Raw genomic sequence first — 115,343 nt, 5'->3', positions numbered from 1 at the left:
ATGAGTTTGCCGACAGCATCATGGCCCGCTTAGCTGGCGGAGAGCAAGAGGTCGGCTACGGCACCTCGGAAAGCATCCGGCAAGCCTCGCGGGCTGAGCTGGACGCCCGATTCCAGCAGATGAATAGTCATTAAGCTAGCACACCATAAAAAAGCCCCCCAGTCATTCGCTGGGGGGGCTTTTTTGCATAAATAAGGAAGCTGAAATCAGTTAAGCCTGTGAAGATGCCACTTGTAAATCGGTGCTGACGGGTACTTCAGCTAGCTCCGCCAGCAGCTTGCGCACATCGGCTACGCCGCCTACACAATAGCGGGCCGCTGAGTGCACGCCGCCACCTACTTTTATGGAGTACGCGCTAGAAGGCAGACCTCGAAAAATGTCTTCATCGGTGCGGTCATCGCCGATGGCCAAGATGAACTCTGGCGCGCTAGGTTCAAGCCAGCGTAGGGCAGCAGTGCCTTTATTGACGCCGATGCTCTTAATCTCCAGTGCCTTATTGCCTTCCAGTACCTGCAAATCGGTATTGGAAGTCATGAACGAGAGATGGCTGAGCAGGTCGCGTGCCCGGACTTCTCCTAGTGCCTTATCGGCGCGGCGATAGTGCCAAACCAGAGAGTATTCCTTCTCTTCAATGAACGAGCCTGCGGTACGACTAACGTATTGCTGCAGCAGCGCCAAAAACTCGCTTTTCCAGTCGGAGCGCATTTCCTGAAACAGTCGCCACTCTTCGCCGGCCCGTCGCAGCCAGACGCCGTGCTCGGCAACAAAATCTAGGGCTAAGTGACCCAGCCACTCTTCCAACGTGGTGCGGTCACGGCCGCTGATCACGACAACTTGGTTCTGCGGATTGGAGGCCAGCTTGCCCAGCACTTCCAGTAGCTCCTCGTCGGGCTTGGCCTGCTGGGGGTTGTTGTGGAAGCCTACCAGCGTGCCGCCGTAGTCTAGGAGCAGAAGTCGGCGCGGTGCGGCTTGATATTCCTCGCGCATTTGAGCGGTGGCTTCTTCGCCCAATGACTCGGTGCCCAAAGTCAGCTGCTTGATTTTGCTGTAGGCTAACCGGTTCATAAACAGCTCCGTCCAGGCAAATACATCGTACTGCTGCACGATGGCCTGAAGGTGACTCATCCGGCTGATTTGCTCTTCGGGGGGCATTTGTAGGGCCTGGTGCATGGCGTCTACCATTTGGCCCGTGGCGGTCGGATTGATCAGCAGAGCATCGGACAACTCTTGGGCAGCGCCGGCTCGCTCGCTTAATATCAGTACACCCTTCAAGTCGGCTTTACATGCAATGTACTCCTTGGCTACCAGGTTCATACCGTCGCGGACGGGCGTTACCAGCGCTACGTCGGCCATGCGGTACAGGGCCGTTAGCTCCTCGAATGGCAAGGAGCGGTAAAAGTATAGAATCGGCGTCCAGCTGATGGTGCCGTACTGGGAATTGATGCGGCCCACTAGCTCATCGACTTCCACTTTTAAGGCTTGATATTGGGCCACTTGGTCGCGGGAAGGGACCACCAACATTAACAGGCTGACTTGCTCGCGCCACTCCGGATGGCGCTGCAACAGCTCCTCGAAAGCCTGCAGCCGCTGTGGAATGCCTTTGGTGTAGTCGAGCCGGTCAATAGACAGAATCATGCGCACGTCGCGGAGAGCAGCTCGGTAGGTTTGCATGTGGGCGCTGGCCGCTTCGGAGGCTGCCGTTTCGGCGTAGCGCTGGTAGTCGATGCCCATCGGGAAGGCGTCGACCAGCACAATGCGGCTGGGCGTCTCGATCTGGCCGTTTTGGTTGGGTAGCCCGAGGATATTGGAAACAGCGCTCAAAAAATGGCGCATGTAGTTGAATGTGTGAAAGCCCAGCAAATCGGCCCCCAGCATGCCTTGCAGCAATTCTGCCCCCCAGGGCAGCACCCGAATCAGCTCGTAGGAAGGAAACGGAATGTGCAGGAAGAAGCCAATGGTGGCCGTAGGCCGCGCCCGGCGCAGCATCTGCGGCAAGAGCAGCAACTGGTAGTCGTGCACCCAGATGGTGTCGTCGGGGCCGACTAGCTCCAGCAGCGCGTCGCAGAACTTTTGATTTACCGCTACATATGCCTCCCAATGGGCCTCCTCGTAGGTGGCGTACTGGCTGAAGTAGTGAAAGGTAGGCCAGAGGGTAGAGTTGCTGAAGCCTTCGTAAAAGTCCCGGATTTCGGCCTCCGTCAGAAACACGGGCGCCATGCTGTCGTCGCGCAGCTGCTCGGTGATGTGCCGCTGCTCGGCCTGGGATTCAACAAATAAACCCGGCCAGCCCACCCATAGGTTGTCGTCGGCCCGGTAGATGGAGCCTAAGCCCGTAGCCAGGCCGCCTTCGCTGGGCTGAAAAGTGAGGCCTGCGGTGGTGCGCTGCACTTTGGTTGGCAGGCGGTTGGAGACAATAATCGTTCTGGCCATTGCTTAAAACGCATAAAAAAGCCCCCACTAGGAGAACAGTACCGGTTTGAAAACTGGATTGTATAACGTGTCTTCACTGCCCGCGGCCGGACAGCAACTACGGATTTTCGGGCGCTTTTGCGAGTTAGCTTGTCCGTATTAGTACGGGATTGGCAGTTGGCTTCAGCAAGGTTATCGTGCTTCATTACGGTGTCAGCGCCTAATAGGCCATAAATTCCTTTTACGTAGTTGGCTTTTTGCATCAAGCTCAACTATAACCCCCGTTGGCCTAAAGCGGTAAAAAGGCGCTATTCAATAGATCTAATCAATATAGGCCGGTCCGCACGGCGCCTGTTATCGGCCGGTATTCACAAATCAACTTCATAAATAAATAGGTTGCTCAACTCAGAAGTGAGCTAGTACACTAGTGTTAGTTTGTTTTGCCGGTGGGCAGCGCGAAGGAGAGAGGAAGTAATGAAGAAAGAGGAGATTTTCTTAGGTGACTGGCAACGGATTTTGCTAGGCAACGCCCCGGTGGAGTTTTTGGTGGAAGTGGTGCTGCGCACGGTGATAATATACTTGGCGCTCCTGCTTACGATGCGCATTATGGGCAAGCGCATGAACGCCCAGCTCACGATTACCGAACTCTCGGTGATGATTATGCTGGGGGGCATTGTGTCGGTGCCCATGCAGATTCCGGAGCGCGGACTGCTGCACGGCATCCTGATTCTGGGGTGTATTCTGGTCTTGTTTAGGAGCATCAACTGGCTAGCTTACCGGTACCGGCGCGTGGAGCTGCTGGCCCAAGGCGAGCTACAGATAATAGTAGCGGATGGCGTGCTCGACCGGGAGCAGATGATAACGGCTCATCTTTCCCGCGAACAGCTTTTTGCCAGCCTGCGGGCCCAGAAGATTCAGCACCTGGGCGAGCTGAAGCGCGTGTACTTGGAAGCGAATGGCGAGTTCAGCGTGTATCAGCAAAAGCCCCCCAGACCAGGGTTATCTATTCTGCCCGAGAAGGATAGCGTGATTCACGGGGCCGAGCATCAGGAGCAAGACCTGCAAGCCTGCCTGCAATGCGGCTACACCACGCCAGAGCCAGATACCCAAAAGCAGTCGGCAGCGTGCCCTAAGTGCGGTTGCCCCGATTGGACCTATGCTATTACCTCAGAACCTGCTGCCGTATGAAGCCCGAAGAAATTCAACTGACCGACTGGCTGCGCATTTTCGTGGGTGAGGTGCCCGCCAGCTTTTATATCGAAGCCGTTATCCGCATTGTGTTTATCTACCTGTTGCTGCTGGTTTCCATGCGGCTGATGGGTAACCGGATGGGCTCTATGCTGACGCGTAATGAAATGATTGCCCTCGTGTCGCTGGCCGCGGCCAATGGCGTGGCACTGATGGCGCCCGATCGGGGCCTGCTGCCGGTGGTAGTTATTGCCGCCGTCATTATTGGCTACCAACACTTGATTGGCCGCTGGGCAATGCGCAATAAAAAGTTTGAGAGCACGGTGCTGGATGATGTGGCTGTTCTCGTGGAAGATGGCCGCATTCAGCTGGACAGATTGGAGCAAAGCGTGCTGCCCCAGGAGCGGCTATTTTCGCGGCTACGAACCGAAGGCATTGATAATCTGGGGGCGGTGCAGCGCGTGTATCAGGAGGCCAATGGCGCCTTTTCCATCCTCACGTTCGACGAGCCTCAGGCCGGCTTGTCCATTCTGCCCGTGCAGGATGCGGCGTTCAGAGCAGAACAGCAGAAGGCCGAGGGCTGCTTTGCCTGCGCCCGCTGTGGCAATGTAGTTGAAAGCCCCCGCAAGCCCGAAACGAGCTGTGAGCGATGCGCCGTCCAGCAGTGGGAGCAGGCAGTAATTGGCTTGGACTAAGCTGGATGGGGGCAAATCTGACTACCGGCTAGCTTTCAGATTTGCCCCCCACCCAGCTTAGCAGCGCTTATTTTACCAAGCCGCTTTGCATGGCATACTTGATAAGCGCGGCCGTATTCTTAGCATTGGTTTTCTCGATGATATTCTGACGGTGGGTCTCGATGGTGCGCTTGCTGGAGAAGACCTTGTCGGCTATTTCCTGGTTGGTGAGGCCGGTGGCAATCAACTGCAATATTTCCCGCTCCCGAACCGACAGGTTGCATACCGCTTCCTGCTCCGTGTCAGGCGTATGGTTCCCAATGGCTAATACCTTGCGCAGCATGCTCAGCCCTAGCTCACTACTCAAATATTGCTTGCCTATAGCTACGGCATGAACGGCTGCTATTAATTCCCTTCTGTCGCAGTTTTTAAGAACGTAGCCGTCGGCTCCGGCATCTAGCACCTGCCCGATGGCGTGCTCTTGCTCAAGCATAGACAGCATAAGGATGCGCACCCCAGGAAAGTGCGTGCGCAGTTGGCTGGTAGTGGCCAAGCCGTCGAGCACGGGCATATGCATATCCAGGAGCACCACGTCGGTGGGAGTGGTGGGAAGCTGGTCGAGCAGCTCTTGCCCATTAGCAGCCTCGCCCACGATTATTAAGTCAGAATTGCCCCCCAGAATAGCCCGTAGCCCATCGCGCATAACTTTGTGGTCATCAACTAAAAATATGCGAATCATGGTTTCAGGTGTTAGAACAGGCGGAAATAAGAAGAAGGTACAGAAGGAAGCTAAGTTCCAAAGGGCTCAAAAACTTAGAACAATACAGGTAGGGGCTGGAGTCGGGGCAAGTGTCACGTAAATCCGCCTCAAAACCGAAGCTGGTCAGGACGATAAGTATGAATTAATGGATAGTATTGAATCTGCAAAATAGCAATCAGCAAATGAAGCTGGCAAGCAATTCCGCGGTCAAAATCAAGACGCTGGCGACGCGCTGATGGGTATCTCGATCGTAAAGGTGCTGCCTTTTCCCTCTGTGCTAGCCACGCTAATGGTACCCTGATGCCGCTCCACAATAAACTTACACAGGGATAAGCCCAAGCCCGTGCTGAACTCGCCGCGCAAACCAGGCCGGCCGGCAGGAGTAAATCGTTGGAATAGTTTAGGTTGTAATGCCTCAGGAATGCCAATGCCTTCGTCAGTTACCTCAATGCGTACACAATCGGAGCAGGGCGTTAGGCTTACCACAATGTGGCCTTCTTCGGGTGTAAACTTGAGCGCGTTACTAACTAAGTTAGAAATTACCTGACTGAGCTTATTGGCATCTACCTCGGCATAAACCGGCTCTTCGGGCAGGTTGCAGGTCAGCATCCGACGGTCCTGTTTCGGGGCCCGCTGGAAGGGCTCCAAGCATTGCCGTACCTTTTCCCGCAAGTCTACTCGCTCACGCTTAAGCGGGACTTCCGTCGATTCGAAGAATTCCTGGTCTACCAAGCTGCGAATCAGGGCTACGCCCTCCTCGCTAGTACGGGTCATCAGGGCCAGCATCTCCGGCACCTTAGGGTTGGTTTGGGGGCCCATCTCTTCATGCACAAACTCCGTTAGCTGCTGCAACAGCACAAAGGAACCGGCCAGATCGTGGGAGAGAATCTCCAACGTTGTATTCTTTTTGCTGCTAAACTTCTCTGTGTACTCCTTATTACGCCTGTTTACACTAATGTCGTGCAGGGTGCCACCCAGCCACACGTGGCCTTGCTCATCTTGACGCCAGTGCGGGGTAAGGCAGAGCCACTGGTCGGGCTGGCCGCTGCGAACTAGCTGAAGATCTATTTCTTCATTCAGGGCGCCTTTTTGCCATAGCCGCCACAGGCTGTCTAGTACAGGAAGATGATCGGGGTGGAGGAGGGCCAGCAAGGCAGGCAACTCATCATCGATATTGGTACAATTCCCCTGGAGCACCTGCTCGTACGCCTCATTCACGAAAACGACCCGCTGGGCCGTCAGGTCGTAGATAAAATGGATATGCGGGCTGGCTTTCGCCTGGTCCAGAAAGAACTCGGCGGCAGTTGGCATCGCAGGAAGCTTTATTATTAGAGTAACTACTGCGATATACCCTTTATCGTCGTGTTAAGTTCGGAAGCTCCTCTGCTAGCCAGGAAGTTAAAGGCTAATAAACCAGCTTGTTTCACGAAGAACCTCTACTCAGGATGCCCAGGTCTAACCTTTTAAACAACGCATTTATATTTTATTGCGCCAATGCATCACTGGCCCAACCCATTGAGAAGGACTAAGAAGCTAGTGAAAGGCGGTAGCGACGCAAGAGTTGGCATCTTGTCGTTGAACGATCATATTCGCGCTTATCAAAACAACATCAGCAACAGCGAGACTCCAACTCTTACGTCGCTACCTCAATTATGATAATAGGCAGGCAGATTAGCCACGCAACTGCTAGGTATTAACCCGGATCGAGGCGTTGAGTTGAGAGGAAATGAGTGTGTTGAGGAAAAAATACGATTGAGAAATTACGGATTTATCCCCCACGCAAACCCGTAGTAAACCGGGAGCAAACGGGGGCAGAAAGCGGTTTGTTTGAGGGTCAGTAGGGTGTATTCCTTTGAAGGTCTGCCGCCCAGAAGCACTTCTCTTTGATACCTGCTTTTTCCGTCAACAGTCAAGAAATCAACACGTCTACAGAATTACTTTTATGCCTACTTCCTATCAGCCTACCTTCATGGGTAAGGCCCAGGTCACTTCGGTATTTCCTATCAACCTCGATACGGAGGATGCGAAGCAACTGGCTCGCTACCTGGCCCGGCAGCCTAAGAAAACCCGTCCTCAATTTGTAGTCGATTGCAGCAAGCTAAAGTGCCTGCGTACGCTCGGTGTCAGCCATGTAATATCACAGCTGCTCGTACTGCATCAAAGCGGCGCTAGCATCTGGCTGCGCAATACGGATCCGGTACTGAAGCGTTGCCTACATGTGCTACGCCTCGACTCGCTGTTTCACATAACTGAGCAGAGCAAAACTGCAGTTTCATAACTGGCAATCTCAGTGAACACTTTATTCATGTGTAGCACGGTGTAGGCGCTCCTGCCACTGTAAGAAGAGGCGCTTCTCTCTGGTGAAGAGGAAAGATATAGCAGAGAAATGCATAGGAATTTCCGGCTATTATATCTACATTATTGTATGTTTAATGCTTAGTCTGTCCGCCTGTATTTTATAGGTTGAGGGAATGGCAATAAGGCATAGAGGGCAGCACTTATGCAATCAGGTTTAACCATTTACGTAGGCGGACACAGTGCAGGCACGAGCTTGAGCTTGCACGGTAACTGCACGGGAGCCACCGAAGCGGCTCATCTTAAGCAGATAATAGCCCAGGTGATTACGCTAGGCAGCAGCGCCCTCTGGATTGACTGCCAACATGTGGCGTCCATTTCTACGCAGGGGCAGCAAGCTATTCTGCATGTGGAGCAACAGGCGGCCCTCACGCATCTGCCAGTGTATTGGTGCGGCTTCTCCGAGCAGCTTATTCAGGAGCTTTCCGCCTCGGGCCTATACGGTATTCTGCGCAGTATGCCCGCCAGCGCCTACCAAGGCCCCGACAACGTGCGCGAAGGCAAGACCATGCCCTTTACTGCCTAGCAGCTTTCTGGGCCTGAGTGTTCACTGGCCGGTTTTGGTAAGGTTGACGTATGCTAGAAAGCCACGTCGTTGCGTACGTATGCCTTAGTCTTCTCTAATGAGCCTTCGAATTCCTTATCCCCAGCTACAGCAAGAGCTGAAGCGGGTACTGCTCTCGCTTCCTTTTACCGAAGATAAAGCGGAGCACTGCGCCACCATTTTTGCCCAAAACAGCCGCGACGGGGTATATACCCACGGTCTCAACCGGTTCCCAACCTTTGTGCAGGCCGTGCAAAAAGGCCTCGTGCACCCAGCAGCCGAGCCCGAATGTCTGGAGCAGACCGGGGCGCTGGAGCGTTGGGACGGAAAGCTAGCACCAGGTATGTATAGCGCCTGGGTGTGTATGGAGCGGGCAATTGCCTTGGCGCGGGAGCATGGCATCGGCTGCGTGGCGCTGCGCAATACCAACCACTGGATGCGCGGTGGCACCTACGGCTGGCAGGCAGCCGATGCCGGCTGCGTGGGTATTTGCTTCACCAACACCATTGCCAACGTCACGCCCTGGGGCGGCTCGGGGGCCCGACTCGGTAACAACCCGCTGGTCATTGCCGTGCCGCGCGGCGAAAAGCCCCCCATCGTGCTGGACATGGCCATATCGCAGTATTCTTACGGCAAGCTCAGCACGTACGCGGCCCGGCAAGAGCCCTTACCAGTACCCGGCGGCTACGATAAGCAGGGCCAACTCACAACGAATGCTGCCGACATTATAGCCTCAGAGCGGGGCTTACCCATTGGCTTCTGGAAAGGCTCCGGCCTATCCTTGGTGCTCGACGTGCTGCTAACGGCGCTCAGCGGCGGCCGCTCCACGGCGGTCATCACCGAGAGTGGGGCCGAGTCGGGCGTATCGCAGTGCTTTATTGCCCTACAGCAGCCTGACATGCACGCTTCCCTGATCGAAGAAATTCTGCGCTTCACCAAAAGCGGCGAGCCGTCGGCGCCCGGCGAGCAGGTATTCTACCCCGGCGAGCAGTCATTCGCCACCCGCCAGGATAATCTGGCGCATGGCATTCCGGTGGAAGAAGACATCTGGCAGCAGGTGCAGCAAATGTGAAGTTATTTGGCTGTTTAAAAGGCGGTCATGCAGAGCAGAGCGAAGCATCTCGCTCGCTTCGTTAAGTTACCATTGCAACGAAGCGAGCGAGATGCTTCGCTACCGCTCTGCATGACCGCCTTTCATTATGAAGCAGCGCTCGCTGTTAAGCTGGCTGCTGTAGCTGCTCGTGCGGCTCATTCCAGGCTCGGAAAGTCATAGCTGGATTGCTTTGCTGAATGGTGTTGATGGTCCACTGGCTTTCGGCTAGAAACACGGGCTCGCCGTCGCGGTCGTAGGCAATGCTGTTGCCGCGGCGGGTGATAAACTGCCGAAGCGTTTCGGGCGTGTCTGCCTCTAGCCAGTACGCCTTATATACGGACAAAGGGCGGAAGGTACAGCGCGCCCCGTACTCGTGCTCCAAGCGGAAGGTTAGCACATCGAACTGTAGCTCGCCCACCGTACCGATGATCTTGCGATTGCCCTGCTTTTGGATAAACAACTGGGCCACGCCTTCTTCCGTCAGCTCCCGGATGCCTTTTTCCAGCTGCTTGGTTTTCATAGGGTCCTCATTGACCAGTTCGCGCAGGATTTCGGGCGCGAAGCGCGGAATGCCCTGGAAAAACAGGTCTTCGCCCTCCGATAGCGAGTCGCCGATGGCAAACTGCCCGCTGTCGTAAAGGCCGACGATGTCGCCGGGCCAAGCTTCTTCCACCAGGCTTTTATCGTTGGCCATAAAGGTGGTGGGGTTGGCAAAGCGTAGCTTGCGGCCCAGCCGGGTGTGGGTGTAAAAGGTGTTGCGCTCGAAGCGACCCGACACGATGCGCACGAAGGCAATCCGGTCGCGGTGGCGGGGGTCTAGGTTGGCGTGAATCTTAAATACAAAGCCCGTGAAGGCAGCCTCTGTAGCGGGCACGAAGCGCGATGTAGCTGGCTGACCGCTGGGGGCCGGCGCCAGTTCCACAAATGTGTCGAGCAGCTCTTGCACGCCGAAGTTGTTGCTGGCGCTGCCAAAAAACACGGGCGCCAGCTCGCCTTGCCGGTAGGCTGCTTTGTCGAGCGGATCGTAAATGCCCTCCACCAGCTCTACATCCTCACGCAGCTGCCGCACGTCGCCGGGGGGCAAATGCTTTTCTAGCTCCGGTGCGTGTAGGTCGCGGATGGCTACTACGTTCTCGGCCCGCGTGGTTTTAGTGGTACGAAACAGGTTCAGCTCCTGGCTATACAAATTGTACACACCCTGAAACGTACGCCCCTGATTGATAGGCCAGGTAAGGGGCCGCACGCGAATTTGCAGGCTTTCCTCTAGCTCATCAAGCAAGTCAAAGGCGGGCTTGCCTTCGCGGTCGAGCTTGTTGACAAAGATCATCACCGGCGTCTTGCGCAGGCGGCATACTTGCATCAGGCGCCGAGTTTGCTCTTCCACGCCCTTCACGCTGTCGACCACCAGAATTACGCTGTCCACAGCCGACAAGGTGCGGTAGGTATCCTCGGCAAAGTCCTTGTGACCGGGCGTATCCAGAATCGTGACCTTGTAGCCCTGGTACTCGAAGCCCATGACGGAAGTAGCCACGGAAATGCCCCGCTGCCGTTCGATTTCCATAAAATCGGAGGTGGCAGACTTCTGGGCTTTATTGGATTTGACCGCGCCAGCCGTTTGGATGGCGCCACCAAAGAGGAGGAATTTTTCGGTTAGTGTGGTCTTGCCCGCGTCAGGGTGGGAGATGATAGCAAAGGTGCGGCGTCGGGCAATTTCAGCGGTAGCGGACATAAATGGGAATAAGCGGAAAGCAAAAATTGGTACTGGTACCAATAGAACCCGCCAAGTTAACCATTAGTGCAGCTTTCTTCCCCAACTAACCGCGACGTTTTCACCAAACAGCTGTTGTCGCCAGCTAAAACGCGTGCGGAGACACTAGACTTAGCGTCTCCGCACGCGTGCTATTCGAGCTTTGTTTATGCCATTATTTAAACCCATTCCTTAGCTGGCTTAAAGATTTTCCGCCCCGGTAGTGCGCTGCTGGTCATCCTGATTTGATTCATCGGTTGGGTTGCGACTATTCAAACCGATATTCCGGGTTTGGCTTTCATCGGGGCGGTCGTAGTCGCCACCACCGTAGCCGCCTGTAAAGGGGTTGGAATCGGGAATTGCGCGGTCGGAAGGATCTTCGCGGCCACCGCTGCTACCTACGCCTCCGCGGATGCCGCTTTCGTCGTAGCCGCGGTCCTGGTCGCCATTGAAGCCTGCTCGGCCCATGCCCTGACCATGGCCCACGTCACCATAGCTAGCATCGAAGCCACTGGCCCCATGGCGGCGCTGGTTGTCGAAGTCGGAGCCCTGGGGGGCATTTATTCCGTCGCCCACTTGCCCCGGAGTGCGGGTGGGCGCCTGGTCGCTGGTGTCAACGGCATTTAGGGGAGTGCGGGGCATCTCGCGTGGGTCGCCCCCGGTGTTGAAACCAGAGCCCTGATCTGAGCCGAGTTGGGCCGGGTCGTTAGGTAGGTTTTGCTCGTTGTCTGATTGGTCGTGAACAGCCATATATTCGGTGCGGGTTGCGTTTTCTAAACAGTGAAATAGTAACTTTCTGATACTTTGATCTCTAAGAAAAGTTATAGTCGAGCTTGGCCGGTAAGATGGCAAGATGCCTGCTGCGACCGAGCATCAGAACAACGCGAGCTGGCGACTAAAAGCCAAAGTAGTGAGTAAAGTCAGGGGCAGTGTACATTCAATTGGTAATCTCTAGCAATGCCTTTTCATCATGCCAACGGCTAATCTGGAATATCTGAACGCCCCAGCACCGGCTTGGCTTAGTGTGCTGTTTGTGGCCTGCACCTTCTTTACCGGATGGCTGTTGGCGCAGGCTGTTCGCCGAGCCGGTAGTTCTTTAATGTATTACTGGCTGGTTGTTGGCGTGTGGCTTACCATACAGGCGGGGTTGGCGTTGGGTGGCTTTTATCAAACTAATCTGGACGTGCTGCCACCCCGTTTGGCGCAAGGCGCGCTTTTGCCGGCGGTAGCCGTCATAGTAGCCATAGTTTTTACGCCGCAAGGTCGCCGCTACATGGCCCGCCTGCCACTAGCTGATCTCACTGCCATTAGCATAGTGCGGGTAGGCGTTGAAATTGGTTTATATGGCTTGGCAACTGCCCATCTGGTGCCCGAGCTGATGACCTTTTCCGGCCTCAACTTCGATGTTTTCTCAGGTCTAACGGCTCCGGTGGTGGCAAGTTTGTGGCGCACGCAGCGGCTGGGTAGGGGAGGGTTAATTGTCTGGAACGTAGCTGCCCTAGTATTGCTTGCCATTATCGTAACGGTGGCTTTGCTCTCGGCTCCTACTCCGGTCCAGCGGCTCGCTTTTGAGCAGCCCAATGTGGGGGTGCTGCGCTTTCCGTTTGTGTGGCTACCAGCGTTTATTGTGCCGGTCGTGCTGTTCAGCCACATAGCCAGTTTATATCAACTCTTGCGACAGCCTAAGCCAGAGGACGTCAAAGTAATGCATAGTTAATAACTCACAAAAAAGCCCCTCAGCAATCTGCTGGGGGGCTTTTTGTGACTGATTAGCTGAGAAGAACGCCTAGGTCAGCGCCTCGTCCATGGTACGCATCTGAATCTCGATGATGCGGGAGTTGGATGACTGCGTGCAAGCCAGCAGCACGGCGCCGGCTACGTCCTCGGGCTCCAGCATTCCCGATTGGGCTACCTTGTCCTCGGTGCGGCCTTTGCCCAGGGCAAACTCCGTTTTGACGCCGCCGGGGCAAATGGCGCCTACCTTGATGCCGTCGGGGCGCAGCTCTTTGTCCAGGGCCTGGGCAAAGCCTACCTGGGCAAACTTAGTGGCGCAATACACCGCTTCGCCGGCAAAGCCATACACGCCCGCCATCGACGAGAGCATCAGAATGGTGCCCGATTTCTGGGCTTGCATCACGGGCACGGCGTGGCGCGTGAAAAGGAACGTGGTGCGCACGTTCGTGTCCATGAGCTCGTCGTACTCCTCGGCGCTCGTGTCTACCAAGTTCTTGTAGTTGCCGGCGCCGGCATTATTTATCAGGATATCGAGGCGACCAAAGGCGTCGGTGGCGGCTTGTACGGTGCGGCGGGCGGTTTCCTCCTCGCGGGCGTCGCCGGCCACGAACTCCACTTTCACGCCCAGTTGGCGCAGCTCCTCAGCCAAGGTTTCCAGGCGCTCCTCGCGGCGCGCCGTCAGCACTAGGTTGGCTCCTTCTTCTGCCAAGGCCCGAGCGCAGGCTTCGCCGATGCCGGCACTTGCACCCGTAATGAGGGCTACTTTTCCATTGAGTTTTCCTGCCATGATTTTGCTTTTTCTAGGTATTGTAAGGTTGGGTTGAGATAAGAAGCGACTACGCGGAGTCGAAGCTAGATAAACGTAGAGAAGCCAGCAAAGGGCTGACGTAGTAAGCCGCTACTACTGATTATTAATGCTATCACAATCGATTACATAGATTATTTTCTGCGTTAGGGCGCAGATTTGGCTTAAAACCGCTGGTCATAGTTGACAAGCCGCCTACTTTAGTTGCTGGTCAAGCCAGTTGGAAGGTGCTCAAACTAGACACTTTTGAGCATGCGCATTCACCATCTACTACGCGTCGTCAGGGGCCCAGATTACCTCACCGCTGACCATCGTTTCACCCCATCTCACCCAAAGGATGAAGAAATCCCTAATCGTTTATTCCTTGCTAGTCCTGACGGCATGCGGCAAAAGCAGCCAGCAAACTGCCACAGCGCCCACCGCTGCTACTGCCCAGGAAATGCCCCCCAGCACCCCCGAAAACTTCCCTTTTCGTAACCCGGATCTGCCCATCGATCAACGGGTAGACGACTTGGTGGGCCGTCTGACATTGGAGGAAAAGGTGAGCCAGATGCTGAACGCCTCGCCCGCCATCGACCGGCTAGGTATTCCGGCTTACAACTGGTGGAACGAAGCCCTGCACGGCGTGGCCCGCACCAGCATGAAGACGACGGTGTTTCCGCAGGCCATCGGAATGGCGGCTACGTTTAACACCGACGCCATGCTCAGAATGGCCACCATTACTTCCGACGAAGCCCGCGCCGTGCACCACGAGTACGCCCGCCGCGGTGAGCGGGGCATCTACCAAGGCCTCACGTTCTGGACGCCCAACATCAACATCTTCCGCGACCCGCGTTGGGGCCGGGGTCAGGAAACCTACGGCGAAGATCCTTACCTGACCGGGCAGCTGGGCTCAGCGCTGGTAAAAGGATTTCAGGGTGATGACCCGAAGTACTTAAAAGTGACGGCCTGCGCCAAGCACTTTGCCGTGCACAGCGGTCCTGAGCAGTTGCGCCACGTGTTCGACGCCAAAATCAGCGACTATGACTTGTGGGACACGTATCTGCCAGCCTTCCGCGACTTAATTGTAGATGCAAAAGTGGCTAGCGTGATGTGCGCCTACAACGCTTACGCCGGCCAGCCCTGCTGCGGCAGCGACAAGCTGATGAATGAGATTCTCTACGATAAGTGGAAGTTCCAGGGCTACGTCACCTCCGACTGCGACGGCATCAACGACTTCTGGCAAAACCACAAAACCGACCCTGATGCCGCCACTGCCGCCGCCAACGCCGTGCTCCACGGCACCGACCTCGAATGCGCCACGGGCAAGCTGTTTACCTATAACTCCCTGCTGGAATCGGTGCAGCGCAAGCTCATAACCGAGCAGCAGCTGGACGTATCGGTGAAGCGGCTGTATAAGATCCGCTTTCAGCTAGGCATGTTTGACCCGGTGGAGCGCGTGCAATACGCCCAGATTCCGATGAGCGTGGTAGAAAGTGCCCCCCACCAAGCCCACGCCCTACAAATGGCCCACGAATCTTTGGTGCTGCTGAAAAACGAGAAGAACACACTGCCGCTCCGCAAAGACATCAAAAAGCTAGTGGTGCTCGGCCCCAATGCCGACAACGATGCCGTGCAGCTCGGCAACTACAACGGCTTCCCCACTGATAATGTAACCCCGCTCGAAGGCATTCGGGCCAAGGTGGGCAAGAATACAGAAGTAACTTTTGTTCAAGGCGTTGACTACGCCAGTAATATTGTCTACGAAACCTTCGACATCAACAAAAACCTAGCTTTCAACGGCCAGCCCGGCTTCAAAGCGGAGTATTTCAAAGGCACCGAACTGCAAGGTCAGCCCGTAGCAACCGCCCAGGAAGCCGGCCTCGACCGTTACCTGGCCAATGTGAAGATTGAAGTGGTGCCCGGTCTGCCCGCCGAAAACTTCTCTGCCCGCTACACCACCACCTTCACCCCGTCAACGTCGGAGGAACTGGCCTTCCAAATCACTGGAGACGACGGCTACCGCTTATTCATTGACAATAAGCTGGTGCTTGACAACTGGAAAAGCCGCGGCGTCTCGACCACCCAGCACACCCAGAAAGTAGTGGCGGGCCAAAAGATGGAAATCAAGTTAGAATACTTCCAGGCCGACCGTCGTACTATTCTCAAGTTTACCGGCGCCCACATCGTGCCTATGAACGTCAAGAATATTCTGGCTAAAGTGCGCGACGCCGACGCGATTATCTTCGTGGGGGGCATTTCTCCGCGCCTTGAAGGCGAGGAAATGAAGGTAGATGTGGAGGGCTTCAGCGGCGGTGACCGTACCAGCATTGCCTTACCCAAAGTGCAGACCGAATTGCTGAAGGTGCTCAAATCTTCGGGCAAGCCAGTGGTATTCGCCATGATGACAGGCAGCGCATTAGGAGTACCGTGGGAAGCGGCCAACATCCCCGCCATCATCAACTCTTGGTACGGCGGCCAAGCCACCGGCACTGCCCTGGCCGACGTGCTGTTCGGCGACTACAACCCCGCCGGCCGTCTCCCTGTAACCTTTTATCGCTCAGAAAAGCAGCTGCCTGCCTTCGATAACTACAGCATGGAAGGCCGCACCTACCGCTATTTCAAGGACACGCCACTCTACCCATTCGGCCACGGTCTGAGCTACACTACCTTCAAATACAGCGGCCTAAAAACGCCCCCCAGCGCCCCAACGGGCCAGCCAGTAACGCTAAGTGTAGAAGTGCAGAACACTGGCAAGCGCGACGGCGACGAAGTAGTGCAGCTGTACGTGAAGCACCCCAACGCCAAGAGCCGCGTAGCCCTGCATTCCTTGGAAGGTTTTCAGCGCATCAATCTCAAAGCCGGCGAGAAAAAAACGGTGCAGTTTACACTCACGCCCCGGCAGTTATCCTTGTTAAATGAAAAAGCCGAGCGCATGGAGCAAGCTGGCCAAGTGCAGGTTTTCGTAGGCGGCGGCCAGCCGCTAAAGGCGGCACTGGCTGCGAAGCAAGTCTTGCAAGCCAACGTAGCCCTGACGGGTGCCAATGTGATGATTGATTAAATAGGTTAATTAAGCTAGGAAGGCCGCGCCGTCAATTGCTGATGGCGTGGCCTTCCTGGTTGGTAGACGTGTAGAGACGCAACATTTTGCGTCTCGTCATTGAACGGTGATTGGCGCGCTCACTAAACACCATCAGCAACGACGAGACGCAAAATGTTGCGTCTCTACCGCGTTCCGACAGTTGCAACTACTCGCCGGGATGATAGGTCTTCTTGGCGTTCTTGCGGACGTCTTCGGGATAAAACAATACATCCTTGAATTGCATGTCGCTGTACAGGGAGGCCTGATCGGTGAAGTGGGGCGAGTTAGGGTTGTTATTTTGCCCCCCAGCCAGCACCGAGCGTGCTTTGATGCGCGGCCCAAACTCTACCACAGCCACAAAGCTGTTCCCGCCATTACCGTAGCGCTTCTTGGTGTTGGGCTGAGCCTTTGCGCCAAAAGCGGCCAGCGAGCCCCAGGCTGAGGAAGTGAAGGCTACCGGAAAGCTCGGCTTGCTGTCATCATACACTTCCTGAATCTGGCCGGTGAGGCGCTGGAAGCGGTTTACTTCGCCCCAAGGTGTTTTCCAGGTGCCGAAGTCGCGGGTTAGCTCGTCGAGGGTTTCGGCCAGGGTGGTTACTTTCTCCTGGGGCGTCGTTTTATCGATGACTAAAGCGGTGAACGTCAGGTTGTCGAGGCGCTGATCGGGGAGGGCGCGGGTGCGGGCCAGCTTCTGAATGCGCTCTGCCCAGTAGATTGCCAGCGTTTGTCCGACGGAAGTTTTACCGTATTTCTTGTCCCAGGTACGCAGTACCTCAATGGCTTCTGATACCTCCTTCGAGGCAGTGCTGGCCTTGCCGGCTGGGGTTTGATAAGCTGCTACAAGGGCCGGAATCAATTCCTCAAAGCCAGCCAGGTACGGGTCTTTGGCGGCAGCAATGAGGGTGTCGAGCGTGTACAGTTGACGGCGACTCAGCACGCGCACCGCGTTGATGCCGCGGTAGTTTTCCGAGTCAGGAGCCATGTAGGTGGGGTATTTATCCCTGGCCGGACTGCTGGGACCCGACACGGTGAAAGGTGTGGAGTTACAGTTCTGAATCCAGCCGCTGGCGGGATTGAGCACCTGCACCAGTTCGTTTACTTTGTGCAGGCCCTTCCACTCGGTTTGGGGGTTGCTGCCATCTAGGGGGCGGCTCCAGTCGAATTTTGGGTCTCGGATGGGCATGAAGTTGCCATGCCAGTAGGCAATGTTGCCCTTGCTGTCGGCAAACACGGTGTTGTTGGTGGCATTGCCGTTAAGCTTCATCACCTCGTTGAAGCTGGCATAGTCGCTGGCTTTGGTGCGCAGGTACGACTGCTCTAGCGCCTCCAGGGGCGTATCCATCATGCGCACCGTCACCCATTGGTTGTCACTTTGCTGACCTACTACTGGGCCGTGGTGAGTGCGGTAAGTAGTGAATTCCTTGCGCAGCACCTGGTTTCCCTGCCGGTAGGCCAGCGACACTTTCTTTGCTTGCACCGGGCGCCGCTTCTTGCCCACTTTGTAGTAGAATTTGCCGTTTTTCTCCTCAATGGTTTCCAGATACTCATCCATGGAGTCGGCCTGGCTGGAGGTATGCATCCAGCCGCATTTCTCATTAAAGCCCTGATACACAAAAAACTGCCCCCAGGTGACGGCCCCGTAGGCATTGAGCCCGGCTTCGCTCACCATCTGCACTTCGGGCCGAAAGTAGAAGGAGGTGTGCGGATTGATCAGCAGCAGAGCGTGGCCGCTGGCGCTTTTGGCCGGGGCAATAGCAAACCCGTTGGAACCAACCGGTTCGCGGTCGTGCTTCTCAAAGTCGGGGTGCTGCCAGGAAGTGGATTTGCGTTGACTGTAAAATGCCTTCAACCGCTCCAAAGGCACCACGCTGATGTTGCCGCCAATGCTACCTTCGCTAAACATGAGGGGCATCCAGGGCTGATAGCGGGTAAGGACCTTGGGCTTTACGGTGGGGTGGGTGTAGAGATAATAATTGGTGCCGTCGGCGAAGGCGTTCAGCAGTTCCTTCATCCATGGGGGGCTTTTTTGGTAGATGCTGATAGCCTGGGTGCTGTCCATAAACAGGTTGGCCCGCAAGTCACTGTACAAGGCCGCCTCGCCTTCCGCTTCCGCTAAGCGCCCGATGTTGGTGAGGTAATTTTCTTCGACGCGGGCAAAGTCATCCTCGCACTGAGCGTACAGTAAGCCAAACACGGCATCGGCGTCGGTTTTGCCATACACGTGCGGGATTCCCCAGTTATCACGGATGATATTTACCTGCTTGGCTTGCTGCTGCCAGCGTGCTATTTCCTCGGGCTTGAAGGCCTGGGCTTGGGTCCCGAAGCAGGAAACAAAAAGGAACAGAGTGAAAAGGGGACGCTTCATTTTGGGGAGGTAGCGGGTGGAGTGGTCGGAGAGTGCATGGCTGCGGCAAGAGTATGCTAAGGTATAGCGGTAATTGAACTTGCGAAATGCTTCCGGGGACTCATTCTCAGCTCGGCTCCCTGAAGAGAGGGAATGAAGTGAGGTCTGGGGGGCTTTTTTGCGCGTATTAGGTCATGTTACCACCACTGTATACCTTACGGGTCCTCTGCTTTTCCTTACTCCATTGCCCTCCCTGCATGTTGCTTTCGCCTATATCAGTTGATTCAATCCGCGCCGCTTTTCCGGCTTTGCGCGCCCACGCTACTCACCAACCCTACATCTTCTTCGACGGACCGGGCGGCACCCAGATGGCTCAGCAGGCCATCGATGCTATGATGGGCTACATCACCGGTGGCATGGCTAACCTGCACGGTACGTTTGGCACCAGCCGAGCCACGGATGAGCTGCTGGAAGAAGGTCGGCGCGGCGTGGCCGATTTTCTGAATTGCCAGCCCACGGAAGTGGCTTTCGGGCAAAATATGACCTCCCTGGCCTTTGCTATTGCCCGCAGCCTGGGCACGTTTATTCAGCCTGGCGATGAAATCATTGTCACCGAAATTGATCATCGGGCCAACGTAGACCCGTGGGTAACGCTGGCAAAGGACCGGGGCGCGGTAGTCAAGTTCATTCCCGTAAATCCCGAAACCTACACGCTTGAACTCAACCAACTGGACACGCTGATTACGCCCCGCACCAAACTCGTGGCCGTGAACATGTCATCGAACGTGACAGGTACCGTGACGCCAGTGGAAGAAGTGATTCGGCGGGCTAAAGCAGTAAACGCCTTAGTCGCGCTGGATGCCGTGCACGCGGCGCCCCACCTGCCTATCGACTTTCAGGCGTTAGGGGCCGATATTCTATTTTGCTCAGCCTACAAGTTCTTTGGCCCCCACTTGGGTGTAGCAGTGGTGGCGGCAGGGTTATTTGACAAGCTGCCCGTGTACAAATTAGCCCCCGCGCCCGCCCACATCCCCGATAAGCTGGAAACCGGCACTCAAAACCACGAAGCCATTGCCGGGCTGCTGGGGGCGCTGGAGTTTATCCAAACCTTGGGTGTGGGCGCTACGCGCCAAGAACGACTCCGCACGGCTATGGAGGCTATTGATGAGCGCGAGCAGCAGCAGGCAATACGGCTGGAAAAATTCCTGTTGAATTTGCCCCCTGTGCGCCTGTATCGCGCCCCGGCAGGCACGCGCAAGACACCGACCTTAGCCTTTACACTGGAGAGCATCAACTCCCGGGAGGCTGCCGCTTGGTTTGCCGACAACTACAATATGTGTGTCGCCGATGGGCACTTCTACGCCTCTACTATGGCCGACAAACTGCAAGTAAATCAGTCTGGCGGCTGGATTAGAATTGGCCTGGCACCCTACAATACGGATGAGGAAATCGAGCTTTTCAAGACTGCTTTGCTGGCCTTTATCGATACTCACTACAGGTCATAGCAAAAACAAAAAGCAGATGGCTGAATCCTAAGGTAGCAAATGCAAGGCGGTCATACAGAACACGCGAGAAGCTTCTCGCGTGTTCTGTATGACCGCCTTGCATTTGTAAATTTAAAGAGGGCTTACGCAGTGATTTAGCGTTTAGCTTTTGCGGGCTTCCGCGTAGCGGCTACTTACTGCAGACCAGTTCACGGCGTTCCAAAAAGCCTTGACGTAGTCAGGACGCTTGTTTTGGTACTTAAGGTAATAGGCGTGCTCCCATACATCGAGGCCCATGATGGGCGTACCGCGCTGAATGCCGGGAATGTCCATTAGCGGGTTGTCTTGGTTAGGAGTAGACGAGATGAACAGCTTACCTGCCTTATCCACGCTAAGCCAGGCCCAGCCCGAGCCAAACCGCCCCGTAGCCGCCTTGGTAAACTCGTCCTGAAACTTCTCATACGAACCAAAGGTGCTCGTAATGTCAGTGGCCAGTGCGCCGGTGGGCTGTCCGCCACCTTTTGCGGCTAGTATTTGCCAAAACATCGAATGATTGTAGTGTCCGCCCGCATTGTTGCGCACCGCGTCGGGCTGCTTGCTGGCAGAGGCCAGGAGGTCGGCCAGCGACTGCTTTTCCTGGGGTTTGCCCACTACCGCTTCATTTAGCTTCGATACATAGGTTTTGTGGTGGGCATCGTGATGAATCTCCATGGTACGCGCGTCGATGTGGGGTTCTAGCGCATTGAAGGCATAAGGGAGTGCCGGCAAAGTGAATGGGCCATCGGCAATAGGCGTGGCACGGGCTTCAGTTAAAAACTTTTCGTCGCGGGCGCGGGCTAGCAGAGCTGGGCTTACTAGGCCGCTGATGGCTAGTAGGAGGCCCTTCTGCAAGAAAGCACGTTTGTCCATAGTTGTAGTAGAGAGATGAGGGGTTACGGTTGACCTTGAGTTGTTACAAACGTCAATTTCTCTGAAAATGATAAGCTAAGGAGTAAATAGGGGAAAGAAAATTCTGGCTATTTACATATGAATAATAACAGAATAACTTGTATATATTAGTGTAGTGCTCAGCGCCACGGGTAAGCTGTTGCGCTTTTTAATCATTGACAACTACGTTTTCTATCAAACTACTTATGACACCAGAGTTACCGCCCCCTATTCAGTTAATGCAGGTGATGTTTGGGTTTGCGCCCTCTCGCGCTATTGGCGTGGCCGCCGAGCTGGGCATTGCCGATTTGTTGCAGGATGGCCCCAAAAGCGCTGGCGAACTTTCCCGTCGCACCAATACGCATGAGCGTTCCTTATACCGGGTGTTGCGCGCGTGTGCCAGCGTAGGTGTGTTCTCAGAAGATGAGGACAAGCGCTTCCGCCTCACGCCCCCAGCTGAGTCGCTGCTGAGCGATGTGCCCGGCAGCCTGCGGTCCTTCGTGACCCTGATGACCAACGACTTTCAGTACCAAACTTGGGCCGAATTGCTTTACAGCGTGCAAACGGGCGAGCCGGCTTTCGATAAAGTCTTCGGCACGTCGTCTTTCGATTATTTCTGGAAAAATGAAAAGGCGGGCAAAGTGTTCAACGATGCCATGTCGAGCAACAGTGCGTTTAGTAGCGCTGCCGTGCTTGAAGTTTATGATTTTTCGCCCTTCTCAACCTTGGTAGATGTGGGCGGCGGACATGGTCTGCTGCTGGCTTCTATCCTGAAAAAGTATCCCCAAATGCGCGGTATTCTCTACGACATGCCAGCTATTGTAGAAGCCGCCGAAGACCTCATAAAAACGCAAGGCGTAGCCGACCAGTGTGAGCGGGTGGGGGGCAGTTTTTTCGATTCAGTGCCAACGGGTGGCGATGCTTATATCATGAAGCACATCATTCATGATTGGGATGATGAGCAGAGCCTTACCATTCTGAAAAACTGCCACGCTGCCATGAAGCCCGGGGGTAAAGTGCTGGTGGTGGAAATGGTATTGCCCGAAGGAAACGAGCCGTCCTTCGGCAAGTTCCTAGACCTGCAAATGCTGTTGTATCTGCGCGGCTGCGAACGAACCGAACCCGAGTATCGGGCGTTATTTGATAAAGCCGGCCTAAAGCTTACCCGCATCCTGCCAACCAAGTCGCCGTTCAGTATCATAGAAGCCGTGCGAAAGTAAGAGAGGTGGTGTAGCAAACTCCTATAGTCAGAAGTTTGCTACACCACCTCTCATCGTGTGCTTGCTGCTCTATAGCTTTTTGGTGGTTGCCGCTCTCCCGTTTAAAATGTTCCTAATAGGCGCGCAGTGCTTCAAAAATCAAGGCGCAAGCCAACAGCCGGGTAGGTAGGAGGCATGCTGCCAGCTATCCATGACCCTGGACGCGCCTCCAGTTGTAGCGAGAGCATAGACTCGGCTTTGCGAGCATTACGTTTACTCGCCACAAATAAAGGTATGCTACTTAGCATGGCTACACCGCTTGCTGCCCCTACAAAGCCCCAAGTTTTAGCCTTTCGGTCTTCTTCTCTTACCTGATTGATATTAAAGGTTGATAATCCTCCTAGTCCCCTCAAGCCAGCAGTAGCTACCATAACAATTGAGGTAAGCCCTACAATCCCACCTCCAATGAGCAGGCACTTAGCACCACTTTTCTGTCTCTGACTCTTCAACCGATATGATTCGGAGACGCTAGCCTTGGTAGTGGCCTTTACTTGCTGAGCCTGAACAGGTACGGCCAACAGTAGTATAAACAGGCTGAGGAGTAGCGTACGCATATCAGAATAAGTTTATAGTGATAGTGGTAATAGAAGCGCTTGCTATTTCACTGCAATTATTTTTGGGCTAATTGAAAAAGCGGCTCAAATTGAAAAGTTGGCTCATGCATTGACTCGTTTGTCTATTGAATTTCATTGAGGAACCTATACTTCGGCTCCCGTCATTTTAGGAGCTACAGCACGTGCGACGCCTGGGGTAGTCGTAGTTATTGGCAGGCAAATAGTAAACTCGCTGTACTGCCCTTCCTGCGTTTCCACGCTTAGCGTGCCGCGGTGGCCTTTGGTAATGATGTCGTAGCTCAGGGAGAGGCCCAGACCCGTGCCTTCACCAGTGGGCTTAGTAGTGAAAAACGGCTCGAAAATCTTTTCCTGCACTGCAGCCGGAATGCCATTGCCATTGTCGCGGACCCGAATGCGGACATCTTTCTCCGTTTGCTGGGTCCGGATGGTTACTTCTGGCTGGAAAGCTTCGCCCAGTTGCCGGCGCTTTTCCGCGACGGCGTAAAATGCATTGCTGAGCAGGTTTATCAGCACCCGGCTCACGTCTTGGGGCACTATCTTCAAACTGGGCAGCTGGGGGGCAAAATCGGTGGTGAGCGTAACCTTGAAATCCTTATTGGTGGCCTGCCAGCTGTAGTGCGCCAAGCGCACGCACTCTTCGGCCAAGTCATTCAGATCGGTGGGCTGCGGCTCTCCGCTGCTGGCCCTAGAGTGCTCCAGCATGCTTTTCACAATGCGGTCAGCGCGGTGGCCGTGTTGGTTAATGCTGCGCTGATTGTGCGCCAGATCCTGCAGCAGCTCCTCAATGGTTGCGCGGCCCCTTTCCGACAGCTTTTCTTTCGCCAGTTCTTCCTGCAGCTCGGTGGTCAGCTCCACGCCCAGGTCGGAGAAGTTGGTAATGAAGTTCAGGGGGTTTTGAATTTCGTGGGCCACGCCTGCTGTTAGCTGTCCTAAGGAGGCCAGCTTCTCGTGCTGTACCAGTTGGGCCTGAGTGGCGCGCAGCTCGGTGAGGGCCTGGTCGAGGTCGTCGCGGTGGGCGGCTATTTCCAGGTTTTTCTCGTTGAGGTGGCGGTTAGCGCGCTGCTTCAGAAATACGTTGCGCAGTAGTAGTGCGGCCACGAGCAGTACCCCCAGCAGGCCGATCAGCAGGCCGTAGAGCTGCTGGCGCTGGCGCTCAACCCACTGAGTTTGAAGCTGCCGGTCTTTGTTGAGCAAGTCGATCTGGGCCTTTTTGCGGTCCATCTCATAGTTATAGCGTAGGGAGCTGGTACGGCGCTGAATATCCTCCCCGGAAAGCGAATCGTTGTACGCCATGTGCAGATTACGGTAGCGGTACGCCTGATCAAAGCTTTGGCGCTGGGCGTAGGCTTCGGCCAGCAGGTCGCTGGCATCGCGAATGATCATATTGCTACCCGACTTCCTGCTGAGCTCTAGGGCATGATGAGCCAGGGCGAGCACGCTATCGGTTTGATTAGCGAGCAGGTAGGCCCGGGCCAGCATCAGCTCTACCGCAGGCAAGTTGTACGTGTCCTGGGTAGCGCGCACCAACTGGCGAGCCCGCAAGCCGTGGGCCAGCGCTTCGGCCTGGTTGCCCTGCTGCCCATACACTTCCGCCAGGTTTATCTCGTCCGAAATCTCCCCACTTACATTGCCCAGCTTCTTGCTCATGCGCAAGGAGCTCTGGTGATAAGCAATGGCTTGCGGCCAGTTTTTGAGCGTTTGGTACGTAGTTCCTAAGGCGTTCAACGCCATCAACACTGTCTGGTCGTCATTGAGGCGCCGCGCATTTCCCAGCGCGGCGCGCAGAATAGACAGCGCCTCGGTATAGTCGCCCAGCTGGCTGTATATATTGCCCATATTGATTTGCAGCCGCGTGCGCGTTAGCAAATCACCGCTTTTCTCAGTCAGGGGCAAACCCTTCAAGGCCGACGAAAGGGCGCCAGCATAATTGCCCTGCAATAAGTCAATCCAACTCATTTGAAGCCAGAGCCGGCCCAGACCTTCCTGGTCGTTGCGCTTTGTAAACACATGCCGCGCCTGCCGCGCGTAGCGTCGAGCTAGGTCATAGTTGGTTTGGCGCCGGTGGATAACGCATAGGGCGAGTAGCGCTTCGGCCTCGCCGTCGCTGTAGCCAAGCTTACGGGAAAGGGCAAGCGCCTGCTCGTTGAGCTGTGTAGCCTGCGGAATGTCGCCAATCCGGACGGCAAATGCCAGCGCCAGCAAACGCTGCACCCGAACGGTATCGGCGCGGGGCTGGGCGCGAAGCAGCTGGCGCAGACTATCGGCGTTGGCCGGTGTCTGAGCGGGCGCTAGTTGGGCCCATAGGGTAAGGCTCAGCAGTAGTAAAGCCACTAATTGCTTCATGCTGGCGGGCACTAAAAGTGATAGGTTGCCGCAGGCGTCAGCAGGCGGTAGTAGTGAGGCCGTGGAGCTACCTCTCGTCGGTTTGTTCGGTTATGCTTGGCTGCTCTTCTACAAGGGTCGCTTGGGGTGGGTTGTGAATTACGCCTCCTTCCAACTCAGCGGTTATCGTTATAGGAGTGTCTTGTGTGCTGGAAACATCTGATGAATTGGGATTTCCATCCTGGCTTGGGTCGTCAGATCCAGCCGTATCCTTTTTTTTGATTTTGTATGTTGCCATCGTTAGGGTGTAATTAGCAGGCGCACTATTCTTCGTAGCTAATACCTGAATCTTATATGGCGTTTTACCTTTTAAAATACTGGATATCAATCCTACATATTCTTCATTAGCTACTGAACTATATACTATCTCTTTGGCTAATAACTGGGTATCAGCAACCTGTATAACTCGCAATTTAGTTTTACCTGAAAGGCTAAACTCAGCTACCCCTGGGCTTATTATCACAGGCTTTTGATCTAAATTTTCGCTGAATGCGGCAATATAGTCCTCCCACTGCTGTGCTGGCACAGGGTAAGTGACGGTTTTATCGTCATCAATCATAAGTAGTGTGTGTCAAGTAGTTGGAATGTGGTAATGTATACCGATGAGTAGAATAATGCAAATAAATGATTAATACTTTATATAAAATTGAAAATATACAATTGCTTACTGATAACATCTCCCAAAAAGTAACGCCCCCTTATTACTTAGATAAGGGGGCGTTTTTCTATGTCAGCCATATTGACTACTGAACTCGCTGACTAAGATTGGCCTGGTTAGTAATGGGCTTAGTATATTATTAGTGGTCGTCGTAGGGGCTGCTGTTTAGCAGTCATAAGAGAGAGCTGATACACGCCCGGGGGCAAATTTGGCAGCAAAAGACTCGTAGAACGGCCTTTAAACTGACTTTGCTGCACTATCTGGCCCAAAGAATTGCGCACTTCCATCCGGGTAGAAGACGACAGCGAAACTGCGTCGGGGAGGCGCAATTCAATTGCTTCGCCAGACCTAGCCGGATTGGGCCAAAGCTGCAGAAAAGTCGCTTCAGCAGGGACAGTTGCTGCCAGAATTAAGGCCTGAAATGAGAGGACAGAGTTGCCCGTGCCCGCATTGGTTCGTACGCTGATGGGCCCCGAAGTGATGCCTGGCGGCACTATAGCTTCTAACTGCGTAGCCGACTTTAGAGTAAAGGCAGTGGCCGGTATTCCATTGAATAATACGGCTATAACATCCACGAAGCCAGTGCCAGTCAGGCTGACAGCCTGGCCGGCCGCTCCCGAGCTGGGGGCATGAGTGGCGATGGTGGGAAGGGGGTAGCTATCGTAGACTTTCGTCAGAAATAGATTTGAAAAGACGGAGTTGCCTGTAAGGGTAGTTGTACCAAAGGTGGGTTCGCCCCGATAGGAGCCCATCAGCCAGATTCCTCCATCAGACGCTGCAGCCAATGTATAAGCCGCTTCATCATGAGCACCGGTGCTGCTCATGGCCCATTGCCAGGAGCCGGTTGTGCTGAGCTTGGCAATAAAAACATCATAGTTGTCAGCTGAGCTGGTATTAACTAGCTTGGTGGTACCAAACTGCGTTGCGCTGCTATTGAACGATCCCGTAATCACGGGCTGCCCGCTTTTGTTTAGTACAAGATCAGCGCTGAAGCCATTGGCGCCACCCTTCGTTGCCCAACGCCATGTGCCGTTATTGTTGAGGGAAGCTACAAATACAGAAGAAAAGTCACCTGGGTCGAGTGTAAGTGTAAGCGAGCCAAATGTGGCTGAGCTATTCCGGAAGCCGCCTGTAAGATAGATAAGGCCTGCTTGGTCAACGGCTATCCCTCCGACTGACAAGTTTTCCCTATTACCGACACTGACTGCCCACTCCCAAGTGCCATCAGGCGCTACTTTTGCCACATACGCGCCGGGAGTACCAGGAGTGCCAGGAGTGGCATTGGTGAGAGTGGTAGGGCCGAATCGTAGACTGGTGCCATCAAAAGATCCAGAGATGTAGGCATTACCGACGGCATCCACGGTCCCACTGTTAATGAAGTCGTGCCCGTTGCCCCCCGCGCTGACAGCTCCAAGCCAGCTGCCGGCAGCAGTAAGACGAGCCACAAAAATTTCCCCTGTGTCGTGCTGGGCCGTAGCAATCGGTTGGACGTTAGTAAGTTGTGTGGGTCCGAAGGTTGCAGTAGTTCCAAGGAAGGCACCAAATACCGTGATGATGCCGCCCGCATCTACGGCTATATCAACACTATAATCGTCGCCGGGGCCAATGTTGCTGACTGCCCATAGCCAGTTGCCGTCAACATCCAGCTTAGCCACAAACACATCGTAGTCGTTGGCTGGGGAATGCGCGAGGGTGTGAGCGCCGAACTTAGCGGTAGCAAGAAAATAGCCTGTGATGTACACGTTGCCATTTGCATCGAGGGCAATAGCGGAACCGTAGTCGCTTCCCTCGCTGCCGGCCTGAACGGCCCACAAGTAGTTGCCGGCCGCGTCGAACTTGGCTACAAACACGTCGTAGTATCTGTCGGTGCGGCTGGTAAGCTGCTGGGTTCCAAAAGTGAGCGTGCCGATAAATTCGCCCGTAACGTACACATTGCCCTGAGCATCGGTAACCGTGTTGCCGGGACCAGTCTCGCCGCGCCCCTGGGTATTACCTACTGAAAAAGTAGGGCCGAAATAGGGAGGTTGAGTTTGTGCTGACGCTGAGAAGTAGCTTAGAAAGAAGATAAGAAAACATGAGAAACGGCTGGTGTAGCCTTTGCAGAGTATGGGTAGATGCATTGAAACGAGTAAGAGTAAAAGTGAAATAGCAAATGAGTTATATCCTTTAGGAAGGCGGTCGTGCGGCGCGTGCTGCAACTTCCGCGGAGCCGAATCATCTTGGGGACTGGGATAGAGTTTAGTGCCAGTATAGCTGCTCTATGGCCTGAGCATAATAATATCGTGCCACGCCCAATGCTTTGGCGTGGCCTCTGTATGAGTGCATATAGATAAAAAAGCCCCCAGACGGCGCGGACGCCCTCAATCACCCCAGCCGCGCCTTCGGCGCGGCGTCCCCACTCTGCTTAATGCGCAGAATCATCTGAGGAGGGGAGTTGTCGTTCAGGCGGCGTAGGTGCCTTCTTCGGTGCTGCGGAGTAGTGATAAGGCGGTGAGAGTATCCGACAGGGATTGCACTTTTTCGGGTTTGGTGCGGCGGAAGCGGGGGCTACTTGGGTGGCGGTTAGCGGCTGTGGGGACTGCTGCACGGCGTCGCGGACGGCTTGCATTTGTTGGGCTAGCTCGGTGGGCCAGGGCTGGGGGCCAGTGGCGTCGGTGGGGGCGGTGGCGGCAGCGGCGGCGCTAGGGGGCAAATGTAGGGGGTGGTACCGCGTTGCTTCAAAAAAAAAGCTGCGAGGGTTATTTCAACCAGATCTCAACAGTGTTGCTCAACGCCCGTTGTTGGGTTGTACAGCACCTCCCAATCCAGACCGAAACAGCCCAGAGAGCGCATAACACCTTTGTCTTTCCTCGTACATATAGGGCTATGTTTGGAGTGAATGACATCCCGAAGTTCTTTCTGGCCTTCTTTCTGGTGCTGCCGGTTATTTCCTTTCTGCACGAGGCGGGGCATGTGTTCTTTGCCTGGCTTCTGGGGGGCAAAAACATCAAGGTTACGGTGGGCTCCGGAACAGTATTGTTCCGGGTGGGTATGCTGGAAGTGCGCCAATACTACTTCTGGTATGGTCAGTGCACCTTCGACAACCTGCGCTACAACCACCGCCTAGCCCATGTCCTTATTTTTGCTGGCGGCTCGCTTTTCAATGCTGTGGCCGCGGTAGTGGTGGTCTATCTTATTGAGAGCGGCCGGCTGGAGGCGAGCATGCTTACCTATCAATTTACCTATTTCTCCCTGTACTACATCTTCTTCGCCCTGCTGCCCATGCCCTATCCTGACGGCAACTACAGCGACGGCAAGGTGATCCTCAATTTAATCCGCAATAAGGAGCAAGCCGCGGAGAAGATCTACCGCGTGCAGTGGAATGAGGCAGAAACGCGATGGTATGTACTGGACCAGAACCAGGAGCTTGTCGAGTCCTTTGCCGATGAGGCGCAGGCGCTGGCAGAAGCCCACGCGGTGGCGCAGCGCAACCGCCCCAGCCGCCTGCTGCGCAGCCAAAACGGTCAGGAGGTAGAAGCCGGAAACTACCCGCGCGTGCCGCTATGACCATGCTTTTACGTCGGCGCCGCCGCTCGATAAGCCAGAAAATCTATCTCTCCGGTATTCCGTACCAAAGAAGCTAACAAGCCCCAGTCTATGATAGCCGCCATAGTTAGTTTCCTGGTAATGCTGAACCCGTTTGCCCTTTTCCTGTATCTGAAGCCAGTGATGCAAGATCTTTCGGAGACGGACTTTCGGTCGGTGTTCCTGAAGGCCAGCACCATCTCGTTCGGCATTTACCTGGTTTTCCTGCTGTTCGGCGACGTGGTTTTCCAGAAAGTATTCAACATCAATTTCGAGTCCTTCCGGATATTCGGCGGCATTGTGCTGTTTTCCTTTTCCTACATCTTTATTGTGCAGGGCAAGAAGGCCTTCATCCAGATTAAAGGTGACCTGCACGACCTGGCTTCCGAAATTGCCCTGCCTTTTATGGTCGGGGCCGGTACCATCTCGCTTACTATCCTGATGTCGGAGCAGTTACAGCTATGGCAAGGGGTAATGGCGCTCGTCCTGATCATGCTCATCAACTACCTGATCATTATGGGGCTGAAGCAGGTGCGCCGCGCCATGCGCTCCAGAAAATTTCAGATTGCCTTCGACAAGATCATGGAGCTGCTGCTGCGCATCAACGGCTTTTTCCTGGGCGCCATCGGCGTCGATATGGTCACCACGGGCGTTAGCAACCTGGTGCGGGCCGCCGGGCAAGCCCAGATGTAGCGCCTACTTTATCGCTTCCTCAGAGTAAACCAGCCACAGCGGAATGGGCAAATCCAGGTTGTAAATCTCTTTCGGCACGCTCCCAAAGCTTAAGGAAGGCAAAGGATTGTTTCCTTTCAGGCCCAGCACCAGCAAATCGTGTTTGCCCTTACCCAGGTGCAGACGAATGCGCTCCGCCACGCTTTTGTTGGCGGCTCGCACCAGCGTGTAAGGCACACCGGCCGTTTCCTGGTGTTTTCGCTGCAAGGCGGCAAAGCGCTCTTTCACAATCTCTTCCGCCTTCCTTACTGCTTTATCCTCCGAGATAAGCGGAAAGTACTGGGGTGGCAGCCGGTATACGTGCAGGATTTCCAATTGCAGCCCTAGCTGCTCGGCCAAGTTCTGACTGAGCCGGAGGGCATGCACTGAGGTATCAGAAAAGTCTATCGGCAGCAGCACCTTTTGAATGCTGGCGACGGCCGTTTCCGGGAAAACCAATACGCTGCACGGCAGAATCTGGAGTAGCTTGGTGCCGAGCGTACCGGTGCTTTTGTTGCTCATCTTTTTGCCGATCAGGGTCAGCTTTATTTGGTAGCGCTTTACCAGGTCGGCCAGTATCACCTCCGTGTTCAGCTCCTCGCTCACGAGCACCTCGTAGGGAGCGGCGTTGCCAAAATGCTCGGTCACGATGTCGTTGATGTTGCCTTCCACTTCGCTGGCCAGGTCCACGTCGCCGAACCATTCCCGGAAGTCAGCGCTCAGCTCGGCCCCCTTAATATTGTGCACAAAGTACACCTTGCCTACCGGTAGGCGCTCACAGATGGAGCGGGTGAAGGCCACCAGTTTTTCATCTATATCACTCAGGTCCAGGCAGACCATCATAGCGTCAATGGCAATCATAGGTTGGCGGCGTTTGGCGGTAAGGAGGTATCTATTTGTGTTTGTTGCGCTTTCGCACCCTGTTTTTGGGCCCGTTTGGCTAGCATCTCAGCCACCAGTTGCTCGTAGGCTTTTCGTTGCTGAGCGCTGCCTAGCTTCGTTTCCTCTTCCAGCTCTTCGCTTAGCCCTTTGTAAAGGCTGTAGCACATAAGCAGCAGGATGATGGCAAAGGGGAGCCCCGTGATGATAACCGCCGTTTGCAGGGCTTGCAAGCCGCCCCCCAGCAGCAGCACCGCCGCAATGCCCCCGCCCGATAGAGCCCAGAACACGCGGGTAATCACCGAAGGGTCGGGCCGGCCCCCGGACGTGAGGCTGACTACGACCAGCGATCCGGAGTCGGAAGAGGTGACGAAGAACCCGGTGATGAGCAAAATGCCGATAACCGACAGAACGGTTGGGAAAGGCAGCTGCTCGAAAAACACAAAGAGGGCCGTCGATACGTCGGCGGCTACGGCCTCGGCCACCGCCGTGTTGCCGGCCAGCACTTGGCGCAGGGCGGTGCTACCGAATACTGTCATCCACAGAAACGAGAGCAGGGAAGGCACAATCAGCACCCCGAGCACGAACTCCTTGATGGTGCGCCCTTTGGACACGCGCGCAATGAAGATGCCCACAAACGGCGCCCACGAAATCCACCAGGCCCAGTAGAACACCGTCCAGGTGCCTTGCCAGTTGCCGTTGCTGTAGGCCTCATTCCAGAAGGAGAGCTGCATAAAGCTGCCGATGTAGTACCCGGTGTTCTGCACATAGGAGCCCAGGATAAATACGGTAGGCCCCAGAATCAAAACGGCCAGCAGCACAAGCAACGCAATCCGGACGTTCCACTCACTGAGGATGCGCACGCCTTTGTCGACCCCCGTCACCACCGACACCGTGGCAATGCCGGTGATAACGGCGATGAGGATAATCTGGGTAGTGACGTCGTTGACGATAACCGGAAAAACGTGGTGCAGCCCGGCCGCCACCTGCTTCACTCCCAGGCCCAGCGAGGTGGCCAAGCCAAAGAGGGTAGCAATAACCGCCAGAATGTCAATAACATCACCGATGATGCCGTGAATCCGCTCGCCCAGAAAAGGGTAGAAAGCGGAGCGGACGGTCAGGGGCAGCTGGCGGTTGTAGGTGAAGAAGGCTAAGGCCAGCGCCACCAGCGCGTAGATGGCCCAGGCATGGAAGCCCCAGTGCAGAAAAGTGAAATTCATGGCTTGCCGGGCCGCCGCCGGCGTGCCCGGCTCCCCGAGCGGGGGCGTCTGGAAGTGGTTGATGGGCTCGGCCACGCTCCAGAACAGCAGGCCGATGCCCATACCGGCGCTAAAGAGCATGGCAAACCAAGACCCGGTGCTGAACTCCGGCCGGGCGTCCTTGCCGCCCAGCCGGATATTGCCGAACCGGCCGAAAGCCAGAAACAGGCAATAGGCCACGAAAATATTCACGCTCAGAATGAACAGCCAGCCCATATTGGACGTGACCGAAGCCTGTATGTCAGCAAAGAACACTTCGGCGCTTTTCCGGAAGATCAGGACAAGCGTGATACTGAGCACGAGTATCACAATGGATGGCCAGAACACCGGTCCGTTTACATCTAGCCCGAAAGATTTCTTGGCATCACTCCTTACTTTGCTCATACAGCGTGTTTTTATCGGCTAGAAATAGTACCCCATATTGATGTTGAAGCGCCGGTGCCAGTTGGTATCTCCGGGAGTACCAGTGGTAAAGGCATTTGTCCACTCAGGGCCCAGCCAGGGATGGTTATAGCCGAAAGCGGCGTCGGTATAGATGTACATCGGCCCGGCCGTAAACAACGCGCCCAGCACGTTCAGGTGCGCGTCCTCAAACCACTGATACGTTTGTTGTCGTAGCCGTAGTTGTCGTAAGTGATGCCCTGTAGCAGGCGCGTGTCGAGGGGGAGGTGGTAGGCTAAGCTGGCAGTGTATAGTTTGCCGCGGGTAGCTACGTTATAATTTGCCCCGTAGGCACCCATTTCAACATACTTTGCTTCGGCGCGCGCGGGGTACTCCGGGTGGAAGCGGTAGAGCATAGCCTGTAGCTTTTAGGTTCCAGGGGTGATGGGCAGACTTATACTCATAATGCACCGCACTGGCGTACCGGGTGCCGTTACGGTTGGTATCCAAGTTATAGAGCAGGCCGCCATGCAGGGAGGCGCCCAGCTCATGGGCCAGGCTGTCATACAGGCGCCGGACCAGCTTGAAATTAAGCTGGTTGTTTTCCTTGTTGCGCCCGGTCACGTCGTAGGAGTAGTGGTTGGGGCTTGCTTCGGCCGAGCTGAACACGAGACCTCCGCGCTTTTGTAGCACGCGGCCTGCCACGTTCTGTTAGCTCTAAGACGCCTGGGTAAATTCAACCCATCGTAAACATATAAAAAAGCCCCCCAGGAATAAGTTAGACCTTCCTAGGGGGCTTTTTAAGTTAGCTCAGACTGTACTTAGAACCATCATGCTTCGCTGCGGCATGGGGGTCTGGTTTGATTCATTGTCTTATTTGACCTGCCTGATAGCAGCCACAATGGACTTAGCGAAAATTGGGGCTACCAGCAACTGGCCGGCGTCGTTTAGGTGAACCCGGTCAGCATAGTAGGCTTTGTTTAGCTCGTTACCGGGCTGGCCAACGCGGGTGTCTTGGGCTATGTCGGCCAGCTCGTGGAAGAAGGTGTTGCCGCGGGCTTTGGCGGCGCGCAGGTTGGTGTTCACGGTTTGGCGGTCGCGCTCCTGGTTGGCGGGCGTGAACTCTTCGGAGCGGGGTAAGATGCTGCCCATCACGATTTTCCATTCCGGGTGTACGGCGCGCGCTTGGCGGCAAACTTCCAGCAATGATTCTTCCGCTTGCTTGGCCGTGGCACCGTAGTAAATGTGGTTGGTGCCTTCCCAAACTACCAGAACATTCACGTCCTTGCTCGGGTCGAAGGCGGCATTGATTTGCCGCATCTGGTCCAGTACCTGGGGCGTGACGTAGTTGGCTACCGAGAGGTTTTGCATAGTGCCCGCGCCTAGTCCGGCCGCTTTGCCTTGGGTTTCCAGCTCGGTTTGAATTTTGCGGTCCATTACGAAGCCGTTGTAGCTAGAGAATAGGCTGTTGCCGGTGAGCGTCACTTTATAGGTTAGCGGCATGGTAGGGGCAGGTGCCGGTTCGGGGGCGGATTCCTTAGAGCCGCAACTCAGTAGGCTAAGCGAAAAGGTGAGTAAAAGGCTATTGGTGACAGTTTTTGAAAACATGAGGGAGGAGGGAGGGATAATTAAAATGCAAACCTGGCGAAATAGTACACGCCAGTGCCGCCGGACGCGTGAACGTACACTGCAGGGAAAAGGATATTATTGGCAATGATTTAGCCGGTAATGGTGCACATGAAAAAGCCCCCCAGAAGTGAGCTTTTCACTTCTGGGGGGCTTTTTCACTAGTCGAATAGGCGGATATGCTCCTTTACGTTCGGCGTACGTGGATGCTTACCTGCTCGCCGTCTTCACTAGTGGTGGGCATAACATCGATGCGGTCGCCTTCGTCAAAGTACGTAGCCAAGCCGCGCACAATACCTACCGCCAAACCGCTCATGCGTCGCGGCGACACATAGTCGATGAGCAGCTCGTTTTCACTTAGGCGCTTTACGTTAAGCACTGGGGGGCTATTTTCGGGGTGCTCGCGCCTTACCTGCTTGTGCATCGTGAGCTCCGTATGCTCAATCATGTCGAGCGTTTTCCAGTCGGGCTGCACATACTTCTGATACATAAACATCAGGTCGGGCACTAGGTACTCGCCAAACTTTTCGTGCAACTCACCGGCAGGAATGCCAGTCATCTCGGCGGCCTGGCCTACCAAGGCATAAATGTGCTCGTCGGGATATACTGTTTTGTGGTCGAATTCAACGTTTTCGAGGCCGGAAAGCTCCATAAGCTTGAGCCAAGTGCTGTGGTCGTACTGGGTTTGAACGTATCGCTTAAGCAACATGATAACGGTGCCGTGCATAATCGGGGCTTAGGAATTTTATTATGAGGAAATAAGCGGATGGCATTTGCCTTAGAGCCACGTAGAATTAGTATTCTATACTAATTGGCTCCCAACTGGTGCGCAAATGTGTCCGATTGATGGCTCAGCTTACCTAGCTGCCATCTTGCTAATGTACGATCCCCAGCGTAAGGATTATATACTTGGCGCGGTCGTTCAAATAAGCAAAGCACTAGGGACGCACCTTTGCCTCTAAGCATTAAGGCCAAGGTTGGGGTAGCTAGCAATTGGTTTTGAGCTATTTACATAAAGGGCAGCAACGACCGCGACGACCAGATGCGAGCATGCTCTCTACACCAACTTATTGGCATTAGCTAATGCTACGCTTTAAGTATCCGAAGCTTCAGCCTTGAAAGCTGCGGCAGTGGGCATTTTAGAGCGAATGAATTTCACTGTACCGCAGAGTACAGGAGGGTTGCGGCAAGTACAGACTGTTACTTGTACACATGCTTCACGCCATTCGTGTACATAACGCCGGCCTTTACTTGCTCCGATTGCTGCTTCTCGTAGCACTCGGCCTGCCGGCTGGCTTCAGCCACGCCCAGCAGTTGCGCCGGCCCGTACCCGACAAGCTCGTGGTGCTCACCTTCGACGACGCAGCCGTAACCCACGTCACCTACGTAGCGCCTCTGCTCAAGAAATACGGCTTCGGCGCGACCTTCTATGTCTGCGAGTTCCGCCCCGATTTCGCCGACAAAACCAAGTACATGAGCTGGACCCAAATCGGGGAGTTGCACCGTCAGGGTTTCGAAATTGGCAGCCACACGCTCACGCATAAACACGTGAACAAGATGAGTGCGCCGGAGCTGGTGGCCGAGCTGGATTCCATCGAAAGTCGCTGCCACAACAATGGCATCGCCAAGCCGACCACGTTTGCTTACCCCGCTTACGACACGCACCCTATCGCCTTTACCGTGCTGCCCCAGCAGGGCTACCAGTTTGCCCGCGTGGGCGGCGACAAGCCCTACGACCCCGCCACCGATAATCCCTTGCTCATCCCCAGCTTCACTACTACCGGCACCGATAAGCAACGCGTACTCACGGCCATTCAGCAGGCCGTGGGGGGCAAAATTGTGGTGCTCACCGTGCACGGCGTCCCCGATTATGCTCACGACTGGGTAACCACACCGCCCGCGCTTTTCGAGGAATACTTGCGCTATCTGCACGACAATAACTATAAAGTCATTGCCCTGCGTGACCTCAAAAAGTATGTGCGCGTGCCGCCCGCCACGGCGGCGAGCAAGCCAAAGCCCTGAACTCCGAACTCTCTTAAGTCTCTCCCTCTCCCAACTATGAAATCAATCAGACTTTCACTCCTGCTCAGCGGCGGTCTGCTGCTCTTCGGGGCAAGCGCTGGAGCCCAAACCAAGCAGGAAACCGGTGGTAAGCCCATGCCCGCCGATTGGGTTGATCAGGACACAGGCCACAAAGTGATGCGCCTAACGCCCACCGACGGCGGCAACGCCAGCTTTTATTTCCACAACAACCCGTTCCTGCAAGGGAAAGCCGGCGAAGGGGACAAAATGGTGTATTACCACACCAGTGAGCGCGGCAAGCAGCTGCGCCTAGTAAACCTAAAAACTAAGCAGATAGAGCCGCTGACCCGCTACTTCAAATCGGTGAAGGGCGAAATAGTGGGCCGGAAGCGCCGCGAGGTGTTCTACCAGGTGCAGGACACGGTGTACGCTACCCACGCCGACACGAAAAAGACCCGTCGCGTCTTCGTGTTTCCGGCCGATTTCAAAGCCGACATCACCTCGCTGAATGCCGACGAAACCCAGCTCGGCGGCGCCTGGGGCACCGATGCCGAGAAGGAGATTTACCGCCAGTATCCGGCCAAAAGCGACTTTTTCAACCGCATTTACGAGGCCAAGCTGCCGCGCACCCTCTTCGTGGTGGACGCGGGCGGGAGCGGCAAGCTCACCAAGCTGTTCACTGACAACGCGTGGTTGAACCACGTGCAGTTTTCGCCCACCGACCCCGATTTGCTGATGTTCTGCCACGAAGGGCCTTGGCACAAAGTGGACCGAATCTGGCACATCAACACCAAAACCAAGGCCGTGAAGCTGGTGCACAAGCGCACCGTGGAGGGCGAAATTGCGGGCCACGAATTCTTCAGCCGCGACGGCAAAACCATCTGGTTTGACGTGCAGAAGCCGCGAGGCGTGACCTTTTACCTGGGCGGCACCGACGTGAAAACCGGTAACGAAAAGCTCTACCAAATGGACCGCAATGAGTGGTCGATTCACTTCAACATCTCGCCCGACCAAAAGCTATTTGCCGGCGACGGCGGCGACGCGGGCCAGGTAGCCAAAGCGCCCGACGGCATGTGGATTTATCTGTTCCGTCCTGAGGGCGACAAATTCAAATCGGAGCGGCTGGTGAATATGAAGCACCACGGCTATAAGCTGGAGCCGAACGTCCATTTCTCACCCGATGGCAAGTGGATAATTTTCCGGGCCAACTTCGAGGGTCAGGAGCAGGTGTACGCGGTAGAAATTGCCAAAGCGGCGTCGTAGCAAAACGCGCCCGAACAACTACAGAAACCACTAACATTTATAACACCACATACCATGACGACGACGCAGCGCTGGGGGGCTTTTTATTGTAAACTACTGATAGCGGCTTGCCTGCTTACCTTCCTCGGTACCTCGGCTCAGGCCCAGGATATGCCGAAAAAAAAGGACGTACTCAAAACCATGCGCAAGACCAACGCCTACTTCATGAAGAAGTGGCCGGACACGGGTAAGGAAATCGTGACGAACAAAGCACGTCCCAGCCACATCTGGACGCGCGCCGTGTACTATGAAGGCCTGATGGCGCTCTATGGCATTGATAAGCAGAAGCAGTATTACGACTATGCCGTGGACTGGGGCGAAAAGCATAAGTGGGGCATCCGCAACGGCATCACCGACCGCGACGCCGACAACCAGTGCGCCGGCCAAACCTACATCGACCTCTACAACATCGACCCCAAGCCTGAGCGCATCCGCGACATCAAAGCCGCCATCGACAACATGGTGCAAAGCGACAAGGTGGACGACTGGCACTGGATTGATGCCTTGCAAATGGCTATGCCCGTTTTTGCCCGCCTCGGCGTGATCTACAAGGATGACAAGTACTACGAGAAGATGTATCAGATCTACAACTACTCGAAAATGACTCACGGCACCAACGGCCTCTATAACCCGCAGGACCAGCTTTGGTGGCGCGACAAGGATTTTGTACCCCCGTACAAAGAGCCTAACGGAGAGGATTGCTACTGGAGCCGCGGCAATGGCTGGGTAGTAGCCGCCATGGTGCGCGTGCTCGACATCATGCCCCAAAATGCCCCCCACCGCGCCGAATACGAGCAAATGTACATGAGCATGATGAAGGCCCTGCCGCCCCTGCAGCGCCCCGACGGCTACTGGAACGTCAGCCTCCACGACCCCACGCACTTTGGCGGCAAAGAGCTAACCGGCACGTCCCTCTTCATTTACGGCATGGCCTGGGGTATCAACAACGGCCTGCTCGACGCCAAGCAATACCAGCCCGTCATCGCCAAAGCCTGGAACGCTATGGCCAAGGAGTGCGTGCACCCCAATGGCTTCCTAGGTTACGTGCAAGGCACCGGCAAAGAGCCCAAAGATGGCCAGCCCGTGAGCTACACCAACAAGCCCGACTTTGAGGACTACGGCCTTGGCTGCTTCCTGCTGGCTGGCAGCGAGATCTACAAAATGAATGACAGCAAATCAAAGTCAGTAAGCGCCGGAAACTAAAGAACGACCAGCTCCCCTCCTCAGCTGAGGAGGGGACGTTTTGGCGAAGCCAAAGCTGGGGTGGTTGACCTCGCTGCTTGGCTGTTTGGTTGAACGACAATCAAGAACGTCATGCAGAGCGGTAGCGAAGCATCTCGCTCGCGGTTATTGCCAAGCTAACTCCCTTAAGCGGTCGTCATCCTGAGGAACGAAGGACCTTATTACGCCGAAACGAGTCGTTGTTGCGCTAGTAGTTCTAATCCCATAAGGTCCTTCGTTCCTCAGGATGACAACCGTAGTGAGAATAATGCTTCAACGGGCAAACACCAGACAAAGCATAATAGCTAGCACCACAACGTCAGCACGCGAGATGCTTCGCTACCGCTCTGCATGACCGCCTTTGTAGACAACTAAACAACGACTGTCAACCACCCCCAACCCCTCCTCAGCTGAGGAGGGGAGCTAGCTCTAACTTAGCTTCTCTGGCCTTGGTCTTGTGGTCTTGGTCTAATTAGTCTTAGCTTCTTTGCGCTCCTACGCATCTCCTTAGCCCAACCCTCCAGCCTCGCACTCTTCCTTCCTCATGAAAAAGTCCCTATTCCTTTCCCTGCTTGTTGCCGCGGCGCTTCATCAAAATACCGCCTCAGCTCAAGCCCTGAAATGGCCCGAAATTACCCAGCAAAACAAGCCCTGGACGCGCTGGTGGTGGCAGGGTAGCGCTGTGAATGAGCAGGATCTGACGCGCTTGCTTACGCAGTATCAGCAAGCTGGCTTGGGTGGCACTGAAATCACCCCGATCTATGGGGTGAAGGGCGCAGAAAACCAGTTCATTGATTTCCTCTCCCCCAAGTGGATGACTATGCTCACCCACACGCTCACCGAGTCGAAGCGCTTGGGGATGGGCGTGGATTTGGCGCAGGCGTCCGGGTGGCCATTTGGCGGTCCGTGGGTCACGCCCGAGGATGCCTGCAAGTACGTGGCCTACCAGACGTATACTGTGAAGGGTGGAGAGCAACTGAAGGAGGCTGTCAGCTACATGCAGAAGCCCATGGTGCGCACGGTGGGCCAGCCCATTGACATCAAGCAATTGGTGGAGCCGATAGCCAAAAACAAGAATCTACAGCTCCACGCCTTCGACCAGGTGCGGTTCGAAAAGCCGCTGCCACTGCAGGCCCTCATGGCTTATTCGGAAAAGGGTCAAACGGTGGATTTGACCAGTAAAGTAAACGCCAGCGGCAAGCTAAACTGGACTGCGCCCGCCGGCAACTGGACTTTGTATGGCGTATTTCAAGGCTGGCACGGCAAGCAGGTAGAGCGAGCCGGCCCCGGTGGCGAAGGCGACGTGATTGACCACTTCTCCCAAACCGCCACCCAGCACTATTTGCAGCGCTTTGATGAAGCTTTTAAAGGGAAAGATGTATCAAGCATTCGGGCGTTTTTCAACGATTCCTACGAGGTAGACGACGCCCAGGGCGAGAGTAACTGGACGCCCCAGATGTTTGCCGAATTCCAGAAGCGCCGCGGCTACGATTTACGTCAGCACCTGCCCGCATTATTCGGCAAAGCCAGCGAAGATCAAAATCAGCGCGTGCTCACCGATTACCGCGAAACGTTGTCGGAACTGCTGCTGGAGAATTACACCAAAACCTGGAGCGACTGGGCTAAAACGCACAAAGCCCTGATTCGCAACCAGGCCCACGGCTCGCCAGCTAACATCCTCGATTTGTACGCCGTCACGGATATTCCCGAAATAGAAGGGGAGGATTTGCTACGAATTAAATTTGCTTCTTCGGCCGCCCACGTGACAGGCAAAAAGCTCACGTCGTCGGAGTCGGCTACGTGGGAAAACGACCACTTTTTGTCCAAGCTCAGCGACATCAAAAAAGCTATGGACCGCATGCTGCTCGGCGGCGTTAACCACACGTTTTACCACGGCACTAACTACTCGCCTCAGGCTGCGTCTTGGCCCGGTTGGCTGTTTTATGCGGCCGTGCACTTCAACCCCAATAACACGTTCTGGACGGATTTTGCCCAGCTAAACCGCTACGTGGCGCACGCGCAATCCTTTTTGCAGGCTGGGCAGCCCAGCAACGACGTGTTGGTGTACCTACCTATTTATGACTCTTATGGCAAGCCCGGCAAGGTCATGCTTCAGCACTTCGACGGCATCGACCACGGCTTCAAAGGCATGCCTGTTGGCGCTACCGGCGAGGCATTGCTAGCCAAAGGCTACGGCTTCGATTTTATTTCTGATCTGCAAATTCAGCAGGTAAAAAACACGGGTAAAACCCTGCAAACCGGCGGGGGATCAGCTTACCAAACTATTCTGGTGCCGGCCGCGCAAGTGATGCCCCTCGCCACGATGGAGCAGCTGATGAAACTTGCTCAGAATGGCGCTACCATCGTTTTTCAGGACCAACTACCGGCTGACGTACCCGGCTTAGGCAAACTGGATAGCCGCCGCGCCGCTTTCAAAAAGCTAGTTGGTACCCTCAAGTTTACCAGCAGCGGCGGTGTGCAGAAAGCTAGCGTGGGCAAAGGCTCGGTGCTGGTAGGTAAAGACGTGGATCAGGCGCTGACCGCCGCTGGCGTGCAGCGCGAAACAATGGTTGATAAGGGCTTAGAGTTCGTGCGTCGTCGTCATGATAAAGGATACTACTACTTCGTAGCTAACTGGGGCGAAAAGCTAGTAGAAGGGTGGGTGCCGCTGCGCGTGGGGGGCAAATCGGTGGCCCTGTACAACCCGATGACGGAAAAGCTAGGCGTGGCTACTTCCCGCACATCAGCGACCGGCACGGAAGTGTACGTGCAATTGGCCCCTGGCGAGTCGTGCATTCTGGAAACCAACGATGCCGCTCTGACTGGCCCTTCTTACGCTTATATGAAAGCGACCGGTGCCTCGCAGCCAGTGCAGGGAACCTGGGATGTGAGCTTTGTATCGGGTGGGCCGGAACTGCCTTCTAAAGCGCAAGTGAAAGACTTAAGCTCGTGGACCAGCTGGAACGGTGAGGCAGTGAAAAACTTCTCTGGCACTGCTACTTACGCTATTTCCTTTGCCAAACCCCAGGGCACAGGTGAAGGCTTTCTGCTGGACTTGGGCCGCGTAGCGGAAAGTGCCCGCGTGCAACTCAACGGCAAGGAGCTAGGCACGCTGGTAGGTCCGACGTATCAGGTGTTTGTGCCCAAAGAGCAAATGCAGGCCACAAATAAGCTAGTAGTTACCGTCAGCAATGGCATGGCGAATCGCATCATCCACATGGACCGCAACAAGGTGTCGTACAAGAATGCGTACAACATCAATATGTCGAGCAAGCTTAAGGAAAACCGCGGCGAAAATGGCTTGTTCACGGCCGAGAAATGGACGCCAAAAGAATCCGGCTTACTAGGTCCCGTGACCTTGACACCTACCACTACGAATGGGCAGCAAAGCAAAGCATCGCCAGGGTTGTAATTATGGTGATACAATGCCTTTTTAATCATCTGTCATCCTGAGGCACGAAGGGCCTTCTCTCCGATAAACAACTCGTGCCCCTGTGATAAGGCCCTTCGTGCCTCAGGATGACAGACATAACAACATCAGCAACTGAAGGTCAGCGGAGCTAACGACGAGACTCCAACTATTGCATCTCTACATCCAGTCAGCGCCTAATTCCCTCCCAATATGTTTACTCGTCGCGCCTTTCTTGCAACTCTGACCTTAGCGCCCGTGGCGCGGGCGCTGGGGGGCTTTTCGGCGGGCCGGCTGATTGATTATCCCAGGGGTAGCCTTTCCAAATTCAGCAAGCACCTGAAGCCCGTGGGCCGCGCCCTAGAGCTACCTGATTATTACGTGTGGTGCACTAGCCCCATCGACGGGCCCAACGGAAAAGTGCACGTGTTCTTCTCGCGCTGGCCGGCTAAAAAGGGCATGGGCGGCTGGATTAATAGCTCCGAAATTGCCCACGCCGTTGGTGATTCACCGGAAGGGCCATTCACCTTTGTGGAGGTAGTGCTGGCCCCGCGCGGACCTGGCTTCTGGGACGCTACCACCTGCCACAACCCCAGTATCCAGTTTGTGGACGGTAAATACTGCCTGTTTTATATGGGCAACAGCAACGGCAAAACCGACACCAAGCGTATCGGCCTCGCCACCGCCGATTCGCTCAACGGTCCCTGGCAGCGCCCCGATGCGCCCTTGCTGGAGCCCGGCGCAGAAGGCGCCTGGGACGACCATTGCACTACTAATCCGGCCTTTATCAAGCACCCGAACGGGCAGTATTGGCTGTACTACAAATCATGGAATACCCAGGACTACATTACGGCCAAAGACCCCACCATTCGCGGCAACCGCAAGTACGGTCTGGCCGTGGCCGATAAGCTGGAAGGTCCCTACATGAAGTACACTAGCAACCCCGTAATTGACTTCTCCAACCAAGGCCAGAACAAGCAGTTTGAGGACGCTTTTGTGTGGCGGCAGGGGGGCAAATTCCGGCTCCTAGCCCGCGACATGGGCGTGTATAATCACGAGGTGGGACTGTATCTGGAGTCGGAGGATGGCAAGCGCTGGGACTTCCCTAAAATCGCCTATTTACCGTTGCGCGATTACGGCGTAGTGGAGCCGCCTGCGCCCCCAAATCTGAAGCGCTACGGCCGCTTGGAACGTCCCCAATTATTGTTGCGCGATGGCAAGCCTGCCTATTTGTTTGGCGCCTCACAGGGTGGGAAATCTATGACGGCGTCGGCCTTTGTTTTTAAAATCAATTCGTAAAAAGCCCCCCGCATGACTCATCGGCTTCATTTGCGCCACCTGTTGCTGCTATTACTGTTCGCGCTGGCCAGCCCCGCTTGGGCCAATATCAAGCTGCCCGCTCTAATGACGGACAACATGGTGTTACAGCAAAAAACAACCGTGGCCCTCTGGGGGTGGGCCGACCCTGGCGAAGCTGTAACGGTAACTGCAAGCTGGCAAAAAGCCCCCCAGAAAGCTACAGCCGATGCCCAGGGCAACTGGCAGGTGCGCATACCAACCGACAAGGCCGGCGGGCCCCACATCATCACCTTTCAGGGCAAGAATAGGCTGGTAGTCAGTAATGTACTGCTAGGCGAGGTGTGGCTCTGTTCGGGCCAGTCGAACATGAACTTTCCCATAGCGAAAGGCCCATCCAACTGGATGACGGGCGTTGTGAACGAGGCGGAAGTAGTACCCAAGGCCAAGTACCCGGCTATTCGCATGTTTACGGTGCCGCAGAAAGTAGCCGACACGCCCCAGCTGGATACAGAGGGAAGTTGGGTGGTGTGCAGCCCCGAAACGGTGGGCAGCTTTTCGGCCGTGGCTTACTTTTTCGGCCAGGAAATTCATGAGAAAACCAAGGTGCCGGTGGGCCTGATTCACTCCTCCTGGGGTGGCACGCCGGCCGAATCGTGGACGCGGAAAGATGTACTGGAAAACAACCCTGATTTGCGCCCTATTCTCACGCGCTACGACCAAGGCCTAACCCAGCGGCCAGCCTACGAAGCGGCCTTCACCGCCTGGCAGCAGGAAAAAGCCGCCACGCCCCAAAACACCACGCCCAAGCCCGCCGAGCCGCTCAGCGCGACCAGCAATAAGTCGCCCTACAAGCTCTACAATGGCATGATTAAGCCCCTGATTCCTTATACGCTCAAGGGTGTTATCTGGTATCAGGGCGAAAGCAACGCCGAGCGTGCGTATCAGTACCGAAAGCTGTTTCCGGCCATGATTGCCAACTGGCGCCAAGACTGGCAGCAGCCGAATCTGCCGTTCTACTTCGTCCAAATTACCCCCCACAAGGGCCAAAATCCCGAGATCCGGGAAGCCCAGCTGCTGAGCATGCAAACCGTGCCCAACACGGGCATGGTGGTGACTACTGATGTGGGTGACTCGCTAGATATTCATCCGCGCAACAAGCAGGTGGTGGGGCACCGGTTGGCATTGTGGGCTTTAGCCAAAGAATACGGCCAGAAAAATCTGCCATATTCCGGGCCTATTTACAAAAAAATGGAGGTGAAGGATGGTAAAGCCAGCCTGCAATTCGACTATACATCGGGCGGCTTAGTTACCCAAAATGGTGACTTGCGCGAGTTTACCATTGCCGGGCCCGACAGCGTGTTTCGGCCCGCCCAGGCCCGCATTGAGGGCAACACGGTGGTGGTGTGGAGTGAGCAGGTAAAGCAGCCGGTAGCTGTGCGCTTTGGTTGGAGCAGGTCGCCTATGCCTAACTTTTACAACGGAGCCGGCTTGCCTGCCTCGCCCTTCCGCACCGACCAGTGGCGGGTAAGCACCCAAGGAAAACTATAACGCGTTTATGGAAGAAATAGCCTTCATTATGCAGCTGCGCCCCGGCGTGCAAGCCGAATACCAGCGTCGCCACGACGAAATCTGGCCCGAACTGACCGAAGCTCTACACGAGGCCGGCATTCGCGAGTATTCCATCTACCTAAACCCCGCCACCGATACGCTATTCGCGGTGCAACGCCGCTTGCCCGAGCATACCGCTGACCAACTTCCCACGCTGCCCATTATGCAGCGTTGGTGGGCCTATATGGCCGATTTGATGCTGACCAATCCGGATAACTCGCCAGTGGTGACGCCTCTGGAAAAGGTGTTCTATCAGGCCTAAATCGGCACGCGAGGTACTGGGCACTGCTCAGCGAAATAAGCTGCTTCCTCCTATCCATTTGCAGTGCTTTACGCAGGGAGTAGAAGGCACTTTTTAAATTTTTGCGCGGGTCAAAGAATAAGTATCAATGTAGCAGGAGAGTGCGGGAGGGATTGGGGCTGATAAGGCAATTACTTAGGGACATTGAAAATCCTTATTTGCCTTCCCCCACAATCCATTCCCTATGTTACAGCTTTACAATTCCGCTCGCTGGCTGCCACTGACCGTATTGGTTGGCTTGGCTCCTGTCAGTGTCTTTGCCCAGACCGATCAAACCGTGACGGGACGGGTGACAACGGCAACCGATAAAAGCGGTTTGCCAGGGGCCAGTGTGGTGGTGAAAGGGACCACTACCGGTACCAGTACCAACCCGGATGGCAGCTTCACCTTGCAGGCCCCGGCCGGCGCTACGCTTACTATCTCCTCTATTGGCTACGTGACCAAGGAAGTGCCTGCAAGTGCATCACCGATAAACGTGACCCTGGCGGAAGATGTAACGCAGCTGGCGGACGTGGTGGTGGTAGGCTACGGTACCCAGAAAAAGAGTGATGTAACCGGCGCCCTATCGTCGGTGTCGGAGGAGAAGATCAAGCAGGTGCCGGTGCAAAACCTGACGCAGGCCCTGCAAGGGCGTGCGGCCGGCGTAGACGTGGCGGGGGGCAATTTTCGGCCCGGCGAAACACCTGCCATCCGTATCCGGGGTAACCGCTCGGTGCGGGCTTCTAACGAGCCACTGTACGTAGTAGATGGCATCCCGCTGGCCCAGGGCACGGGCCTGAACGACTTCAACCCCGACGATATCGAGTCGGTGGAAGTGCTGAAAGACGCATCGGCTACCGCTATTTATGGTTCGCGGGGGGCAAATGGTGTGGTCATCGTGACTACTAAACGTGGCAAGGAAGGCAAGTTCAACATCAGCTATAACACCTACGGCAGCTTCGACCGGGCTTTGCGCACGCTCGACCTGTTTAATGCCGCCGAGTTTGCTGATGTACGCCGCGAAGCCTATCGCACTTCAGGCTCCTACACTACTCCTTACCCCAATCCCGCAAACGATTTCACACTCTTCGGCACCGACCCGAACGTGTGGGCCAATATTGCCGGGGCTTACACCTGGCGCGACTTTGATGCCCGCATTCCCGAAACCCGGGAGGCGACCGACGAGGAGAAAGCCCGCTTTGCCCTCTACGGTTTTCCCAACGTAACTCAGATTCCGATTTACGACCCCAGCAAGATCGAAAGCTTCGATTGGCAGAAGGCAGCGCTGCGCAACGCCTTCACCCAGAATCACCAGATCAGCGCCAGCGGAGGCTCCGAGAACCTGCGTACATCCCTGTCGGTGGGCTACCTGAACCAGGAGGGTATTCAGCCCGGCCAGGACTTTACCCGCTACAACGCCCGCGCCACCTTCGACTTCCGCATCAACAAGATTATCTCGGTGGGTGGCTCCACCAACGCCAGCTTGGCCATTCAGAACGTTGGCCCCGACATCTATGGTAAATCCGTGGGCCAGCTGCCCTATGCCAGGCCCTACGATGCGGACGGCGTATTTCAAACCAACCCCGGCGCCGACGCCAACATCCTGAATCCGCTGCTCGATCCGGAAAATACGTTCAATGAGCGGCGTGTGGCGCGTTTCTTTACCAGCCTCTACGCCGAAGCACGCCTGCTCGAAGGCCTGCGCTACCGCCTGAACGTGGGCCCCGACTTCCGCAACGCTCGCAACGGGCAGTTTCGCTCGGCCCGCTCTACGGGGCAGGGCGGTGGCCCCAATGCCGTATCGTTTGCGCAGTACGACCAAAACCAGAACTTCACTTATGTAGTGGAAAACCTGCTGTTCTATGATAAGCAGCTTACCTCCGACCACAGCTTGGGCGTGACACTGCTGCAAAGTATTCAGCAGGACCGCAGCGAAGGCTCTTCCATTAGTGCTACTAATCTGCCCTACGATACCCAGAAGTGGTATAACCTGGGCTCGACCAACAACGCGGCCGCCCAAAGCTTCGGCTCCGGACCCTTCATTCAGCGGCAGCTAATGTCGTGGATGGGACGGGTGAACTACAGCTTCCGCGACCGGTACGTACTGACCGCTACGGGCCGCGCCGATGGTGCCTCCGTGCTGGCGGAAGGTCGCAAATGGGCTTTCTTTCCTTCCCTAGCTTTGGCTTGGAAGCTGCAAGAGGAAACTTTCTTTAAAAACGCAGCCTTCCTGAGCGAGTTGAAGCTGCGCGGCGGCTACGGCTCAGTAGGTCAGGCCTCCGTAGACCCCTACACCACGGGCGGCACCTTGCAGCAAACTCCCTACGTGTGGGATGAGACACCAGCCTACGGCTATACGCCTACGCCCGGCACCCTGCCGAATACCCTGGGGGGCTTACCCAACCGTGAACTGGAGTGGGAGCGGACCAACACTGTGAACGTGGGCCTGGACTTTGGCTTCTTCCGCAATCGTATCAATGGCTCGGTGGAAGTGTACCGAGCCAATACCACGGGCCTGCTGCTGCCCCGTGCCCTACCAACGGTTTCGGGCTTTAATAACGTGCTGCAAAACATTGGGGCCACCCGCAACAGCGGCGTAGAAGCCACCGTGTCGACGGTGAACGTAGAAACCAACAAGTTCCGTTGGGGCTCCGACTTCATCTTCACCAAGAACAAAGAGGAGTTCGTGGAGCTTTCGTCGGGCAAGCAGGATGATATCGGCAACCGCTGGTTTATCGGCGAACCCCTGGGCGTGTACTATGACTACAAGTACGCTGGCATCTGGCAAACCGATGATACTGAAGGTCTGGCCCGTTACCGCGCTACGCCGGGCACCGTGAAGGTGGTCGACATCAACGACGACGGCTTGATTAATACTCAGGACCAGATTGTGCTGGGTTCAAACCGCCCCAAGTGGAGCGGCAGCATCAGCAACAGCTTCTCCTACGCCGGCTTTGATTTGAGCTTCCTGGTGTTTGCTCGCATTGGGCAGATGGTGGCCACCGGCTACCGCCCTGGTCTTGGGGGGCGTTTTCCGAGCCAGGATGTCAACTACTGGACGCCCGCTAACCCCAGCAATGAGGCTCCCCGCCCCAACAGCCGCGAGGATAACGCCACGTTTGGCTCCTCGTTGCTGTACCGCGATGGCAGCTTCGCCAAAGTGCGCAGCATCTCGCTTACCTACACCATCCCGAAGGAACTGGCTTCTAAGTTTTACAGCAGCAACCTGAGTGTGTACGTGAATGCGGTCAATCCTTTCCTGATCACCAAGTTTAAAGGCCTGGACCCTGAAGCAACCGACATCGGTACTACCTCCGGCGAACTAGCCCAGGCGCGCAACCTGAGCACCAAGAGCTTGGTGGTGGGCCTCCGCATTGGCTTCTGATCCGTCGACAAATTCCCCAAGTCTAGACTAGTCTCATGAAACGCTCATATCGACTCTTATCCATTGCCCTGCTCACTGCCTTCGGCCTGACTAATACGGGCTGCAAGGATTATCTGCAGGAAGAACTCGTCTCTACCCTTACCAACGATTATTACAGCACGGAAAAAGGGCTAGAAGACCTTGTAAAAGCGGCCTACGAGCAAACCCGCTTTAAGTACGCCAACGAGCATAGCTACGCCATGTTCAACTTCGGCACCGATGAGTTTACGCACGCCGACCAGGTAAACTACATCTACTGGAATACCTACGAGCGCAACCGCCTCAACACCGGCAACGGCATCGAGAGTTTTGTGCACGATGTGTGGACCGCCGACTACGACGGCATCAACCGCTGCAACATCGGAATCAGCCGCATTCCGAATTTCGTGGGCACCACTACGCTATCTACACCCGCGCAAAAAGCCCAGCGCCTGGGCGAGTTGCGCTTCCTGCGGGCTTACTACTACTTTCAGTTGGTGCAGCAGTACGGGGCTATTCCCTTAACGCTGGAACCCACTGAGAGTGTGAAGCTGGAGTACGAGCGCACGCCTGTGCCGCAAATCTATCAACAGATTATCAAGGATTTGCGCTTCGCCGATGAAAACCTGTCGCCCACCACAACGGAGTTTGGCCGGGCTACCAAGGGCGCGGCCCAGCACTTTCTGGCTAAGGTATACCTCACTCGTGGCAGCGCCATCACCGATGTACGTGGCCAGAAGCCGACCGATATCGACAGCGCCGCCTACTACGCCGACCAGGTAATTACCTCGGGCCGCTACGTGCTGGAAAATGACTTTGCGCGCCTCTGGGATATTTCCAGCTACGCCAACAACCGGGCGGCGCAAACCAGCCGGGAAATCATTTTCTCAACTCAGTTCAACAACGTAATTACCCTGGCCGGCCGTTTCGGCAACCGCGTGCACTCGTACTTTACCATGTTCTACGAAGACCAGCCCGGCATGGCCCGCGACCTGCTCAACGACCGGCCTTTCCGCCGCCTGATGCCCACCAACTACACCATGGACATCTACGACCGGCGCAACGACTCGAGATTCTATAAGAGTTTCAAAACGGTGTGGCTGGCTAACAACGCGGCTACCATTCCGCGCTGGACGGCCGCTAATGCGCCCACGCCAGCTCAGGTAGGTCAGCCTAAATTTGCTCTCGGTGATACGGCCATTTTTATCAGGGTAAATACTCCCCAAACTACGCTTACCGCCGCCCAGATTGCCCGCACCCGCTACGCCACGTTCGCGCGCTACTTCCGCAATGCTAATGGTTCGTTGGGTTCTGCCTTCGACCCTACGGGGCCTGTGGGCGTGCGCAACAAGTACCCGCAGCTGCTAAAGTACATCGACCCCTTCCGTGCCGGTTCGGGCGTGAACGAGGAAGCTGGCACGCGCGATGGTATCCTGGCCCGCTTTGCCGAAACCTACCTGATTGCCGCTGAAGCCTACGGCCGCAAAGGTGATTATGCCAAAGCTCTTAGCTACATCAACATTCTGCGCAACCGGGCCGCCTACAAGGCTGGCGAGGCCAAGCCCACAGCTTTCTCTTTGGTAGAAGGCGGCACCCGCGGCGACGTGGCCAGCACGGCCGCCGCCTTGCAGGTGACAATGGCCAAGTTTACCACCAACGACCCTGCTGAGTTGTATCCGCCATCGGCCACCACGCAGCAAGCCCGCTTCATAGCCTTCATTCTAAATGAAAGAACTCGTGAGCTAGCCGGTGAGCTGCACCGCTGGGAAGACCTGGCCCGCACCGAAACCTTGCTAGAGCGCGCTCAAACTTTCAACCCCGATACGCGCGCCGAAATTCAACCTTACCATAAGCTCCGCCCCATTCCGCGCGAGCACCTGGAGCGTATCTTCCGCGGTGGTCAAGCCCTGAGCCAGGAAGAGCGTCAGGCGGAGCAGAACCCCGGTTACTAATACTTGAGGGCAGTATTTGCCCCCCAGCACGGCATTTTATTCCGCTGTAATTGCTTTTAAACAGGTGGGTACGGGAGGGTTCTGCGTTTTGAAAAACGCAACTTTGATGTAAAGGAGAGTAAACCTGACTGGCGCGTGACCAAGGAGAATAGAGAAAGGATGGGTGGGATCGTAACTTTCTCTAATCTGGTCACGTGCCACGTCATGGCTTCTGCACGTAGCGCAAGCAATTCCGCTGCTATTTCATAGCTCTTATGGCGCTGCTCTCGTTTCTCTTTCCATTTCTAACTTGGTTGAGTTCCTTCGCCGCCCCTACGGTCAATGATCCGGCTTGGGTAAAAGAGGTAGGTGCCAAAACCCAGCCAACGGCCAAAACGACATTCGCGGCGGCCAAGTATGGGGCAGTGGGGGATGGCAAAACGCTCAACACCAAAGCAATTCAAAAAGCCATTGACGCGGCAGCCATGAAAGGCGGCGTTGTCAAGTTTGAGCCCGGTCAATATCTGACGGGCTCTATTTTTTTGAAGAAAGGCGTCACGCTCCAACTCGATAAAGGCGTAACATTGCTTGGCAGCCAGGACATTAAGGATTACCCCGAGATGCCCAGCCGCATTGCCGGCATCGAAATGGTGTGGCCCGCAGCTCTCATCAATGTGCTGGATCAGGACAACGTGGCCATCACCGGCCAAGGCACCGTGGACGGGCAGGGCAAGCCCTTCTGGGACATGTACTGGGCCATGCGCAAGGACTACGATGCCAAAGGCCTGCGCTGGATTGTGGACTACGATGCCAAGCGCCCGCGCACTTTACTTGTGTCGAATTCCTCGAATGTAACCATCAAGGACATTACCCTGCAGCGCGCCGGCTTCTGGACGGTGCACGTGCTGTACTCCAAAAACGTAACCGCCGACGGCCTCATCATTCGCAATAACCTAGGCGGCCACGGCCCCAGCACCGACGGCATCGACATCGACTCCAGTAGCTACATACTCGTGCAGAATTGCGACATCGACTGCAACGACGACAACTTTTGCCTCAAATCCGGCCGCGACGCCGACGGTTTGCGGGTGAACAAGCCCACGGAGTATGTACTAATTCAGAACTGCGTAGCCGGGGCTGGTGGGGGGCTTTTCACCTGCGGTAGCGAAACCTCGGGGGGCATTCGCCACGTCATTGCCCGCAACCTGAAGGCGAAAGGCACTAAAGTCGGTATTCGTATCAAATCGGCGCTTACGCGGGGCGGCACGGTAGAGGATATTCGGGTTGATAACATCGAGATGGACGGCGTAGGTACGGCTATTGAGATGACCATGAACTGGAATCCAACTTACAGCTACTCTACGCTGCCCGAAGGCTACACGCAAGCGACCCTTCCGGCTCATTGGAAAGCCATGCTGACCAAAGTGGAGCCCGCCGAAAAAGGCATCCCACAATTCCGCAATGTCCACATCAGCAATGTTCGCGCGACCAACGCTAAAAAGGCCGTGTCGGCCGAAGGTCAGGCGAATTCATTGCTGGAAAACATGACCATGAGCAACATTACCATGACCGCCCAAACCGCCGGCAGCATCAGCTACGCCAAAGACTGGAGCGTACAAGGCATGAACATTACGGCCCAAGATCAGGAGCCCGTAGCCGTGATGAATAGCACAAGCATGAAGTTTTAGAAAAAGCCCCCACAAAAAGAGCCCGAACGACATACTAGTCGTTCGGGCTCTTTCTTGTTTACTGCAACTGGTTATTACCTGGTTATTACACTGTAAGCAGCACCATGAGGCTACGCGCCCCATGTGCCCCAATAACCAATGACTGCTCGATATCAGCCGTTTTGGATGGGCCCGCGATGAACATGCCGTAGCCACCTACGTCGGGTATCAGCGCGTAGGCCTGGTGCATGGTAGCCACGATATTCTGCTCGGAGAGTACCAGTACCAAATGCTGCGTAATTAAGGGCAATGCCCGGTGCAGCATATTCGCCTCCGGTACCCAAACACATGCATTTTCCGCCACGCCAAAAACGCCCCCCAGCACGGCCACATCCACTGTGTCAAGTACGGCGGTAGGAGTTTGCTCGTCAATGCTGATGGAGGCGGGTAGGAGGGATGAAGCTATCGGGCCGGCGGTGGGAAAAAGCTGCTGCACTACCTCTGCCAGCGGCTGCCCGGCCGGCACCCGCACAATTTGCCCCCCAATGCCTTGCAGAACTTCCGTGAAGCGCTCCACAGAATTGTCGCCCGCAAACTGGGGCACCGTAGGCAATGGATTGGCTTCAAAGTGATTGGCGCGGGTAGCCGCTAGAATTTGCTCGCGGGCAGAAACCGTCATGGTTTGGGTTGGGTTTGCTTGAACCATTCGCGGAAGCTTTGGGGCGGTGGAGCCGGCAACTCGCGGGCAATAGCCCAGGGGTTGTAGCCGGGCGCGTGGGTGAGGGCGTGGGGTACGAAGCGCAGGCCCGTGCGGGCAAATTTGCCCCCCAGCTCATACATACTCGGCCTAGCCAGCACCCGACTGAGTAGGCGCATGCTCCACTTCTTGCTGGCCGGAATTTCATTGGCCGCCGCAATCACCTGGCGCCACTTATAGAGCTGGGTATGAATGTCAATCTTAACCGGGCACACGTCGGTGCAGGAGCCACAGAGAGTAGAGGCAAACGGCAGTGATGCGTGCTGACGCATGTCGATGTTGGGCGACAGGATAGCGCCGATTGGGCCTGGTACTGTGAAGTCGTAGCTGTGGCCGCCGCTGCGCCGGTACACGGGGCAAGTATTCATACAGGCTCCGCACCGAATGCACTTGAGCGACGCCCGAAAATCGGGGCGGCCGAGTTGCTGGGTGCGGCCATTATCTACCAAAATCACGTGTAGCTCTTTGCCCGCGGCGGGCCGGCTGAAGTGCGACGTGTAGGTAGTAGCGGGCTGACCTGTGGCGCTGCGAGCCAGCAGGCGCGTGAACACGCTCAGGTCGGAGAGGCGCGGAATGAGCTTCTCGATGCCCATGCTGGCAATATGCACCCGCGCCAGATTTACGGCCAGGTCAGCGTTGCCTTCATTGGTACACACTACGACGCTGCCCGTTTCGGCAATAGCGAAGTTGACGCCCGAAATAGCCACTTCCGCTGCTAGAAACCGAGCCCGCAAATGCTGGCGGGCCGCTTCGGTTAGCACCTGTGGATCGACTTCACCTTCCGCCGTACCTAGGTGCTTGAAAAAGGTGGCCCCTACGTCTTCCTTTTTCAAATGAATAGCCGGCAGCACCAGGTGGCTCGGCGACTCCTGCCGCAGCTGCACAATACGCTCCCCCAAGTCTGTATCCACTATTTCTACCCCGTGGCGCAGCAGGTACGGGTTTAGGTGGCACTCCTCCGTCAGCATGGACTTGCTCTTGACGATGCTGGTGGCGTTTCGCTGCTTGATAATATCCAGCACAATGGCGTTGTGCTCTTCAGCATTGGCTGCCCAGTGCACGTGCACGCCGTTGGCCTTGGCCTGGGCTTCGAACTGCTCCAGATAATCAGCCAAATGGCTTAGCGTGTGCGTTTTAATTTGGGAAGCCAGCTCCCGCAGCTCCTGAAACTCGGGCACCGCGTACACGGCTTTATCACGCTTTTGGCGCACAAACCAGAGGGTTTCGTCGTGCCAGGTGGTGCGCTCCGCGTCGCGGGTGAAAACTTCAGCTCGTTTGGGGTGACTCATAGTAGGGTTCCGTTCAAGATTTCGGCGGCGTGCAGTACCCGCATGGGTAGCTTCTGGCGGCGCACAATGCCCTCCAGATGCATCAGGCACGACATATCGCCGCCCGTCAGCACCCGCGTACCGTTGCGCAGGTGGTCCTGCACTCTATCCTGGCCCATGCGCGCCGAAATAGCCGCCTCCGACACGCAAAATGTGCCGCCAAACCCACAGCACTCATCGTTGCGGTTCAATTCCGTCAGCTCAATACCCTCTAGTGACGTCAGCAAGCGCCGCAAATGACCGTCTCGCACTGGCGTCATCTCCGACTCGTTGGCCTGGTGTAAACCGCGCTGCCCGTGGCAGCTCAAGTGCAAACCCACTTTATGCGGAAATACGCCCGGAATCTCCGTCACGCCCAGAATAGATGTGATAAAATCAATCAAGTCGTAAGTAGTCTCGCGCACGTGCTGCACGGCCGGCGTTTGCTCGATGATGTTGAAATGCTTGCGCACGTGATACACGCAGCTACCCGCCGGCGCCACCACGTAGTCGTAGCCCTGAAAGGTTTCGACGAAGTGATGATACACGGGGATGGCGTCCTGCTCGCAGCCGCTATTAGCCATAGGCTGGCCGCAACAGGTTTGCTTTTGTGGAAAATCGGCTTGTATACCCAGCTTTTCCAGCAATTGATAGGTGGCAATACCTACCTGTGGGTAAAACTGGTCAACGTAGCAAGGAATGAATAAAGCGACTTTCATGAAGCGAGTAAAGCGATGGCTAGAGTAGGTCAAAACGACCAACTCCCTTGCTCAAATGAGGAGGGGATGCTTTGGCGCAGCCAAAGATGGGGTGGTTGAGGGCGTTGTTTAGTTGTTTGGGAGAACGTCATGCAGAGCAGAGTGAAGCATCTCGCGTGCTGACGAAAGGTTAGTAATCTCAACAAACACGCGAGATGCTTCACTCTGCTCTGCATGACGTTCTCCCAAACAACTAAACAACGCCCTCAACCACCCCAGCCGCGCCGTTGGCGCGACGTCCCCTCCTCATCTGAGGAGGGGAGTTGGTCGTTCTAGCTTCTAAATTCTGACATTCAAGAGAATAACAACTGTGTCTTCTTCCAAGCTTCGCCTTGCTCCAGATGAATCAAGGCACCGAGGGCGGTGGCTTGGGGGACTTCCAGGGTGCGGATGCGGGCGTCGGGGAAGTTCCAGCTGAGGATTTGCATGAAGAGCGGATTGCGGGCGAAGCCGCCGTCTACATAGATCAGCTTTTCATCGCGGCGGATTAGGTTGATGGACTCGGTGAGGATGTCCATCAGGCCGTGCATGAGGTGGTGGTAAGCGTCGGCGGCGGTGCTGAAACCAGATAGGTCCCACTCTTTGGCCGGCCGCTCGGGGAAGGGACCAGTGCCTTTCATGCACCAGGGCTGAAAATCCTGGGAAGCAGCATCGTAGGGGCGGGCCACCATCAGGGAGTGGTAGAAATCGGGCTTGACGTGGAAGTGGTGAGCAATGCGCTGCACCTGGAAGTCGTGCTCGCGGCCGAAGAACACGCGCGAGGCTTTGGTCATGTCGCCCTTGGGCGAAAGGAAGCTCAGACAGTCGCGACGCAGTAGCTCGGGCGTGAGCGGCTCCCGGTTGAAGGGGCTCAGCGTCACGGCCCAGGTGCCAGTCGAAATCAACAGAAACGGCTGCTCACCTTGCTGCATATACGGCAGCAATGCCGCCGAACTATCGTGCAGCCCAACGCCTACCAGAATGCCATCGACCACAGAGGCAATGGAGTCTTTGGTCAGGGGGGCTAATTTGTCGTCGATGCCTTCGCGGTACACCCAGGCGTGGTATTGTTTGCGCTTAAAATCCCAAAGGGCCGTGTGACAACCTACGGAAGTATAGTCGCTAAATGCCTCACCTGTAATTAGGTACGACAAATACTGTGGCAGATGCAAAGATGTGCGAATACGGGCGTACTGCTCGGGCTTAGAGCGCTTCAGCCAGTACAGTTGCAGGCCCGAATTGAGCATGCCCATCTGCGGTGAGCAAGTCGTGGTGGCAAATTCGACTGGGTCCTCCTCCAGTTCCGCGTAGAACTGCTTGGTCACTTCCGGCGGCATGGATTTGAGGTAGTTGTAGAGCGGCAGCACGGGCTGCCCATTGGCTCCCAAATGCACAAAGCTGGCCCCGTAGGAAGTGAAGTTCACGCCCTTCAGGTTGTAGTGCGGATTGTGGCGCAAAGCGTGCCAGCGGTCCTGCACCCACTGCGAGAGGCGGGTGAGCGTTTCGCAGGGAAAGCCTTCCTCATCCACGGTTTCCAGACACACTTGCTGGTGTTCGTCAATGATCTGCCGATCCTCGTCGAAGAGCAACACTTTCTTGTTGGTCTTGCCAACATCGAACACGGCGTAGATGGTCTTTTTCATAAACCGGTGGAAAGACTGAGTTTGCCGCGTTGCTGAATGAGCTGCTCCCGAATGTTGCCGGCGCGGTATGCGGCCACGGGGTTGAGGGCGCCGCCGGCCTGCCGGTACGCTTCGGCTACCAAAGGCCGCACATCGGTAAGAAAGGCGTCGCGCAAGATTTCCTCAGCTCGCACTACGTCGTTGTTTTCCTGGGCCTCCTGCAAAGCGGTGCGGTCTACGAGCAGGGCTTTGGTGTAGGCGCCAAGTATGCTTTCTACTGATTGCAGTAAGTCTTCCAGCGGGTCCTTGGTGTTGTGGCTGGCGTCAATCATGTAGGCCACGGTGGCGTTAGTAACGGCCGTATCCTGGGCACCATCGACCAATTCATTGAATATCAGGAAGAGCTGATAGGGTTTGATGCTACCCGTAGTCAGGTCGTCGTCGCCGTACATGGACCCGTTGAAATGAAAGCCCCCCAGCCGCGCGAAATGCAGCAAGCGACCCACGATTTGCTCGATGTTAGTGTTGGGCAAATGGTGACCTAAATCAACCAGCACCTGCGCGTTTTCGCCCAGATACTGACACAGCGAGTACGACGTGCCCCAGTCTGGGATAACCATAGAATAGAAGTGCGGCTCGTAGGGCTTGTACTCAATCAGCATCGTCATATCCGACGGCATGGCCTCGTAGATGCTGGCTAAGGATTCGGCCGTGCGCTGGTAGGCGCGGCGCAAGTGTTGCTGACCGGGAAAATTAGAGCCATCGGCGAGCCATACCGTGTGAATTTTGGCCCCCAACTGTTTGCCATATTCTACGCACTCAATGTTGTGCTGAATGGCCTGCTGACGCACCGCTTTTTCGGTGTGGCTAAGCGAGCCAAACTTGTAGGAAGACGGCTGGTCTTTCTGGTCCTGAAACGTATTCGAGTTCATCGAATCGATGGTCAGGCCCTCGGCGCGGAGCTGCTGCTGAAGCGCGGGCACATCCTGCGGAATATCCCAGGGAATATGCAGGGAAATAGAGTTAGAAGAGCGATTGAGGCGGTTGAGCAAGCTTACGTCGCCAATCTTTTCTTCCAGACTGCGCGGCTCGCCCCCCGCTGGGTAGCGGCCAAAGCGCGTGCCGCCCGTACCCAGCGCCCAGCTCGGAATGGCTACCTGAAAATCAACCAGTTGCTGGATAACACCTGAGGCATCCAGGTTGCGGCGAACTAGCAGATCGGTTAGGTAAGTAAACCTAAGCTGGTGCTCGTCGAGGAGCGGTTGGTTGAGGTCCTGAATTTGTTGGTCAGAGAGCATAGTCGGGTAGGGGTCAGGGGTGGAAAATTGAGCCCAGCAGCTTCACTTTAGTAGGTTGGCCACGCAGACGGTAAACACAGCTTCATTAGCATAAGCAACCTAGCACCAACCCGCGCCCAAACTCTTCTGAACTCTCCTGTGTGGGGGGCTTTTTTAGCAGATTAAATCGACCTTCTGTCGGTATCGAAGCAGGTAGGTGAAAAAAGGCGAGGAGACGCAGTATGCCGCATCTCCTCGCTTATTAATTGCTCTTGTTTTATAATTCTTAAACGTTGTAGAGACGCAACGTTTTAAACCTTTACAACGAACCGCGCCGAATGGTATAAAACGGGTTCTTCACTTTCACTCGCTGTTTTTCCAGTAAAAGCTCCGCTGCGGTACGGCCCATCGCCTCAAAATCGGTGGTAATAACAGTGATGCCAAGCAGCTCTTTTAGAGTACTGGCATTGAAGGATAAAATCCCGATTTCACGGCCCAATAAGTAAGGCGTTTGACGCACCTTTTTCATCAATTCTGCTAGGTCAGTGGTTTCGACTACTACGTAAGCGGTGCCGGCCTCCAGCACTTCGTTGATGGCATTTTCCTTGACCGCAAAACCCTTGTTGTAGTTGATACAAAAAGTGCGAAAGCCCCAGGCAATTTCGACCGGGTAGTTGTTGCCGACGCTGGGCAGCACGAGCACCATGCGCTCGTATTTTTCCAGCAAATCCTGCACGCCTTCCAGGGCCGTAAAAATGTCCTTGTCGAAGTCCTGATAGACGGTTAGTACATCGCGCTTGAGGTCAGGCAGGTCTTTATCTAGTAGAACTAATTCGTTTGCGGGAATGGAGTTAAGGACGCTTTTGTAGTCGGCTTTATCCAGATCCAGGGCAAAGTGCGGCATCACCACATAGTAGTTGTACTTGCCCAGATTCTTCTCAATAATTTCCTGAAAAAGGTGGGCGCTGTAGTGGTGAATTTGCAGGTCGACGGTGGCTCGGTCGCCGAGGGCTTGCAGGAAAGCGTAGTAGATAATTTTCTTGTAGGAGCTGAGCTTATTGAAGACCAGCAGAATCTTGATTTTGGTGGCGTCGGTGGCTTGCACGTAGTAGCCTTTGCCCTGCACGGAAGTGCAAAAACCCCTTTCCCGCAGCTCTCGATATGCTTTCTCGACGGTGTCGCGGGCTAGGTAGTATTCGGCGCTGAGCTCACTAATGGAGGGCAGCTGGTCGCCTTTTTTCAACGTGCCTCGCTCGATATCGGTAATAACCGACTGCACAATCTGTTTGTACTTCGGAGTTTTATCAAAGGGCTTAAACTGCAACTTATACATACACTGGTTGGGCGGAAGTAGGACGGCCATAGCGAGTAGTTAGGTGGGAGAAACTAAAGCTAAGAACACAAGAAGAAGAGAAGCGAATTTCTCCTAAACCTTCAGCTTGTTTAAGCTGAGCTGATTTTACTTGTTAGAGCATAAATTAAGCACTTTAAAGTACAGTTGGAAGCAATAAGGCCAATTTCATTATGCCATCGTTGCCGGGAACGTTGCCGACGTTCGTTATTGGTTGAAGCAACCCCGGAAGGCACAAGCAAAACGGGTCGGCTGTAAAGCCGACCCGTTCTAGTTTTAAGCAAGTAATTCAAGCGCTTAGCGCACGAAGGCCATAGCTACACCGCCGTCTACATTGAGCACGTTACCCGTAGATTTACTCAGCGAGCCATCCACAAATACACGAACCGCTTTGGCAATGTCCTCAGCCAGCAACTCCTCACCTAGCAAGGTGCGCTTGGCGTAATGCTGGGGCAGTTCTTCCACCGAAATGCCATAGGCTTTAGCGCGCCCTTGTGCCCAAGCGCCTTCCCAGATTTTAGAGCCCCGCAGCACCGCGTCGGGGTTTACAGTGTTCACCCGGATTTTGTCCGGGCCAAGCTCAGCGGCCAGCAAGCGCGACATGTGCAGCTGTGCCGCTTTGGCCGTGCCGTAGGCTACGTTGTTAGGACCAGCCACCAGTCCGTTTTTGCTGGCGATGTTTACAATATCGCCCCCCAGAGCCTGCTGACGCAGAATTTCCACGGCGGCCTGACTTACCAGGAACTGACCTTTTACCAGCACGTCGTTGAGAATGTCCCAGTCGGCTTGCGTAGTTTCAGCTAGCGGCTTGGAGATGCTCAAACCCGCGCAGTTGACAATAATATCAACGCCGCCGAACTGTAGTACGCTCTGGCGCAAAGCCTCAACAATGCCATCAGCGTTGGTTACTTCAATGCCCACGGCCAGGGAACTGTCCTTGCCAAATTGCTTGCGCAAATCGGTTTGGGTTTCGTCCAGGTCAGCACGGTCGGCAGCGACAACGCAAGCACCCTGTTGCAGCAGGGCCTCGCATATTGCTTTGCCGATACCGCCCGTACCACCCGTAACAAAGGCCACCTTACCCGAGAGCGACTTGGGCGGGGCCATGCGCTGGAGCTTAGCTTCTTCCAGCAACCAATATTCAATATCAAACGCTTCCTGCTCTGGCAAGCCCACATAGGTGCTCACTGCCTCGGCGCCCTTCATTACGTTGATGGCGTTGGTGTAAAACTCGGCGGCTACGCGGGCCGTCTGCTTGTCTTTAGCGAAGGCAAACATGCCCACGCCGGGCCACAAAATAATGACTGGATTAGCGTCGCGTATGGCCGGCGAGTTGGTGTGCTTGCTGCGCTCGTAGTAGGCTGCGTAATCTTGACGATATGCTTCGAACTGTGCCTCTAAATACGTTTTAACACTGGCCTTGTCGCCTTGCATCACCTCGGCGTCGAGCACCAGGGGGCGAATTTTGGTACGCAGGAAGTGGTCGGGGCAGGAGGTTCCTTTTTGGGCCAAACGGGCCAGATCATTTGAATTCACAAACTCCAGCACGCGGGCATCATCCGTAAAATGGCCCAGCATGCGGCGGTGACCCGAGGCCAATCCGCGCAACGTGGGCATGATAGCGGCGGCTTGCTGCTTGCGCGTAGCCGCATCCGGGCCGTTGGTGAGCTTTTCGCCGCCAAACACAGGGCGCTTCTTGCCGTAGTTGCTTTCGAGGTAAGCCGCAGCCTGTTCAATAACTTCCAGCGTATTCATGTACGACTCGTAGGAAGTGTCACCCCAGGTAAACAAGCCGTGGCCGCCGAGAATGACGCCGCGCAGGCCAGGGTTGTCGAGTACTACTTTTTCGAGTTGCAAGCCCAAATCGAAGCCGGGGCGCTGCCAGGGCAACCATGCGATGGTGTCGCCCCAAATCTCGTGCATAATTTGCTCGCCTTCTTGGCTGGCTGCAATAGCAATCAGGGCATCGGGGTGCAGGTGGTCGATGTGCTTGAAGGGCAGCAGGCCGTGCAGGGGCGTATCAATAGAAGGGGCCGCGCACTTAGGATCGAAGAGGCAGTGGTTGAACAGTTCCACCATCTCGTCTTCGTGCTCGAGTCCGCGGTAGCGGTTTTTGAGCTGGTGCAGCTTCTCTACATAGAGGTTGGCGCAGCCGGCTTTAGTCAAGGTACCGATGTCGCCGCCCGAGCCTTTTACCCACATCACGGGCACTTGCTCGCCGGTAACGGGGTCAGTTTCGGTGATTTTGACGGAGGTGTTGCCGCCCGCGTAGTTGGTCAGGCGCAAATCGGCCCCCAGCAGGTTGGAGCGGTAAATAAAGAGGGCTACTTCGTCGCCGGCTAGTGCAGCCGCCTGGGCCTCGTCCCACAAATAACTGACGTGCTGAAAGGTGAGCGTTTTTTCCATATTGAGGCTACTTTTTTGAGGGCCGAAAACCGGATAATTAGGATGCTCACAAAAGAAGAAGAACAACAAGCGGTAAAACTCCTGCACTCTCCTGTTCGGGCATGAAATAAATTTTGCAACTGCCTACTTTTCGCCGATTTAAATTCAGCTGGGGTGTAGTTTCCTGCTTTCAGGAGAGAACAGGAGGGTTCGGGTAATAGATTAAGGCAGATTTGGTAAAACAACACGACCAACAACTTCGACTTATGAGTGTTTTTCTGGGAGTGGTGCTCCACGCACTAGGCGGTTTCGCCTCCGGCAGCTTTTATCTGCCTTATAAGAAAGTATCCGGCTGGGCCTGGGAAAGCTATTGGCTCGTTGGGGGGCTTTTTTCCTGGCTGATGGCGCCCCTGCTGCTCGGTTACCTCACCGTGCCCAACCTGTTTGGGGTGCTAGCTCAGGCGGACACCACTACCATCCTCTGGACCTATTTCTGGGGCATTCTTTGGGGTTTTGGGGGGCTCACGTTTGGCTTGGCCATGCGCTACTTAGGCCTGTCATTGGGGATGGCCGTTACGCTTGGGTTATGCGCCGTGTTTGGCACGCTGGTTCCGCCTATTTGGGAAGGCACTTTTTCGACGCTGATTAGCTCCTTATCGGGCAAGGTTATCATTATAGGGTTGGTAGTGTGCGTGGCGGGTATTCTAATTTGCGGAATGGCTGGCGTGATGAAAGAAAGGCACCAGACTACCGCCGAAAAGCAAGCCGGAGTAGCCGAATTTGATATGCGCAAAGGCCTGATGGTCGCAGTGTTCTCAGGAGTAATGAGCGCTTGCTTTTCCTTCGGTCTGACTGCTGGCCAATCTATTGCTGAACTAGCCACCCAAAACGGCACGAATCCGCTCTACGCCAACAATGCCATTCTGGTCATCATCCTGCTCGGCGGCCTCACAACCAATGCTATCTGGACGATTTACTTGAACATTAAAAACCAGACCTACACCGACTACACCAATATGTCGGCGCCCATTCTGCGCAATATTATCTTCTGCGCGCTGGCTGGTTTTACCTGGTATTTCCAGTTCTTTTTCTACGGCATGGGTGACAGCCAAATGGGCGAGTATCGCTTTTCCGGTTGGACTTTGCACATGGCCTTCATTATTGCCTTCAGCAGCATGTGGGGCCTGATTTTGCACGAGTGGCGCGGCTCCAACCGCATGACTATGCGCACCATCTCCTTGGGCATCCTGGTCGTGGTGTTCTCGACGGTGGTGGTAGGCGTCGGAAACTACTTGGGCTCCTAAAGCTTACCTGACTTCAGAAAAGCCCCCCAGCCAACTTAAACAGTGGCTGGGGGGCTTTTTTGTGTACTGATCCGGAGTAATAACGCTTATTCGCGTCTGGCTGCTGAACGAGAATCCCATGTACCACCAAGAATCTGTAGCGACGCGACCCTCAGCTTCGCTGACCTTTAGTTCGCGTCTCCTTATTGCTGCTGTTGTTTGTCTGTACAGCGCAATTCCAATCGTTCAACTACAAGACGCGAATCAAGGCCAGCGAAGCTAAGGGTCGCGTCGCTACTCTCATGTCGCAGAGCCACAGATGAATACACAGCTGAGCTAGGTCGTTCAAGCTCTACGGCTAGTAAGAGCATGCCAAAAGCACAGTCCAATGCAGTATTGGAAAAATAATTTTCTGGTAATCGGGGTAGGGCGGTAGTCTACAGGACAGTCTAGGCTTGGTAAGGTAATAATTTGGTCATGCTCAAAAGCCTCGGTCTTGTCTTCACACACCATTTCCTACCCTTACTTACTCATGAAGAAATGTTACACATGGCGTCGCTACCCGGTAGTGGTTGGCCTGCCACTTCTACTACTAGCAGGACCGGGAATAACGGCCGCACATGCGCGGGCCGCCACCAGTAAGGTAGCCGAATGGCAGCTGACCGGAAAAGTTGTGTCGCAGACGAATGAAGGCTTGCCCGGCGTGACGGTCGTGATTAAAGGCACCACCAACGGCACCACCACTGGCCCCGATGGTTCCTTCTCCCTGTCGGTACCCGAAACGGCGGGCACGCTGGTATTTAGCTTCATTGGTTTCACAACTCAGGAGCGCGCTTTCACCGGTTCCCAAAGCTTTACCATTAAGCTGGCGGAAGATGTGAAGAGTCTGGACGAGGTAGTAGTAGTAGGCTATGGCACCCAGAAAAAAGCCGACGTAACCGGCGCTATTGCCACCTTCGACGCCAGCCGCTTGGAAGAGCGGCCTATCGCGCGTGTCGATCAGGCTTTGGTAGGGCAGATGGCAGGTGTGCAGGTGAAGCAAAACACGGGCGTACCCGGCCGCGGCTTTAGCGTGCAGGTGCGCGGTGCAGGCTCCATCACGGCCGGCAACGAGCCACTGTATGTAATCGATGGTTTCCCGCTCGACAACGTTGCTCAGAATGGTGGGGGGCGTTTTGCCAGCGGCAGCCCACTCGACAACATCAACCCGAACGATATTGAGTCTATTCAGGTGTTGAAAGATGCCGCCGCGGCCGCTATCTACGGTTCGCGCGCGGCCAACGGCGTTGTGCTGATTACTACTAAGAAAGGTAAATCGGGCAAGCCCCAGATTACGCTCAATACCTATGTCGGTATTTCGCAGGCTGCCAAAAAGTTGGACGTGCTGAGCGCCGAAGAATGGGCTGAGCGCGCCGCCGAAATCATCAACGATAACTGGGTACGCTCGGGCCCCGGCCGCACCGCCAGCCAAACCACGGCTGAGCGTCAGGCTATTCTGAAAGTAAACAACATTGTGCCCGCGCAGATGATTGATGAGCGCTGGTTTCAGCCCGGCCATCCCGGCTTGCAGTACATCGACTGGCAGGATGAAGCTTTCCGCACCGGTCGCACCCAGAGCTACCAGGTAGGAGCCAGCGGCGCCACCGAAAACGTGAACTACTTCATTTCGGGCAACTACACCGATCAGCAGGGCATGATGGTAGGGCTTGGCTACAAGCGCTACTCGGCCCGTGCCAACGTGGAAGTGAAAGCCAACAACAAGCTGCGCTTCGGCCTGAACGTAACCCCGACTTACTCCATCACCGATGACCCCGGCATTGAGGGCAAAGACAACCGCCTGCATCAGCTCGTATCGATGGCGCCCATCGTGGAGGACACGGCCGGCGTAGCTACGGGCTACGGCAAAAACGAAGTGTACCGCTGGGGTGTATCAACGGCCAGCCCAGTGCGCGTGATGGAAAATGCCATCGGCCAAACCAAGACCTTCCGTACCCTGAGCACGCTGTATGCCGATTATGAGATAATCAGCGGCCTGCGTCTGCGCACCAGCATCAACTACGACAACAACGACGTAACGGCCAAATCGTACCAGCCGGCCGTACGCAACCTGCCTACTTCACTTGGCTCGGGTTCCTACAGCAGCTTTCGGCGGCAGACGTTCGTGAGCGAGAATACCGCCACTTATGCACGCACGCTGGGTACAAAACACGATCTGACGGCTCTCGTAGGGTACGCCTACAACTTCTCTCGCATTGAGAATGCGCGCCTCAGCGCCACCGGCGGCTTCGTCAACAACCAGGTTACTACCCTGAACGCGGCCACCAACATCAACGGCACGGGCAGCAACAACACCACCGAAAGTCAGAACGTCCTGATTTCCTACTTCGGCCGTTTACAGTATAGCTACGACGGTAAGTACCTGCTTTCTACTAGCGTCCGTCGCGATGGTTCCTCGCGCTTTGGGGGGCAAAATCAGTTCGGTGTTTTCCCCGCCGCCTCCGTGGGCTGGCGCATTTCGCAGGAAGAGTTCATGAAGAGCATTACGCCCCTCAGCGACTTGAAACTGCGCGCCAGCATCGGCTTGTCGGGCAATAACAGCATCGGCGACTACAACAGCATTGCTACGCTGGGCATTTACAACTACACCTTCGGCGGCGCCTTGGCTACGGGCCAGGCCCCTAACCGCGTAGAGAACCCTCAGTTGAAGTGGGAGCGCAACCGCACCATCGACTTCGGCGTGGACGTGGGCTTCTTCCAGAACCGCATCTTCGGTTCGTTTGATTACTACACCAAGACCAGCAAAGACCTACTGCTGAACGTGCCCATCAATACAGCGGCCGGCTTCGGCAACAACCTCGTGAATATTGGCGAGGTAGAAAACCGCGGTTGGGAAGTGGAGTTGACAACCCACAACCTGAACAATGCCCTCCAGTGGACTACGTCGCTTAACTTCAGCCATAATCAGAATGAAGTGAAGCACCTAGGTCCCGGCGACGCCACTATCGAAGTAGCCTCGGTATCCGACATACCTAGCAACGTATTGCAAGTAGGTTTGCCCATGTACAGCATCTTCGTTATTCGTCAGAACGGCATTCTGAGCCAGGCTGATATTGACAACGGCGCCGCTTTGTACAACAACCAAACCGCTGGCGACCCTCGCTACGAAGACGCAAATGGCGACGGTAAAATTGACCCAAATGACCGCGTGGTAGTGGGCCAACCCAACCCTAAATACACTTGGGGTATCACCAACAATTTCAAGTACAAAGGCTTCGACTTGAGCTTCCTGGTGCAAGGCCAAAATGGAGGCAAGATTTATTCGCTGTTTGGCCGTGCCATCGACCGTACCAGCGTAGGTTATCAGGAAAACGCCCTTGGCCACGCCCGCGACCGGTGGCGCTCCGAGGAAGATCCTGGCAACGGGGTGAAGGGCAAAGCAACCGCTCGGTTTGGCTTCATCAAGAACACCGACTGGCTCTACTCGTCTGATTACTACCGCGTGCGCAACATCACGCTGGGCTATGACTTGGGTCGCATCGTCAGCAAGAGTGTGATGCAGGGTGCCCGCGTGTATGTAACGGCTGAAAACTTCTTCGGCAAAGACAAATACTATGGCGGCTACAACCCCGACGCGGTAAACACCGACAACGGCGGTAGCTTCACTTCGGGCGTCGACTACGGCGGACTGCCTTTGGCTAAATCGTTGATTCTGGGCCTAAACGTAACTTTTTAAGCTGCACACAGAAGCCAACCGCTGGCGGCCCGCCTAGGCCCTCAGCCTCTAACTCCTAGCTACACACTCCCATGAAAAGAATATCTCTCCTCCTGGCTACCGCTTGTATGCTCACCTTGGGCAGCTGTGAAGATGACCTCAATCAAACGCCGCTTTCCAACGGCTCGATACCAGCATTCTTCAAAACCGCGACCGACTTTGAGCAGGCCATGAACGCGGTGTACAGCCAATTGCGAGGCTATCCCGACCGCATCCTGATCCTCTCTGAGCTGCGCTCCGACAATATTTATGGCGTTAGCAGCCAAGGTGTCCGCGACTGGGACGCCATCAACAACTTCAACACCTCGCTCTCCGTGAGCCCCTACATGGCCGATACCTGGGCATCAGACTTCAGCGCCATCTTCCGGGCCAATACACTGCTCGATCAGTTGGGAACCAATGGTGCTGTGGTAGGTGAAGGATTGAAGGTGCGCTACGAAGGAGAAGCCCGTTTCCTGCGCGCTTTTCATTACTTCGATCTGGTGCGCATGTTCGGCCGGGTGCCCGTCATCGACAAGGCCCTCATACCTCAGGAAGTAGCTAAGATCCCGCGCGGCTCCGTGGAAGATGTCTACAAGCTCATTATCAGCGACCTGGAATACGCTGCCGCTAATCTGCCTCTCAACTATACTGGCACCAATGTGGGCCGCGTAACATCGGGCGCAGCTAAAGGCCTGCTGGCTTTGGTGTACCTCACGCGCTCGGGTCCTACCTACGGCATCGAAGGTCCGGGCCTGGGCCTCAGTGAAAATGATAAAGCTCTGGCGCTGCTCAACGAAGTAATTGCAAGCAACCGCTACTCTTTGCTGCAGACAGGCACTGGCACTACCACTGCCTACGCCAACGTGTTCTCGTACACTAATGAAAATAACGCAGAAGTGATCTTTGACGTCCAGTACATCGTGGGCAATGGCGGAACTCACCCCGGCGTGATGGTACCCGATAACTACTTCACGGCGCTAGGTATACCGTTCGGCTCACGCGGAATTGAGATTAAGCCAGTCTCGACTGATTTCCTGAGCACCTTGGCGGCCAATGATGATCGTCGGGCAGCGAGCGTGCAGACGGGCTATCTGGTAGCTGGCGTAGCCGAAAACCGCACCGTACTGAAGAAATACATTAGTGCGGCCGGTCGCGGCACGGGCAACACCGACTGGCCCATCAACTTCATCGTGATGCGCTACGCCGACATTCTGCTCATGAAAGCCGAAGCGATTCTGCGCGGCGGTGGCGGTACCCAGGCCGAGGCGTTGGCCTTGGTAAACCAAGTCCGGACCCGTGCCAAGCAGCCCGCGCTTACCAGTCTGAACATGGCCCAGCTAATGGAAGAGCGTCGTCGCGAATTCATCGGGGAAGGCCTGCGCTGGCACGACTTGGTACGCTCCGGCACTGTGCTGACCACCATGAACGCCTGGGTTGCCAAGGAAGACGCGTCGGGCAAGATGCGCAGTAACATTGGCCCCAATGACATTATCTACGCCGTGCCCCTGAACGAATTGAGCGCCACGCCGGGCCTCTACGATCAGAATCCCGGCTACTAAGCTACTGAGTGTTAAGTGAGTAATAGCCCGGCTCTTTCCAGGAACATAGCCTGGCCAGAGTCGGGCTTTTTGCAGCCCTAGGGGGCAAATTCACGGATAACTAAGCCTAATGAGTACATCTGACTGTAGAAGATTCCAGACCCGCCGCCCACCGCTCATGCAGCAGTTGTATCGGGCTTGGTGGCCGGTGGCAGTGAGTATGAATTGCCTGCTGAGCACGGCCGCGCTGGCGCAATCTGAGTCGGCGGTGGCCCCGGCTACCTCCCCGGCACTCTGGCACAATCAGGCTCGCACCCTCCGCTACCGCCCCGATGGGACTGACTTCGTTATCACAAATGGTAACAAGCGCTTTGCCCGCGCTCTGTATGGCACCAACACTGCCTTCCGCGTAGAGGCCGGCGACTTGCCGGAGTTTGCGCTGTACCTACCCGGTATGGGGGGCAATTTTAAGCTCGGCTTACTGACTGATGGTCAAAGCAAATGGCTCATTGAGGCGGAAAACATTGAAGCCCGCTACCGGCCCGGCGCGATGATCTACGAGATAAAAGATCCGTTGCTAGGCGCTGGCAAGCTGCACCTAGAAGTACTGGCCCAAGCCGACGCCGAAGGCATGCTGATCCGCGCCCATTTCGAGAATGTGCCCACTGATAAAGTGCGCCTGCTGTGGGCCTTCGGTGGCGTCACCGGCAAGAAATTCAGCCGCGACGGCGACATCGGCGCCGACCCCGAATCGAACTTCTACCTCAAGCCGGAGTATTGCCAGGGCAACGTATTTGAGTTAAAAAACAACACCTTCCGCCTGACCTTTGGCACCGCACCAAAGCCACCCAAAACCGAGGATTCAGCAGACAACTCAGCCGCAAAAACACCCCCCAGCGTTGCTAATTCAGCAGCGCGCCCTAGTCTCAACGGTGTTGTGCCTCCTGCTTCGCAAACGCACGTAGCCGATGCCACCCAGCAAGCATCGCCTGCCCAGCTCTATGCTTCCCAAACCTCAGCTACCCCTGTTCTGACTGGCATTCTGAAGGCCAAAGAAGGGGAGACACTCTACTTCGCTGTTCAAAAGCCCGAAACGGCGGCTCTGCGCTACGCGGAGTTGCCCCAGGCATGGAACCGCGCCGAAGCGGCCCGGCAAAAGCTAGCCAGCCGCGTCCGAATTCAAACGCCCGATCCTTACATCAACACCTTAGGCGGCGCGCTCAGCATCGCCGCCGACGCCATCTGGCAAGACCCCGCTTACCTACACGGCTCCATTGCTTGGCGCATGCCGCTCAATGGATGGCGCGGCGCCTACACCGCCGACCCACTCGGCTGGCACGACCGCGCCCAAACCCATTTTCGCTCCTACGCCAAATCGCAGCTGACCAGCCCGGAAGTGGGGCCGTTGGTAATGGATACGGTCCTGCACCTGGCGCGTCATCAGGAAAAACTGGGCACGGCCGTATTCAGCAGCGGCTACATTTCGCGCAACCCCGGCGGCGACTTTCGCCCCCATCACTATGACATGAACCTGGTCTACATCGACGCGTTGCTGCGGCACCTGCGCTGGACTGGCGACCTAACCATGGCCCGCGAACTGTGGCCCGTATTGCAGCGTCATTTGGCTTGGGAAAAGCGAAACTTCGACACCGATAACGACGGCCTCTATGATGCCTACGCTGCCATTTGGGCTAGTGATGCCCTGCAATACAGCGGTGGGGCCGTAACGCATTCTTCAGCTTATAACTTTCTGGCTAACAAGCTGGCCGCAGAGCTAGCAACGCGCCTAGGCCAGAGCCCCGAACCATACCGGCAAGAAGCCACCAAAATTCATCAAGCCCTAAACGCCCGCTTGTGGATGCCAACGCACGGTTGGTACGCCGAATACCAGGATGCGTTGGGCCTAAAACAATTGCATCCCGCTGCTGCCCTCTGGACAGTTTATCACGCCCTCGATTCTGAAGTGCCGGATGCTTTCCAGGCTTACCAAGCCTTGCGTTATGTGGATACCAGTATTCCGCATATTCCAGTCCGGGCAACGGGACTGCCCGACGAAGGCTACCATCTGCTTTCGACTACCAATTGGCAGCCCTACGACTGGTCAATCAACAACGTGGCCATGGCCGAGGTGCTGCATACGACCCTGGCCAATTGGCAGGCTGGGCGCACGGATGAGGCGTTTAAGCTCTGGAAAAGCGCCTTGCTCGAAAGCATGTACTTGGGTTCTAGTCCGGGCAATATTCAGCAGGTGTCCTTCTACGACGCCCACCGTGGCGAGCTGTATCGCGACTTCGCCGACCCCATCGGCGTGTTGTCGCGCACACTAGTAGAAGGCTTGTTCGGTATCGTGCCCGATGCGCTGGGGGGCATTTTGACCGTTCGCCCCGGCTTGCCTACGGTCTGGAATGAAGCGGCGCTGTCGGTACCCGATGTGGATTTTGATTTTCGCCGCCAAGGCCAGCAGGATAACTACCGCATCACCCCGCGCTTTGCTAACCCTCTGCAACTGCGCTTGCAAGTGCAGGCGCGCGCCGACGATATTAAATCGGTAACTGTGAATGGGCAGCCTGCTAAATGGCAACCAATTGATGACGCCGTAGGGCAGCCTGTCATTGAGATAAATAGTGCACCAGCGACCAAATACGAAGTTGCCATAACCTGGCAAGGCGCCGTACCCGACACAGCGGCGTTGGAGCCTGTGTATGTTGTCAACGCGCCACTGTCCGTGCGCTTTCCGCACGCCACCATCACCAAGGTATTTGACCCACAGCAAGCCCTGCGCAATGCCGTCCCCAACGGCTCCGCGCTAACCGCCCAGATAGCCGGCGAAAAGGGGCACCGCTCGGCTTTTGTGCAGCTCCGCCAGGGCGGGCTTACCTGGTGGGAGCCGCTGACCTTCGAGGTTCGCGAGCCGTTCACAATTATAGCCGAAAAAGCCCCCCAGACCAACGGATTGCGCTTTCAAGTGCAAAACAACACAAACGACGCCGATGCGAAAGTAACGGTAGGCACCGGCAAACGTGCCTATACAACCAACGTCAAAATCCCGAGCTTTTCGTCGGCCGAAATATCGGTGCCCGCCGGGGCGGTGGTGGCCGGCTCCAATGCCGTAACGGTAGTGTGGAATAAGCAGAACATCACAGATAAGGTAATAACCTGGGATGCTCCTAAAGCTGCTAAAACCCGCTACGAAACCGTAAACCTGTCGCCCCATTTCAACGACCAGGTAACCAGGATTTTTCAGAACGAATATCTTTCTCCGCGCCCTGCGGGCCCTACACTTCAACTGCCCACGCAAGGCATTGGCAACTGGTGCTATCCGCTCACCCAAGCGGTTATTGATGATGTTGGTTTGCGTCAGCTGGCGGGGGGCAAAAATGAAATTACGCTGCCCTGGGGCACACCCCTGCGCACGCCCGGCGCGGCAGGGGAGAAGAACATATTGTTCGTGTCGCAGTGGGATAATTACCCAGATAAGCTAACTGTACCGCTGGGGGGCAAATCTAGTCACGCTTACCTGCTCATGGCCGGCTCTACCAACCCCATGCAAAGCCAACTCGTCAACGGGGAAGTGCTGGTGACGTATGCCGATGGCACCACGGAAACGCTGCCGTTACGCAACCCAGACAACTGGGCCCCTATTGAGCAGGATTACTTCCAGGATGATTTTGCCTTCACCACTGGCGCGCCCAAACCCTTCCGCCTCCACCTCAAAACCGGCCTGCTCACCCGCGATTTCAAAGACTACACCAGCATCAAAGGTTTCAGCACCCGCGCCATCGACGGCGGTGCCGCCACCGTGCTGGATATGCCCTTAAATCCTAAGAAAAAGCTTCGCAGCCTCACGCTAAAAGCGCTGGCCAATGATGTGGTCATTGGCTTAATGAGCGTGACGTTGGTGCGGGAATAATGAGGCAAAATGCCAGAAACAATAACTCCAAAACGTCAAATAAAAGCGGTCATGCAGAACGCAGCGAAGCATCTCGCGTGCTGATGTTGCAACACTAACTCACCAAACACGCGAGATGCTTCGCTGCGCTCTGCGTGACGTTCTTTCAATAATAAATTAGCCTATGCGCCCTCTTCCCAATCTACTTCCAAGTTTACTACTGACTTGCTTGAGTTTGCCGCTTGCCGCCCAGCAAAAACCCATCGACCGCCAAGCGCTAGTAGAGCGCCACCGGGTAATTATCACAAATACCGATACGCTCTCGTCGTTATCAGTGGGCAATGGTGCTTTTGCGTTTACGGCTGATGTAACGGGGCTTCAATCATTTCCGGCTTATTATGAGAAGGGAGTACCGTTGGGCACTCAGTCGGAGTGGGGATGGCATTCATTCCCGAATACCCAGGGCTATACGTTTGAGCAGAGTCTGCGCGAGGTTGATTTGAATGGACGTAAAGTGCCCTATGCGGTGCAGATAAAAACGCCGGGTAACAAGGAAGCAGTAGATTATTTCCGAGCTAACCCGCACCGTTTGCAGCTAGGAAATCTGGGCTTTATGCTGCTGAAAAAAAACGGGCAAGAGGCTACCATCAAGGACCTGCGCGATATCCGTCAGGAGCTAAACCCATGGACAGGCGAGCTGAAAAGCCATTTTACAGTCGAAAATGTGCCCGTCGATGTCGTGACTGTGGGACACCAGGAACAGGACGCCGTGGCCGTGCGCGTGGAATCAGAGCTAATAAAATCTGGCCGCCTGAAGGTAGCCCTACGCTTTCCCTTTCCAACTGCCGGCTGGGCCGATATGGGCACCGATTACTCACATCCTGACCAACACAAGTCCGCTATTACCGAGCAAAAGAAAGGTGCGGCTCTGATATCACACCAATTAGATACCACGAAATACTACGCGGCATTGAGCTGGCAGCAGGCGGCTACGCTGGCGGCGGGCAAGGCCCATGAGTTTGTGCTCACGCCTGGCAAGAGCGAAAAGGTATTGGAATTTAGCTGCCGGTTTTCGGCCCGGCCGCGCCCTACGGCCGTTCCAACATTTACGGCCACTCGCCAGAACAGTCAGCAGCAGTGGGGGGCTTTTTGGCGCAGTGGAGGAGCCGTAGATTTTAGCGGCACTACCGATCCGCGGGCCCGCGAACTGGAGCGCCGCGTGGTGCTGTCGCAGTACCTGACCAAGCTACAAGGCGCCGGCTCCCAGCCGCCCCAGGAAACTGGGTTGGTGCTCAATAGCTGGTACGGCCGCCCCCACCTCGAAATGCACTGGTGGCACTCCGCCCACTTTGCTCTGTGGGGCCGCCCGGCCTTGCTCGAAAAAAGCCTGACATGGTACGCCCGCCCCGACGTGCAAGCCGTAGCCCGCGGCATCGCCAAACGTCAGGGTTACGAAGGCGTGCGCTGGCAAAAGATGACTGATCCCTGGGGTCAGGAAGGGCCATCTTCGGTGGGGGCCTTTTTGATCTGGCAGCAGCCTCACTTTATCTACTTCGCCGAGGAAATATACCGGCAGCGCCCCGATGCGGCTACGCTAAAACTGTATCAGGATCGGGTGTTTGCCACCGCCGATTTTATGGCTTCTTACCCGTTCTTTGAGAAAGACAAAGACCGCTATATTCTCGGTAAAGGCGTGATTCCGGCTCAGGAACGCTTTAAAGCCGAAGAAACCTTTAACCCCACCTTCGAGCTGGTATATTGGAATTGGGCCCTCAATACGGCCCAACAATGGCGCGTGCGCCAGGGCCAGCCACGCAACCCAAAGTGGGATGCCGTCCTGCAAAAGCTCTCCAAGCTGCCTCAGGCTAACGGCGTATACCTGGCTACCGAAAGCGCCCCAGATTCCTATACCAACCCTGAGTTCAAAACCGACCACCCCTCCGTGCTGGCCGCCCTCGGTGTAATGCCCGCCACCGGCCAGGTAGACCCCGCCACCATGCGCCGCACCTTCGACCTGATCTGGAAGGATTGGAGCTGGGACAAAACCTGGGGCTGGGACTTCCCCATGACCTCCATGGCTGCCACCCGCCTCGGCCTGCCCGATCGGGCTGTGGATGCGTTATTGATGAAAGTGCGCACCAACACTTACCTGCCCAGCGGCCACAATTATCAAGAAGACCGTCTCCCCATTTACCTCCCTGGCAACGGTGGTCTGTTAGCCGCGGTAGCTCTTATGTGCGCTGGCTATGATGGCTGTAAAGAGGAAAATCCTGGCATTCCGAAAGGCTGGAAGGTACGCTGGGAAGGGTTAAGTAAAATGCCTTAAGGAAGAACGACAACTCCCCTCCTCAGATGAGGAGGGGACGCCGTGCCGAAGGCGCGGCTGGGGTGGTTGACCTCGTTGCTGATGTTGATTTAGTCTGTCAAGCAGAAGAGCTTTTCTGCCCTAAATGGCGGTCACGCAGAGCGGCAGCGAAGCATCTCGCGTGCTGATATTGCAACAGTGACCCAACGAAGCGGGCGAAATGCTTCGCTGCCACTCTGCACGACGAGCTTGTAAACAACTAAATAACGCTCCGACCAACCACCCCTAGCCCCTCCTCAGCTGAGGAGGGAAACTAGCTTTTTAGGTCTCTAGCTTTCTAATTCGTCATAGTTTGTAATTCTCTCTGCTACTCGCCAACTCATCATGATAAAGCATCTCTCCTTATTCAGTCTCTTAGCTCTGTCAACGCTGGCTTCCGCTCAGTCCTCTTTCACCCCAAATTTGCCCCCCGTCAAAACCACTTCTTTCCGGGCCGATACATTGTCAATTATCAAGTATGGCGCAGTGGCGGATGGCGTAACTTCTAATACCACAGCCTTGCAGCAAGCCATCGACGCGTGCGGCCAAAAGGGTGGGGGTGTAGTGCTGGTGCCGCGCGGGCACTGGCGCACTGGGCCCATTGAGCTGCGCAGCAACGTGAATCTGCACATAGCGGAAGGAGCATTGGTGCAGTTTAGTGATAAGATGGCTGATTATAAGCTGATCAAAACCAACTGGGAAGGCTTGGCGGCGGTGCGGAATCAGCCCCAGATTTATGGTAAGAACCTGGAGAACGTGGCTGTGACTGGCAAGGGCATTGTGGATGGCGCAGGGGAAGCGTGGTACATGGTGCAAAAAGGCCGCTCCACCGAATCGGAGTGGAAGCAGTTGGTGGCTTCGGGTGGCGTGCTCAATGAGAAGCAGGACCGTTGGTACCCTTCGCCCCAAAGTCTGAAGGGCACATTGGTAAAGGAAGCCGGTGTGCTCAGCGAGGAGAAGTCTGAAATCAAGGATTTTGAGGAAATAAAGGACTATCTGCGCCCTGATATGCTGGTGCTCGACCACTGTAAGCGGCTGTTGCTGGAGGGCGTGACGTTTCAGAATTCGCCGGCCTGGACCTTGCACCCGATGATGAGCGAAGACGTGGTGGTGCGCAACGTGACCGTGCTCAACGGACCGTACACGCCCAACACCGACGCGCTGGATCTGGAGTCCTGCAAAAACGGGTTAGTGGAAGGCTCCACCTTTGATGTGGGCGACGATGCCATCTGCATCAAGTCGGGGCGCAACGAGCAGGGGCGGCAGCGGGCCATGCCCACCGAGAATTTTATCATTCGCAACTGCAAAGTGTACCGGGCCCACGGCGGCTTTGTGATTGGGTCGGAGATGTCGGGTGGAGCACGCAACATCTACGTGTCTAACCTCACGTTTATCGGCACCGATATTGGCCTGCGCTTTAAAACTACCCGGGGCCGCGGCGGCGTTGTAGAGAATATCTTCATCGAAAATGTGGACATGAAAGACATTCCCGGCGAGGCCATACTCTTCGACATGTACTACATGATCAAAGACCCGACACCCCAGGTGGCGGGCTCCAAAGAGCGGCCGGTTTCGCTGGCCAAACCCGTGGATGAAAGCACGCCGCAGTTTCGCAAAATTCAGATTCGCAACGTGACCTGTAATGGTGCCAAAACTGGCATTATGGTGCGTGGGTTGCCCGAAATGAGCATCAAAGACATCAGCATCGAAAATGCTGTGCTGCAAAGTCAGCAGGGCCTAGTGTGTATTGAAGCCGACAATATCCAGCTGCGCAACGTGACGCTGCTAACGCAGAAAACAGACCCCGTGATGGAGGTGCACAACAGCCAGAATATTACGCTCGATAACATCAAATATGCCCCCCAGGCGGCAGTGCTCCTGCGCGTATCCGGCGCGGACAAAGCAAAGAATGTTCGTCTTACCAACACGGATGTTTCCAAGGCCAAAACAGGCGTGGAATTCGGCCAGAACGTGAAGAAAAAAGCTGTTGTCGTTTCCAAAAAATAAGACAATTATTTCCTCAGAAACAGCCGATCGAAAAAGCTCCCCAGCAGACAAATACGTCCTTTCTAGTCCATGAAAAACCTCTTGCTTTTTTCGCTCTTGCTTCTGCTTTTCTGCCCAATGGCCTACGCTCAGAGTAAGCCCAAAATCGGTGCTTTATCACAGCGCATGGCGGAGTCGTTTATCAAGCGCTACCCCGATTCGCTGGGGCTGGAGCAGAACAAAGTGGCGCGTTGGGGCTACGAGCAAGGGCTAATGCTGAAAGCCATTGAGCGCGTGTGGCAGCGCACGGGCGACAAGAAATATCTCGACTATATCGTGCGCATCATGGACTATTCCATCGGCGCCGATGGCTCGATTCAACGCTTCAAGTACGAGGACTTTAATCTTGACAACATCAACACTGGCCGCATCCTGCTTACCCTAAGTCAGCAGCCGGGTTTAGATCAGGAGAAGTACCGCAAAGCCGCGCACCGTTTGCACGAACAGCTGGATGAGCAGCCGCGCACAAAGGAAGGTGGGTATTGGCATAAGAAGCGCTACACCAATCAGATGTGGCTGGATGGGTTGTATATGGCAGAGCCTTTTTCGGCTGAATACAGCAAGCTTTTCAACAAGCCTAAAGGCTTTGATGAAGTAGCCAAGCAGTTTGCATTGATTGAGAAAAACCTAGTCGATTCGAAAACGGGCTTGCTCTACCACGGCTACGATGAAAGCCGGGAGCAGCAGTGGGCCAACAAGCAAACAGGCTTATCGCCCAACTTCTGGGGACGCGGTATGGGTTGGTACGCTATGGCTCTGGTTGATGTGCTCGATTACTTCCCCAAGGAGCATCCGCAGCGCGCGCAACTGATAAAGTATTTGCAGCGGCTGGCACCGGTGCTGGCGAAGTATCAGGACCCTAAAACGGGCGCTTGGTGGCAGGTGAGCGACCAGGGCAGCCGGGCTGGCAATTATGTGGAAGCTTCCGCTACGTGCATGTTTGTGTACGCGCTAGCCAAGGGCGCACGCCTAGGATACCTTGATAAGTCATTCCAGAAAGTGGCCGACAAAGGGTACCAGGGCATTCTAAAGCAGTTCGTGCAAACCGAACCCGATGGGCTGCTGACCTTAAACGGCACGGTGAGCGTGGGTGGCCTCGGTGGCTCACCCTACCGCGACGGCAGCTACGAGTACTACTTGAGCGAGCCTATCCAGAAGAACGATTTCAAGGGCGTAGGGCCGTTTATTATGGCTAGTGTGGAAATGGAGATGGCGAAGTAAGGTTTAGAGTAAATATAATGCACATTAGGAGCGTCAGTTGATAGTTGACTAGGTCGAAAGTGTAGCTAATAATGAGGCGCTATTTTACAAGAAAAAACACAGAATAAGGCGCTTTTAAAGTCAAGGTTACTTGCAATAATGACTTATTACAGTGTTACTTACTGATTTCTTTTAGCTGCTTCTGCAGGAATTGAGTGTACTTAATGGCGCTTTCTAAGGTTAGGTGTACGCCGTCCCTAGTCTGGTAAGCGGCGCAGTCTGCGGTAGCTACATAATGATAGTTAGCAGGCGGAAAATACCGCTTAAAGGCTAAGCGAATGGCCCGCGCTTTAGGATAGTTACATAGCCGGTAATCAACGGGTGTTTCGTAAAAAACCACTTGTATTCCTTGGCGCTTTAGCGAGGTAGTTTCCCTTTTTAGCCGATCAAGCTGTTGCTTTAGCAGCGCTGTAGTAGGTGCTATGGCGTAATCATTGGCTCGCTCTTGCCATAGCTTGTCGTACAGTGTTTCTTTTGTGTCAATGATGAGCGGTTCTGGGCTGGCAGGTTGATGAAATATAGGCTCTAAGCGCATCTCTAGCTGTTGGCTGAGGACCGCTAAGGGCTGCTTGTCGGAACGCAAGGACGGCAAGGTTCGCTTGGCTGGCACCAGCATAGGGTTAGTAAGATCCGCTATGAAATTATTGTCGGCCTCACGGTCAATTATGTTTATTTCAACCAGCACAGTGCGCAGAGAGGAGGGATGTTTGGTTACAATCGCCAAGCCATCCAATGCGCTCAGTCCTCCAAGAGATAAGTTGTAGACACCAGGCTGGTTGAGCATCAGGCGAGAGGAAAGCGACGAGCCTACGATTACTGTGTGGACTTGTTGTGTATTGTACAGATACCCCTCCGCCTTAATCTCATTCAGTTGCCAATAGTGCTGAACAATGCTCCAGTGAGGCTTTATCTGGGAGATAAAAATGGTATAGAGCACAAATACCACCCCTGCGACCATCAGCGCTTTTCTAACCATTGAGCTAAAACTGGAAATAGATAAAAGATTCAGCGCGGCCGCTGTTCACTAGAATTAGAAATAACAGTACTCCGTAGACGGCATACTCCAAGCGAATAGCTGGGCGTAGCACCTCGTATGCGCGTACCAGGTAATAGATATGATACAGTATTACTGGCAGCGAGTACACCAAAATGCTCGCAATAATTCGAGCATTAATGGCTATATGCGTGTTCTGCGCGATACTTTGTACAAAGCCAACGACATCAGCAAAATTCGGAAGCTTGAAAAGTAGCCAAGCCAGCGTAACAAACGTAAACACAAACAGGCCACGCAACACTTGAGCCAGAGCCCCAGGGCTGGGCCGGTCGTTGCCGGTCACCTTTTCCAGGGCCAATGCCAAGCCGTGAACCAGGCCCCACACTGCGTACGACCAAGCTGCGCCGTGCCATAAGCCCCCCAACAGCATAGTGATGATAAGGTGCAAGTAAGTGCGCCCCTTACCTTTCCGATTGCCCCCCAGCGGAATGTAGAGATACTCGAGCAGGAAAGTAGAGAGCGAGATATGCCAGCGCTTCCAGAATTCCTTAAAGGAGGTAGCGATGTAAGGAAAATTAAAGTTTTGCTGTAACGAGTAACCAAACAACTTGCCGAGCCCCAACGCAATAGAAGAATAACCAGCGAAGTCGGCGAAGATCTGCATGGAGTATCCAAACAGCATGGCAAGCAGCGTCAGGCTAGCGTGATATTGATAATAGGGAGCGGCAAGTCCGTACGTGAACTCTTTCAGGTTGTCTGCCACCACCATCTTCAGGAAATAGCCTGTCACTAAGAGTTTAAATACCGATTCCCAGTCAATATCTCGGAAGTACTTGCGGCCTATCTGGGGTAAAAAGTCATGCGCCTTCAGAATGGGACCAGCCACCAGGTGGGGGAAAAACGAGATAAAAAACAGCGTCCGCTCAGCATGTTTGCTGAGGGTAAGATTCTTCATTGTTCTTTCATCTGAAAGCTTATTTCTGTATAAATCCACCACTAAGCTGATACCCTCGAAAGTATAAAAGGAGATGCCGATAGGCAGAGGAATGCTTAGTAGAAAGTGACTTACACTGCTGTCAGATGAAAGAAAAGTGTTCGCGAAAAGTAGAGAGAACTTGAAAAAAGCAAGAAGGCTAAGGTTGGCTGCAACCCCTATTGTTGCCAGTGGCTTTTTGTTATTTGCGTTGCCGAAAAGCACATAGTAGCTCACTAGGGTATTGATGCCTACGGAAAAAAGCAGTAGTAAAACAAGCGCAGGCAGCTCGTAAGCATAAAAAATTAGGCTCGAAATAATAAGCAGCTTGACCTGCCAACGGCTATAGCTAGGTATATAGTAAAGCGTGAGAGTGGTGAGGCAGAAAAAGACAAAAACAAAGCTGTTGAAGAGCATCTACGGACCGCATTACAAAGAGCAGGATTTCAAATGTAATGAGGTCTAGCTAAAGCAAACAGTAAATTGGGTAGGAGCGAACGCATGAAAAGCCCCGCCAGCTATACCGACGGGGCTTCAACTCAAAGTTTTTCAATTAGCAACTGCCGGGTCGTTAGTAACGAATTATCCAGGCACATTTACAAAGATTGTCCAGCGTAATTTTCTGTTTTAAGCGGGATTATGCCGTATTCTGATTTTCTGCAAGGTTTAATTTTGCATAATCAGATTAGAACAAATCGTTTTTGGCGGGTACCGTGTAGGGCTGGGGCGTACCGGTTGTTTTGGGCAGGCCGAAGAAGAAATAAAGGGTGCGCTTCGTGGAGCCGTTGAGGTGGTTGAGCTCGCTGTTGGGCCCCAGGTTTTTGGTGTTGGCGTCGATGTTCAGGGCCAGCTTGGTGCCAAGGGGCGGGATGGCGTCGAGGAAGGATAAATTGCCCCCCGGCAGGTCAGGACTGGATTTTACGCCGGATAGGCCGTAGAAATCGAAGAGGCGGACGAACAGGCCTTTATCAGGGCTGGCAACTAAGAACTTGCCTTCTACGGTGTTCATTTCCATCCACGCAATGTCGGCAAAGTAGCCCTTGAACTCGGGGTAAATCCAGGGGGCTGCTCCCGTGTGGGTGTTGTTGTAAGCGTTTTCCCAGACATCGGTATTGACACCCTGGAGGCGGTTTTTCCAGACGCGGTAAGGGCCTTTGCCAAGCCATTTGGCTCCTATTACGAAGTTTTCGGGGTAGGTGAAACTCAGGCCAGCGAAAGGGTAATCACCTTGCAGGGCGTACTCGTAGTCGAGCTGAAGCCAGCCGCTGCCGTACATCTTCCAGCGTGCTGTTTTGAGGTCGCCTTCGTAGCTAGCTTCAATTACTTCGCCATCGGGCTCAGTGCGACGACGTAGGCCGGTAAACTTAGCTTGGCCAGCTACCAGAATGGGGCCGTTGCCGAAGGATAATTTGTCGCCGCCGTTACCTTTCAGGCCGGTTATGTGGCCGTTTGTTTTGTTGAAGGTGACCGTAATGTTGCTGGCTTTGAGCGTGAGCGTTGAGTCGGTTTCGGTGGTTTCGATGGGCTGCTTTTCCTTTTCTTGGAGCGTCAGGATGTTGCGAAGCAGCTGTTTATTGCTTCCTGTCGACCACGTCCATTTGTATATCAGGTTCTTTTGCGGATCGAAAGCCGAGAGCACCAGGGCGTCGTAGTTTTTCCAGTCTTTGGGCAGGCCGAGCTTGAGCTTGCCCTTAGCTAGGGGGGCAATTTTGGGGCTTTCCACGCGGCTTTTTTTCATAGTGGTCGAGCCAGTGAAAGTCTCACCGGGCTGGCGGTGATTCACCAGCTCCCATTGGAAAAAGCATTGGCTGAGGTTGTTGAAATGGTAGCGGTTTTCTACTTCTATCGTGCCGTTGAACTTGGTTGGCAGTTCCTTCAGATCAATTTTGATGGGTGAAAAAATCTCACGGATAGCGTAGAAACTGCCTTCCTTTTCGCGGTGCGGACCCACCACGCCGTCGGGGGCATTTACGCCGTTCACGTCGATAATATTGCGCTGGTCAGTACGCACGATGCCTTCATCGACCAAGGCCCATAAAAAGCCCCCCGCCGAGCGCTGGGAGGCCCAGTGCAGCTCCCAGAAGTCGTGGAGGCCTACGGCGGCGCCGCCGTCGTCTTGGGCGTGCAGAAACTCGGTGGGCATGTAGATGAGCGAGTCGGCCAGGATTTTCTGTGAGCTGTAGTAATTCTCGTAGTGGTTGCAGTCGATGCCGTTGTGCTCATTACCGGGGCGGTGATGAGCGTGAATGACGGGGCGGTTAGAGAGGTCGTATTGGCCATAGTCGTCGTCCAGTTCTTTGTTGTGACCGCCCTCGTTGCCGTTGCTCCAAAAAATGATGCTGGGGTGATTTACGTCCTTCTGCACCATCTCCTTCACCAGCTTAGCACCAGCGGGCGTGCTGTAGGCTTTCTGCCAGCCGGCCAACTCGTCGAGCACGTAGAGGCCCAGAGAGTCGCAGAGGTCCAAGAACTTAGCGTCGGGTGGGTAGTGCGACATGCGTACGGCATTCATGTTCATCTCCTTCATCAACTTCACATCCATCAGGTGAATGGAGTCGTTGAGGGTGCGGCCAGTTTCGGGCCACCAGCTGTGCCGGTTGATGCCTTTGAATTTTACCTGCGTGCCGTTTACGTACACGCCCTTACCGCGGCGAATTTCGATGGTGCGAAAACCAAAGCGCTCGGAGGTCTGATACAGATTTTGCCCCCCAGCCTGCATTGCCACATTCACGCGGTACATATTCGGGGTTTCGGAGGTCCAGAGCAGGGGCTTGCTGACGGTCGTTTTTAGCTGAATCAGCGAATCTTGGGCATTGGCCCGGCCCCGCGCCGTGCCTACCACAGTGCCTTGCGCATTCACAATATCAGCCTGCACGTCGGTGGCTTGGCGCAGGCCTTTCAGGGCCACGTTCATCCGAAAAGAGCCGTCGGCGCGGGCGTCGATGGCTAGCTGGGGGCTGAACTGCTTGGGGAAAGCTTCGAGGTATACGGGCCGGAAAATGCCGCCGAAAATCCAGTAGTCGGCCAGGCGCTCGGCGTTGTTCACGGAGGCGTCGGCCGACATCTTGCTCACTGTAACTTCCAGCACATTGGGCTTGTCGAATTGCAGCTTGTCGGAGAGGTTGTATTTGAAGCGGTAAAAAGCTCCCTGGTGAATAGGGCCGGCCGACTGCCCGTTGATTTTTACTTCCGTATCGGTCATCGAGCCCTCAAAGACGATAAACACCTCCCGGTCGCGCCAGGCGGCGGGCACCTGGAAGGTGTGCTTGTACATACCTTTCTCGTCGGCGAAGCGGAAGTTTTTGCCGTAAGTTTTGTAGTCGCGGCCGTAGTTGTAGCTGCCGAAGCCCTGCTGCTCCCAGCACGAGGGTACTTGTATTTTGGTCCAAAAACCGCTTTTTCGGCCGCCGGTGCAGTAGAAATCCCAGGTGGCGGTGTTGGTGTTGTCGGTGCCGGAGAGGTAGCGTACTTGCTTTTGCGTGGGCGCCTGGGCGGCAGTGTTGCCGGCCCAGAGCAGCGTCAGACAGGTAAACCAGGTCAGGAGGTTGGTTTTCATAAAATAGCTCAGAGAGGCAGAAGGAGGCGTTTGGTAAGCCAACATAGGCCACATTTCTTCGACGTGCTACCTGTACTATCCTGCTCCTGCTAGGATGCGATATCATTCGGCGGCATCGTCGCTGATTCCTGACCAATAGTGGCTGGCGTTAAAAGCCGGCCCGCACAACAAAAAGGCGCTGACTTTACAGCCAGCGCCTTTTGCTACTCAGCATACAATCGTTATTCCTTCGATACCTGAATTGACTGCACGCCATCAGTTGTGTGCACTTTCAAAACATACAAGCCAGGCTTTAGCTTGTGGCCTATTTGCTTTTTGGGCTCGCCGGCGCCTTGCTCCACCACCTGTCCAAAACGGTCGTAGACTTCGTAGGTAAAAGCGCCTTCAGTGGCTATTTGAAACGACTTTGTAGTTGGGTTAGGGTACACCGTAGCCGTCGCCGTAGACTTGGCCTCAGACGCGGGGCTCACGCTGGCCAAATCCATGCCCTCGCCGAGGTAATAGCTCGTGTGGGGAGGCTGGTTGTAGCCTACATTTTGCCAGGCAATAGCCATCCGGTATTGATGGTCTTGCATGAGCGTGACGAGGCGGTGGTTTGTTGGGATAGTAGTCGTAACAATCAGCAGCTCTTGGTTATTACTATTGCGCCAGATCACTTCTTCGCGCCAATCGCCCAGTAAGTCAGCCGTCAAGCTGGGATTAGCTTTGGTGCCATTGTTGGCAGCGGCGCCTATCGTAGTGCCCTGAAGCAGTCTGGTGGAGGTGCTGGTCAAGTGGTTCCATTTGTCGATGGCCGTGCCATCAAGAAGCTCGCGGAGCAAGTCGCCATCCCACCAGATACCAAAGTTGGTGGAGCTAGGTGCCGTACCGATACGTTCACCCTTAATCGTGCGCAAACCTACCTCTCTAGAGCCTCCCCATACTTCAGCCCCTAAGTGGCGTGGGTCGATATCGGCAGCCATGCCGCGGCCTACATCTAAGCCATAGTCGCCGCCCCACAGAACTTGGCCGGTTTTGGCGTCGAATAGCGCTACGCCGGGACCATCTATATAACCGGGTACGTCTACTTCATTTTCGTGAATACCCCAGGCTTCTTGGTTAGGAGTGGTTGGGTCAAAGTTGCTTACGTGGAGCGCATCGCCGTGGCGCAGGCCCGTGGTAAACAGGCCCTGTCCGTTGTCATCCACCACCATGGCACCATAAACGATTTCGTCTTTGCCATCGAAATCGACATCGTTAACGCTAAGGCCGTGGTTACCCATGCCAGAATAGGGATTCGCCCGATCTTTTGAATCGAATACCCAGCGCGAAGTCAATTTGCCATCGCGCCAATCCCAGGCAGCCAGCACGGTGCGACCATAGTAGCCGCGGGCCATTACTACACTGGGCCGCTGACCGTCGAGATAAGCCACAGCCGCATTGAAGCGGTCCACGCGGTTGCCGGTGTTGTCGTTGCCGCCGTTGCCACCAACTCCGCCCCAAGCGCCGCTCGGGTCACGTGAAGGAATATAATCGGTGGTGGCCAGGGCAGCGCCCGTCAATCCGTCGAATATGGTGAAGAACTCAGGTCCGGCCAGCACCTTGCCAAAGCGAGCATCGTTGGTAGCCGCTACCCGAATACCGTCATTGGCCACGGTAAGGGAGCGGTAATCTTTGCTGGCGTCGCCGATAACTGTGCCTTTACCATCCACGGTACCATCGGCAGTTTTGCAGGCCACTTCAGCTTTGCCATCACCGTCGAGGTCGTACACCATGAACTGGGTGTAATGCGCGCCAGAGCGGATATTTTTGCCCAAATCAATACGCCACAGAAAGGTGCCGTCCATTTTGTAGGCATCCAGAATGGTAGTGCCCGATAGGCCTGCCGCCGAATTATCACGCGAATTGGAAGGGTCCCACTTGAGCACTATTTCGTATTCGCCGTCGCCATCTAAGTCGGCCACGGAGGCATCGTTGGCGTTATAAGTATAATTGCTGGCACCGGGTATGCCTAGGCCAGCCGTACCACCTACTGGCCGCTTCAGCGGCACGCGCAAAAAGCCATCATTCCATACCGTAGCCGTTTCCGGATTCGACGATTCTTCGCCGTGGCCAGGGCCACCATTGCGCACGGCGCGCACAAAGTAAGTGGTGCCCGGCGTGGCATCGGGTGTTTCATCTACCCAGTTGGTACTTTCGGTGATGGGCTTAGCGTTCAGCTTCACAGCTTCCCCATCTGCGGGTTTGCGGAAAAGATTAAAGCCGACTCTTGCATTGTCAGTAGCTAGCAGGCGCCAACTCACGAACACCTTGCCATCGGCCTGCTTCACGGCCACTATGCCGCGGCCTAGCTTTTCCGTTTGCCGCTGTACCGTCGTCTGGGGGGCTTTTTTCTTGCCTTGCGCGGCGCTCATAAAGGGCATACCCGTTGCGGCGGCTAGCAAGGCGCAAAAAGCGACATTGCGCTTGAGCCAAGGTAGGTCTGTAATCATAGTAATGGGGTTGGAAGTGGAAATTGGGATAGAGCATAACTACCAGCATGCTCAGCAGCAGTGCTGGTACTTTTCAAAGCTGACCATTAAAATTGCACAAGGCATCCTGCAGTGTCCTGACTATAACATTATCTTGTTCAGTGCATTCTGACAGCTTGCGGTTTGGGGCCCCTACTCCGTGTAAGGCCTAATAATTTTTTGGCTGCTGCTTAAAATCAAGGTGCGGCGGCCCACGAAAGCGGAAATGTTAGCTGGCGGGTTGGTGATTGGCCCGCCGCCAAGTACCGCACAGTACAGGAGAGTTGAGGTAGGGTGAAGCTTTTCCTTGCCGCTCGGTTCACTCGCTTATGGCTGCTTTTATGAAGAAATTTTTCGCTCTGTTTGGGCTTCTCTGTTGCCTGAGTGTGTTCATCCAAGCGGCTAAGCCGAAGCGTACGCTCTACCTCATCGGCGACTCCACGGTCAACAACAGCCACTTGCCGCAAATGGGCTGGGGAAGCAAGCTGGGGGCCTTTTTTGACACCACGCGCATCACTATTGCTAATCACGCCATGGCCGGACGCAGCACACGCACCTTCGTGTCTGAAGGTCGCTGGCGCCGCGTCGATTCGCTCCTACGGCCCGGCGACTTTCTCATCATGCAGTTTGGCCACAACGAAGGCAGCGAACCTGATACCACTAAAGCTGGCCGGCGCGGCGTGCTGCGCGGCACCGGCGACGAAACCAAGTTCTTGACCTGGCCCGACGGCCACCAGGAAACTGTGCACACCTACGGCTGGTATCTGCGCTACTTCATCCGGGGGGCAAAAGCCAAACGCGCCACCCCCATCGTGGCCTCCATGATTCCGCGCAACCAGTGGCAAGACGGCAAAGTGAAGCGCGCTAGTAATGACTTCGGTAAATGGGCCGCCGAAGTAGCCCAGCAAGAAGGCGCCTACTTCATCGATCTGAACAGCATTTCGGCGGACAAATACGATAAGCTGGGCCCCGAGGAAGTAGCCAAGCTATTCGCCGGCGACCACACCCACACCAATGAAGACGGGGCCCGCATCAATGCCGAATCGGTGGTGACGGGCATCAAGCAAATCAAGCGTTTGCCCCTGCGCAGCTACCTAGCGAAACGTTAATTTATTCAGCCTTCTGAGCTATGAAATCCACGCTGCCCGCCTACTCCGCAACGCCCACATCACCTCGTAAAAGAGGCCGCAAGCTGTACGGCCTTCTGCTCGTTTTTACTGTGTTTTTCTCCCTGGCTTTTTTGCAAAAAGAGCGGACAAAACCTACGCTGTATCTCATTGGCGATTCAACGGTGAAAAACGGCAAGGGCAACGGCGACGATGGCCTCTGGGGCTGGGGGGCTTTTTTACCTGCTCACTTCGACACTACCCGCCTGGCTATTCGCAACGCGGCGTTGGGCGGCACCAGCAGCCGCACGTTTCGCACCAAAGGCTTGTGGGCCGATGTGCAGGCCAAGCTGAAGCCCGGCGACTTCGTCATCATGCAGTTTGGCCACAACGACAACAACCCCCTGGCCGATACCGCCCGCGCCCGCGGTACCATCCGCAGCAACGGCGACGAAAGCCAGGAGATTTACAACCCCATCACCAAGCAGCAGGAAGTGGTGCACAGTTACGGCTGGTATCTGCGCCAATATATTGCCGAAGCCAAGGCCAAAGGCGCCATCGTGATTGTATGCTCGCTAGTGCCGCGCAATCAGTGGCAAGACGGCAAAGTAAAGCGCGCCACCGCCGACTATGGACAGTGGGCCGCCGAAGCCGCTAAGCAAGGCGGTGCCTACTTCATCGACCTCAACAAGCGCATTGCCGATGACTACGACGCTGAAGGCGAGCAGCAAGTTCGCGCAACTTACTTCAACACCCAGGACCACACGCACACTATCGAAGCCGGCGCGAAGCTGAACGCCGGTGTAGTTGCAGAAGGAATCCGTGACCTCAAAAAATGCCCTCTACGAAAGTATTTGGTGAAAAAGGCAGTAGTTAACTAGGCCGTCATGCAGAGGCGGAGCCGAAGCATCTTGCGTGTTTAGCTGGAGTAGTAACCCTAGACATCAGCACGCGAGATGCTTCGGCTCCGCCTCTGCATGACGGTCTGGTTATGGCAAGAATGCTAATGCATAATCACCTCAACATTTACTGCTTCAGCAGCAGCTCCAGTTCCTTCTGCGTCACTTGAATGACGGTGCCGTGGCGGGCGCCGGCAGGGAAGCGAACTTGGTCAGAAACGTCAGTCCACGTTTTGAGGTCATCGGAGCGAATAGCGCCATATTTGTGCTCGGTGTATTTATCGAAGTACACCAGCCACTGCTTGCCAATCTGAATGGCGGTAGGTCCTTCTGCCCAATACTTGCCAGTGATGGGAGCGGAAGCTTTGCTATAAGGCCCAGCGAGGTTATTGCTGAATGCCACACGCAGGTTCTTCTGAGCGGGCTCGCGGGTTTCATCTTTCAAAATCATGACGTAGCGTTTGCCGTCGCGCTGAATGGTGGCGTCGATTGAGTTGAAGCCGGGCTCGTAGAGCAGCTTGGTGTCGCTGAAAGTCTTGAAGTCTTTGGTGGTGACGTAGTAGAGGCGGTGGTTGTAGGCTGCGTCGGCGGTGCTTTGGGTTTCGGGAAATTCGCCGGTGATGGTGGTAGCCCAATAGATCAGATACGTACCGGTTTTTTCGTCGAGTGTGATTTCCGGAGCCCAGCAGTTACGCGCCGCGGGCTCGTGCTGCATTACCGGAATAAACCGCTGCTCCGACCAATTCACCAGATCTTTAGAGGTGGCGTAGCCGATGCCTTTATCGTTCCAGCTCACCGTCCAGACCATGTGAAACAGCCCATCCTTGCCCCGAATCACGCAGGGGTCGCGCATGAGCTTGTCCTTAGCCACGGTGGGGCGTAGAAAGGTGCTGTCTTTTTTCAGCGCCGTCCAGCTGTAGCCATCCTGGCTGTGGGCCAGGTGCAAACCGTCTTGGCCGTTGCCTTTGAAGTAGGTAAATACCAGCGCTTGCCCTTTGGGTAATGTCTGCTGAGCAAGGGCACTGAAACTGATAAAGAAGCTGGTGAGAAGCAGGAGGTTCTTCGAGCTTTTTGAGGGGAGGTGTAATGGCATCTGGGGGGCTTTTTACAATCGTTTTTTAAGTTGCTTACCGGGTGGTGTTAGCTGGATGTAAGTAGGTTGGTCCCGGTCGCAGGTGAGCTTGCCGTTGGCGTGATGTAACTCGGTTACCTGAATAAGGCTGCGTTTGGTATCTGTGGCGGCGGGCATACCTTCGACGCGGCCTGGGTGGGTAAAGTAAAATAGGTACGCCCGGTCGCCTTGCACTACCACGTCGGGGTGGCCGCCGATGGCTTGGTCCTCCGGGCCTTTGCCGGGCAGCTCTAGTAGTCGCTCTTCCTGGGGCTGCCAGGTTTTCAAGTCGGTGGAACTATACACGCCCAGGCCCTTCCACTTATCGATAATCATCCAGTAGCGGTCGTGCCAGCGGAACACTTTGGGGCCTTCGCCCCGCTCCTTTAGGGCTAATCCTTTGTCCTGCCAAGTGTACAGGTCCGGACTGTCGGCGTAGTAGATGGATTTGCCGTCCCGCTCGTTGTTGTACCACATGCGCCACGTGCCGTCGGGGAGGCGAAAGACGCTGGCATCAATTACCTTATCCGTGGTCAGGGCCAGCGTCGATTCATACTTCCAGTTGAGCAAGTCGGCGCTGGTCAGATGAAGAATATAACGCGGATGATTCCAGTCGGTGAAAATGCCCGGCACGTAGGTCAGATACATGTGGTAGCGGCCTTTTTCATCTTCCACCACATCGGGGGCCCAATGCGTGTACTGCGGGGTGGGGCGATAGTTGATGTTGGCCGTGTCGCGGTAGGTCCATGTGGCGCCGTCCGCTGATTCGGCAATGCCGATGCGCGTGCCGTGCACCCAGGTTACGCCTTCGGCAGTAGGGTCGGTGGCGCGGCGGTTGGTATAAAACATAAACCAATTCTTCTCCCGCTTATTCCAGATCACGACTGGGTCGGCAGCCCCGTCGTAAATTGGGTCGCGGTATAGAGGCTTGGGTGCAAGCTTACCGGCCGGCCGGGTTTGCGCTGTGGCAATAGTGGGGGGCAAAAGCAGTAGTAATAACAAGCAAACCAAGCCGTATCTTATCATGCTAATTGCCATCAGGTTTCACAGCGTCAGTACGCGGACTTTCGGCCCACTGCCAGGCAGCCAGCGCATCGGGTTTGGTAGGGGAGAAGGGTGCAGTGTCATTTCTGAGAAACTTCACTAGGCCTAGTTTATTGGCTTTGATGCCTTCCACCACACACTTGGCAATCTGGTAGGCGCCATAAGAACTGAAATGAGTGTTATCGGCTAAGGCTTGCTCCTGACCTGGATAGGTGTTAGCCGGGTAATGCACAAATGCTTTTTTCGACTCCTCTACGCCTATCGTTTCGTAGAGCGTTTGGGTCATAGCAGTGAGGTCAATCAGGGCAACGTTTTCGGCGCGGGCAACTTGGCGGGCCGCTTCGGGGTAGTCACCGAGGCTGTTCTCAATCTTGCCATTGGGGCCGAATGAACGGCGGCTGGTGGAGGTGAGAATGACAGGAATCCCTCCCTTCTTTTTGGCTTCTGCTACGAACAGCTTAAGGCGCTCGGTGTAGGAGTTGTAGGCGCCATCTTGGGGGCCTTTTTCCTTCTGATCATTATGCCCAAACTCAATAAATAGATAGTCACCGGGCTTCATCACGCTCAGTACTTTTTCCAGGCGCCGGGAGCCTTGGAAGCTGCCTAAGCTCAAGCCCGATTCGGCGTGGTTGGCCACAGCCACGCCAGGCTTCAAAAACCGCGGTAGCATCTGCCCCCACGAGGCCCAAGGCTCTTCCTCCTGATTAACAACAGTGGAGTTGCCAGCCAGAAAAATGCTGACAGCCGTTGGGGCAGGCGTTATCTCCAGCGCATTCAGGCAAGTAGCGGCGCCGTTGAATTCCAGCGTTAGCTTGTTGTCCCAATCAAGCTTGGTCAGTTCTCGCGGTTTCAAAGCCACAGTATTGCCCCCCAGAATCTGCCGGCTTTTAATGTTGATAGTAAAGGTGCGAGTGGAAAATTTGCCCGGCGCGGTTTCTGTCTTTTCCAGCAATAAGCGGCGCGATTCCGCCTTCACGGAGGTAGAGGAGCGGCCCTTGGCATCGCCGAGTGTAAGGGTTACGTTGTAGTTGCCCTCAGGCAGATTGGCGGAGAAGTAGAATGGCTTGTCGCTGGTGACGAAGTCGCCTTTGAGCGCATCCTTTCCGCCCTGGTCAACGGCGGTAACAGTGGTGCCAAAATCGAAGCCGTAGCCCGTGGTTGGTGAGTAAGTAGCTGTGGGCAAAACGGCGGTGTAGCCGGGCGCCGTTTTGCCTGCGCCGAAGTCAAACTTGAAGCTGGTTTTGACGGACTGCGCGGTAGCGCCGGCAGCCAAAAACAAGCTGCAAAAGCAGACTAAAAAAATGCGGCTGTAGTTCATGCAGAGGCGGGCGGCAGCGCTGGTAGTTTGCCGACGAACTAAATGTAAACGCCCCCGCGCAGCTAGCTTACCTGTACTGTCGGGTAGCCTCAGCCGATGGCTTGCGCCGCGGCCCGCCCGGCCACGCGCCCCGAGAAGATGCAACCACCCAGGAAAGTGCCTTCCAAGGCGCGGTAACCGTGCATGCCGCCGCCCCCAAAGCCAGCCACTTCGCCCGCCGCGTACAAGCCAGGCACTGGGTTGCCATCCGCGTTCAGCACCCGCGCTGATAAGTCAGTTTCCAGGCCGCCCAGGGTTTTGCGGGTAATCACGTGCAGGCGAACGGCTATGAGCGGGCCGGCTGCGGGGTTGAGGAGGGCGTGGGGCGGGGCTGTGCGAATCAGCTTGTCACCGAGGTAGTTGCGGGCGCCGCGGATGGCCGTGATCTGGGCGTCTTTACTGAACTTATTGGCGAGCTGCCGGTCGCGGGCTTTTATTTCGCGCTCCAAAGAAGCTAAGTCGATGAGGGGTTCGCCGGTGAGGGCATTCATGCCTTGCACTAGGTCGGCGAGGTTGTTTTTAACGACAAAATCGACGCCGTGCTTTTTGAAAGCTTCGACGGGTGCGGGCGCCGCTTTGCCAAAAGCCCGGCCCAGAGTCTGGCGCCAATCTTTGTTGGTCAGATCGGGATTTTGCTCCGAGCCGGAGAGGGCAAACTCTTTGCGCAGAATTTTCTGCGTCAGGATAAACCAACTGTAGTCGTAGCCCGTCTGGCGCAGGTGGCGCAGCGTGCCCAGGGAGTCGAAGCCGGGGAAGAGGGGCACGGGCAAGCGGTTGCCGTGGGCATCGAGCCAGAGTGAGGACGGACCCGGCAGAATACGGATGCCGTGGTTGGGCCAGATGGGGTTCCAGTTTTGGATGCCCTCGGGGTAGTGCCACATACGGTCCTTGTTGATTAAATGCCCCCCAGCCGCTTCGCTAATGCCCAGCATCAGGCCATCAACGTGGGCCGGCACGCCGGAGAGCATGCTTTTGGGTGGCGGGCCCAGGCGAGAGGGCCAGTTTTGGCGCACTAAGTCGTGGTTGGCGCCAATACCACCTGCCGTCACGATGGTGGCCTGAGCTGTAAATAGGAAATCACCCACGGCTAGGCGGGAGCTTTTCTCGCCGCGTAGCACATCGCTGGGCTCCAGAATTGCCCCCCGCACGCCCGTCACGATGCCATCAGTCAGCAGCAGCTCTTCTACCTGATGGCGAAACTTGAATGTAATGAGGCCACTCTTCACAGCCTCGCGCACGCGGCGCTCGAAGGGGGCCATCACGCCTGGTCCGGTACCCCAAGTCACGTGGAAGCGTGGTACGGAATTGCCGTGCCCCACAGCCCCGTAGCCGCCCCGCTCTGCCCAGCCCACCACCGGGAAAAACCGCATACCCTGCTGGTAAAGCCAAGAGCGCTTTTCGCCGGCCGCAAAGTCTACATAGGCTTTGGCCCAGCGGAGGGGCCACTTGTCCTCGGGACGGTCGAAGGCGGCAGTGCCGAGCCAGTCTTCCAAGGCTAGAGCGTGGGAATCGCGGATGCCCATGCGGCGCTGCTCTGGCGAGTCGACCAGAAAAAGGCCCCCCAGCGACCAGAACGCTTGTCCGCCCAGGCTCTGCTCGGGCTCCTGGTCAAGCAGGAATACTTTTTTGCCGGCGTCAGCCAGCTCGGCCGCGGCTACTAATCCGGCCAGTCCGGCCCCGATTACAAGTACATCAGCCTCCATTCAAGAGCAATAAGCGAAAAAAAAAGTGGTGACTGATAGAGCTAAATCTGCAGAGTGTAGCGGGCTATAAACAACTCAAGGCGCTTTGCGCGTAAGATGCCAGCCGTTATAGCGCCGAACTATCTGGGGAATGTCACGATACCGATAACGGCCGGCTTTCAAGTCGGCAACCAGCTCCGGACAGTCGCTGAAATAAGCCACAGCATCCTCGGGAAATTTCCAAGTGCTGACCTGAGTCAAGTGGCTCTTAGTTCCTCGATAAATGACAAGGGTACGGGCGGGGTTACGGCCAAATCCGCGCCGTTTCAGCGGACTAAACGCCGGATACTTCGCGTTGGGTGGGGCAGAGCTGTATGTATACCTATACCAATTGCTAAAACCGTAATTATTAGGGCTAAAACGGGTAATAGTAGAGTAACTAGGAACAGTTGTATGGTTCTCGAATGACTGTAATTTAAACGACGAATTATAGTAGAATAGTTGGGCTTCACCGCCTACTACCTGCTGCAAAAAACCACGCCTCGGGGTAGTACTACCGGCTTGCATAAACGATAGGGAAATGAAGCGCACCGTATCCAGATCCTTGTAATACGTGTAGGAGCTAAGCTGATAGCCGTCCAGCGAAAGCCACTTGGTGCCCTGTAGTGGAACAAACTCTACTTGATACTGCTGCGTCACTGGGTCGGTGGGATTAATGGCCCCCAGCAACGTGTCGCCACCCATGGTGACGACGTAACCTGGCAAGGGCTTCTTCTGGGCAAATGCACTGGTGCCTAAGCTCAGGGAGCAAGCGAGTAGCAGGACGAGGCCATAGTGTTGGGGTAGGATGCGGGCCATAACGAGTATAGATAACAGATAATAGAAGTACAGTCCTAATGTAAGCAAAGCGCAAGCAGGCTGCTAACAGTTGGGCTCGATATCTTGCAGAATTTACAGGTGAAATAGGAAGTAACCTCTACTCATTCGGTTGCTGTTGTCATACCTAATTACGTTTGAGTAAGACCACGTAGCCGACAGATAAAACCCCGAAGGGCTGCGTAGCTACTGAAACTGCTCTATCTTTCGCTTTCCCACCCGTGGTGCCGCACTGGATAAGCCTGCTGTCAGCAGGCCCCGTTCAGGCCGCCTCGTTCTTCTTTTGCCAGTATGAAGCATTTATCCTTCTCCGCGAGCTTTGTGCTTGCTACTTCTCTTTTAAGCTCCTGTCAGATGCAGCAAAAAACCGGTGCGGCCGACGGCTCCGAGCCCGTGTGGAAATCGGAAGCGTACGCTGTGTACCGCGACAGCGTGGTGCAGGGCAAGCACGTAGCCCGCGTGCAGTCGGCTACTTCCCTCACGTCGAATTACCAGAGCCCGGCCAACGCGTTTCAGAGCCCGGAAATCATGTTTAAGTTTAGTATAAATGGCAAGGACAACGAGCTAGCGCCGGGCCAGGACCACCGCTTTGTGGCCGCAGGAGGAGCCGCACCACCAGTCATTACCTTCGGGCAGCGCTACGTTGATGCCGCGCCTGTGCCGGCCAACACTTATTTGGTTCCTAACACTCCGCTGAAAATTCGGTTGGATATGCGGCCCGTGCTGGACGCGTTCAAGCAGCAGGGCTTCTACACCACATTCAAAGGTGAGAAGATTTACAAGGAGGACTTCAAAAAGGTGTTTGTGGCCGGTAACACGGCCCCGCTGAGCTGGGACTTCGACAACCTCGTGAACAAGCCCGAGCTGGAACTGAAAGACCCCGATGGCAACGGTATTTATGAAGCCACGCTCACGCTAAATGCCCCCCAGGCGGCCAAAACCACCGCCGGGCAGTGGGAAAAGTCGATCAAGACCGATGATTTTCCGCAGTACACGTCGGCCTACCCAATTGCCGATGCGCTCTACAACCTGGCGCTGGAAGAAGCGCGCCGGGCCGTGGAGCCAGATAGCACTTTCCGCACGGGTAAGGAGTGGGCCGGCGTCTGGACCCGCGACATCAGCTACAGCATTATCCTGTCGATGGCTACGCTCCAACCCGAAGTAGCCAAGAAAAGCCTCATGCGCAAGGTGTCGAAGGACGGGCGCATTATTCAGGATACGGGCACGGGCGGCGCTTATCCGTGCTCCACCGACCGCATGATTTGGGCCACGGCTGCTTGGGAAATCTACACCGTGACTGGCGACCAGGAGTGGCTGCGCACGGTGTATCCCATCATCAAAAAGTCGATTGACGACGATGTGCAGAACGCGTACAACTCGCAGACGGGCATGGTGCGCGGCGAATCGTCGTTTCTGGATTGGCGTGAGCAAACCTACCCGAAGTGGATGCAGCCGGTGGACATTTATGAGTCGGAGACGCTGGGCACTAACGCGGTGCATTTTCACGCCAATGTCGTGCTGGCGCAGATGGCGCAATTGCTTGGCGAAACGGCCGTGGCTACCAAGCATCAGCAACTGGCCCAGCAGATAAAGCAGGGCATGAACAAGTATCTGTGGCAGGCAGATAAGGGTTATTACGGCCAGTTTCTGTATGGTCGCACGCAAAAAATATTGTCGCCGCGGGCGGAAGCGCTAGGGGAGGCGCTGAGCGTGTTGTTTGGCGTAGCCGATGAGGAGCGTGCCCGCACGATAGTGCAGAAAACGCCCACCACGGCCTTCGGCATCAGCTGCATTTATCCCCAGATTCCCGGCATTCCGCCTTACCACAACAACGGCGTGTGGCCCTTCGTGCAGAGCTACTGGGCGCTGGCCGGGGCCAAAGTCGGCAACGACGCGTCGGTGACCGAGAGCATGGCCGCCATCTACCGACCCGCCGCGCTGTTTCTGACTAACAAGGAAAACTTCGTGGCCGAAAACGGCGACTTTGCCGGCACCCAAATCAACTCCAGCAACATGCTCTGGAGCTTGTCGGGCAGCCTGAGCCTGGTGTACAAGGTCTTGTTTGGAATGGATTTTCAGGCCGATAAGCTCGTGTTTCGGCCCTTCGTGCCGCAAGCGTTTGCCGGCCCGCGCCAGCTAGCAAACTTCAAGTACCGCGGCGCCGTGCTCGATATTGACATGGAAGGCTCCGGCAACGAAATCAAGACCATTACTTTGGATGAAAAGCCCTTGGCTAACGCCACTGTCCCGGCTACGCTCACCGGCCGCCACAAGGTGCGCATCGTGCTCGCCGAAAATGCCCCCCAGACCGCCACGGTAACCCAGGTAGCCAACCGATTCTCCCCCCAAACGCCCGAAGTTACGTTCACCAACAACCGCCTTAGCTGGCCGGCGCAACAGGGCGTAACCACCTACCGCATTCTGAAAAACGGCCAGCAGCTCAGCATCACCAAGGAAACGCAGGTAACGGTAGATGCTACCGCCTACGCCGAGTATCAAATCGTGGCGCTAGATGCGGCGGGTTTCGAGTCGTTTGCCAGCGAGCCGCTGGTCGTGAACGGAGAGAAGTTCAGCCAGCAGGTGCAGCTCGAAACAGTAGCGCCGAAAGCAAGCCAGGCGTATAAAGGTTTCACGGGCGAAGGCTTCGTAGAAATCAACAAGACCACAAACAAGCTCCTGACTATACCCGTGACGGTGCCGGAAGCCGGCCTGTACGCTATTGATTTCCGCTACTCAAATGGCAACGGCCCTATCAACACCGAAAACAAGTGCGCGATTCGCACGCTGCGCCGGGGTCAGCAGCAGCTCGGCACTATCGTGCTGCCCCAGCGCGGGGTAGGCGAGTGGTCGAACTGGGGCTTCTCCAACTCGGTGCTGGTGCGCCTGGAAAAAGGCCCCCAGACGCTAACGCTGGCCTTTGAGCCCGCCAACGAAAACATGAGCGGCGAGGTAAACCAAGCCATGCTGGATTACCTGCGCCTGACGCGGGTTGGTGGTGAGGTAGCGAAATTGTGAAATGGTGAGGCTGTCATTCGACGTGCGCAACAAGAATAGAAAGCTCACCATTTACTAATTCACCATTCACCTCACTATACAGATGAGTTTGGTTCGTCGGTAAATTGTTGGAAATTGCCGAACCTACTTTCCACATCCCTTTTTTGCTCTTATCCTAACTACTTATGATGACTGACCAACTTACCGCACTGCGTGCCGGCGTACTTTACGGCGACGAAATCCAAGCTCTTTTTCGGCACGCGAAGGCCAATGCCTACGCCATGCCGGCCGTAAACGTGACGGGTACCAACACGGTAAACGCGGTGCTGGAAGCGGCCAAGGCGGTGAATTCGCCAGTTATGATTCAGTTTTCCAATGGCGGCGCTCAGTTCTTTGCGGGCAAGTCGGTGCCCAACGGCGACCAGCGCGCCAGCATCGCGGGGGGCATTTCGGGCGCTCAGCACGTGCACCTCATGGCCGAGCTCTACGATGTGCCCGTTGTGCTGCACACCGACCACGCCGCCAAAAAACTCCTTCCCTGGATTGATGGCTTGCTAGAAGCCGGCGAGAAGCATTTCGCGCAGTACGGGCAGCCACTCTACAGCTCCCACATGCTGGATTTGTCGGAGGAGCCAATCGAGGAGAATATCGAAATTTGCAAGCGCTACTTGGAGCGCATGAGCAAAATCGGGATGACCCTGGAAATCGAGCTAGGCGTAACCGGCGGCGAGGAAGACGGTGTCGATAACACTGACGTAGATAGCTCCAAGCTCTACACCCAGCCCGAGGAAGTAGCCTACGCCTATGAGCAGCTGAGCGACATTAGCCCCCGCTTTACCATTGCGGCGGCGTTCGGCAACGTGCATGGTGTGTACAAGCCCGGCAACGTGAAGCTGCAACCTAAGATTCTGCACAACTCGCAGGAGTTTCTGCGCCAGAAGCACAACATCACTGAGTCTTTGCCCATCGACTTCGTCTTCCACGGCGGCTCCGGCTCCAGCCAAGAGGAAATTCGCGAAGCCATCAGCTACGGTGCCATCAAGATGAACATCGACACAGATTTGCAGTGGGCGTTCTGGGAAGGCATTAAGAACAACTACGTGAAGAACGAAGGCTACCTGCAAGGCCAGATCGGCAACCCCGACGGCCCCGACTCGCCCAACAAGAAGCACTACGACCCCCGCGTGTGGTTGCGCAAAGGTGAAGAAACCTTCGTAGCACGTCTAAAGCAGGCGTTTGAAGATTTGAATGCCGTTAATCGTCGTCCTTAGTCTATAGCCATTGACCTTAAACCAAAAAAGGCCCCCAGAAACATTTCTGGGGGCCTTTTTTGGTTTAAAATTTTTATAAAGTCTTCGTAAAGCTGACTCTGATTTTCAGCTGAAAATCGGAAATCACTTTGAAGGTTTCCTTCAGCGTTACCTGCTCTACTTGCGTGAGCGTGCGTGGGTCGAGGTAGTTGGTAGGCGCGGCGCGGTCGTCGATGATTTGGCGAGCTTGCTTTTTGAGGCGCAGGCCCATCAGGTAATAGTAGGCGTGCAGCAACTCCTGGTATTCCTTGTTAGTAAACACATTTTGCTCACAAAGCAGGCCCATCCGCTCGCCGGTATTTGTGGTGAAAATGTGGTGACGCAGTGCATAAACGCGCACTAAGTCCACGATGGGCGTCATGGTTTTCTTGAGGTCAAAGACCTGCTGAGAGCCCTGGGTGAAGGTGCGGATGTTGCGGAAAAACGTCAGGGGCGGCTCGTATTGCAAGGCGTTGTTGGCCATGTAATACAAAAACCGATCGAGCGGGCCCTGCAACTCCGTGCGCAGGTGGTCTTGTAGCTCCGTCACCAAGCTCTCTTCTCCGTAGAGGTAGCGGCAGTCGAAAAAGCTGGAGAATTTCATTACTGTCTCCTGGTTCGACTCCGTCATCCAGGCCGTGTAGTTGCGCTTCCAATGCGAGAGTGAATGCGTCCACTTAGGGTTCATGGCCATCAGGCCGCCTTCGCAAAACGAGAAACCAATGTTATTGAGGCGTTCCGACACGATTCGGGCAAACTCCAGAAAGTACTCGCGTACCGCTTCGCGCTGCTCGTTGGCTTTGTCTTCGTAAATAATGGCGTTATCCTGGTCGGTGAGCAGGGTTTGCTCTTTGCGCCCTTCGCTGCCTAGCACCATAAACGCGAACCTGGCGGGTGGCGGCCCCTGCTCCTGAATCACGCCCTCAATCACCTTCAGCGCAATGGTATCCGACACGCTGGAAATAATCTGGTTCACGATTTCCGGCTTCACGCCTCGATCCAGCAGTTGGTACACCATGTTGGGCACCTGCTCCCAGCGTCGCTTCAACGCAGCTACCGACAGCGTTTGCTTCACGGCCTGAATAAACACAAACGGCGACTGCGCCTGGTCGCTGAGTAACTTATTGCGGCTGATAAAGCCAATATATTCGCCCGCTTTTCGCACTAGCAAATAGCGGGTTTTGGTCCTGAACATCAGCAGCACGGCCTCATATACAAAAGCTTGGTTGTCGATGCTAACTACAGGCGCATCTAGAATGTCAGTTACGGGCTGATGCGCATCGAGCAGGCCAGCCACTACTTTGTCGCGCAGGGTGATGTCGGTTACGTAGCCTATAATGTTGGCTTCTGGCTCCTCGTCCGTTACGAAGTAGCAGCTGGTGCGCGCGGCGGCCATGCGGCGGGCTACTTCATGGATGGGGGTGCTGCCCGCGCAGGCCACAATGTCGCGCAGCTCCACGGTTTCCAGGCGGCGGGAGTAGAGCTGGTCGGAGGCAATGTAATTTTGCCCCCCAACCTTATGATCGGGCCGCAGAAAGTGGGCGTACTCAGGGTTAAGCATCTGCTGCCCATACCGGTGAGTGAAGTACTGGAAAAAGTCTTCGTAGGCCTGGCATAAGGCACGAAAGTCGCGGCGGTGCAGGAAGTAAATCCGCGTGCCCTTGCGCGCAATGACTGTGCGTAACGACCTCTTCTTGTTCAGCAGCACCGATACGCCCCCGTAGCAGGAGCCTGGGGGGCAAATTTCGACCAGGCGCTTGTTCTGCTGGCTATCGTAGAAAAACGTCTCGTACTCGCCCGCCGCCACCAAATCGATGCCTCGTAGCTTCGTTACATCCTGCAGGTAGATAACTGTTTCCTTGGGGTGCGTCACTTCCTCCAGCAGCTCAGCTACTTCCAGCAGCACATCGTCGGGCAGACAATTGAAAGGCGTTACCGTTTTAAGAAACTCCAGGCGGTCGGTCATGTCAGAAGAAAAGTAGCAAGGCGACTAAGGCAGCTAAGGCCAACAATACGATAAAGTGAGTAAGAGAAGGCCGCCAACGCCGCGAAACCGTCTTTCCGGGCTCACCTAAGGGGCGTTGGTCCTTGATAATTTGGTCGTTGATATCACCACTTTTCCACAGCGCAAAAAAGCAGCGGGCCGTAACATACGCATCGGTCAAAGCATCGTGCTCCCGCTCCATGGGGGCATTAAATAGACGTTGGTGCAGCTCATTCAGCCGCAATCCCCGCCTAACCTGACCCACAGGTTGCATAAAGCTAGAGGAGGCAATCATGGTGCAAAACGTCGGCAGCTCGCTCAGCGGATTATCGAGGCCAGCCCGGTAAAAGCCCACGCCCATCATGTGGTAATCGAGCTGCATAAAGTGCCCCACCACCAACGGCTGATACTGCCGTAAGTCTTCGAACAGGCGGTGCATTACCTCGTGCCGGGGCTTGCCTTTTGCACGCAGAAAATCCAGCGTCAGGCCATGAATGGTGGTTGACGCCGGACTCATATCGTAATCGCTGGGCAGAATGTAGTGGTTTTCTGCCTTCACTTCCTGCCCATCACGCGTGTACACCACCCACGCTAGCTGCGCGATATGCGGCCAATTGTCGCGGCTCGAATACGGCTTCGTCCAGTCCTGCGGGATGCCGGAAGTTTCGGTGTCGACAAAAAGCAGAAATTCTCGCACGTCTAATCTGCTTTCAAATGGAGCAGGAGCCTGGGGGCAAATCTACTACTTCCCTGCGTGCAACGACGACTCCCGAATGAACAGCTGTGGTTGCAGTACCACTTGACGCTGGTAAAAAGGCGCACCCTTCGCCTCCATCAGCTCCATAAACATGCGCACGGTAGCCTGGCCCATTTCCTCACACCGCTGGTCCACCGACGTCAGCATAGGTTCGGTGATGGCGGTGAAACCCTCGTTGCTAAAGCCGGCCAGCGCAATATCCTGAGGCACCCGAATGCCGCGGCTTTTTAGCAGCTGCAAGGCTCCTAGAATAGACGAGTCGCCGGCCGCAAAAACACCATCCGGAGGGTTCGGCAGGGCCAAGAGCTGCTTCATGCCCTCCGTGCCTTGCTCCAAGGTCATATCCGAATACACAATTAGCTCTTCATCGAGGGGCAGATTTGAGCTGCGGAGGGCGTCGAGGTAGCCCTGGCGCCGGTTTTTGTAAATGTTCAGGTGCTGAGGACCAGCGAAGTGCGCCACGCGTTGGCAGCCTTGCTCCAGCAGGTGGCGAGTGATTTGGAAGGCGCCTTCCCGGTCGTTGAGTACCACGGCGTTCACATTGTCACCTTCCAGAATCCGGTCGAAAAACACGAGCGGTACCCCTCGCTTCTGTACTTTCTCAAAATGCTTAAAATCGCGGGTATTGCGCGACAACGACACCAGAATGCCCGCTACTTGCGCATTAAGCAGGGTTTCAATGTTCTTGCGCTCGTGCGCTACATCTTCGTTCGATTGACAAATGATAACGCTGAAACCAGCCTTGCGGGCCGCCGTTTCGATGCCGTGTACTACCGACGGGAAAAATCGGCCTTCAATGTAAGGCACAATGACGCCAATGAGCTTGCTTTTGCCCTTGCGCAAAGCCGCCGCCATTTGGTTGGGCTGATAATTGAGCTTTTTAGCCAGCTTCAGTACTTTTTGCTTCGTGGCTGGTCCGATGCTGTAATGGTCGCTAAGGGCGCGTGAGACGGTGGTCATCGAAACCCCCAGCTCCTTCGCCAGATCGGCCATCGATACTGGGCTGTCGGATACTTCCGTCGTCTTTTTCTTGGGTAAGTTCATAAATACGCTTCTGTGACGCGACGGGTAGGTTTCTGCCTACTATTGAATCCGTGCTTGGCGATGTAAGCTAACAGCTAACAACGGATATGCACAATTTTACTTATTTAGCATAAATTACACAATCGTTTATGTAATTCAGCTGCCTCTATGAAAAAACTTCTCTACCTCTGTCTGCTACTAGCAACTGCACCGTGGGCGCAAGCCCAAACACAAGCAAATAAGGAGTTGGTACCGGCCCACGACCCCGTTATGATTCAGCAGGGCGACACATACTATATGTTCTGCACGGGGCCGGGCATTGCCGTATGGTCGTCGAAAAACCGGCAGCAGTGGAAGCCTGAGAAACCCGTGTTTGACAAAGCGCCAGAGTGGGCTGTGAAGGCCGTGCCGGGTTTCAAGAACAATCACATCTGGGCACCCGATATTTCCTTTCAAAATGGCCAATACTACCTGTATTACTCCATTTCGGCCTTCGGCAAGAACACTTCCTGCATCGGAGTAGCCACGAATAAAACCTTGAATCCAGCCTCGCCCGACTATAAATGGGTCGATAAAGGCAAGGTGGTGCAGTCGGTGCCGGGCCGGGATATGTGGAACGCCATCGACCCCAACCTAGCCCGCGACACGGCCGGCAAACCGTGGCTTAGCTTTGGCTCTTTCTGGAACGGAATCAAGCTAGTAAAGCTGCGCGACGACCTGACTGGCGTAGCGGAGCCGGAGCAATGGCGTACCATTGCCAGCCGTCCCCGCAGCGCCGAACTTACCGATTCCATGCCCGGCGACGCGGCAATTGAAGCGCCGTTTATTTTCAAAAAGGGCGATTACTATTACCTATTCACTTCGTTTGATTACTGCTGCCGCGGACCACAAAGCACCTACAAAATGGTGGTTGGTCGGGCTAAAGAACTGATCGGGCCGTACGTAGATAAGGCGGGAGTAGGCTTAGAGCAAGGTGGAGGCACGCTGGTAATGGAGGGCAATAAGGATTGGTTCGGAGTGGGTCATAACTCCGTCTACACTTTTGATAAGCAAGATTTTCTGGTTTTTCACGGCTATGATGCAGCCGACAAAGGCCGCTCAAAGTTGCGGATGGAAAAGCTAGCCTGGGATAAAGACGGGTGGCCTACGCCCGAGAAAAAGTAAGCAACTGACGGCTTTGTAAAGTTAATCCGCAGATGATTTTTTGTGTTCTTTACACAAACGATTGTGAATTATTGTAGATTGAATTCGCTTAGAAAGCGTGATTAGCAATCTGCTTTCCATGATGGTTCAGTTGAACAAGCATAGTAAGCTTTGTTGAGCAATTGCTGAGAAAGGAGCGTCTGGGGGCTTTTTTGTAAAGTCTATTCCAATAAAAAAGCGCTCTTTATATATAAGGGTGCAATTTGTCCAGCTATTTTTTTCTATTTCGTTTTCACGAATAACTACGTAAACCCTTCGTGTGCTGGGGGCATTTATCTTCAGCCGCTTCTAGTTAGAAACCTCTACGCTCATAAAACCATCTTTCGCATGAATCCATTAGTAGCAATTCGCGAGTTTGACCAAAGCATTTGGCTTGACTTTATTCGGCGCAAAATTCTGATTAATGGCGAGTTACAGCGGCGCATCACCGATGAAGCCTTGCGCGGCGTAACTTCCAATCCGGCCATTTTCGAGAAGGCCATTGGCGGCAGCGACGACTACGACGCGGCCATTCGCAGCCTGGCGTTGCAGAACAAGTCGGTAGATGAAATCTACACCGAGCTAGCCGTTGCCGATGTGCAGCATGCTTGCGACTTGTTTAGGCCCGTGTATGAAAGCCACGACAACTCCGGCGACGGGTACGTGAGCTTGGAAGTATCGCCGGCCCTGGTCAACGACACGGAAGGCACGATTGAGGAAGGCATTCGCTTCTGGAAAACCGTGGACCGCCCTAATGTGATGATTAAGGTGCCCGCAACGCTGGAAGGTCTGCCCGCCATTCGCCGCCTCATTGCCGAAGGCATCAACGTCAACGTGACGCTGATCTTTGGTTTGGAGCGCTATAAACTGGTTGCCGAAGCATACATGGCTGGCCTCGAAGACCGCGTAAAAGCTGGGCAGCCGATTGACAAAATCGCTTCTGTAGCCAGCTTCTTCCTCAGCCGCATCGACGTGCTAATTGACCCGATGCTGGAAAAAATCGCGGCCGAAGGTGGCGAGAAAGGCGAGTTGGCGCAGTCGATGGTGGGCGAAGTGGCGCTGGCCAGCGCCAAGCAGGCGTATCAGATCTATAAGGAAATATTTGCCGGTCCGCGTTGGGAGGCGTTGCAAGCCAAGGGTGCTAATACCCAGCGCTTGCTGTGGGCCAGTACCGGCAACAAAAACCCCAAGTACGACGACCTCAAGTATATCACCAACCTTATTGGCCCGCGCACGGTGAACACTGTGCCAGTAGAAACGCTGGATATTTTCCGCGAAAAAGGCCAGCCCGCCGACCATTTGGAAGAAGGCATTGAGCAAGCCCAGGAAGTGCTGCGCCGCCTGCCTGAACTAGGCCTCAATCTGGAGGAATTAACCAACCACCTGGAAGTCGATGGCGCCAAGAAATTCAACGAGCCTTTCGGTAAGCTGATGGAGTCGTTGGAGAAGAAGCGGCAGGAGGCGCAAGCCATTACCGTGACTCCCACCAGCATGCAGCTAGGTGAATCACAAGCGGCGGTTGATGCTAAGATTCAGGAGTTTAACGCCAAGAATTTTACAGAAGGCTTCTGGCAAAAAGAGGCTACGCTTTGGACCCAAGATGCGGAAGCGCAGGAGAGCATTCGCAGCTTTATGGGCTGGCTACGCGTGGCCGAAACCATGGTACAGGCCGTGCCCGAAATCGAGCAGTTTGTGCATGAGGTGAAAGCCGCTGGCTTCAAGCATGTGGTGGTGATGGGCATGGGCGGCAGCACGATGGCGCCTATCGTATTCAAAGAGTCGTTCCCGATGGGCGAAAACGGCTTGCCAATGTCGGTGCTAGATACCACTGATCCCGGCACCGTGCGCCAGATCGAAGAGTCGATTCCGCTCGCCGAAACGCTGTTTATTGTAGCCAGTAAATCGGGCACGACGGCTGAACCGCTGGCTTTCGGTGACTATTTCTATGACCGCGTAAAACAAATCAAAGGTGACAAGGCCGGCGAAAACTTCGTGGCCATTACTGACCCTGGCTCTAAGTTCGTGACCTCGGCTACGGAGCAAGGCTACCGCCGCATTTTCCTGAACTTCCCGGAGGTTGGAGGGCGTTTTTCGGCGCTCACTTACTTCGGATTGGTGCCGGCTGCTTTGTATGGCCTGAGCATCGGCGAATTGCTAACCCGCGCCATCGGAATGATGCGTGCTTGCGGCGCTTATGGCAGCGCGGGGGGACAAAATCCAGGCTTGGAGTTAGGCGTGGCCCTGGGCGTATTGGCCGAGCAAGGCCGCGACAAGCTCACGCTGATCGTGCCCGAGTCGCTGAGCGATCTGGGCTTGTGGCTGGAGCAATTGCTGGCCGAGAGTACGGGCAAGGAAGGCAAAGGCATTCTGCCCGTAGCCGGCGAGCCCCTGCGCGAGCCCAGCCTGTACGGCCACGACCGGGTATTCGTGTACGTGGGCTACCAAAACGAAGCTGACGAGGCCAACCAAAGCAAGCTGCAAACCTTACAGCAAGCCGGCCACCCCGTGATTACCATTCTGATGAATGACGCCCTAGATCTGGGGGCCGAATTCTATCGTTGGGAAGTAGCCACGGCCGTTGCCAGCGCCGTGTTCGGCATCAATCCCTTCGACCAGCCCAACGTGCAGGCCGCCAAAACTGCCACCGACCGCCTAATGAAGGTGGTAGAGCAGGAGGGTAAGATTCCGCAGAAAGAAGAGCCTAAAGTGACCGAAAACGGCGTGTCTTACTACGCGGCCGTGAGTGGCAATGATGCCGCTGAAGTGCTACAAAACTTCTTCGCTCAAGCTAAGCCTGGAGATTTCCTCAATCTGCAAGCTTACCTGACGGAGTCGCCGACGCTGAATGAGAGCCTGCAGCAGCTGCGCAATCAGGTGCAGGAGCAATTGCACTTGGCTACCACTTCGGGCTACGGGCCGCGCTTCCTGCACTCCACGGGGCAGTACCACAAGGGTGGCCCCAACACGGGCTTGTTTGTGCAGTTCACCGCTGATCATCCTCAGGACTTGCCGCTGCCCGGCCGCTCGTACACGTTCGGTACGTTTATGAATGCGCAGGCGCAAGGTGATTTGGAAGCTCTGCAATCATTTGACCGCCGCAACCTGCGCGTGCACCTCGGAGCCAATACTGAACAGGGAATACAAACGATGCTGGCAGCGCTAGCTACCGCACCGCTAAGCGTACAAGAGGCGTAAGGATAAACTCAACAGCCTGCTCACAAGTAGCGAGCAGGCTGTTGAGTTTCTGCGCTTTCATCTTCACTTTTATCAATTATTCGCATGAAAGTACACGTAACAGTTGCGGCAGCTTGCCTAAGCATAGCTGCTTTTTTGCCTTCTTCTGCACAATCGATTGTGAAGCCGGAATTGAATCCGCCCGGGGGCAATCCTATCATCAAAAACAAGTACACCGCCGACCCGGCAGCGCTGGTGTACAAGGATAAAGTGTACATCTACGCGGGTCACGATGAGGCGCCGCCGCGGCAGGAGCGCTACGTGATGAATGAGTGGCTCTGCTTTTCGTCGCCTGATATGGTGAACTGGACCGAGCATTCGGTGCCGCTCTCGGTTAAGGATTTTGCCTGGGCTAAAGGAGACGCATGGGCGTCGCAGGTGGTGGAGCGCGACGGTAAGTTTTACTGGTACGTGGCCGTGGAGCACGGCACCATCAAGGGCAAAGCCATCGGGGTAGCCGTGGCCGACAATCCGCTGGGGCCGTTCAAGGATGCCCGCGGCTCAGCGTTGATTACCAACGACATGACCACCAAAGCCACGATTACTTGGGACGATATTGACCCTACTGTCTGGGTCGATGAGAAAGGGCAGGCCTACTTGTTTTGGGGCAACACGGCCTGCTACTACGCCAAGCTAAAGCCCAACATGACTGAGCTGGATGGTCCTATTCAAACCATAGACTTGCCTAAATTCACCGAGGCCCCCTGGATTCATAAGCGCGGCGACTGGTACTACTTATCCTACGCCTCGGGCTTTCCGGAAAAAATCGTGTACGCCATGAGCCGCAAACTCGAAGGACCTTGGGAGTACAAAGGCATTTTGAACGAAATAGCCGGTAACTCCAACACCAACCACCAGGCTATCATTGACTTCAAAGGCCAATCATACTTCATCTACCACAATGGCGGCCTGCAAAACGACGGTGGCAGTTTCCGTCGCTCCGTGTGCATCGATAACCTGTACTACAACAAAGACGGCACCATCAAGCGCATCGTCATGACAACGGAAGGCGTGAAGCCGGCCAAGGCTAAATAGATAATTTCTACTACAGCCAGCAAAAACCAAAATAACCCGGCGGCCATTGGTCACCGGGTTATTTTGGTTTTTGTACCGCCGATATGCGGTAGAGCTTGGCGCCGTGACGCCGCACGTAGGGGGCAAATTTGCCCGTAAACGTGCTGGCTTCCTTGCCCGACCATAAGTCGCGCACCGTGCAGGCGGAGCTGAAGCCGAGTTGCTGCAAGCTCACCGTTACCTGGGTCGAATCGGGTGGGGTGGGTTTGTAGGGGTTTTGGGTGAATACTAGAAACTGCACCGTGCCGCCCGTGTTCTGCGCGGCGCCGGCGTTGTCGAGACCCACCGTGGCTTTGAAACGGGTGTAGCCAGCGGGCAAGTCGTACTCAATCATGGAGTTGGAGTGTGTGCCGATGCCATCCGCGTACTTTTTGCCCCCCACCATCAGGTCGGCGCCTGATACGCTTTTATTAACGGTGGCTTTGCCCCAACCAGCGGAGGCTTGCTTCCACGGCAGCGTGCTTAGAGCAACGGTTTTGCTGCCGTTAGTCAGCGTGGGCGTTAGCCAGTCGGCGTGGTCCCAGGCAATATCGTCGCCGCCGTTGCGCACGTTCAGGTACAGCTTTTTTGCCCCCCGGATGTCAATATCCACCGTTTTGCTCTGGCCGGGCGTGGCGCGCGTAATCAGGCCACTCGACCAGGCGGCTTCTTTTTCCGAGGCTAGCTCCTGATCTTGGGCGTTGAACAAAGCCAGGAATTTGTCGCCGGTTTTGGGGTCGTCGGCTACCCAGGCTACAAGGTCGTTTTGGCGAAAAAGCTGTCGGTTATTGGTGCTACCGCTATGCACGGCCAGCACGTTCTTGTTGGTTAAAAGGGAAAGCGTAAAGGCGTCATTGCTGGGTAAGTCGCCCCCAAACATCAGCGGGGAGCGAAAAATCGACCACAGCGACATAAGTGTGTATTGCTCGTCCTTGGTGAAGCGCGACATCCGGTCGTCGCCCCGCTCAGCGCGAATTCCGATGCGGCCCAGCGGTAGCATATCAGCATCGGGCCACGCGCCCGGCATACTGTACGGCGCCCAGCGGTTACAAACCTCAAAGTGCTCCTTCAGTTGCTCCCAACTGTCCCAGAAGTCGCCCACCGTGCGCCACATATTGGCGTGCTGCTGCACGTGCTTAGCCTGGGCAATGGGCGTTTCGCCCGGCGAGGTGCTCAGCACAATCCGCCGCCCCGATAAGTCGATGGCCTTACGAATCATCTCCACTTCCGGCGCGTGATAAGGGGAAGAGAGGTCGTCGACCTTCACGAAATCTACGCCCCAGTCCGCGTACATCTTAAATAGGGAGTTATAGTATTCCTGCGCTCCTGGCCGCCCCGCCACTACCGTGTACATATCGCGCAACCACCCCGCCTGACCTTCTTTCGAATAAATATCTGCTGCTGTGGCCTTACTGCCCAGAATCGGCAGCTTGCGGTTCACGGCCACCACGGGCACGCCGCGCATGATGTGAATACCAAACTTCAGCCCCTTACTGTGCATATAGTCGGCTAGCGGCTTAAACCCCTGCCCATTAGCCGCCGAGGGAAACCGATTTACTGCTGGCACAAAGCGCCCATATTGATCGATGTTCCAGTCGGGGTCCTTTTCGTTGTAGCCGTGGGCCGTGTCGTTGCCCACGTACCAGCGGATATCCACCACCACATACTCCCAGCCGCTGGCCTTGAGATATTGGGCCATGTAATCGGCGTTGGCTTTTACCTCGGCTTCGGTCACAGTGGGGCCGTAGCAGTCCCAACTGTTCCAGCCCATTGGTGGCGTAAGGGCCCACTGGTGAAAGTCGGTTCTGGGGGGCGTTTTTTGGGCCTGGGCAGTTGCCGCCAGCACCAAGGCTGGAGCTAGCAGGAGGGTAGCTACTTTCATGGATGCGGGTTTAGTATGCTGGCGGGGAGTAGGAGGTCTGTTCAGAACTAAAAATGGGCTGGAAAAAGAACTGCTCCTTTTCCAACCCATTCTTTCTAATTAATAAAGTCGCTTAACGCTTACCAGGAACGCGCAACACCGTGAAGGAATTTGGCGCTAGTGTATAGCTAATTGTCGAGGATTTTACCGCGAATTTCTCTTCTTTCGGCGCAATGTTCATGGGCTGGTCGATGCTGTTGACTGCCTTTAGATCATTGCTAGCGAGTACAATGGCTTTGCCCGTCTTGCCCATTTTCTTGGCGCCGGCCAGGTTCAGGGTTACAGTGCGGGGCTCGGCCGAGTAGTTTACCATTTTCACGATTACCTCGCCGGCCTTGTCGTCGGCTACGGCGCTGGCAAAGAGGTTGTCCTGGCCGTTTTTGGCGTTGTTGCCCATCTGCACGGGTAGCATGGTCGTGCCGGGGTTGGTGCTGAACATCTTCTGCACGTAGTAGTTGGGCGTGCCATACGCTTTCAGATTGTCAAACCAGATCATGTCGGGCGTCCACTGCCAGGCATCCACGTGGGCAAGTAGGGGAGCATAAGAAGCCATAGTTACCACGTCGGCGTTGCGCTCCAGACCGGTCATAAAGGCGGCTTCAGAAATGGCGCAATCCCAACTGTTTTTGTTGTCGGGGCTGCCAATGGCCACGCTCTGGGCGGCGTACTCACCAGCAAAAATCTTCGGACCCGTGCGGGGGTAGTTGTCGTAGCGACCTACGTTCTCGCGGAACCACTCGGGCTTGGCGTAGTAGTGCTCGTCGATGAGCTCAGCGTTCAGCTCGCGCATACGCTTCGAAGCTTTGTCAAACAATTCGCCTCCCGGCGACGGACCAGCGCTGCTCACAATATTCATGGCCGGATACTTGGCCTTCACGGCTTTGGCAAACGGCTCGTAGCGCTCCAGGTACTGCGGGCCCCACTGCTCGTTGCCGATGCCAATGTACTTCAGGTTGAACGGCGCCGGATGGCCCATAGCTACCCGTTTTGCCCCCCAGGTGCTCGTAGCGGATCCATTAGCAAACTCAATCAAATCGAGCGCATCCTGAATGAAGGTATCCAAGTCCGGCTCATCGTTGGCGTGGTCGTGGGCGGGAGCGCTGGGGCCACCAGCGGCGGTGATGGGAGCCAACTCGGCAGAGTTGAATTGGCACGCCATGCCCACATTTAAAATTGGGAGCGGCTCAGCACCCAGATCTTCTGACAGCTGGAAATACTCATAGAAGCCCAGGCCAAACGACTGATAATAGTCGGGCGTGAAGCGGTGCTTAAACTCCGTGTTCCAGCGGTTGATCAGCGGGGTGCGATTGGCAACGTCGCCAATGGTTTCTTTCCACTGGTAGCGCTCGGCAAGCGTGCGGCCCTCCACGATGCAGCCACCCGGAAAGCGCAGGAAGCCGGGGTTCATGTCTTTCAATAGTTGCACAAGGTCAGTGCGCAGGCCGTTCTCACGGTTTTTCCAGGTGTCCTTCGGATACAAGGAAACTACGTCTAGGTCGACAGTACCCGTGCCCGCCACGGTTATTTTAAGACGAGCCTTGGCAGTCGTAGCCGAGGGTTTGATCACGGCTGTGTACTTTTTCCACTCGCCCGTCAGGCCCGTAATCTGGGCTTGGGCCAGTGTCCGCCCCGAGGCTGGCGCCTCGGGACCTGAGCCTTGCGCACCCGGCTCTTCCAGGATTACGTTGATAGCGCTGATTTCGCCGGGGCCGCGCCGGGCGTACACCGAGAAAGTATACTCAGCACCCTGTTTCACGCCCATGCCCCGAAAGCCTTCGTTCACGAAGCCTGCATCGGGACTGGCCGTAGCCACCGTCATGCGCAGGAAGTTCTTGTTTGTGGGGCTGATGGGCTGCTGACTGGATACCACGTAGGTCGACAGCGCCGAAGCGCCTTTGATACCTTTCCAGCCGATCAGCCGGTCGTCGGTTTCAAACGACTTGTTCTTCACCAACTCCGGGTACAGGCCACCATCAGCGGCGAAGTTGATATCCTCGAAAAACAAGCCGTACATCGTCTTCGCGATGGGGGCGCCGGGCTTGTTTACCTGTACCGTGATGGTATTGGCAGAAGCAGCGTTTTGGGCGGAGGCAGAATTGCCAACTAAGGCCCCAAACAAAGCTAAGCTCGACACAATCGATTGTGCTCGAAAAGAATGAGAAAGTGTGCCCATGAATATGTATTTAGGTGGGAGTAGATAATTAAAGTTAAGAACTAAACTTTGCTCTGTTCAAGCTATTCGATGTAGCTGAAATAAGCTGGTAACGCGTGATTTTGCGGCTCTTTATTCTGCGCTGCGTACGAGAATCTCGCGCTAAAACTGACTTATTGGGACTTCTCGTTTGCGCACCTCACGTACTGTTGAAGTAATATACATAAGCCGGCGCATCTTCCCCTCTTTTTTGCGAGGTTTAATGCCAACTTAGTAGATTTCTGGGGAGGCCTGAACTGTTGAGAAATAAAAAAGCCCCCCAGAATATCTCTGGGGGGCTTTTATAGATTACCAGTAGATCGTGTAGAGCGTGGTGATAAGAACGAACACCACGATGGAGCCGATAGCGAAGCTACGGTTAGTTTTGAACATGCTGCGGTCAACCTCCAGGCCGTTGGTTTTCACGCCACGACTGGTTTCGATAATGCTGATAATTAGCATAGCTATGATGCAGAGGACGAACACAATACCCATGCGGTCGAGGAAAGGAATCTCATACACACCTGCGGCATTTGGTACTGCAAAACCGATAGGAGCCAGGAAAGACAGGTCCATGATATTGGGCAAGAACTTAAGCATTACCGACAACAGGAAGCCACCGATAGTCGCGAAAAGCGCCGCTGTAGAAGTAGTTTTTTTCCAGAAGAAGCCCAAAATAAACATCGCGAAGATGCCCGGCGACACGAAGCCCGTGTACTCCTGAATGTACTGGAAGCCACCTTTCTTATCAATACCGAGGAAAGGCGCGATGAGCACGCCCAGAATCATAGCTACTACTACCGAAATTTTACCCACCGTTACCAGCTGCTTCTCCGAGGCATTCTCGTTGAATACCTTCTTGTACACGTCGAGGGTGAAGATGGTGGCAATACTGTTCGCTTTGCCGGCCAAGGACGCTACTACCGCCGCCGTAAGAGCCGCGAAAGACAAGCCTTTGAGGCCTACGGGCAGAATATTGAGCAGTACCGGATATGCGCGGTCGGGGTTGACTTCGCCATCCTGCATCATCTCGGCGCCAAATACGTCGGCTTTGAAGAGAACATAAGCGGCAATACCTGGCAGTACTACGATTACGGGCATCAGCATTTTCAAGAAAGCCGCGAACAGCAAACCAGCACGGGCGGTAGGTAAATCGGCACCCAGGGCGCGCTGAGTGATGTACTGGTTGCAACCCCAGTAGTTGAGGTTTACAATCCACATGCCGCCGAGCAGTACCGTCAGACCCGGAAGGTCAAGGTAGTTTTCGTTTTCGCGGTTGAAAATCATGTGGAAGTGGTCGTTGGCTTCGTTGGTCATCAGCGTGAAGCCATTCAATACGCCCGTGGTGCCATAATGCTCAGCCACCAGATTCAGGGCCAAATAAGTAGTAGCCAAGCCACCTAGAATCAGGAAGAATACCTGAATTACGTCGGTGTAACCAATTACTTTCATACCACCCAGTGTGATGAAAATAGCGAACACAGCCAGCAGATACATGCACAACGTGAGGTTGAAACCCGAAATACTGCTGATGGCAATGGCCCCCAAGTAAAGAATTGAGGTCAGGTTAACGACTACGTAGAGCATGAGCCAGAAAATAGCCATAATCATGGCCACCGTGCTGTTGTAGCGCTGGCTCAGGAACTGCGGCATCGTGGCAATATTGTTTTTCAGGTATACCGGAATGAAAAACACGGCCACGATAATAAGCGTGATGGACGCCATCCACTCGTAGGTGGCAATGGCCAGACCCATCTTGAAACCCGAGCCCGACATGCCCACAAACTGTTCAGCTGAAATGTTGGAGGCAATCAGCGAGGAGCCAATAGCCCACCACGTTAAGGAGCCTTCAGCGAGAAAGTAATCCTTGGAGTCGCCATCCATTGTGCCATCGTGCGTGTTCTTGCGACGATAAATCCAGATGCCGTAACCGGCGACAATGATGAAATAGACAATGAAAACGATGTAGTCAATCGTTGCGAGCTGATTCATTTGAAAGAAGTGGGCTTGTGGCTGACGGATGTAAAAGATTTGGGAAAGTAGTGAAATTATCTACCGCCATAAGCTACTTCATTGTAGCGCAGCTCATTTTTAAATGTGCGCAACTTGGTATCGTCATCTATCAAAACGTATTCGATACCGGCCATCTCGGCAAAGTCCTCTAAATATTCAGTTGTAAGGTTCTGGCTGTAACCCGTGTGATGAGCCCCACCAGCCAGAATCCAAGCCGCTGCGCCTACCGTCAGGTTGGGTTTTACCTTCCAAAGCACGCGGGCTACGGGCAGCTTGGGCAGGTCCTGCTCGGGCTCCACAGCTTCTACCTCATTCACGATCATGCGGAAACGATTGCCAAGGTCCACTATGGTCGCGTTCAGGGCCGGGCCAGCGGGACAGTTGAACACCAGGCGCACCGGATCGGCTTTGCCGCCGATGCCGAGCGGGTGTACTTCGCAGCGCACTTTGCCAGTGGAAATGGTAGGGCAAATTTCAAGCATGTGGGAGCCGAGCACTTGGTTGTTGTTGGGGGCGAAGTGGTAAGTGTAATCTTCCATAAAAGAATTGCCCCCCGGCAGGCCGGCACCCATCACTTTCATGGCTCGCACCAACGCAGCGGTTTTCCAGTCGCCCTCACCGCCGAAGCCGTAGCCCTCGGCCATGAGGCGCTGGGTAGCAATGCCAGGCAGCTGCGCCATGCCGTGCAAATCTTCGAAGGTATCGGTGAAGCCTTTGGCGCCGGTGTCCTGCAAAAACTTGCGCATGCCGGCCTCAATGCGAGCCGCCTCACGTAATGACTCGCGCTGACTGCCACCGTCGCGGAGCGTATCGGCTAGCTCGTATTCCTGCTCGTACGTAGCAATAAGCTCGTTGACCTGCTCGTCGCTCACGGCGTTGATAACGGCTACCAGATCGCCGATACCGTAGCCGTTCACGGAGTAGCCAAACTTGATTTCAGCTTCTACTTTGTCGCCCTCGGTTACGGCTACGTAGCGCATGTTGTCGCCGAAGCGAATGAATTTTGCCCCCTGCCAGTCGGCCCAGGCGCAGGCTACGCGGGCCCACACGTTCAGGCTTTGGTGCACGGCCGCATCTTCCCAATGGCCAACCACTACTTTGCGATTCAGCCGCATACGGGTGCCAATGAAGCCAAACTCCCGGTCGCCGTGCGCCGATTGGTTGGTGTTCATGAAGTCCATATCGATATCGCCCCACGGAATGTCGCGGTTGAACTGCGTGTGCAGATGGGCCATCGGCTTTTGCAGAATCTTCAGGCCGTTGATCCACATTTTGGCCGGCGAGAAAGTGTGCATCCAAGCAATCAGCCCCACACAGTTTTTGGTGGTGTTGGCTTCCTGCATGAGCTGATAAATCTCATCTGGACCCGTCAGAACAGGTTTGAAGACAATCTTGATGGGCAGCTCTGTATCCAGAGCCGCCGCAATCTGCTGAGAATGCTGCGCGACTTGCTCCAGGGTTTCGGGGCCATACAGGTGTTGGCTGCCAGTGATAAACCAAGCTT

78 protein-coding genes (2 of these 78 running past the window's edge) are annotated in these 115,343 nt (G+C 55.2%); 37 read left to right on the top strand and 41 right to left on the bottom strand.

Annotation, left to right across the window (positions count from 1 at the left end; all coding sequences use genetic code 11):
* Positions 1-134, top strand: the 3' end of a protein-coding gene (locus ACW9KT_RS12070; protein ID WP_457080683.1) for an SDR family oxidoreductase. The gene continues 613 nt to the left of window position 1, outside the view; the window shows 134 of its 747 coding nt (coding positions 614-747); the start codon falls outside the window, past its left edge; it ends in the stop codon at positions 132-134.
* A 76-nt stretch (positions 135-210) separates the two neighbouring features.
* On the opposite strand, the gene ACW9KT_RS12065 is transcribed toward ACW9KT_RS12070, so the two are convergent.
* Entirely contained in the window at positions 211-2,430 is a 2,220-nt protein-coding gene (locus ACW9KT_RS12065; RefSeq protein ID WP_457080681.1) for a bifunctional alpha,alpha-trehalose-phosphate synthase (UDP-forming)/trehalose-phosphatase, read from the bottom strand.
* Positions 2,431-2,883: 453 nt separating this feature from the next.
* Here ACW9KT_RS12065 and ACW9KT_RS12060 point away from each other — a divergent pair, with 453 nt between their 5' ends.
* Positions 2,884-3,597 (top strand): DUF421 domain-containing protein, encoded by a 714-nt coding sequence (locus tag ACW9KT_RS12060; RefSeq protein WP_457080679.1) that lies wholly within the window; start codon positions 2,884-2,886, stop codon positions 3,595-3,597.
* Entirely contained in the window at positions 3,594-4,292 is a 699-nt protein-coding gene (locus tag ACW9KT_RS12055; RefSeq protein ID WP_457080677.1) for a DUF421 domain-containing protein, read from the top strand. Before ACW9KT_RS12060 ends, ACW9KT_RS12055 begins: the two co-directional genes overlap by 4 nt.
* Positions 4,293-4,359: 67 nt before the next feature.
* On the opposite strand, the gene ACW9KT_RS12050 is transcribed toward ACW9KT_RS12055, so the two are convergent.
* Positions 4,360-5,010 (bottom strand): response regulator, encoded by a 651-nt coding sequence (locus ACW9KT_RS12050; protein WP_457080675.1) that lies wholly within the window; start codon positions 5,008-5,010, stop codon positions 4,360-4,362.
* Positions 5,011-5,244: 234 nt separating this feature from the next.
* Positions 5,245-6,342, bottom strand: a complete 1,098-nt coding sequence (locus tag ACW9KT_RS12045; RefSeq protein ID WP_457080673.1) for a sensor histidine kinase — start codon at positions 6,340-6,342, stop codon at positions 5,245-5,247.
* 631 nt (positions 6,343-6,973) lie between these two features.
* Between ACW9KT_RS12045 and ACW9KT_RS12040 the strand changes: the two genes are divergently transcribed.
* The 3 genes from ACW9KT_RS12040 to yiaK all read left to right on the top strand — a co-directional run bounded on the left by ACW9KT_RS12040 (position 6,974) and on the right by yiaK (position 9,002).
* Entirely contained in the window at positions 6,974-7,309 is a 336-nt protein-coding gene (locus ACW9KT_RS12040; protein ID WP_457080671.1) for an STAS domain-containing protein, read from the top strand.
* Positions 7,310-7,531: 222 nt separating this feature from the next.
* Positions 7,532-7,912 carry a hypothetical protein gene (locus ACW9KT_RS12035; RefSeq protein WP_457080669.1) on the top strand — a complete coding sequence of 127 codons (381 nt, stop codon included), beginning with the start codon at positions 7,532-7,534 and terminating at the stop codon, positions 7,910-7,912.
* Positions 7,913-8,009: 97 nt separating this feature from the next.
* Positions 8,010-9,002, top strand: coding sequence for a 3-dehydro-L-gulonate 2-dehydrogenase (gene yiaK, locus ACW9KT_RS12030; protein WP_457080667.1), 993 nt, complete (start codon positions 8,010-8,012; stop codon positions 9,000-9,002).
* Positions 9,003-9,147: 145 nt separating this feature from the next.
* Here the strand turns inward: yiaK and ACW9KT_RS12025 are convergent, their stop codons facing one another.
* Positions 9,148-10,752, bottom strand: coding sequence for a peptide chain release factor 3 (locus ACW9KT_RS12025; RefSeq protein ID WP_457080665.1), 1,605 nt, complete (start codon positions 10,750-10,752; stop codon positions 9,148-9,150).
* A 219-nt stretch (positions 10,753-10,971) separates the two neighbouring features.
* A complete protein-coding gene (locus tag ACW9KT_RS12020) occupies positions 10,972-11,520 on the bottom strand; it encodes a hypothetical protein (RefSeq protein ID WP_457080663.1) in 549 nt (182 codons plus the stop codon).
* A gap of 220 nt (positions 11,521-11,740) precedes the next feature.
* Between ACW9KT_RS12020 and ACW9KT_RS12015 the strand changes: the two genes are divergently transcribed.
* Entirely contained in the window at positions 11,741-12,487 is a 747-nt protein-coding gene (locus ACW9KT_RS12015) for a hypothetical protein (protein ID WP_457080661.1), read from the top strand.
* A 69-nt stretch (positions 12,488-12,556) separates the two neighbouring features.
* Here ACW9KT_RS12015 and ACW9KT_RS12010 read toward each other — a convergent pair whose 3' ends face one another.
* On the bottom strand, positions 12,557-13,291 hold the full coding sequence (locus tag ACW9KT_RS12010; protein WP_457080659.1) for an SDR family oxidoreductase: 735 nt from the start codon (positions 13,289-13,291) through the stop codon (positions 12,557-12,559).
* Positions 13,292-13,646: 355 nt separating this feature from the next.
* Between ACW9KT_RS12010 and ACW9KT_RS12005 the strand changes: the two genes are divergently transcribed.
* On the top strand, positions 13,647-16,349 hold the full coding sequence (locus ACW9KT_RS12005) for a glycoside hydrolase family 3 C-terminal domain-containing protein (protein ID WP_457080657.1): 2,703 nt from the start codon (positions 13,647-13,649) through the stop codon (positions 16,347-16,349).
* 187 nt (positions 16,350-16,536) lie between these two features.
* Here the strand turns inward: ACW9KT_RS12005 and ACW9KT_RS12000 are convergent, their stop codons facing one another.
* Positions 16,537-18,735, bottom strand: a complete 2,199-nt coding sequence (locus ACW9KT_RS12000; RefSeq protein WP_457080655.1) for a penicillin acylase family protein — start codon at positions 18,733-18,735, stop codon at positions 16,537-16,539.
* 236 nt (positions 18,736-18,971) lie between these two features.
* Here ACW9KT_RS12000 and ACW9KT_RS11995 point away from each other — a divergent pair, with 236 nt between their 5' ends.
* On the top strand, positions 18,972-20,219 hold the full coding sequence (locus ACW9KT_RS11995; protein ID WP_457080653.1) for a cysteine desulfurase-like protein: 1,248 nt from the start codon (positions 18,972-18,974) through the stop codon (positions 20,217-20,219).
* Positions 20,220-20,360: 141 nt separating this feature from the next.
* On the opposite strand, the gene ACW9KT_RS11990 is transcribed toward ACW9KT_RS11995, so the two are convergent.
* Positions 20,361-21,107 (bottom strand): superoxide dismutase, encoded by a 747-nt coding sequence (locus tag ACW9KT_RS11990; RefSeq protein WP_457080651.1) that lies wholly within the window; start codon positions 21,105-21,107, stop codon positions 20,361-20,363.
* Positions 21,108-21,331: 224 nt separating this feature from the next.
* Here ACW9KT_RS11990 and ACW9KT_RS11985 point away from each other — a divergent pair, with 224 nt between their 5' ends.
* Positions 21,332-22,345 carry a methyltransferase gene (locus ACW9KT_RS11985; protein ID WP_457080649.1) on the top strand — a complete coding sequence of 338 codons (1,014 nt, stop codon included), beginning with the start codon at positions 21,332-21,334 and terminating at the stop codon, positions 22,343-22,345.
* A gap of 737 nt (positions 22,346-23,082) precedes the next feature.
* On the opposite strand, the gene ACW9KT_RS11980 is transcribed toward ACW9KT_RS11985, so the two are convergent.
* From ACW9KT_RS11980 to ACW9KT_RS11965, 4 genes are all read right to left on the bottom strand, one after another.
* Positions 23,083-25,302 carry a tetratricopeptide repeat protein gene (locus tag ACW9KT_RS11980; protein WP_457080647.1) on the bottom strand — a complete coding sequence of 740 codons (2,220 nt, stop codon included), beginning with the start codon at positions 25,300-25,302 and terminating at the stop codon, positions 23,083-23,085.
* Between the two features lie 67 nt (positions 25,303-25,369).
* Positions 25,370-25,900: a hypothetical protein gene (locus tag ACW9KT_RS11975; protein ID WP_457080645.1), complete on the bottom strand. Its 531-nt coding sequence runs from the start codon at positions 25,898-25,900 to the stop codon at positions 25,370-25,372.
* A 227-nt stretch (positions 25,901-26,127) separates the two neighbouring features.
* Positions 26,128-28,119 carry an SBBP repeat-containing protein gene (locus ACW9KT_RS11970; protein WP_457080643.1) on the bottom strand — a complete coding sequence of 664 codons (1,992 nt, stop codon included), beginning with the start codon at positions 28,117-28,119 and terminating at the stop codon, positions 26,128-26,130.
* Positions 28,120-28,403: 284 nt separating this feature from the next.
* Positions 28,404-28,691 carry a hypothetical protein gene (locus ACW9KT_RS11965; RefSeq protein WP_457080641.1) on the bottom strand — a complete coding sequence of 96 codons (288 nt, stop codon included), beginning with the start codon at positions 28,689-28,691 and terminating at the stop codon, positions 28,404-28,406.
* Positions 28,692-28,864: 173 nt separating this feature from the next.
* Between ACW9KT_RS11965 and ACW9KT_RS11960 the strand changes: the two genes are divergently transcribed.
* Together ACW9KT_RS11960 and ACW9KT_RS11955 are read left to right on the top strand one after the other, a co-directional pair.
* Positions 28,865-29,545, top strand: coding sequence for a site-2 protease family protein (locus ACW9KT_RS11960; RefSeq protein ID WP_457080639.1), 681 nt, complete (start codon positions 28,865-28,867; stop codon positions 29,543-29,545).
* A 90-nt stretch (positions 29,546-29,635) separates the two neighbouring features.
* Positions 29,636-30,256 carry a MarC family protein gene (locus ACW9KT_RS11955; RefSeq protein WP_457080637.1) on the top strand — a complete coding sequence of 207 codons (621 nt, stop codon included), beginning with the start codon at positions 29,636-29,638 and terminating at the stop codon, positions 30,254-30,256.
* 3 nt (positions 30,257-30,259) lie between these two features.
* On the opposite strand, the gene ACW9KT_RS11950 is transcribed toward ACW9KT_RS11955, so the two are convergent.
* The 4 genes from ACW9KT_RS11950 to ACW9KT_RS11935 are packed head-to-tail and all read right to left on the bottom strand — an operon-like array spanning position 30,260 to position 33,209.
* Positions 30,260-31,135 (bottom strand): universal stress protein, encoded by an 876-nt coding sequence (locus ACW9KT_RS11950; RefSeq protein WP_457080635.1) that lies wholly within the window; start codon positions 31,133-31,135, stop codon positions 30,260-30,262.
* Positions 31,132-32,796 carry a BCCT family transporter gene (locus ACW9KT_RS11945; protein WP_457080633.1) on the bottom strand — a complete coding sequence of 555 codons (1,665 nt, stop codon included), beginning with the start codon at positions 32,794-32,796 and terminating at the stop codon, positions 31,132-31,134. Before ACW9KT_RS11945 ends, ACW9KT_RS11950 begins: the two co-directional genes overlap by 4 nt.
* An 18-nt stretch (positions 32,797-32,814) precedes the next feature.
* Positions 32,815-32,955 carry a hypothetical protein gene (locus ACW9KT_RS11940; protein ID WP_457080631.1) on the bottom strand — a complete coding sequence of 47 codons (141 nt, stop codon included), beginning with the start codon at positions 32,953-32,955 and terminating at the stop codon, positions 32,815-32,817.
* Positions 32,956-32,987: 32 nt separating this feature from the next.
* The gene (locus ACW9KT_RS11935; RefSeq protein ID WP_457080629.1) at positions 32,988-33,209 is read right to left on the bottom strand and encodes a hypothetical protein; all 222 of its coding nucleotides are present in this window, start codon (positions 33,207-33,209) and stop codon (positions 32,988-32,990) included.
* A gap of 49 nt (positions 33,210-33,258) precedes the next feature.
* Between ACW9KT_RS11935 and ACW9KT_RS11930 the strand changes: the two genes are divergently transcribed.
* A complete protein-coding gene (locus ACW9KT_RS11930; protein WP_457080627.1) occupies positions 33,259-33,483 on the top strand; it encodes a hypothetical protein in 225 nt (74 codons plus the stop codon).
* Positions 33,484-33,666: 183 nt separating this feature from the next.
* On the opposite strand, the gene ACW9KT_RS11925 is transcribed toward ACW9KT_RS11930, so the two are convergent.
* Both ACW9KT_RS11925 and ACW9KT_RS11920 read right to left on the bottom strand, forming a co-directional pair.
* Complete coding sequence (locus ACW9KT_RS11925) at positions 33,667-34,401, bottom strand: SGNH/GDSL hydrolase family protein (protein WP_457080626.1); 735 nt, start codon at positions 34,399-34,401, stop codon at positions 33,667-33,669.
* 205 nt (positions 34,402-34,606) lie between these two features.
* The gene (locus ACW9KT_RS11920; protein WP_457080624.1) at positions 34,607-35,146 is read right to left on the bottom strand and encodes a heme NO-binding domain-containing protein; all 540 of its coding nucleotides are present in this window, start codon (positions 35,144-35,146) and stop codon (positions 34,607-34,609) included.
* Positions 35,147-35,631: 485 nt separating this feature from the next.
* On the opposite strand from ACW9KT_RS11920, the gene ACW9KT_RS11915 reads away from it, so the two are divergent.
* The 10 genes from ACW9KT_RS11915 (at position 35,632) to ACW9KT_RS11870 (ending at position 52,582) form a co-directional block, all read left to right on the top strand.
* Positions 35,632-36,441, top strand: coding sequence for a polysaccharide deacetylase family protein (locus tag ACW9KT_RS11915; RefSeq protein ID WP_457080622.1), 810 nt, complete (start codon positions 35,632-35,634; stop codon positions 36,439-36,441).
* A gap of 36 nt (positions 36,442-36,477) precedes the next feature.
* Positions 36,478-37,704 carry an oligogalacturonate lyase family protein gene (locus tag ACW9KT_RS11910; protein ID WP_457080620.1) on the top strand — a complete coding sequence of 409 codons (1,227 nt, stop codon included), beginning with the start codon at positions 36,478-36,480 and terminating at the stop codon, positions 37,702-37,704.
* A gap of 54 nt (positions 37,705-37,758) precedes the next feature.
* Entirely contained in the window at positions 37,759-38,946 is a 1,188-nt protein-coding gene (locus ACW9KT_RS11905; protein WP_457080618.1) for a glycoside hydrolase family 88/105 protein, read from the top strand.
* A gap of 562 nt (positions 38,947-39,508) precedes the next feature.
* Positions 39,509-42,376 (top strand): glycosyl hydrolase, encoded by a 2,868-nt coding sequence (locus tag ACW9KT_RS11900; protein ID WP_457080616.1) that lies wholly within the window; start codon positions 39,509-39,511, stop codon positions 42,374-42,376.
* Between the two features lie 210 nt (positions 42,377-42,586).
* Positions 42,587-43,672 carry a glycoside hydrolase family protein gene (locus ACW9KT_RS11895; protein WP_457080614.1) on the top strand — a complete coding sequence of 362 codons (1,086 nt, stop codon included), beginning with the start codon at positions 42,587-42,589 and terminating at the stop codon, positions 43,670-43,672.
* A gap of 12 nt (positions 43,673-43,684) precedes the next feature.
* On the top strand, positions 43,685-45,220 hold the full coding sequence (locus tag ACW9KT_RS11890; protein WP_457080612.1) for a sialate O-acetylesterase: 1,536 nt from the start codon (positions 43,685-43,687) through the stop codon (positions 45,218-45,220).
* A gap of 7 nt (positions 45,221-45,227) precedes the next feature.
* Positions 45,228-45,542: an L-rhamnose mutarotase gene (gene rhaM / locus ACW9KT_RS11885; protein ID WP_457080610.1), complete on the top strand. Its 315-nt coding sequence runs from the start codon at positions 45,228-45,230 to the stop codon at positions 45,540-45,542.
* Between the two features lie 223 nt (positions 45,543-45,765).
* Complete coding sequence (locus ACW9KT_RS11880; protein ID WP_457080608.1) at positions 45,766-48,945, top strand: SusC/RagA family TonB-linked outer membrane protein; 3,180 nt, start codon at positions 45,766-45,768, stop codon at positions 48,943-48,945.
* A 35-nt stretch (positions 48,946-48,980) separates the two neighbouring features.
* Positions 48,981-50,915 (top strand): RagB/SusD family nutrient uptake outer membrane protein, encoded by a 1,935-nt coding sequence (locus ACW9KT_RS11875; protein ID WP_457080606.1) that lies wholly within the window; start codon positions 48,981-48,983, stop codon positions 50,913-50,915.
* A 254-nt stretch (positions 50,916-51,169) separates the two neighbouring features.
* Positions 51,170-52,582: a glycoside hydrolase family 28 protein gene (locus ACW9KT_RS11870; protein WP_457080604.1), complete on the top strand. Its 1,413-nt coding sequence runs from the start codon at positions 51,170-51,172 to the stop codon at positions 52,580-52,582.
* 85 nt (positions 52,583-52,667) lie between these two features.
* Here ACW9KT_RS11870 and ACW9KT_RS11865 read toward each other — a convergent pair whose 3' ends face one another.
* The 7 genes from ACW9KT_RS11865 to ACW9KT_RS11835 form a co-directional block, all read right to left on the bottom strand.
* The gene (locus ACW9KT_RS11865; RefSeq protein ID WP_457080602.1) at positions 52,668-53,240 is read right to left on the bottom strand and encodes a LutC/YkgG family protein; all 573 of its coding nucleotides are present in this window, start codon (positions 53,238-53,240) and stop codon (positions 52,668-52,670) included.
* Complete coding sequence (locus ACW9KT_RS11860) at positions 53,237-54,607, bottom strand: lactate utilization protein B (RefSeq protein WP_457080600.1); 1,371 nt, start codon at positions 54,605-54,607, stop codon at positions 53,237-53,239. Before ACW9KT_RS11860 ends, ACW9KT_RS11865 begins: the two co-directional genes overlap by 4 nt.
* On the bottom strand, positions 54,604-55,344 hold the full coding sequence (locus tag ACW9KT_RS11855) for a (Fe-S)-binding protein (RefSeq protein WP_457080598.1): 741 nt from the start codon (positions 55,342-55,344) through the stop codon (positions 54,604-54,606). The genes ACW9KT_RS11860 and ACW9KT_RS11855 overlap by 4 nt, the downstream gene beginning before the upstream one ends.
* 332 nt (positions 55,345-55,676) lie before the next feature.
* Positions 55,677-57,005, bottom strand: a complete 1,329-nt coding sequence (locus ACW9KT_RS11850; RefSeq protein WP_457080596.1) for an FGGY-family carbohydrate kinase — start codon at positions 57,003-57,005, stop codon at positions 55,677-55,679.
* Positions 57,002-58,282, bottom strand: coding sequence for a TIM barrel protein (locus ACW9KT_RS11845; protein WP_457080594.1), 1,281 nt, complete (start codon positions 58,280-58,282; stop codon positions 57,002-57,004). The genes ACW9KT_RS11850 and ACW9KT_RS11845 overlap by 4 nt, the downstream gene beginning before the upstream one ends.
* 298 nt (positions 58,283-58,580) lie before the next feature.
* On the bottom strand, positions 58,581-59,624 hold the full coding sequence (locus tag ACW9KT_RS11840; protein WP_457080592.1) for a GntR family transcriptional regulator: 1,044 nt from the start codon (positions 59,622-59,624) through the stop codon (positions 58,581-58,583).
* A 285-nt stretch (positions 59,625-59,909) separates the two neighbouring features.
* On the bottom strand, positions 59,910-62,018 hold the full coding sequence (locus ACW9KT_RS11835; protein WP_457080590.1) for a bifunctional aldolase/short-chain dehydrogenase: 2,109 nt from the start codon (positions 62,016-62,018) through the stop codon (positions 59,910-59,912).
* A 245-nt stretch (positions 62,019-62,263) separates the two neighbouring features.
* On the opposite strand from ACW9KT_RS11835, the gene rhaT reads away from it, so the two are divergent.
* The 7 genes from rhaT (at position 62,264) to ACW9KT_RS11800 (ending at position 78,072) form a co-directional block, all read left to right on the top strand.
* Entirely contained in the window at positions 62,264-63,301 is a 1,038-nt protein-coding gene (rhaT, locus tag ACW9KT_RS11830; protein WP_457080588.1) for an L-rhamnose/proton symporter RhaT, read from the top strand.
* 511 nt (positions 63,302-63,812) lie between these two features.
* The gene (locus tag ACW9KT_RS11825) at positions 63,813-67,013 is read left to right on the top strand and encodes a SusC/RagA family TonB-linked outer membrane protein (RefSeq protein WP_457080587.1); all 3,201 of its coding nucleotides are present in this window, start codon (positions 63,813-63,815) and stop codon (positions 67,011-67,013) included.
* A 71-nt stretch (positions 67,014-67,084) separates the two neighbouring features.
* Positions 67,085-68,593, top strand: coding sequence for a RagB/SusD family nutrient uptake outer membrane protein (locus ACW9KT_RS11820; RefSeq protein ID WP_457080585.1), 1,509 nt, complete (start codon positions 67,085-67,087; stop codon positions 68,591-68,593).
* A 109-nt stretch (positions 68,594-68,702) separates the two neighbouring features.
* Positions 68,703-72,482, top strand: coding sequence for a DUF4450 domain-containing protein (locus ACW9KT_RS11815; protein WP_457080583.1), 3,780 nt, complete (start codon positions 68,703-68,705; stop codon positions 72,480-72,482).
* A gap of 208 nt (positions 72,483-72,690) precedes the next feature.
* Entirely contained in the window at positions 72,691-74,787 is a 2,097-nt protein-coding gene (locus ACW9KT_RS11810; protein ID WP_457080581.1) for a hypothetical protein, read from the top strand.
* A gap of 363 nt (positions 74,788-75,150) precedes the next feature.
* Positions 75,151-76,812 (top strand): glycoside hydrolase family 28 protein, encoded by a 1,662-nt coding sequence (locus ACW9KT_RS11805; RefSeq protein ID WP_457080579.1) that lies wholly within the window; start codon positions 75,151-75,153, stop codon positions 76,810-76,812.
* Positions 76,813-76,881: 69 nt separating this feature from the next.
* Entirely contained in the window at positions 76,882-78,072 is a 1,191-nt protein-coding gene (locus ACW9KT_RS11800) for a glycoside hydrolase family 88/105 protein (RefSeq protein WP_457080577.1), read from the top strand.
* Positions 78,073-78,226: 154 nt separating this feature from the next.
* On the opposite strand, the gene ACW9KT_RS11795 is transcribed toward ACW9KT_RS11800, so the two are convergent.
* The 4 genes from ACW9KT_RS11795 to ACW9KT_RS11780 all read right to left on the bottom strand — a co-directional run bounded on the left by ACW9KT_RS11795 (position 78,227) and on the right by ACW9KT_RS11780 (position 86,105).
* Entirely contained in the window at positions 78,227-79,087 is an 861-nt protein-coding gene (locus ACW9KT_RS11795) for a hypothetical protein (protein ID WP_457080576.1), read from the bottom strand.
* A gap of 4 nt (positions 79,088-79,091) precedes the next feature.
* Positions 79,092-80,060: an MBOAT family O-acyltransferase gene (locus tag ACW9KT_RS11790; protein WP_457080574.1), complete on the bottom strand. Its 969-nt coding sequence runs from the start codon at positions 80,058-80,060 to the stop codon at positions 79,092-79,094.
* Between the two features lie 703 nt (positions 80,061-80,763).
* Positions 80,764-83,634, bottom strand: a complete 2,871-nt coding sequence (locus ACW9KT_RS11785; RefSeq protein WP_457080572.1) for a glycoside hydrolase family 2 TIM barrel-domain containing protein — start codon at positions 83,632-83,634, stop codon at positions 80,764-80,766.
* A 221-nt stretch (positions 83,635-83,855) separates the two neighbouring features.
* A complete protein-coding gene (locus ACW9KT_RS11780; RefSeq protein ID WP_457080570.1) occupies positions 83,856-86,105 on the bottom strand; it encodes a rhamnogalacturonan lyase family protein in 2,250 nt (749 codons plus the stop codon).
* Between the two features lie 359 nt (positions 86,106-86,464).
* On the opposite strand from ACW9KT_RS11780, the gene ACW9KT_RS11775 reads away from it, so the two are divergent.
* Entirely contained in the window at positions 86,465-87,232 is a 768-nt protein-coding gene (locus ACW9KT_RS11775; RefSeq protein WP_457080568.1) for a rhamnogalacturonan acetylesterase, read from the top strand.
* A 20-nt stretch (positions 87,233-87,252) separates the two neighbouring features.
* Entirely contained in the window at positions 87,253-88,110 is an 858-nt protein-coding gene (locus ACW9KT_RS11770) for a rhamnogalacturonan acetylesterase (RefSeq protein ID WP_457080566.1), read from the top strand.
* Positions 88,111-88,255: 145 nt separating this feature from the next.
* On the opposite strand, the gene ACW9KT_RS11765 is transcribed toward ACW9KT_RS11770, so the two are convergent.
* The 5 genes from ACW9KT_RS11765 to ACW9KT_RS11745 form a co-directional block, all read right to left on the bottom strand.
* A complete protein-coding gene (locus ACW9KT_RS11765) occupies positions 88,256-89,221 on the bottom strand; it encodes a glycoside hydrolase family 43 protein (protein ID WP_457080564.1) in 966 nt (321 codons plus the stop codon).
* A gap of 12 nt (positions 89,222-89,233) precedes the next feature.
* On the bottom strand, positions 89,234-90,223 hold the full coding sequence (locus ACW9KT_RS11760) for a glycosyl hydrolase (protein ID WP_457080562.1): 990 nt from the start codon (positions 90,221-90,223) through the stop codon (positions 89,234-89,236).
* Between the two features lie 43 nt (positions 90,224-90,266).
* Complete coding sequence (locus tag ACW9KT_RS11755) at positions 90,267-91,562, bottom strand: rhamnogalacturonan acetylesterase (RefSeq protein WP_457080560.1); 1,296 nt, start codon at positions 91,560-91,562, stop codon at positions 90,267-90,269.
* Between the two features lie 128 nt (positions 91,563-91,690).
* Positions 91,691-93,343 carry an FAD-binding dehydrogenase gene (locus ACW9KT_RS11750; RefSeq protein ID WP_457080558.1) on the bottom strand — a complete coding sequence of 551 codons (1,653 nt, stop codon included), beginning with the start codon at positions 93,341-93,343 and terminating at the stop codon, positions 91,691-91,693.
* A 75-nt stretch (positions 93,344-93,418) separates the two neighbouring features.
* The gene (locus tag ACW9KT_RS11745; RefSeq protein WP_457080556.1) at positions 93,419-94,180 is read right to left on the bottom strand and encodes a hypothetical protein; all 762 of its coding nucleotides are present in this window, start codon (positions 94,178-94,180) and stop codon (positions 93,419-93,421) included.
* A 309-nt stretch (positions 94,181-94,489) separates the two neighbouring features.
* Between ACW9KT_RS11745 and ACW9KT_RS11740 the strand changes: the two genes are divergently transcribed.
* Positions 94,490-97,213 carry an MGH1-like glycoside hydrolase domain-containing protein gene (locus tag ACW9KT_RS11740; RefSeq protein WP_457080555.1) on the top strand — a complete coding sequence of 908 codons (2,724 nt, stop codon included), beginning with the start codon at positions 94,490-94,492 and terminating at the stop codon, positions 97,211-97,213.
* Positions 97,214-97,380: 167 nt separating this feature from the next.
* Entirely contained in the window at positions 97,381-98,463 is a 1,083-nt protein-coding gene (gene fbaA / locus ACW9KT_RS11735; protein ID WP_457081087.1) for a class II fructose-bisphosphate aldolase, read from the top strand.
* A 73-nt stretch (positions 98,464-98,536) separates the two neighbouring features.
* Here the strand turns inward: fbaA and ACW9KT_RS11730 are convergent, their stop codons facing one another.
* Genes ACW9KT_RS11730 through ACW9KT_RS11720 form a run of 3 tightly spaced genes read right to left on the bottom strand, consistent with a single transcriptional unit; the run spans position 98,537 to position 102,266 of the window.
* Positions 98,537-100,447: a DUF294 nucleotidyltransferase-like domain-containing protein gene (locus tag ACW9KT_RS11730; protein WP_457080553.1), complete on the bottom strand. Its 1,911-nt coding sequence runs from the start codon at positions 100,445-100,447 to the stop codon at positions 98,537-98,539.
* Position 100,448: 1 nt separating this feature from the next.
* Positions 100,449-101,162: a 3'-5' exonuclease gene (locus ACW9KT_RS11725; protein WP_457080551.1), complete on the bottom strand. Its 714-nt coding sequence runs from the start codon at positions 101,160-101,162 to the stop codon at positions 100,449-100,451.
* Positions 101,163-101,207: 45 nt separating this feature from the next.
* On the bottom strand, positions 101,208-102,266 hold the full coding sequence (locus ACW9KT_RS11720; RefSeq protein ID WP_457080549.1) for a LacI family DNA-binding transcriptional regulator: 1,059 nt from the start codon (positions 102,264-102,266) through the stop codon (positions 101,208-101,210).
* A 147-nt stretch (positions 102,267-102,413) separates the two neighbouring features.
* Here ACW9KT_RS11720 and ACW9KT_RS11715 point away from each other — a divergent pair, with 147 nt between their 5' ends.
* The 3 genes from ACW9KT_RS11715 to ACW9KT_RS11705 all read left to right on the top strand — a co-directional run bounded on the left by ACW9KT_RS11715 (position 102,414) and on the right by ACW9KT_RS11705 (position 107,696).
* Positions 102,414-103,409 carry a family 43 glycosylhydrolase gene (locus ACW9KT_RS11715; protein WP_457080547.1) on the top strand — a complete coding sequence of 332 codons (996 nt, stop codon included), beginning with the start codon at positions 102,414-102,416 and terminating at the stop codon, positions 103,407-103,409.
* Positions 103,410-103,775: 366 nt separating this feature from the next.
* Positions 103,776-106,622: a bifunctional transaldolase/phosoglucose isomerase gene (locus tag ACW9KT_RS11710; protein ID WP_457080545.1), complete on the top strand. Its 2,847-nt coding sequence runs from the start codon at positions 103,776-103,778 to the stop codon at positions 106,620-106,622.
* A gap of 84 nt (positions 106,623-106,706) precedes the next feature.
* On the top strand, positions 106,707-107,696 hold the full coding sequence (locus ACW9KT_RS11705; protein WP_457080544.1) for a glycoside hydrolase family 43 protein: 990 nt from the start codon (positions 106,707-106,709) through the stop codon (positions 107,694-107,696).
* Between the two features lie 58 nt (positions 107,697-107,754).
* On the opposite strand, the gene ACW9KT_RS11700 is transcribed toward ACW9KT_RS11705, so the two are convergent.
* The 4 genes from ACW9KT_RS11700 to araA form a co-directional block, all read right to left on the bottom strand.
* Positions 107,755-109,596 (bottom strand): NPCBM/NEW2 domain-containing protein, encoded by a 1,842-nt coding sequence (locus ACW9KT_RS11700; RefSeq protein WP_457080542.1) that lies wholly within the window; start codon positions 109,594-109,596, stop codon positions 107,755-107,757.
* Between the two features lie 112 nt (positions 109,597-109,708).
* Positions 109,709-111,808 (bottom strand): alpha-L-arabinofuranosidase C-terminal domain-containing protein, encoded by a 2,100-nt coding sequence (locus ACW9KT_RS11695; protein ID WP_457080540.1) that lies wholly within the window; start codon positions 111,806-111,808, stop codon positions 109,709-109,711.
* 327 nt (positions 111,809-112,135) lie between these two features.
* The gene (locus ACW9KT_RS11690; protein ID WP_457080538.1) at positions 112,136-113,818 is read right to left on the bottom strand and encodes a sodium/sugar symporter; all 1,683 of its coding nucleotides are present in this window, start codon (positions 113,816-113,818) and stop codon (positions 112,136-112,138) included.
* 56 nt (positions 113,819-113,874) lie between these two features.
* Positions 113,875-115,343: the 3' portion of an L-arabinose isomerase gene (gene araA, locus ACW9KT_RS11685; RefSeq protein WP_457080536.1), read on the bottom strand. 22 nt of this gene lie beyond the right edge of the window; the window shows 1,469 of its 1,491 coding nt (coding positions 23-1,491); the start codon falls outside the window, past its right edge; it ends in the stop codon at positions 113,875-113,877.

The organism is Hymenobacter sp. HD11105 (genome assembly GCF_054051685.1).
This window is presented reverse-complemented; position numbering and strand designations above follow the sequence as displayed.

Coding starts and splice junctions, on each gene's coding strand:
- ACW9KT_RS11930 (WP_457080627.1), top strand. CDS start 33,259: ATGCACCGCACTGGCGTACCGGGTGCCGTTACGGTTGGTATCCAAGTT.
- ACW9KT_RS11935 (WP_457080629.1), bottom strand. CDS start 33,209: ATGCTCTACCGCTTCCACCCGGAGTACCCCGCGCGCGCCGAAGCAAAG.
- ACW9KT_RS11715 (WP_457080547.1), top strand. CDS start 102,414: ATGAAAAAACTTCTCTACCTCTGTCTGCTACTAGCAACTGCACCGTGG.
- ACW9KT_RS11805 (WP_457080579.1), top strand. CDS start 75,151: ATGATAAAGCATCTCTCCTTATTCAGTCTCTTAGCTCTGTCAACGCTG.
- ACW9KT_RS12000 (WP_457080655.1), bottom strand. CDS start 18,735: ATGAAGCGTCCCCTTTTCACTCTGTTCCTTTTTGTTTCCTGCTTCGGG.
- ACW9KT_RS11850 (WP_457080596.1), bottom strand. CDS start 57,005: ATGAAAAAGACCATCTACGCCGTGTTCGATGTTGGCAAGACCAACAAG.
- ACW9KT_RS11985 (WP_457080649.1), top strand. CDS start 21,332: ATGACACCAGAGTTACCGCCCCCTATTCAGTTAATGCAGGTGATGTTT.
- ACW9KT_RS11870 (WP_457080604.1), top strand. CDS start 51,170: ATGGCGCTGCTCTCGTTTCTCTTTCCATTTCTAACTTGGTTGAGTTCC.
- ACW9KT_RS11990 (WP_457080651.1), bottom strand. CDS start 21,107: ATGGACAAACGTGCTTTCTTGCAGAAGGGCCTCCTACTAGCCATCAGC.
- ACW9KT_RS11835 (WP_457080590.1), bottom strand. CDS start 62,018: ATGGAAAAAACGCTCACCTTTCAGCACGTCAGTTATTTGTGGGACGAG.
- ACW9KT_RS11730 (WP_457080553.1), bottom strand. CDS start 100,447: ATGACCGACCGCCTGGAGTTTCTTAAAACGGTAACGCCTTTCAATTGT.
- ACW9KT_RS11790 (WP_457080574.1), bottom strand. CDS start 80,060: ATGAAGAATCTTACCCTCAGCAAACATGCTGAGCGGACGCTGTTTTTT.
- ACW9KT_RS11700 (WP_457080542.1), bottom strand. CDS start 109,596: ATGAAAGTAGCTACCCTCCTGCTAGCTCCAGCCTTGGTGCTGGCGGCA.
- ACW9KT_RS12040 (WP_457080671.1), top strand. CDS start 6,974: ATGCCTACTTCCTATCAGCCTACCTTCATGGGTAAGGCCCAGGTCACT.
- ACW9KT_RS11895 (WP_457080614.1), top strand. CDS start 42,587: ATGTTTACTCGTCGCGCCTTTCTTGCAACTCTGACCTTAGCGCCCGTG.
- ACW9KT_RS12060 (WP_457080679.1), top strand. CDS start 2,884: ATGAAGAAAGAGGAGATTTTCTTAGGTGACTGGCAACGGATTTTGCTA.
- ACW9KT_RS12005 (WP_457080657.1), top strand. CDS start 13,647: ATGAAGAAATCCCTAATCGTTTATTCCTTGCTAGTCCTGACGGCATGC.
- ACW9KT_RS12025 (WP_457080665.1), bottom strand. CDS start 10,752: ATGTCCGCTACCGCTGAAATTGCCCGACGCCGCACCTTTGCTATCATC.
- ACW9KT_RS11890 (WP_457080612.1), top strand. CDS start 43,685: ATGACTCATCGGCTTCATTTGCGCCACCTGTTGCTGCTATTACTGTTC.
- ACW9KT_RS11960 (WP_457080639.1), top strand. CDS start 28,865: ATGTTTGGAGTGAATGACATCCCGAAGTTCTTTCTGGCCTTCTTTCTG.
- ACW9KT_RS11825 (WP_457080587.1), top strand. CDS start 63,813: ATGAAGAAATGTTACACATGGCGTCGCTACCCGGTAGTGGTTGGCCTG.
- ACW9KT_RS11880 (WP_457080608.1), top strand. CDS start 45,766: ATGTTACAGCTTTACAATTCCGCTCGCTGGCTGCCACTGACCGTATTG.
- ACW9KT_RS11820 (WP_457080585.1), top strand. CDS start 67,085: ATGAAAAGAATATCTCTCCTCCTGGCTACCGCTTGTATGCTCACCTTG.
- ACW9KT_RS11915 (WP_457080622.1), top strand. CDS start 35,632: ATGCTTCACGCCATTCGTGTACATAACGCCGGCCTTTACTTGCTCCGA.
- ACW9KT_RS11695 (WP_457080540.1), bottom strand. CDS start 111,808: ATGGGCACACTTTCTCATTCTTTTCGAGCACAATCGATTGTGTCGAGC.
- ACW9KT_RS11815 (WP_457080583.1), top strand. CDS start 68,703: ATGAGTACATCTGACTGTAGAAGATTCCAGACCCGCCGCCCACCGCTC.
- ACW9KT_RS12065 (WP_457080681.1), bottom strand. CDS start 2,430: ATGGCCAGAACGATTATTGTCTCCAACCGCCTGCCAACCAAAGTGCAG.
- ACW9KT_RS11720 (WP_457080549.1), bottom strand. CDS start 102,266: ATGAACTTACCCAAGAAAAAGACGACGGAAGTATCCGACAGCCCAGTA.
- ACW9KT_RS11770 (WP_457080566.1), top strand. CDS start 87,253: ATGAAATCCACGCTGCCCGCCTACTCCGCAACGCCCACATCACCTCGT.
- ACW9KT_RS12035 (WP_457080669.1), top strand. CDS start 7,532: ATGCAATCAGGTTTAACCATTTACGTAGGCGGACACAGTGCAGGCACG.
- ACW9KT_RS11875 (WP_457080606.1), top strand. CDS start 48,981: ATGAAACGCTCATATCGACTCTTATCCATTGCCCTGCTCACTGCCTTC.
- ACW9KT_RS12010 (WP_457080659.1), bottom strand. CDS start 13,291: ATGGCAGGAAAACTCAATGGAAAAGTAGCCCTCATTACGGGTGCAAGT.
- rhaM (WP_457080610.1), top strand. CDS start 45,228: ATGGAAGAAATAGCCTTCATTATGCAGCTGCGCCCCGGCGTGCAAGCC.
- ACW9KT_RS11765 (WP_457080564.1), bottom strand. CDS start 89,221: ATGCCATTACACCTCCCCTCAAAAAGCTCGAAGAACCTCCTGCTTCTC.
- ACW9KT_RS11950 (WP_457080635.1), bottom strand. CDS start 31,135: ATGATTGCCATTGACGCTATGATGGTCTGCCTGGACCTGAGTGATATA.
- ACW9KT_RS11775 (WP_457080568.1), top strand. CDS start 86,465: ATGAAGAAATTTTTCGCTCTGTTTGGGCTTCTCTGTTGCCTGAGTGTG.
- ACW9KT_RS11900 (WP_457080616.1), top strand. CDS start 39,509: ATGAAAAAGTCCCTATTCCTTTCCCTGCTTGTTGCCGCGGCGCTTCAT.
- ACW9KT_RS11940 (WP_457080631.1), bottom strand. CDS start 32,955: ATGTACATCTATACCGACGCCGCTTTCGGCTATAACCATCCCTGGCTG.
- ACW9KT_RS11795 (WP_457080576.1), bottom strand. CDS start 79,087: ATGGTTAGAAAAGCGCTGATGGTCGCAGGGGTGGTATTTGTGCTCTAT.
- ACW9KT_RS11800 (WP_457080577.1), top strand. CDS start 76,882: ATGAAAAACCTCTTGCTTTTTTCGCTCTTGCTTCTGCTTTTCTGCCCA.
- ACW9KT_RS11970 (WP_457080643.1), bottom strand. CDS start 28,119: ATGCATCTACCCATACTCTGCAAAGGCTACACCAGCCGTTTCTCATGT.
- ACW9KT_RS11945 (WP_457080633.1), bottom strand. CDS start 32,796: ATGAGCAAAGTAAGGAGTGATGCCAAGAAATCTTTCGGGCTAGATGTA.
- ACW9KT_RS12045 (WP_457080673.1), bottom strand. CDS start 6,342: ATGCCAACTGCCGCCGAGTTCTTTCTGGACCAGGCGAAAGCCAGCCCG.
- ACW9KT_RS11910 (WP_457080620.1), top strand. CDS start 36,478: ATGAAATCAATCAGACTTTCACTCCTGCTCAGCGGCGGTCTGCTGCTC.
- ACW9KT_RS11860 (WP_457080600.1), bottom strand. CDS start 54,607: ATGAGTCACCCCAAACGAGCTGAAGTTTTCACCCGCGACGCGGAGCGC.
- ACW9KT_RS11845 (WP_457080594.1), bottom strand. CDS start 58,282: ATGCTCTCTGACCAACAAATTCAGGACCTCAACCAACCGCTCCTCGAC.
- ACW9KT_RS11865 (WP_457080602.1), bottom strand. CDS start 53,240: ATGACGGTTTCTGCCCGCGAGCAAATTCTAGCGGCTACCCGCGCCAAT.
- ACW9KT_RS11840 (WP_457080592.1), bottom strand. CDS start 59,624: ATGGCCGTCCTACTTCCGCCCAACCAGTGTATGTATAAGTTGCAGTTT.
- ACW9KT_RS11690 (WP_457080538.1), bottom strand. CDS start 113,818: ATGAATCAGCTCGCAACGATTGACTACATCGTTTTCATTGTCTATTTC.
- ACW9KT_RS11920 (WP_457080624.1), bottom strand. CDS start 35,146: ATGCACGGCACCGTTATCATGTTGCTTAAGCGATACGTTCAAACCCAG.
- ACW9KT_RS11705 (WP_457080544.1), top strand. CDS start 106,707: ATGAAAGTACACGTAACAGTTGCGGCAGCTTGCCTAAGCATAGCTGCT.
- yiaK (WP_457080667.1), top strand. CDS start 8,010: ATGAGCCTTCGAATTCCTTATCCCCAGCTACAGCAAGAGCTGAAGCGG.
- ACW9KT_RS11975 (WP_457080645.1), bottom strand. CDS start 25,900: ATGATTGATGACGATAAAACCGTCACTTACCCTGTGCCAGCACAGCAG.
- ACW9KT_RS11710 (WP_457080545.1), top strand. CDS start 103,776: ATGAATCCATTAGTAGCAATTCGCGAGTTTGACCAAAGCATTTGGCTT.
- ACW9KT_RS11740 (WP_457080555.1), top strand. CDS start 94,490: ATGAAGCATTTATCCTTCTCCGCGAGCTTTGTGCTTGCTACTTCTCTT.
- ACW9KT_RS12015 (WP_457080661.1), top strand. CDS start 11,741: ATGCCAACGGCTAATCTGGAATATCTGAACGCCCCAGCACCGGCTTGG.
- rhaT (WP_457080588.1), top strand. CDS start 62,264: ATGAGTGTTTTTCTGGGAGTGGTGCTCCACGCACTAGGCGGTTTCGCC.
- ACW9KT_RS11750 (WP_457080558.1), bottom strand. CDS start 93,343: ATGGAGGCTGATGTACTTGTAATCGGGGCCGGACTGGCCGGATTAGTA.
- ACW9KT_RS11905 (WP_457080618.1), top strand. CDS start 37,759: ATGACGACGACGCAGCGCTGGGGGGCTTTTTATTGTAAACTACTGATA.
- ACW9KT_RS11745 (WP_457080556.1), bottom strand. CDS start 94,180: ATGGCCCGCATCCTACCCCAACACTATGGCCTCGTCCTGCTACTCGCT.
- ACW9KT_RS11785 (WP_457080572.1), bottom strand. CDS start 83,634: ATGAAAACCAACCTCCTGACCTGGTTTACCTGTCTGACGCTGCTCTGG.
- ACW9KT_RS12050 (WP_457080675.1), bottom strand. CDS start 5,010: ATGATTCGCATATTTTTAGTTGATGACCACAAAGTTATGCGCGATGGG.
- ACW9KT_RS11925 (WP_457080626.1), bottom strand. CDS start 34,401: ATGTTTTCAAAAACTGTCACCAATAGCCTTTTACTCACCTTTTCGCTT.
- ACW9KT_RS12055 (WP_457080677.1), top strand. CDS start 3,594: ATGAAGCCCGAAGAAATTCAACTGACCGACTGGCTGCGCATTTTCGTG.
- ACW9KT_RS12020 (WP_457080663.1), bottom strand. CDS start 11,520: ATGGCTGTTCACGACCAATCAGACAACGAGCAAAACCTACCTAACGAC.
- ACW9KT_RS11855 (WP_457080598.1), bottom strand. CDS start 55,344: ATGAAAGTCGCTTTATTCATTCCTTGCTACGTTGACCAGTTTTACCCA.
- ACW9KT_RS11780 (WP_457080570.1), bottom strand. CDS start 86,105: ATGATTACAGACCTACCTTGGCTCAAGCGCAATGTCGCTTTTTGCGCC.
- fbaA (WP_457081087.1), top strand. CDS start 97,381: ATGACTGACCAACTTACCGCACTGCGTGCCGGCGTACTTTACGGCGAC.
- ACW9KT_RS11995 (WP_457080653.1), top strand. CDS start 18,972: ATGTTGCTTTCGCCTATATCAGTTGATTCAATCCGCGCCGCTTTTCCG.
- ACW9KT_RS11955 (WP_457080637.1), top strand. CDS start 29,636: ATGATAGCCGCCATAGTTAGTTTCCTGGTAATGCTGAACCCGTTTGCC.
- ACW9KT_RS11980 (WP_457080647.1), bottom strand. CDS start 25,302: ATGAAGCAATTAGTGGCTTTACTACTGCTGAGCCTTACCCTATGGGCC.